This window comes from Enterobacter sp. RHBSTW-00901 (assembly GCF_014103115.1).
GTDB lineage: Bacteria > Pseudomonadota > Gammaproteobacteria > Enterobacterales > Enterobacteriaceae > Enterobacter > Enterobacter cloacae_P.
Genome location: NZ_JABXPB010000001.1, coordinates 1,145,463 through 1,260,805, shown reverse-complemented (window position 1 = coordinate 1,260,805; position 115,343 = coordinate 1,145,463). Strand labels below are relative to the sequence as shown.

The following is a 115,343-nucleotide window of genomic DNA, read 5'->3' as shown; positions in this document are numbered from 1 at the left end:
TTCTACGCTTCACCAAAAGCGCTACAGCGCGTCATCTCCACACAATTGTAAACTGACAGACCCATATCACAGCGCCACGCTGAGAGGCTCTCACAGGCCCAGAAATGGACGATTTTTCGTTGATTTTGCACGAGAAATTATTATTTTTCGGTTTGAAATGAGGAGGGATCGGTGATTGTGTTTAGCCACACCACGAGTGACAGATCTGCCGAGGCAGCGCCATTACTGGCTTCGTTGTATACCTTACACTATAACGGTTACCACATCCCACAGGTGAGACAGTGACAACACGACGCATTTACGGCGATATACCAGCGATTAAATTTGAATTTTCAGCGGTTTATTTGCAGCTTGGTGAGGCGCACATCCCAAAGGATGAGGTGATTGAGAAGTAACCAACCCCGGTCACTGGTGTCCGGACACCCCGGTCATGGATGACCTACGATATAATAAAGAACTAGATAATAAAGATAAAAAACCTAAAACATGATCTTTATAAAAAAAGCTAACGGCAAGGCCGCATAGCGGTGAGCGTTATCGTTCATCACTTCGTGACCGGATCACCAGGTGTCTTCTGTCAGAGGGGAGGGTGTCTTCTATTGGAAGATACGTGTCTTCCACCAGAGGGGAGGTGTCTTCTGAGAGACGTAGCATAAGAGCATTTATAAAAACACTTATAAAACACTTATAAGATCTTAAAGACCTGAAGGTCAAAGACAGATTGAACATGCGTTCAATTGTTGGAGTTGTTAGGTGTTATGTAGACAGGCTTCGCCTGTTTACACTATGTGTGGAAGACAAGCGCAAGCGCGTCAGTCCAATGTGAACGACTGCGATGCAGTCAGGAGCTTTAAACGCGACGTAACTCCCCCCTTGGAGGGGCGGCGCTCCCCCCTCAGACTTCACAAAGACGCTATGCGGTGAATCCCCGATTCATCTTGATTGTTGTGACCGTTGATTGACAAAGGACAATCAAGGCTAGATAACAGGAGGCTCACAGAGCGCATCAGACACGCTACACGGCATTTAAACGGTAGAGGTAACCCATAGGCACTGCCTACGGCTTGGAATCGCTTAGAGCGCGTCAGAGGCGATTTGTGTAACCCTGAATTATTTCCCACCTAAAATAAGAATGCAATACATATAATTAAATTCAGCACGAATTGCTAATGACATTGTATGTTGCTTTATGGAATTATGCGGCCCAGCCCAAAAGGTTGCTAGCACACTTTTATCTATGATACAACAAGAAACTTGACAAAAAGTGTGATTTATGACATAATATATTCATACCTTGAGAAAAGGAAACATTAAAACAACATAGGAGATTAGATGACAAAACCAGTCCTGTTCGACTTTTCGAACGCTACCGCCTCAGAGATTGTTTCTGCAATCGACAACAAAATCACTTCTTTAGTAAATCTTCGCAGTTTCAGAACCCGCGTTGGCGGCTCCAAGAAAGCAGACAAACTATACCCGGCAACTCGTGAAGCCATGAATATCATCAAAGGTCTGCGCCAGCAGGCTAAGAATGCAAAAATCATCCGGGATATTCTGAAGCCTTACAGCCATGAGTTGGCAAAAGGCCGTGATGTTATGGAAATCATTGAACCTGTGCTTTCTGGCTGGCGTGTCTATTACGCCTCTCATGGCATCGGCCTGATGAATGAGCAGATCCTTCTGCTTAAGATGATTGAGTCTGGCGGTGAACTTGAAGGCATTATCGGAAAAACTATTCCAGACTTAACAACACCAGCTTAATCCCGCCTTAGCATCACCCGCTGGCGCAAGCCATCAAACTAAACCGCCGTAAAAACGGCTCCTCACCCTTGGTCAATTCCATGATCGCAGGGGTGTGTTCCCACATCTCACAGACAGGAGACAGGATGTATGAATATTTCATTTCCGGATGAAACGTACCGCACATTGCTAAGGGAGGCCAACCGCCGAGACATGCCAATGGCAAAATTATGTAGTGAATTGCTGCAAATGGCAGCCAAAATCATCGAAAACAATAAAACAGATAACCAGCGAGGATATTATGACGACCGAGAAAGCAGAAAGTAAACTTTACGAATCCCTACCGCAGCCGAACGAAGACAAACCGATCACGGTTGATACTTTTTCCCCTTGGGTGATCCAGATTGCCCGTATCAAATATTTCAACGGAGTGAAAAACAGCCCAGAAATCATGGCGGTCTACAGTCATCTGCTTGGATGGAAGAAGACGACAGGTGAGATCCGTCCGTCTCAACAATATATTGCGGATTGCTGTTGTATGGGACTCTCAACTGTTCAGAAAAAAGTGAAACTGCTAATGATAATGGGGTGGATTACAGCGATACCAGCTCGTAAACCAGGAAGTAAAGAGATCTCCCATACTGACTACACAGTCAAAGATCCTGAGGAAATTTTAGCAGAACTTAACGCTGGGTTATCACAGCAAGGTGACGCAGTAGTAACCATCGCAAATAATCAGAAAGTTAAAACCGGGGAGAGCGGCAAAGATGAGCAGAAACAACAGGATGACGAACAACCCGTTACTACAACCTCTGCGGCTGCTGCTGGAGTCGGAAAATCTGTATCTCCTGTGGATGTTGGCGGCAATGCTCCTTTATCCTCTGATGCTGATGCGTTGAACGAACGGCACTATGCCGATCTTAATACCCTCAACTACTGGCAGAATCAGGGTGAGGAAGGTTTAGAGGAATATCTCACAATGTGGGGCAAGACTTCGAAAGAGGCGCAGACTCTGATCAAGAGCCATATCACCATTCTCCATAGCCAGGGAAGTAAAGGATCGAGGTCTGCCGCTAACGACGAATCGTCAGGCGCTGATGCAATTTACAAACAGCAGCAGGCGCGAAGAGCAGCCGAATCGAAACAGGCTATTAATGCCCCGCAGCAGCAAGAGGATGAGCAGCTTGAATTTAATGATAACGAACCGTTTTAGCAATTGGAGGAATAATTGTGTGAGAACGTAACTGGCAACAGCCACTCTCTGGCTGACCAGAAAAAAACAGATTTAGAGCGTCTTTTTAAAAAGCGCCGCCGTGATGAGGATATTGTTAAAACCGCTAAGGCACTCCTTGTGCATGGCATGACTCCCGGCAAAGTTGCCTTGTTATTACGTCTTGATCCTGAGTTTGTAGCTGAACTGGCTAAGACATGGAATCCCAAGTTTCGAAAGGTGAAGTACACCAGTCAGTACGCAACTAAGCGAACTGTACGCCAATATTTCGACTCGGGTGCAATGCTCGAAAAAATCTGTGCTGACCTCCAGTTACCTCTATTTTCTGTGATCACGTTTCTTCAACGTGACGGAGTGAGCGATCAGGAAATGGCATCCCGAATGCCTGTTAGTGACGATCCGTTGTTCATTGAGTTCCGGAAGACTATTTCACGCAAGCAGGCAGCGCCCCAACGCCGATCACCACGCCTGCATTATTAATACCCCAGCCGGGGAAACTTGACCCTATTTGAATATTTATCATTTCTGCCGATCTGCGTAGCCGTACTTCTATGGCTTCGTGACGGCCTGGACCTCTACAGGAAACATAATAATGAAAAACGTAAACGACATCCGCGCCGATATTCTCGCCGCAATGCAGGCAGCTGCCGAACCGGAGAGCGGAGATCTGAATAAAAGCGCCGATCAGGTGTTGGCTGATGCTATCGAGGGATATCTGACCGCTTCGACTGCAACAGCCAGCGAGCCAGCCCTAAAAAGTGGCAAAACCATCAAGGAAAAAGGGATCGCTCTGTGCCACCAGGCCCAAGGTTATAGCGCTAACCTCCGTCCAGTCAGCCTCATGATGAAGGCAAGCCTTGATGAGCTAACGCCTGAACAACGCGCCGCGCTTAAGCGTCTGGGCTACGTTATCAATCAGGGGGTGTGATGTCTGGCACAAATAAGATCGTCTCCAGCTTGGTTAATACAGTCTCCTGGCAGGTCGATCAAAACTCCTTCAACCGCGCCCGCAACAAAATCAAGAGCCTGAAAAAATATGCGGAGTCAGCGGGAAAGTCTTTCGATCAGGCGACACGAAAGCTACAACAAGCCAACGGCAAGACCCAGCTACAGCAGGCGCGAGCAGAAACGCAGAGATTGAAGCTCAATCAGCGATTAACCGCTGAAGCTCAGAAACAAAGTGCTATAAATGCACGTATGGCGACCAACGAACAGCGTCACGCCCAACGTATGGCTGCGATTGCAGCACGTAACCCAGCGGCGGGCGGTCTGGTTCCTAAAAGTGTCCGTGGTCTCAGTGAGGCAATCAGAGCACAGCGTGAACAGGCCGACCTAGAGAAACGCACTCAGCAGATCCGCACCAAAGGTATTCGCTTTAGCACTGCCGCCAACGGTTACAACCTGACACCACGCCAGCGAGCGCAAGCAATTCAGGATTTTAGCCAACTAACGAAACAATATCATGCTGGTTCAATGGCGCTTGGAGAGTACAACGCCAGAGTAAGTAAGCTACAACAGCGGTTGAGACAGCAGGGTGGGTTAATCAAAAAGCCGGTAACCATCCCAGTTAAAGCTAAAGTGACGGGCCTTGATACATCCCTTCTTGATCATGCTGGCACAGCGATCACCATTGGGGCCACTATTGGGATCGGCAAAACCATCATGCAGACCGGGCAAGACTTCGAATCAATGGCCTCTGGTCTCCAGGCGGTGACAGGCGACAGTAAGAAAGCCACTCAGGAAATGGCGTATCTCCAGAAACAGGCGCTTTCCCTTGGTCTTGACCTTCAACAGACCAGCAAAGACTACGTGAAGTTTTACGCTTCAGCCGCTGGCAAGGCCACAGACAGCCAAATCAAAAACCTCTTTGAAGGTGTCAGCCAGTACGGAACCGTATTAGGGGCCACTGGTGAGGAGCAGAGCCGCGCCTTGCTTGCGCTTAATCAGATATACGCTAAAGGCACGGTGCAGGCTGAAGAGTTGAAGGGGCAGCTCGGGGACGCTTTACCAAACGCAGTCGGGATCTTCGTCAAGGCATTGAATAAGCTAAAAGGCCGGACAGACCTTACCGAAAAAGACCTCATGGCAATGATGAAAAACGGTGAACTGCTTGCGAAGGATATCCTTCCCCTTGTTGGTGACGAGTTTAAAGCAGCAGCACAGAAAGGTGGTGCTTTCGAGAAGTCACTGAAATCTAACCGTGTTGCTATGATGCGCTTGCGCACAACGATGCAACTTGCACAGAAGAATTTCTTTGAATCGGGCTTCGGCAGTCAGCTTACCGATACGTTTAACGGTCTGACAGATGCAATTGACAGCAACCAAGATGCATTTAAGACGCTGGGAGCCATTGCAGGCAATGTGATTAAAGGTTTCACTGATGCGGGGTACACGGTCTATAACAGCTTCATTCTCATTGAAGCGCTGATCAAGAAGTATGCTCCTCAATTGTCCAAGACATTCGAGGGATTCGGTAATACAGCAGCATATGCGGCAGGAATTGCGATCTTCACTGGGGCGATCTTCAAGTTAGCTGGCGCGTTGCGGTGGCTTGTCAGCTTCGCGAATCCGTTGAAAGGTCTGCTTGGTACTCTTGCCGGAATCGGCGCTCTTGGTGGCATTGCCACCCCAGGAACCGACAACACCAAACCAGGGAAAGACGGCAAACCAGCTAAAGGCGGTAAAGGTGGGGGCTTTTATATGGGTCTTCCTGCGATCATGGCTGGTGTAAGTCTCAATAATCGTCTTAGCGAGATTCAGGCTGATCCTGATGCCTTCATGAAGAAGGTGCAGGCAAACAACGACAGGCCTACCCTTTGGACTGACATCAAAAACTTCTTTGCCGATCATGCTCAAGGTTTCACTAATGCATTTGCGGGGATGAATACCTTACCTGGAATTCAACCAGCTACCGCAGGCATGGCACAACTACCGGGCATTGATAATCTTGCTTATGGTATGAACCTTGGCAAGCCATTCAGTATTGAAGGTAAGGCCGATCTGACGGTGACCAACGAGGTTAAACTCAGCATTGACGATAGCAAATTCAGCGATGCAATTAAGGCCGAAGTACAAGAGCAGGATAGGAAAAATACCAATCTCATTTTGGGTATTTCTGGCTAATTAATATACTGGCGGCGAATTCGTCGCCCCTATCTCAATACCGCAATGCGCATGTATCAAATTTAGCGACAAATCAAAGATCTCTTGTGAAATTTGTTGTAAATGATAATTATTCGTGTTAAAATAATATACAAGGTGAATTACAGCAGCCATTGTCATTCCGAAATATAAAGCAGGCTCTGTGACACCGTGGAGCCTCTTTTGTGATGTGTCGCTTCCAGCCTCTCACTGGACGTTTGCCAACGGGCGGTACATCACAAAAGATTCGCCTTAGGGCGTACAAAGTCTGGGCCTCTGGTCTGGATTTGCCATTAAATCCGGCTCTCCTCCGGTCATCAGCCATGATGCAAACTGGCATTGAGTGCGGCAACGAAGATATGAGGTCTCCCGCTGTCGTGCTCCTTCATTTTTTAAGCGTGAACCACACTCATGCTTTCCAAATCTCTCCATCAGAAAACTACTGACCTACACCAGGCGGGATATTCTCGCCTTGGTCTTTTTCTGTTGGAACACGAATAGAAGAATGCCGTCCGATGGACGGTATTTTTTCAACTCAACCCGGCATATTCGCCGGATTATAAAAACTGCCTGCTGCACAGGTTAACGGAAATCCGTTAATCGCTCTGGCGACTTACTGTATGGAGATACAAAATATGGCATTCGAATACGAAAGCAAAACCCCACAAGATGTATTGGTTTATACCGATTCACCGATCTTTCATAAGCGCACCGTGATCCTTGATCTGGCTGCTGATGTGACTTGTGGTGATGTGATTAACCCGACCACTGGCGCGGCATACGTTGCAGCCGATGCTGATAACTGTGCTGTAGCTCTGCAAAACCAAATTGCAGGTGATGCCCGTAGCCTGGTCATTTCAGACCGTGGCTGTGTGTTCAATCCATCTGGTCTGGTTGTGGCGGGGGCTGCAAAAGATGCTGCTTACGCCGCCCTTGTTAAGCAAGGCAACCGCATTGCTGATGCAAACACCGCAATCTAATCAAGGAGAGATAACAATATGAAATTAAGTGATTTTACTAACCTTTCCGGTCAGTTCGTGAAGCCAAGCGGCGAGGGGTTCCTTCTGTCCAGCCTGGGGATCTTTACCAGCCGTCCAAGTGACACACAAATCATCGCGCTCGACACACTGGAAGATGTGCAGCGTGAAGTGACTAAATCAGTTGCCCGTTATGGTTCTGAAATGTCGGGTCTAAACTTCCCTAAAGCGGCTAACGTGACCGTTCAGGCTCCACTGCATGTCTACAGCTCAACCATCACTAGCCAGGATTGGCAGGGGAAACGTCAGCCGGGAACAAATCGCCAGATGACCGCTGAAGATGTAGTTGCTAGTCATACCCTGAAGCACTACCTGCAAACCCGCCGTGACGTAGAATTCCAGATGGCGCAGAGTCTTTTGCATAACGTGACTGAAGCAACGCATTTACGCGAAGGCCCAACCATTCACTGGGACCAGTTCTGGGGTATTAACCAGCCGTCTGCTGTGGTGAAAACTGGCATCAGTGCCAACGTCATTACTGAGATGCAGAATGCTGTCACGCTACTGAAGAAAAATCTGGGTGGCTGGTCTTCCAGCATCAAGCAGGTTTATCTGCTGGCGAGTCCGAGTCTTTTCACCGCCATTCAAGGCAACCCAACCGCATATCAGGCGGCTCTGTTTGGTGCTACGTCCCGTGACATCATTTTCCCTGACACTTTGGGCGCATATGATCGATACAACATTGGGCGCGTAACTGTAGTGCAGGTTGACGATCCGCTATACAGCATTGCAGATGGTGAAGGCTACATGCTGGCGACGTTCTCCAATGTTGTTGAAGGCGACCTTTCACCTTATATGACTTATCAGACTCCGGCGAGCCGTCATGCTGAAGTTGCTAATGGTCCGGTTTATCCGTCTTACCATTACGTTCTGCGTGATAAGTTCATGAACTATGAGGTGGTCAGTGAGTTATCACAGATTCAGATCCCAATGCGTCCGGACTTCGTTCTGAAGGTCACTATGGACGACGCAGCGTAAGACAGCGGATTTTGGGGGCGCATTGCCCCCGCTGCTGGCGAGGCAAAGAAGAGGAGATACATATGAAATTAGCTTTGATCGGTACTGGCAACATGCCGCTGATGCAGTGGATTCTGGACGGTAAAGGCGATGATGCGATCATCAACATGTCAGCGTTAGCACGCAGGCTTGAGTGTAGTCGTTCCAGCCTTCTTGACCGCATCCATACGCATGGATTCGACAGCGCTATAAGGTACTACTTGAGCGAACAGCGACAACGAAAACTGAAAACATGAGAGCCGGGTTAATCCCGGCTTTTTTTTTAGCGCTTTTTATTCGATTGGGAAACAACCGAACCAGCTAAGGTTTTAGTAACCTCGCTTGAGCGTGGGTTTTTCAGTGCTGCGGATGCTTTGGCTTCCATGTTTGCGCCAGTCTGATTTTTTGTTCCTGCTTGTGATAGCACCGAACCCGCTAAACTTTTCTGAATCGCAGAGGCGTTTGGGTTGTTTAGAGTCTCTGCTGCCAGATGTGCTACATCTTTCGAGGATTGCTTATCATTGTTCGCCATTTCAACACCTATTCACAGGATGGATTTTTGGATATATTGTATTTGTTATATCAATAAACACAATATGTAGTGGTTATGATAGAAACGAAGCGGCAAGATTAGCAAGCTCGGAAAAAAGTTTTTACTGGTTTTATGACCAGTGTCAATTGTTTGATAACTGACCGTTTACGAAGCGGTAGAGAAGTCATATAGGTAGTATGCAGGCATAAGCTTGTAATACTCAGGACAAACCAAATGGCAGATAACTTACAGCGTCGGCAGCCAGAAGATAAACGTTTCATCAGCTTGAGTGAATCTTGGGAAGTAGCATATTGGACCCAAGCGTTGGGTGTTACTGAATCTCAGCTTAGGGCTGCTGTTAGAGCTGTTGGTAATGGCACCGCTAAGGTAAGAGCACATCTAGGTAAATAGGTTTGTGAAGGCATATTCAACTGTGCTGTTGAGGCTGGGGAAACCCGGCCTTTTTTGTGTTCGGTGTTTGGTACTGTGAGCCACAACTTGAGACACAAGCTGGGACACAGAGCATTTTTTAAGGTTGTGTCTTTGGCTTCCCGCTGGCATGATCCAGAACAGGGATTAACGGGACGTTAATCGCAAGCTTTTGATTTTGTTTTATTTGACTCGGGGTGCCCTTCTTAATGAAGGCTGAGAAATACCCGTATTACCTGATCTGGATAATGCCAGCGTAGGGAAGTCAGATGCCTTCCCGGTCATCGCTTCTTCACGCAAGGCAGGAGCGAACCCATGCAGCCTGACCTGCTCGATTTACACATTTTACATCAGTTCCGAACCCGTTCCCCGCTCACACATTGTATGACCAACGACGTCGTGCAGACGTTTACGGCTAACGTTTTGCTGGCGCTTGGCGCATCCCCGGCGATGGTGATTGAAGCCGAAGAGGCTGAACAGTTTGCTGCTCTTGCCGATGCGCTGCTGATTAATGTCGGCACGCTGACTGCCCCGCGCGCTCAGGCGATGCGCCGGGCGATTGAGAGTGCCGTGGCAGCAGGCAAACCCTGGACGCTCGATCCGGTGGCTGTCGGGGCGTTGACGTTCCGCACCCGTTTTTGCCATCAAATCCTCTCCCTTAAACCTGCGGCCATTCGTGGTAACGCGTCGGAAATTCTTGCGCTTGCCGGGATGAGTGCGGGGGGGCGCGGCGTGGATACTACCGATACTGCATCCAGTGCATTGCCTGCGGCACAGGCGCTGGCACGCCAGACCAATGCCATTATTGTGGTCACAGGCGAGGTTGATTACATCACCGACGGGCAGCGAACCCGGACGGTGACCGGGGGCGATCCGCTGATGACTCGCGTGGTCGGTACCGGGTGCGCGCTTTCGGCGGTGGTGGCGGCCAGTTGTTCGCTACCGGGTGACAGGCTCGATAACGTGGCCGCTGCCTGCGGATGGATGAAGCGCGCCGGAACGGCTGCCGTTGCTCAGTCTCGTGGCCCGGGCAGCTTTGCCAGTGCGTTCCTGGATGCGCTCTACACCCTGGAGGAACAGGCATGAAACGGATTAACGCCCTTACCATTGCCGGCACTGACCCAAGCGGCGGTGCAGGCATTCAGGCCGATCTGAAAACGTTCTCCGCACTGGGTGCCTACGGCTGTTCGGTGATCACCGCGCTGGTGGCACAAAATACGCGTGGTGTGCAGTCGGTCTACCGTATCGAGCCGGATTTTGTCGCCGCACAGCTCGATTCGGTGCTCAGCGATGTGCGCATTGATACCACTAAAATCGGGATGCTGGCGGAGACAGATATTGTCGAAGCGGTGGCAGAACGTCTGAAACGCTATCAGGTGCAAAACGTGGTGCTTGATACGGTAATGCTGGCAAAAAGTGGCGACCCGCTGCTTTCTGTTTCCGCTATCGACACGCTGCGTAAAAAGCTGTTGCCGCAAGTGGCGCTGATCACGCCAAACCTGCCTGAAGCTGCCGCGTTGTTAGACGCGCCGCATGCGCAAACCGAACGCGAAATGAAAGAGCAGGGGCGGGCATTGCTGGCAATGGGCTGCGGTGCGGTGCTGGTGAAAGGTGGCCATCTGGATGACGCCGAAAGCCCGGACTGGCTCTTCACCCGTGACGGAGAACTGCGTTTTACCGCACCCCGCGTGCAGACTAAAAACACCCACGGTACAGGCTGTACGCTCTCCGCCGCGCTGGCGGCGTTGCGTCCACGCCATAACAACTGGGCTGATACGGTACAGGAAGCCAAAATCTGGCTCTCGGACGCGCTGGCAAAAGCCGATACTCTGGAAGTGGGTCACGGTATTGGGCCGGTTCATCATTTTCATGCATGGTGGTAAGCCAGTATACTGGCAGGAAACACCACGCCTGAGAAAACAGAGATGGAACAAGCGCATACCCGGTTAATTGCTCAACTGAATGAACGGATCGCCGCTCCGGACAACACACCGCTGTACCTGAAGTTTGCCGAAACGGTAAAAAACGCGGTACGTAGCGGGGTGCTTGAACACGGGAATATTCTGCCCGGCGAGCGCGATCTGAGTCAGTTAACGGGTGTGTCACGCATTACCGTGCGCAAAGCAATGCAGGCGCTGGAAGAAGAGGGCGTGGTGACGCGCTCCCGGGGTTACGGTACGCAAATTAATAACATCTTTGAATATTCGCTCAAGGAAGCACGCGGGTTTTCTCAGCAGGTGGTACTGCGCGGCAAAAAGCCCAACACGTTGTGGGTTAATAAACGGGTGGTGAAATGCCCGGAAGAGGTGGCAAACCAGCTGTCAGTGGCGGCGGAAAGCGACGTCTTTTTGCTCAAGCGCATTCGCTATGTTGATGATGATGCCGTCTCGATTGAAGAGTCCTGGGTTCCGGCCGGGCTAATTCCCGATCCGGACGCCATCGGCATCTCGCTGTACGATTACTTCCGCAGTCAGAACATCTTCCCGCAGCGTACCCGTTCACGCGTCAGTGCCCGCATGCCGGACAGCGAATTTCAGGCCCATATTAAGATGGATGAAAAGATACCGGTGCTGGTGATCAAGCAGGTTGCGCTTGACCAGCAGCACCGGCCTATTGAGTACAGCATTAGCTACTGTCGCAGCGATCTATACGTCTTTGTGTGCGAGGAGTAATTCCCCGCGCGCAGGGGCGCAATCACCGCCACGGTGGCTGACCACCCAGGCGGCAACCGCATTGCCCAGCAGCACTGCATCCGCCAGTGACCATCCTGCTGCCAGCCCGGCCAGCGTACCGCCAGCGTGGCTGTCACCCGCGCCAATGGTGTCGACCACCGAAGCAGGAAACGCCGGAACATAACCCGAATCGTCAGCGTCATACCAGGCTGCACCGTCTTTGTCGTGACGTACAATCAGCGCAGAACCGAAACGTTGTCGCCATGTTGCACCTAACGCATCAACCTCCACACCAAGCCGCCCGGCAGCAATTTGCGCCTCCTGGCGATTAAGCGACACAATGGGTTTACAGGCCATAATCCGCGCCATTAGCGTGTCGGGAATATCTGCGATGCGTGGGCCGAAATCGATAAACGCGGTCACCTCCTGCAACCCTTCCAGCCAGCCCGTCAGTAACTCCCCGCACGGCGATGCCAGTTGATAGCCGGACAAATAAACCAGGCTTTTTTGCGGCACGTTAAGCGCATCAAGCCAGGATTGCTGCCACTGGTTCTCCACGCCGCTAAACGACATAAACGTGCGCTCACCGTCTGGCTCCACCAGCGCCAGACACCAGCCGTTATCGCCTGTTTCGGCTTCCACGGCGCTGTGCAGATCCTGCTTTGCCATTGCGTTGCGAATAATATCTGCCCACACGCCGTGGCCGACGGGCAGCGCATTTTGCGCGGTGACGCCAAGCCGTTTTAGGGCTATGGCAATATTGAGCGCGCAGCCGCCAATATTGACGCCCTGCTGTTTTAGCTCGATATCACATCCGCGCCAGGGCAGGGCGTAAGCATCGGCGATAACGTCAATCACCGCTGCCCCCAGCACCGTCACTGGCCGCGTGGCGCGTAATGTTTCAAGGCGTTGGGCAAAAGAATTCATACGCCCTCCCTTTGCTCCCGGTAGTGCAGCAATTTTTCGCAGTAATGACCAAAGTCGAGCTGGTTAACGGCGTCGAGTTCATCCTTCAGTGCCGGATTAATCGCCTGTACGCCGTGCAGCGCGCCACAGATTGCGGTTGCCATTGCGCCGATGGTGTCCGTATCGCCGCCCAGATTGGCGCATAAAATTGCGCAGCGGTTCGGGTCAGTGCCTGCCAGTTCAACCATTGCGATCGCCGCCGGAACGGACTCAATGGTGCTGGTTCCTGCCCCCACAAGCTGATAAACCTGCTCGCTGGCGGATTCAGTACCGTTGGCTTCACGCACGGTTTTGAGTGCCAGCTCAATACGTGCCGCAAGTGATGCGCTGAAGGTGGTGGTCTTCACTTCCTGTGCATAGCGGGCAATACCGGGCAGGGCAGTAACGATGTTCTGCCAGCTTTCGCCGTCAATGGCGCGTGAAACCGCCCAGGCAATCACCACCGCACCGGCAATGGCGAGATCCGATTTATGCGTCGGGCTGGAAGCCTGCGCCACCTGCTCAACAAAGTGCTCCAGGCGAGTGGCCGGGAGCAGACAGCCGAGCGGGGAGGCGCGCATCGCCGCCCCGTTGGTGACGCCGTTGTTCTCCAGCTCGCTGACCGGTTTGCCATCGCGAATGGCGTTGAGGGCAATTTTGGAGGTCGGGCCTAACACGTTTTTGTTAAAGGCATCGAACGACTCGGCCCAGCGCAAAATATGTTTGCCGATGACATCCGCGTTAATCTGCCCGTCGCATTCGATAATCGCATCCGCCAGACACAGCGCCATCGACGTATCATCGGTGAACTCCGCGCGGTTGAAATAGCAGGCCGCGTTATTCTCTGCCGGGCCGGGTAAGAAGCGGTCAATCCAGCCGAAATGCGCTTTGACGCGCTTTCTTGGCCACAGCTCCGACGGCATGCCCATTGCGTCCCCTAACGCCTGCCCGTAAAGAGCACCGAGAACACGTTCTTGTTTCATTTAACTTCCCCTTGTGTCAGCGCGGTATCGCCATCAACCACCTCAATTGCGGTGATCTCTTTATCCGATTCGCGGAAAAACAGCATAAACAGCACGGCGATCACAGCAATCATGATCCCTCCGAATGCCCACATTCCGGCCCAGTTGAAGGTCAGCCCATTCACCGGCTCTTTGTATGCGAACATTTTTTCCATCATCACGCCGCCCAGGCGGTAACCCAGCAGGCTACCAAAGCCCTGACAGCACAGCGTGATCAAGCCCTGCGCAGCGGTACGCATATGCACCGGTGCTTTTTTGTCCACGTAGATATACGCGGTGACGTAGTAGAAGTCGTAGCTCACGCCGTGCAGCAGAATGCCGAGGAACAGCAGGGCGTAAGTGAAGTATTGTTCCGCACCACCGTAAACAAAGAAACCATAGCGGATGGCGGCGGTGATAAGCCCCAGCAGTAAGACCTTCTTAATACCAAAGCGTTTGGTGAAGAACGGCAGCGCCAGCATAAAGAAGATTTCGGAGAACTGGCCGAGTGTCATCCAGCCGGTTGCGTTTTGCATGCCCACTTCGGTGAGATACCCGTTGGCAAAGATGTAGTAGAAAGCCAGCGGCATGGCGAACAGGAACGAGCAGAAGAAGAACACCAGGAAGTTTTTGTCGCGCAACAGGATCAGCGCATCCAGCCCCAGCATCACTTTGAAATCGAGTTTACCGGTACTTTTCGGCGGTGTATCCGGCAGGAACAGGGCAAACACGCCGAGCAGCGCAGAGCTGGCCGCCGTCATCAGCAGTGGGATATTGGTATCCGAAATGTCGCTATAGCCCATCATCTGCGGCAGGAAACCGCACGCCAGACCGGAGGCTATCCAGCCAATCGTGCCCATCACGCGAATACGCGGGAAATCGGCCTCGACGTCATCCACGTTGGCAAAGGCAATGCTGTTAGTCAGCGCGATGGTAGGCATATAGGTCAGGGAATACAGCAGTAGCAGCGGGAAGAAGGTGCTGAACTGAGTTTGCTGTGCGGCAAAGTACATCAGAATAGCCCCGGCAAACATCAGCACTGCCAGCACTTTCTGGGCGGCGAAGAAGCGGTCTGTCAGCGAACCGACCAGGATTGGCGAGAGGATCGCTGCAATCGCGGTACAGGCGTAAGACCAGCCAATTTCCCCGGCGCTAAAACCGCTTTTGCTTAACCACAGCCACAGCGGTACAAACCATGCGCCCCAGATAAACCATTCAACAAACATCATGAATGACAGTTGGACTTTCGTTTTCATTGTTTAATCCTGCATGTCAGAGAGGGTACGCCTTTAACATACCACTCAATGATACCTTTTAAATACCTTTGTGGTGATTGTTTGATCAATGTAACAGTTTTGTTGTGCCAGAATCGAGCCAGCAGATTGTGCTGAAAAAAATGGCAGAAGGTGGAAAATCGGTTAAGTCGGTACCAGGCTTAGTCTGCCCGCGAAAATGTGGGTTTGGATAACACGCTACGGGAGCATAGCTATGACTGATATTGCACAGTTGCTTGGCAAAGATGCCGACAGCCTTTTACAGCATCGTTGTATGACCATTCCAGCCGACAAACTCTACCTGCCTGGCCACGACTACGTTGACCGTGTGATGGTGGATAACAATCGTCCGCCTGCGGTACTGCGAAATATGCAGACGCTCTACAATACCGGGCGGCTGGGAGGCACCGGGTATCTCTCTATTTTGCCGGTTGACCAGGGCGTTGAGCATTCTGCTGGCGCATCGTTTGCGGCCAACCCGCTGTATTTCGATCCGAAGAACATCGTTGAGCTGGCAATTGAAGCAGGCTGTAACTGCGTGGCGTCGACCTATGGCGTGCTGGCTTCGGTATCGCGCCGTTACGCTCACCGTATTCCGTTCCTCGTTAAGCTGAACCACAATGAAACCCTGAGCTACCCAACCGAATACGACCAGACCCTGTATGCCAGCGTAGAGCAGGCGTTCAATATGGGCGCGGTGGCCGTCGGGGCGACCATCTATTTCGGTTCTGAGCAGTCGCGCCGCCAGATTGAAGAGATCTCCGCCGCGTTTGAGCGCGCGCATGAGCTCGGGATGGTTACCGTGCTTTGGGCGTATTTGCGTAATAATGCGTTCAAAAAAGATGGCGTGGATTACCATGTATCTGCCGACCTGACTGGCCAGGCGAACCACCTGGCGGCAACCATTGGCGCAGATATTGTGAAACAGAAAATGGCCGAGAATAACGGCGGCTATAAGGCGGTGAACTTCGGTTACACCGATGATCGTGTTTACAGCAAACTGACCACCGATAACCCCATCGATCTGGTGCGTTACCAACTGGCGAACTGCTATATGGGACGCGCGGGGCTTATTAACTCCGGCGGTGCGGCGGGGGGGGAAACCGATCTCTCAGACGCGGTACGTACGGCGGTTATCAACAAACGCGCGGGTGGTATGGGGCTGATCCTTGGCCGTAAGGCGTTTAAAAAATCGATGGCTGACGGCGTGAAGCTGATCAATGCGGTTCAGGACGTGTATCTGGACAGCAAAGTGACGATTGCTTAAAAAACTGACGCTTCTCCGACACGGGAGAGGGCGCAAAATACAGGCCGGGTCAGGCTAACCGCTACCCGGCAATTCAATCAGCGCAGCAGCATACAATCTGGTGGCAATCGACACTGCAACGCTCCTGGTACAACCGCAATTCGGAACCGCTTCCCGCTCAACGGTTCGCCATCAAGGTTAAAAGTCATTCCGTGCGGTGCATTCACCTCAAACCAGGCGGATTGCCCATCAATGATGTTCGGGCTTTTCTCCGGTTGGGTGAGGGTGGTAAACAGTGCTGGCAGCAGCCCGTCACCGGTGAAAATGCGCAGTGCCAGTAAGCCATCATTGATCAGCGCCTCCGGGCAAAGCTGTTGCCCACCGCCCGCCTGACGACCGTTACCGATCCCGATCACCAGCGCATCACCCTGCCAGTAAAAATCATCCCCGTGAATTTCGCAGCGATTGGGTTTCAGGGTATCCATTCGCATCAGACCGTGGATGAGATAGGAAACGCCGCCCAGTGCCGCCTTCAGCTTTTCCGGTGTTTCACTGGTAATGCGCGTACCAAATCCGCCCGTCGCCATATTGATAAAGCAGGTTTTATCGTTTACCTGTGCAATATCGACTGCGGTTGCTTTCCCGAGAATGGCAAGCTGTAGCGCTTTACTCAGATCCTCCGGTATCCCCGCGCTGGTGGCAAAATCATTTGCTGTACCGAGCGGTAAAATGCCCATCACCGGGCGTGTGTCCACGTTCAGGCCGATCAGGGCCGTCGCTATCTCGTTGATGGTGCCGTCACCACCGCCAGAAATAATCGTGTTGACGCCCAACTGTACGCCTTCGGCAACATACCGCGCGGCATCGCCTTTTTCCCACGTGAGCCGTACGTGAATATGGGCACCATCTTCCCGCAAATCGACCACCGCCTGGCGCAGTATGTCATTACTGGCACTCTTGCCGTTCAGAATCAATAAACTGTCTGGATACGTTGCCATCCGCGCTGCTCCCTTTTGTAGCGTTATCAAAAAGTGTATCGCAGGGAGGAAAAAAGCGGGTAGGAACAGGATGAAAGCTGGAACCCATCCAATGGGATGAGGCATCCTGTGTTCCTTTACCCACTGTTGATACGCTATCGAATACCTTTTAAATCACATACGGTTTTATTTAAATTAAGGAAATTATTGAAACCTACCATTATCAACCCACCTGTAGCAAACAGTATGGTGATGAGTCCAGCAAGCACCTTTTTCCCGGTTGTTTCAGAGTTGATTGCATCTTGTAATTCTGCACGAAGATCGCCATCATCAGTTGTGATATAAATGCATGCATCTTTAAGGTATTGAGCAGACGCTGAATTTTTGATGATGTCCATGCATTCAATTTTATTCCAGGAGTGGTTGTTCCTTTTATCATATACACGGTATTTAGAAATATATAATTTTTCGCTATCGCTGATATTGTATGTGACATAACCTGCTTTCATGTACGGTGCATCATAGAGGATGCCACATGCGGTGATAATGAACAGAACACCAAAAAACATTGTGCTGACAGCCTCTAGCCGCATCGTTCTTTTGACGCCCACCGCGCCAAACAGCCCTGTGAAACGCAATGTTGATCGTTCAATTTTTCCTTCATTCAGGGCCGTGGATATTAATTTTGCATCGTCAGTTGACGCTACTCTCACGCCATTTTTTAGTCTAAATAACTGCTGGTTGTAAATTTTTTCATCATATTCGCAGTACTCTTTATCTGAGTACTTAATTCGAAATAATTTTAGAATCAGTCCCGTAAAGAAACTGATGCTTGGTAATTTCATAAAAAATAACAGCGCGAAAAATACTAGCAAATATGCTTTGTAATCACCAAGCGCTTCAGAAATATAGTTGCTCATTTCTCAGGATCCTTTTGATATTCTCAACTAAGCGTTACCAGACATTTTACATGAATTTTACATTCGAAGCGTCAGACACCCTCCGATATTGCTAAAGCTCTTGTGTCGGCGGGGGACTATAGATAAAAAATAAGCCCGCGTAAGGGAGATTACGCAGGCTAAGGAGGTGGTTCCTGGTACAGCTAGCATTTATGGGTTATGTTTTTCAGCGGAGAGGATAATACCCTTATTGAGCGAAGCGGTATGTGATCCGATTCTAAGAATTATCCCGGCGCGAAAAAATCCCCCTGATTAACTACTTGCTGTGTGGGTTACGGGTGCTTTCGCCGTCGAAATTACGCATCAGCAGCGCAAATTTCAGCTCCACTTCTTCCGGAACCGGCAGCCAGACGGTATGTCCATCGCCAGGTGCAACGGTAATCGCTTCACCTTTGCCGTTTTCCAGATGCTCCAGCGTGAAGTTCATGTTGCCCTGCGGGGTCATCAACTCCAGGCTGTCGCCTTTGGTGAACTTGTTCTTCACGGCGACGGCGGCCAGTGCGCCTTTGCGCTCGCCGGTGAAATCACCAACAAACTGCTGGCGCTCTGAAACTGAATAGCCGTGCTCGTAGTTCTGGTAGTCGTCGTGCGTGTGACGACGCAGGAAGCCTTCGGTGTAACCGCGATGCGCCAGACCTTCCAGCGTTTCCAGCAGGCTGGTATCGAATGGTTTACCGGCAGCAGCATCGTCGATGGCTTTACGGTACACCTGCGCAGTACGCGCGCAGTAGTAATAGGACTTGGTGCGGCCTTCGATTTTCAGCGAATGCACGCCCATCTGGGTCAGACGTTCAACGTGTGCGATGGCGCGCAGGTCTTTGGAGTTCATGATGTAGGTGCCGTGCTCGTCTTCAAAGGCGGTCATGTACTCGCCAGGACGTTTGGCTTCTTCAATCATAAACACGCTGTCGGTCGGTGCGCCGACGCCCAGTGTAGGCTCAACGTTAGTGACCGGGATCGGTTCGTGTTTATGCACGATATTACCGATGTCATCTTCTTTGCCTTCCTGGACGTTATATTCCCAGCGGCAGGCGTTGGTGCAGGTTCCCTGGTTCGGGTCGCGCTTGTTGATATAGCCAGAAAGCAGGCAGCGGCCAGAGTAGGCCATGCACAGCGCACCGTGGACGAAGATCTCGATTTCCATATCCGGCACCTGGGTGCGGATCTCTTCAATCTCTTCGAGGGAAAGTTCGCGAGACAGAATGACGCGGGTGAGCCCCATCTGCTTCCAGAATTTCACCGTCGCCCAGTTTACGGCGTTGGCCTGCACGGAGAGGTGAATATCCATTTCCGGGAAGTTCTCCCGCACCAGCATGATTAAACCCGGGTCTGACATGATCAGCGCGTCCGGCCCCATATCCACTACCGGCTTCAGGTCACGGATGAACGTTTTCAGCTTGGCGTTGTGCGGCGCAATGTTAACAACGACGTAGAATTTTTTGCCCAGCTCATGCGCTTCATTGATGCCGAGCTGCAGGTTCTCGTGGTTGAATTCGTTGTTGCGCACGCGCAGCGAGTAGCGCGGCTGGCCCGCGTAAACGGCGTCGGCACCATAAGCGAAAGCGTAACGCATATTTTGCAGCGTTCCCGCCGGGGAAAGGAGTTCCGGTTTAAACATGTTTGTTCTCGTTCTGATGACAGGTCAGATCCGCATACACACGGTGTCGCGGTAAGGGGATGATCCCCTACTTTAAGGGCGGGCATTGTAGCGCTGCGGAGCGGGGAGGTAAACCTTTTGGTCGCTTAGCGGTGCCTGTTATCAGGCGGTTTTGCGATATTGCCAGTAATGGTAAAGCCCATATGTCGGATCCAGGGGGACAGCGAAGGGTTACACCATGAAAAGACAGAGCGCGCCCCTCGCCAGTTTTCCAACAAAATCAAGACGCTTTATAAAGCAAACCGCGGTTTTTTTTCAGCAATGTGCTCTGCGCAGTGTCTGTTCTTTTAGCTAACAACTGCCGCTTTTACTCAGGGTTTATCCTTAAACGCGTCTGGCTACGTTAAACAATCCTGCACGCATCCGCTTCCCACCGATATCCCACGCCATACACCGCGCGAATAAATGACTGATCGGGGTCAAGAGCTTCCAGCTTGCGACGCAGGTTTTTGATGTGGCTGTCGATGGTGCGGTCGGTGACGACGCGATAATCGTCATACAGGTGGTTCAGCAGCTGTTCGCGGGAGAATACTTTCCCCGGCTCGTGGGAGAGGGTTTTCAGCAGGCGGAACTCGGCAGGAGTGAGATCCAGTAGTTTACTGCGCCAGCTCGCCTGGAAGCGACCTTCGTCGACGATCAGCGGGCTTTCCGCGTCCAGCGTTTGCAGTTCTCGCTGCGGTTTGCAGCGGCGCAGGATGGTCTTCACGCGGGCGACGACCTCACGCGGGCTATACGGCTTGCAGATGTAGTCATCTGCGCCAATTTCCAGCCCCAGCAGACGGTCAATCTCTTCGATTTTAGCGGTCACCATCACGATGGGGACGTCGGAGAAGCGACGAATTTCCCGGCACAGGGTCAGGCCGTCTGTGCCCGGTAGCATCAGATCCAGCAGAATCAGATCCGGCGGTGTCTGGCGTACATATGGCAGCACCTGATCGCCATGACTGATCAGCGACGGGGCATAGCTTGCGGCGCGTAAATAGTCGATCAGCAGCTGCCCAAGCTTAGGCTCATCTTCCACGATCAAAATGCGCGGTGTGTTTTTGTCAATCGGTAACTCGGTCATGCTTCTCTCGATAAATCCCGTTCCAGAGGTAACTCTACTGTAATGCTAACCCCGCCAAAAGGCGAATGGGCGGCACGCAGCGTGCCGTTGTGCGCTTCGACGATGTTGACGCAAATCGCCAGCCCCAGGCCGGAGCCGCCGCTGGCGCGGTTGCGGGAGCCTTCGGTGCGATAAAAACGCTCAAACAATCTTTCCAGTTGTGCGTCCTGCACGCCAGGGGCGGAGTCCGCAAAGGTGAGGGCAAAACGCCCGTTTTCCTGCTTACCGGAGATATGTAGCCCGCCGCCGCTGTCAGTGTAGCGCAAGCTGTTTTCCAGCAGATTATTGAACAACTGCATCAGGCGATCCCTGTCACCAAACACCACGGCGCTGTCCGGCAGGGAGAGATGGATTTTCAGGTTGCGGCTGGCAAAGCGCTCGCGGAAGGCTCCGCTGGCAACTTCCAGAATGTTGATCACGTCCACCGGGGCTTTCTGATAAGCCAGCGCCCCTTCGTCCGACATCGAGAGCTGATGCAGGTCGTCCACCAGTTTGGTCAGCGTGCCTACTTCCGCCTGTAAGGAGGCCACGGATTCAGGGGTGAACTGACGCACACCGTCCTGAATGGCTTCCAGTTCGCCACGCAGTACTGCCAGCGGGGTGCGCAGCTCGTGCGAAATATCGGCCATAAAATCGCGTCGCATCTGCTGGTTTTTCTCCAGCGTGCTGGCGAGCTGGTTGAAGTCCTGCGCCAGTTTACCCAGTTCGTCCTGGCTTTGGGTGTCCACGCGGGTGGTGAAATCCCCGGCGGCCAGCTTGTGCGTACCTTCCACCAGCCGTTTAACCGGCGCGAGCAGGCCGCGTGCCAGCGGGAAGGTGGCGAGCGCGGCAAGCAGTATGGCGAGTGCGACAATCAGCCAGCTGGTACGGCGCTGCTGGCGATCAAAGTTGATATCGGTGTTGCGCGTCAGGCGCTCGACCGGGGAGGCAATAACCCAGCCAACGGCCTCATTATTCACCTTGATGGCACGCCGGGTTCCGTCCGGCGGAACCGGCGCGCGCGGGCCAACCAGAACGTGCATATCCTGGTCGATCACCCAGAACTGCGTGCGCCATCCGTGCGGCGGCATGCCGGGGCCGGGACGATCGTCGTTGGTATCATGCTCAAGCGAGCGCAGGATCTGGAACACAAAGCGGTCGTTATTGCGTAAAAAACGCCAGTTTCCGTGCAGGGTATACTGCTCGGCCAGCGCATCGCTCAACCCCTGCAGGCGTTGCTCGTTACCGTGTTTGATGTAATCAATAAACCCGCGCTCAAAGCTGAGACGTACCGCCCAGTGCATGGTGATCAGCAGGACGATGCAGGTGGCAAATATTGCGACAAAGAGTTTACCGGTAATGCCAGGACGCCAGAATTTCATGGTTCACTCCTTTTGCCACGCCGGATCACGGCGTTTTTACTGGTATCATCCGGCACCCTGGCGAAGATGAATGCGGGCAGGGCAATAATCACCGCCATGCTGAGATAGGTATATAAAAACACCTGGTGAGCGACCGGGGTGTCAACGCTGAGATGGTGCTGCCCATACATGCCGAGCAACAGGCCCGCGATGGTGACCCCTACGCTCATGGAAAGCTGCATCACCATCGACAGCAGGCTGTTGCCGCTGCTCGCCTGCTCATCCGGCAGGTCTTTCAGCGTCAGGGTATTCATTGATGAGAAGCGCATGGCGTTGATAACCCCCTGGCAGAACAACACCAGCGGCAGGGCGTAGTACCAGCCCATCAGCGCCACGGCCATAAACAGCAGGATGACCAGCGCCAGTGCCAGCGTGGCGACTACCAGCACATGACGATAACCAAAGCGGTTCACCACCTGCACCACAATGCGCTTCGTCCCCATACTGCCAAGCACCATTGGGATCATCATTAAGCCTGCATGGAACGGTGAGAACCCCATCCCAATCTGCAGAAATACCGGCGTCATAAACGGCAGCATGCCGCTACCGGCTCGTCCGGCAAAGCTGCCGAGCAGGCCCAGACGGTAGGTGGTGTTTTTAAACAGCGACAGGCTGAACAGCGCTTTAGCGTTGCCTCTGGCATGCCACAGATACCCCAGTATTGCCGTGATACCGAGGGTGACCAGAATGCCCAGCGTCAGGGATGAAATCCCCAGCCCTTTTTGCCCGTCGAGCGCCAGCGTGAGCATGGCCATCCCGGATGCCAGCAGCATGAAACCAAAGAAGTCAAAGCGCCGCGTCTGCATGGTGTAGTTAGGCATCAGCATCAGGGTTGCGATAGCACCGACGATACCCACGGGCAGGTTAATTAAGAAGATCCAGTGCCAGGAGACGTATTCCACCAGAAGCCCGCCCAGCGCGGGGCCGAGCAGCGGGCCAATCTGTCCAGGTAAGGTCACAAAGGTCATCGCCGACATATACTGCTCGCGCGGCACAATTTTCATTACCGTCAGCCGCCCGACGGGGACCATCATCGCGCCGCCAAACCCTTGCAGCACACGTGCCATCACCAGTTGGTCGAGGGTGTTGGCCTGCGCGCAAAACAGCGAACCGACGGTAAACAGCACAATGGCGGTGAAAAAGATATTCCTTACCCCCACTTTATCCGCCAGCCAGCCGCTGGCAGGCAGCATCACGGCGACTGTCAGCACGTAGGAGACAATCACCATATGCATGTGCAGCGGGCTCTCCCCGAGACTTTTGGCCATCGAGGGGAGGGCGGTGTTGACGATGGTCGTATCCAGCGACTGCATAAAGAAGCCGAAGGCGACAATCCATAATTGCCAGCGAACATTCGCGGGGAGGTCGGTCATTTACTCGGTCACCGTGGTTCTGTTTTTACGCGAAAAACGCATTCGCAGGCGGTCGAAAAAGAGATAGACCACCGGCGTGGTGTAGAGCGTCAGCAGTTGGCTCATCACCAGCCCGCCGACAATTGTAATACCCAGCGGCTGGCGCAGCTCTGAGCCGTCGCCACCGGATATCACCAGCGGTAGCGCACCAAACAGTGCCGCCAGCGTGGTCATCATGATCGGACGAAAACGCAGCAGGCAGGCCTGGAATATCGCCTCTTCCGGAGGAAGATTGCCGTGACGTTGGGCATCCAGCGCAAAGTCGACCATCATGATGGCATTTTTCTTCACAATGCCTATTAATAGCATGATCCCGATTAATGCTATCAGGCTGAATGGAGCACCAAACAATTCCAGCGCCAGCAACGCCCCGACGCCCGCTGATGGCAGGGTTGAGAGGATGGTCAGCGGATGGACGTAGCTTTCATACAGCACGCCAAGCACAATATAGACCGTCGCAATGGCCGCCAGAATCAAAATGACCTGCGAGTTCATCGTCTGCTGGAACACCTGCGCGGTGCCGGCAAAACTGCCGCGTACGGTGGACGGTACGCCAAGCTGGGTCATGGCGCGGTTGATAGCATCGCTGGCCTCGGAAAGCGACGAGCCGGTTGGCAGGTTAAAGGAGATGGTCGACGCAGCCGAAAGCCCCTGATGGTTAACCGACAGCGGCGCGTTCGCAGGCCGCCAGCTGGCAAACCAGGAGAGCGGGATGGGTTTGCCGTCGCTGTTGATGATGTACATTTTATCCAGCGCGCTGATATCCTGGGTGTAGCGTGGGTCAACCTCCATCACCACTTTGTACTGGTTCATCGGCCGGTAGATGGTCGAGATTTCGCGCTGACCGAAGGCGTTGTTCAGCAGGCTGTTGACCGCTTCAACATTAATCCCCAGACGCGACATAGTGTCGCGATCGTAGGTCAGATCCATCTCAGAACCGTTGTCCTGTTGATCGGAATTCACGTCCGCCAGCTGTGGCAGTGCGGCCAGCGCTTTGCGGATCTTCGGCTCCCACTCGCGCAGGGCGGCCAGGTCGTCAGAAAGCAGGGTGTACTGGTAGCTGGCATTGGCCTGACGCCCGCCCACGCGGATATCCTGAACGGCCATCAAAAACAGGTTTGCCCCGGGCTCTTTGGCAAGCTTCACTCGCAGGCGGTCAATCACCTGTTGTGCGGTTTCATTGCGGACATCACGCGGTTTAAGGGTGATAAACATCATCCCGCTGTTGACGCGGGAGCCGCCGGTAAAACCGGTGACGTTATCCACCGCCTTGTCCTCGCGGATGATTTTCATAAAGTCCTGCAGTTTACCGCGCATTGCCTGGAACGAAATGCTCTGGTCAGCCTGAATACCGCCCATCAACACGCCGGTATCTTGCTCCGGGAAGAGGGTTTTCGGGATGGTAATATACATCCAGACATTAAGCCCGATCGTGGCGATAAGCGCTAACCCGACAAGCCGCGTATGGTTCAGTACCCACTTCAGTGATTTACCGTAGCCTCCCTGCATGGCCATCAGGACACGACCAAACCCCTTGCGACGCGGCTGCGAACGCGGTTTGCTGCGCCTGAGCATCCAGCCGCACATCATCGGCGTGAGCGTGAGCGAGACAGCCAGCGAAATACCGATGGCGACGGAGAGCGTCACCGCAAACTCGCGCAGCAGGCGGCCGGGAAGCCCGCCCATCAGCAGCAGCGGCAGGAACACCGCCACCAGCGACAAACTCATTGAAAGCACCGTAAAGCCCACTTCGCGCGTGCCCTGAAGCGCAGCCTGAAGCGGTTTCACGCCGGCTTCCAGATGACGGGAGATGTTCTCCAGTACCACAATGGCATCATCCACCACAAACCCGGTGGCGATGGTCAGGGCCATCAGCGACAGGTTGTTGAGGCTAAAGCCGCACAGATACATGGCGGCAAATGTCCCAATCAGCGAGACCGGCACTGCCACGGCGGGAATGAGCGTTGCGCGCCCGGAGCGCAGAAACAAAAAGACCACCAGGATAACCAGCCCGACGGAGATCACCAGCGTCTGTTCTACCTCTTCGAGCGAGGCGCGAATGGTCGGAGAGCGATCCTGGGCAATCTGCAGGTCAATTGCAGCCGGGATAGTCTCCTGTAGCTCCGGCAATCGCGCGCGGATGCTGTTCACCGTCTGGATAATATTGGCTTCCGGCAGCTTGCGGATCATCAGCAGGATCGCCGGTTTGGCGTTGGTCATCCCCGCGTTGCGGACATCCTGTACCGAGTCGGTGACGCTGGCGACATCGCTTAAGCGTACCGCCGCGCCGTTGTTGTAGTGAATAATCAGCGGCTGGTATTCAGCGGCGGTTTTCAGCGCGTCGTTGGTCTGGATCTGCCAGCGATGGCCGCTGTCCTCAATTGCCCCTTGTGGCTTACGCACGTTGGCATTGCTGATGGCGGTGCGCACCTCGTCCAGCGACACCCCCTGGTTAAACAGCGCCTGTGGGTTTAAACCCACGCGCACGGCGGGCAGGGAGCTACCGCCAACGCTCACATCGCCCACACCGTCAATCTGCGAAAGGGTCTGCGCCAGCTGTGTGGAGGCGAAATCGTACAGTTGTCCCTGAGAGTAAGTCTCCGAAGTGAGCGTCAGGATCATAATCGGCGCATCGGACGGGTTGGCTTTGCGGTAGGTCGGGCGGCTCGGCATCCCGCTCGGCAGCAGGCTTTGCGCGGCGTTGATAGCCGCCTGCACGTCACGCGCGGCTCCGTTTATATCGCGGTCAAAGCTAAACTCCAGAATAATACGCGTGCTGCCAAGCGAACTGCTGGAGGTCATTTCGTTGACCCCCGCAATCCGCCCGAGCGAGCGCTCCAGCGGCGTGGCGACGGACGATGCCATGGTTTCCGGGGATGCGCCAGGCAGCGAGGCGCTGACCATGATCACCGGGAAATCCACCTGCGGCAACGGAGCCACCGGCAGCAGCCGGAAGCCCAGCACGCCGCACAGGGTGATGGCGAGCGAAATTAAAATCGTCGCCACCGGTCGGTAAATGAAGAGGGCGAAAAACTTCACTTATGCCTCCTCTTCACGTTTCGGGAAGCGGCTTTTCGCCCACAGCGCCAGACGGTCAAACAGCAGGTAAATGACCGGTGTGGTAAAGAGCGTCAACACCTGGCTGACCAGTAAACCGCCGACCATACCCACCCCCAACGGGCGGCGCAGTTCGGCCCCTACACCGGTACTCAGCATCAACGGCAGGGCACCCAGCAGGGCGGCGAGTGTCGTCATCAGGATCGGACGAAAACGCAACAGACAGGCCTGGAAGATGGCATCGCGTGGCGACATCCCCTGCTCGCGCTCGGCGGCGAGGGCAAAGTCGATCATCATGATGGCGTTTTTCTTCACGATCCCGATAAGCAGAATGATCCCGATGATGGCAATGACGTCCAGTTCGCTGCCTGCCAGCATCAGCGCCAGCAGTGCCCCTACGCCCGCGGTCGGCAGGGTGGAGAGGATGGTAATCGGGTGAATAAAGCTTTCGTACAGCACGCCGAGCACGATGTACATCGCCACGACCGCCGCCACAATCAGCCAGATGGTGTTACCCAGCGCGGCCTGGAACGCCAGCGTACTGCCCTGGAACTGGGTCTGAATATCTGACGGGAAGCTCAGCGCTTTTTCAGCGGCCACAATGGCTTCAACCGCTTCGCCCAGCGAGTAATTGTCCGGCACGTTGAACGAAATGGTGGTGGACGGGAACTGATCCAGATGGTTTATCGACAGTGGGGTATAGCGCTCTTCCACATTCGCAATTGCACTTAACGGCACAATGCCGCCGTCTTTGCTGGTCAGGCGTACCGAGTCCAGCCCGGCAAGCCCCGGGGTGTTTTCGGTGTTGTGTTCCAGCACCACGCGATACTGGTTCGCCTGGGTATAAATCGTGGAGATCAGACGCTGACCAAAGGCGTTATACAGTGCGTTATCCACATCGGCCATCGTGATGCCCAGCCGACTGGCGGTGTCACGGTTGACGTTCACATACGCTGCCAGACCTTTGTCCTGCCAGTCGCTGCTGACGTCGGAGAGCTGCGGCTGCGCTTTCAGTTTATTCACCAGTTGCGGAACCCAGGTGCTGAGTGCGTCGAGCGTGGTCGCCTGCAGCGTGAACTGGTACTGCGTGCGGCTCACCTGCGTATCAATGGTTAAATCCTGAATCGGCTGCAGGTAGAGTTCAACGCCCGGCACGCGTGCCACGGCGGTTTGCAGACGTTCAATCACCGTTTGCACGCGGTCATCACGGCCACTCAGCGGTTTAAGGTTGATTTGCAGGCGAGCGCTGTTCAGCGACGGGTTAGTACCATCCACGCCAACAAACGACGTCAGGCTCTCGACCGCCGGATCGTTCATGATTGTCTCAGATACCTGCTGCTGGCGCTGTGCCATGTTGGCAAACGAAACCGACTGCGGTGCCTGCAGCGTACCCTGAATAATGCCGTTATCCTGAATCGGGAAGAAACCTTTAGGGATGAAGATCCACAGCATCACGCTCAGTGCCAGCGTACCCAGGGTTACACTCAGCGTCGCCCACGGATGATTGAGCACTTTCGCCAGCACGTGTCCGTAAGCGGCAATAATGCGTTCGAACATACGTTCAGAGGCGCGGGAGAAGCGGTTTTGCTTACGCAGGGACTCAACGCTCAGCATGCGGGCGCACATCATCGGCGTCAGCGTCAGCGACACCACGGCAGAGATTAAGATTGCGATTGCCAGCGTGACGGCAAATTCACGGAACAGACGTCCGACGATATCACCCATAAACAGGAGTGGGATCAGCACTGCAATCAGTGAGAAGGTCAGCGAGATAATAGTAAAACCGATCTCACCCGCCCCCTTCAGCGCGGCGGCCAGCGGTTTTTCGCCTTTTTCGATATAGCGTGAGATGTTCTCGATCACCACGATGGCGTCATCCACCACGAAACCGGTGGCGATGGTGAGCGCCATTAACGTCAGGTTGTTAATCGAAAAACCGAGGAACACCATCACCGCGAACGTGCCGACCAGCGAGAGCGGTACGGCAACGGCGGGGATAATGGTTGCGGGCACGTTGCGCAGGAACAGGTAAATAATCATCACCACCAGCGCAATCGCCAGCATTAGCTCGAACTGAGTATCGGTAACCGACGCGCGAATATTGGTGGTGCGGTCAGAGAGGACCTTCACGCTGACCGACTTCGGCAGACTGTCAATCAGCTGCGGCAGCATGGTACGAATGCTGTCGGCGGTTGCAATGATGTTTGCACCTGGCTGGCGCTGAACGTTCATCACGATCGCCGGCTGTTTGTTGGCCCATGCGCCAAGCCAGCTGTTTTCCGCCCCTTGTTCAACGGTCGCCACATCACCCAGGCGTACGGGAGCGCCGTTCTGGTACGCCACAATCAGCTGGCGGTACTCATCGGCGGACTGCATCTGATCGTTTGCAGAGAGCGTGACGGCACGGGCCGGGCCATCCAGCGAGCCTTTTGCCGAGTTGACGTTGGCATTGCTGATGGCCGCACGAATGGTTTCACTGGTTAACCCCAGCCCGGCGATCGCCTGGGCGTTAAGTTTCACGCGAACCGCCGGGCGCTGCCCGCCCGCCAGCGTGACCAGACCCACGCCAGACACTTGCGAAATTTTCTGTGCCACGCGGGTTTCGACCATATCTTCAACCTGAGTCATCGGCATGGCGGATGACGTGACCGCGAGGGTCATGATCGGCGGATCGGCCGGGTTGACTTTGCTGTAGACCGGTGGGTTAGGCAGGTCAGACGGCAGCAGGTTGGTTGCCGCGTTGATCGCAGCCTGCACCTCCTGCTCGGCGACATCCAGCGACAGCGTGAGCTGGAACTGCAGCGTCACTACGGATGCCCCGCCGGAACTTTGCGAGGACATCTGTTTTAACCCCGACATCTGGCCAAACTGGCGCTCGAGTGGGGCGGTAATGGCCGACGTCACCACATCCGGGCTGGCTCCGGGGTAGAGAGTGATAACCTGAATCGTCGGGTAGTCCACTTCCGGCAGCGCCGAAACGGGCAGGAAGCGGTAGCCGATAATCCCGGCCAGCAGGATAGCCACCATCAACAACGTGGTGGCGACAGGGCGCATGATGAACAGGCGTGATGGCCCACCTGTCGTGCTGGGTGGCATGACCTGCATCAGGAGGCCGCTCCCTGTTTCTTATGCTCCCGCTTCGTGGGTGCAGCGTCTGATGCGGTGCTGCCGTGTGCTTCAACAACGTCGACTTTTGCCCCTTCGGTCAGGCGATCTATGCCGTCGGTCACCACGCGGTCGCCCACGGCAATCCCGGCGCTGATCACCACCGTCTGGCTGTCCTGAAGCCCGGCTTTCACCAGATGCTTGCTGACGTTGTTGTCACTGTTTAGCACCCAGACAAAGTTACCTTCGTTACCCATCTGTAGTGCAGCCGTTGGGATCACCACCGCGTTTTCCTCGGTGGCAACCAGCATCCGCGCATTCACAAACTGGTTCGGGAAGAGGGCATCATCCTGGTTGTTAAAGCGCGCTTTCAGCTTGATGGTGCCGGTGGTGGTGTCGATCTGGTTATCGAGGCTCAGCAGGGAACCTTCGCTGAGTTTCTGCTTGTTGGTGCGATCCCAGGCTTCCACCACCAGCGCTTGCCCGGTTTTTTGCGCCTGCACGACGGTGGCGATATCACTCTCCGGCAGGGTAAAAACAAGATCGATAGGGTGAGTTTGCGTAATGACCACGATCCCGGTGGTATCGCCACTGGAGATCTGGTTGCCGATATCCACCTGTTTCAGGCCGACGCGTCCGCTAATCGGCGCGGTAATACGGCTCCAGTCGAGCTGTAGCTGCGCGCTGGCAACGGTGGCTTCATCGGCTTTTATCGTGCCCTGGGATTCGCTGACCAGAGACTGCTGGGTATCCAGCTCCTGGCGCGACACGAGATTGGTTTTTACCAGTTGCTGATAGCGGGCTAAATCACGCTGGGCGTTGGCGAGCGTGGCTTTATCTTTGGCGAGCTGTCCCTGCGCCTGAGCGAGGGTAACCTTAAACTGGCTCGGGTCGATTTCCGCCAGTAAATCACCGGCGTTGACCTGCTGCCCCTCCTGGAAATGAAGCGCCATCAGTTGACCGTCGACGCGGCTGCGTACCGTCACGGTCTTTGCCGCCGTGATGGTTCCCAGGCCTGTGAGATAACGGGGTACCGCTTTGCTCACCGCCGTCGCGGCCTGAACCGGAGCCAGAGCGCCACTGCGCATACCGTGACGACCACCGCTCGCAGAGCGCTGTGGTGGGTTACTGGCACTTGCGGTTGACGTTGGTTCAGCGGATTGACTGTGCCAGTACCAGGCGGCGGCAAGAACCACCACAATGATGCCAGCGGCGATTGCCCAGCGGGATTTGTTACGGCCTTTCATCGTTATACGTTCTCATCCTGAAACACTTCGGGGGATGATACTAGTTTAGTCAGGCAAGACGGTGGAAAAATGGAGGAAATATGGAAGACTGTCTGGAATTGTCTGAATGGAGGTCAACGCAAAACGGCAATGCCGTTTGGGGTGTGTTCGCCCTCTCCCTGTGGGAGAGGACCGGGGTGCGGGCACCAGACCGCACCGTAACAACACTAGCTAAACACTACCTGCGCCCAGCGGGCAAGCCCTGCGGTTACCGAGCCGAAGTCATCGCCCCCGGCAATCGGGATCCCCGGCAGTTGTTCCGCCAGCGCTTTCTTGATCAGCGGCGAACGGGCGCTACCGCCGGTCAGGTAAATGATATCCGGCTTCTCTTTACCGTTCTCCAGGGCCAGTTGAACCTGCTCCAGAATACGCTGCAGAGGCTGGGTGAGTGCTGTTTCCAGCCCTTCCTGTGAAATCGCGGTTGCCAGCTCGTCGCTGATAAACGGTAACGATACCGCATGTTCAGGACGGTTGGAGAGGGCAATTTTGCTCTCTTCAGCGGTGCGCACCACGCGGTAGCTCAGACGCTGACGCCACACTTTGTACAGCAGCGCGACTTTGTCGGCGTCCTGGGCATCGCGCACCAGGTCATTCAGGAAGCGACCGTTGGCGGTGCTGTAAAAATCACTTTGCGCGGGAACATCGTTGATGGCGATAGCGTTCCACCACGGCAGGATCGGCAGGGCGATCCCTTTTTCCGTTTGTCCGCCCATGCCAAGCAGCGGCATCAGGCTCCTGAACGCCAGGGCGATATCCAGATCGTTACCACCCACGCGGCAACCACTGTGTCCCAGCAGGCTGTTTTCACGGTCGCGACGCGAGTGCCATTGTGGCCCCATCAACAGCAGCGAGCAGTCCGTTGTACCACCGCCGATATCCACGACCAGCACGCGTTTTTCTTCCGTCAGCGTGGCTTCAAAATCCAGCCCCGCAGCAACCGGTTCATACTGGAACACCACATCACGGAAACCTGCACGGTGCGCGGCACGCTCAAGGATCCCCTGTGCCTGTTGGTTAGCGTCGTCACCACCCAGCCCCTGGAAGTTGATCGGGCGGCCAATAACTGCCTGAGTGATTGCATCGGAAACCTGCGTCTGTGCCTGATTACGGATGTGCAGCATCATGGCGCACACCAGATCTTCAAACACTGCCACCTGCTGTGGCTTCAGGCCGCTGGCACCCAGGAAGGACTTCGGTGATTTAACGAAGTAAACCTCTTCCGGGTCGTCAATGTAATGTCCGAGCGAAGAAAGACCAAACTGCACGCTGGAAGGCGTAACGTCGATGTCTTCCTCGCGGTTAAAACTGACGGCCCGGCGTAGCAACGCCTGGGTTTCTGCGGCATTGGCCGGAACCTGATGATGGCGAAACAGCCATTCGCTGACCGCTTCGCGCGTGGGTGCGCAGAGCATTGACGGCAGCAGCGTGCTCTCTTTTTCCATTTTCAGGAGCTGTGGTTGCCCGTTTTGCATAACCGCAACCGAACAGTTTGCCGTACCGTAGTCAAATCCAATAAACACGTAGAAATCCCCATGCCAGTGAGAAGGGGCGAGACTTTAACGAAATGTCTTCCCGGCGACAACTGGAATATGAAAGCAAGGCGCAACAAGATCTTTCGGTTTATGCTGAGGGGAACATAAAAGGAGCAACAATGTATACCCTGACGTGGCAACCCCCTTATGACTGGCAATGGATGTTTGGCTTTCTTGGCGTGCGTGCGGTAGCGGGTGTCGAAACTGTCACGGACGAATACTACGAACGCAGTTTTGCCTGTGAGGGACATCAGGGGATATTTCGCGTCACGCCGGATATCCGCACCCATACGTTGGAGGTAACGTTCAGTGTGGGGCTGACGCCAGTGGCACAGACCTGCCTGGAGCGCATCGGACGTCTGTTCGATCTTGCCTGCGATCCGCAGCAAATTCAGGAGGCGCTGGGCGAACTCGGTGCTGCGCGGCCAGGCTTACGTTTACCGGGGGCAATGGATGCCTGGGAGCAGGGCGTGCGGGCGATTCTGGGGCAGCTGGTCAGCGTGGCGATGGCGGCGAAACTGGCCTCGCGTGTTGTGGCGCTGTGTGGCAAACCGGTTAAGGATTCTCCGGGCTATGTCTGCTTCCCGACACCGGCAGCGCTGGCGGCGGCCGACCCACTGGCGTTGAAAGCTCTCGGGATGCCGGTCAGGCGGGCGGAGTCGTTGATTCATCTGGCGCAGTCCGTGGTCGACGGAACGTTTCCGCTTTTCCCGCCTGCGGATATTGAAGAAGGCATGAAGGCGTTACAACAGCGGCCGGGGATTGGGCGCTGGACGGCAAACTACCTTGCCCTGCGCGGCTGGCAGGCGAAAGATGTTTTCCTGCCGGATGATTATCTGATTAAACAGCGCTTCGCCGGAATGACCCCGGCGCAGATCCGTCGATACGCCCAGCGCTGGCAGCCGTGGCGCTCTTACGCACTGCTGCACATCTGGTATACCGACGGTTGGGTGCCGTCAGTTGATAGCGAAATAGCTGGTATTCAGAAGTAATTCCAGCGGCTGTGGTTCGGCGATGGTGTCGCCGTAGATGAAGTCAATGCCGATACCGGAAAGGGTATCCATCATGATCGGCTGGTTGCTTGGCCCGGCGAGGGTTTTCATCCTCAGCCGCTGTGCATGGCCCTGAATAATGGCAACCATCATTTCATCCATCAGATTGCCGTGTATGTTCGTCACCATTTCTGCGTCCAGCATCAGATAATCGGCCATATTGGCGCTCAGGTGGTTAAAGACGTTCATGTCACGTCCTACCTGGCTGAGCACCACGCGACAGCCAGCATGACGGAGCTTTTGCAGCCCCTGCTGGACTCTCTCATCCGGGTTACGCACCACGTCGACAGCAATAACCAGATGCAGAAGACGACCCGGCAGCGTGCCTTTATCCAGAAGATCGAGCAACTCGTCGACCAGCGTGACGCTGGCTAAACCGGCTTCAGAAAGCGGCAGTGCCACTCCCATACCTTTACTGGCCACCTGCGCGGCATAGGTGCGGAAGAACTCGCTAAAAATACGTCGGTCGAGGGCGTGTAACAGTTCAGGCTCCGCCAGGCTCGAACGGAAGGCGTGCTCTTCCTGGACTTCGCCCTGGTTAGTCCACAGGCGTAATGAGATCAGCCAGAAATTACAGCTCTCCGGAATACGCGGGGAGGCGACGCTACGGGCAATCAACATCAGGTGATTGTCCTTGATCATATGCCACTGTTCATCAAGCGACATCATGCTGCGCGTGCTGTGGATCCGCTCCTGCTGCGGTTCGTAAACGGTGACGACACCACGCCCGTTGTTTTTCGAGGCATAGCAGGCGATGTCGGCTTGCGACATCACTTCCGACGCCTGATTGTTATTTTCATCAATCAGGGTGATACCGGCGCTGGCACCAATGCGGTGCAGACGTCCTTCCCACATAAAGTGGTAATTGTTGATGGCGTGGATCAGACGGCCTGCAATATAGCGTGCGCTTTCGATATTGCAGTCCGGCAGCAATAGCCCGAATTCGTCGCCGCCCAGACGTGCCAGGACGTCGCTTGAGCGCAGCATGGTCAGCATTAACGAAGAGAGTTCCCGGAGCAGGGCGTCGCCCGCCGCATGGCCTGCGGTATCGTTAACGGCTTTGAAGCGGTCGAGATCGATAAACACCAGCGCATGACGCTGGCGCGTCTCCTGCACGGTCTGCAACAGGCGTTTAAGGTGGTTTTCGAAGCTGACCCGGTTTGCCAGATGGGTGAGCGCATCGTGGGAGGCGCTGTAGCTCAGCTGACGCAGCATTTTGCGTGACTCGGTGACATCCTGAATCACCAGAACCGAGCCAATATTTTGCCCGTCCAGCGTACTGAGCGGAGTGATACTGTAATGGATATCAAAGCTCCCGCCAGTGCGACAGTGAAGCACCACATCCTGTTCAATCGCAGAACGGGACATATCGCCGCTGTGGATATTCTCCATCAGTGGGCCATTCTCACCAAACGTAATATGCAGCACCGTCAGGATCGGCTGCCCGATAGCCTCGGTTTGCAGCCAGCCGCTCATCTTCTCGGCGACGGGATTCATAAAGGTGACATTCATGTCGATATCGGTACACAACACCGCTTCACCGATGGAGTCGAGCGTGATGTGCAAACGCTCTTTTTCCTGGAACAGCGCTTCATTCAGCTGCTTAACTTCGGTCATGTCCATATTGATGCCAAGCAAGCGTTCAACTTCGCCCTGTTTATCCAGCACCCGGTTTGCCAGCGAACGAATATGACGTATGCCGTCCTTGACGCGAATACGAAACTCAAGCTTAAACGGCAGCCTGTCCATCAGCGAGTCGCGGATCACCTGTTCCACGTGGGCGCGGTCTTCTGGCACCATCGCCTCGTGCCAGAGTTGCCACGTCGGCTTGATATGTGGCGGAATTTCATACAGCTCGAACATCCGCTTATCCCAGCTGATGATGTCAGGCTCCAGATCCCACTCCCAAATCCCGATACCACCGGCTTCGTTAGCAAGGGTGATACGTTCCATCAGGCGTTTGTTGACCCACTCGGTCTGCTTGAGATCGTTAATGTCTTCAATCTGGGCGATAAAGTAGAGTGGGGAGCCGTCCGCATGGCGTACGACTGAAACAACAAGCAGCGCCCAGACGACCTCGCCATTGCGGGTGTAATAGCGTTTCTCAAGGCTGTAGTTATTGATATCCCCCCTCACAAGCTGTTCAAGCAGCTTCAGGTCGGAATTCAAATCTTCCGGCCACGTGAGCTGCTGGAAGGTGAGCGACTGAAGTTCTTTCTGGCTGTAGCCAAGAAAACTGCACAGCGCTTTGTTCGCCTGTAGCCACTGCCCTTCAACCCCCACCAGAGCCATACCGATGGCGGAATACTCCATTGCATTACGGAAACGCTCTTCGCTTTCGGTTATATGCTTACGTTCGGCACGAAATGCATACATCACCATCGTCATGACGTTGGCTGGCAGTAGCATCATCAGGAATGGCAGCCAGGGGGCATTCAGCATGGCGCTGGCATTCTGGGTTGCCAGCGGTAGGGGATTTCGGGCAATCATCAGCGAAATGACCATCACGGTGACTAAAAACACCAGGAAGGCTTCCATCCTCGGCAGACGCACGGCGCTCCACATGAGCAGGACGATGACGCAGGTAAACGGCCACGGTACCCAGGTTACGGCCACCCAGCTTAGCGTCAGGGTGGCGGCCATCGTCAGCAAGGTTTCCAGCAGCAGCTTCGGATTGCGGTGGCGAAGCAAATAGTGTGACTTAAAGAGCAGACCCAGTGGAACCAGTGCCAGCGAGCCAATGGATTCAGAAAGCACCCAGACCAGGAAGGTACGAAGTGGTTCCGGGCTGGGGATCAGAAAATGCACCAGTACCCCACCCACCAGCGGTGGTATCAGCGCACTGCCGATCGCCAGACGGATCCAGTCACCCAGGTTTTGTAATGGGTTATACCAGGGCAGCCATTTGCGGAGTATGACCGCGCCAATAAAGGCTTCAATCAGGTTTATCGAGAGGTAGGTGAAGCTCGTTGCCTCCCAGGAAAAGAGCATCCAGGTGGCCAGAATATTGCCAAATGAACAGGCCAGCGCAATGCCAGGCCACATTTTTCCTGCGTGGCGGTAAAACGCCACCATCATAATGGCGGTGGGAAACCAGAGGGGAGCCAGCAGCGTGCCGGAGCGGGTGAGCTCCAGCGAGAACAACGTAAAGATGAAGGTGACCAGGCCCAGACAGACAAGTCGTAATAAAGGATGTGGGGTAGTAACCAAAACCCGCTGGTATTGTTTATTCATTACCGCTTTATCCAAAGACGCCATGCCGTCAGGAGCCAGGCCCGGACGAGAGAATTTAATAATTTGGCTTATGCTAGTACAAACAATTTACAATTCATATGGCGACTGCTCATAATTTGACATCATAGAGTTATTAAATAGTTACTCTGCAAAAAATTCATATTAAACGCTGAAAAAATGTTCGTTTAAATTTCACTAAGGGATCGAAAAGGCACTTTTCAGCCTCTCTCGCATATCCTGCGCTTTCGACTGGTATCACGCCCACGAAATCCCTATAATTGCCGCGTTTGACGCTCCGGCGTCGTCCTTCCTTAACATCCAGGTCAATCAGGTCGCTAAATTTATGACTGATAAGTCTCATCAGTGCGTCATCATAGGCATCGCCGGCGCATCGGCTTCAGGTAAAAGTCTTATTGCCAGTACGCTTTACCGCGAACTGCGTGAACAAGTTGGTGATGAGCACATCGGCGTCATTCCCGAAGATAGCTATTACAAAGACCAATCCCATCTGTCGATGGAAGAGCGCGTAAAAACGAATTATGATCATCCAAATGCAATGGATCACAGCCTGCTGTTCCAGCATTTAGAAGCGCTTAAGAATGGCCAGGCGATTGAACTGCCTGTCTATAGCTACGTGGAACATACCCGCACGCAGGAAACGATTCGTATCGAGCCGAAGAAGGTGATTATCCTCGAAGGCATCCTGCTTCTGACCGACGCGCGTCTGCGTGAATCCATGAACTTCTCTATTTTTGTCGATACCCCACTGGATATTTGCCTGATGCGCCGCATTAAGCGCGACGTTAACGAACGTGGCCGTTCGATGGACTCTGTCATGGCGCAATACCAGAAAACCGTCCGTCCGATGTTCCTGCAATTTATCGAACCATCCAAGCAATACGCCGATATCATCGTGCCTCGCGGCGGTAAAAACCGCATTGCTATTGATATCTTAAAAGCGAAAATCAGCCAGTTCTTTGAATAAGCCACGCGAATTGTGTACCGTTCAGATATAACCTGGTTTTGCCCTGAGTCAGTAAACCCTCAGGGCACGATGCACGAAAGGAGAAAGTGCCATGCGTCTTTGTGATCGCGATATAGAAGCCTGGCTGGATGAAGGCCGCCTGTCTATTACCCCGCGCCCGCCGGTGGAGCGTATCAATGGTGTGACCGTTGACGTGCGTCTGGGAAATAAATTCCGCACCTTTAGCGGCCACACTGCACCGTTTATCGACCTCAGCGGGCCGAAGGACGAAGTCAGCGCGGCGCTTGATCGTGTGATGAGTGACGAAATTGTCCTCGACGAGGGTGATGCGTTTTACCTGCATCCGGGTGAGCTGGCGCTGGCGGTGACGTTTGAATCCGTCACGTTGCCTGCGGATCTGGTTGGCTGGCTTGATGGCCGTTCTTCTCTGGCGCGTCTGGGGCTGATGGTACACGTGACCGCGCACCGTATCGATCCAGGCTGGTCGGGCCGTATCGTGCTGGAGTTCTTCAACGCCGGTAAACTACCGCTGGCACTGCGCCCGGGTATGATGATTGGCGCGCTGAGCTTTGAACCCCTGACAGGTCCGGCAGAGCGTCCTTATAACCGCCGTCAGGATGCAAAATATCGCGACCAGCAGGGTGCGGTTGCCAGTCGTATTGATAAAGACTGATCGTTAGTCCACTGAGGATGCCATGAGAAGAGTTCTGACAACGCTGATGATATTGCTGGTGGTGCTGGTTGCTGGCCTTTCAGCGTTGGTTCTGCTGGTTAACCCTAATGATTTCCGTGCCTATATGGTGCGGCAGGTTGAAGCGCGCAGCGGTTATGAACTGAAGCTGGATGGGCCGCTGCGGTGGCACGTCTGGCCGCAACTCAGCATTCTCTCAGGCCGTATGTCGTTAACCGCACCGGGGGCCACTCAGCCGCTGGTATCGGCCGATAACATGCGTCTTGATGTGGCGCTGTTCCCGCTCTTTTCACACCAGTTGCAGGTAGACCAGGTGATGCTGAAAAGCGCGGTCATTCAGCTTACCCCACAAACTGAAGCCGTGCGAAACGCGGATGCGCCGGTTGCACCACGTGAAAACACCCTGCCAGATGGGGCGTCTGATACAGGCTGGTCATTTGATATCGGTAAACTGAAAGTGGCCGACAGTGTGCTGGTTTTCCAGCATGAAGATAATGATCAGGTCACTGTACGCAACATTAACCTGAAGATGGAGCAGGACGCGCACCATCGTGCCACGGTGGATTTCAGTGGACGAGTAAACCGCGATCAGCGCGATCTGACCCTGTCGCTGAATGCCAGCGTGAATGCGTCGGATTATCCGCACCAGCTCACGGCAGATATTCAGCAACTGAACTGGCAACTGACGGGGGCCGATGTTCCTGCTCAGGGAATTACCGGCCAGGGAACGTTGCAAGCCGTATGGCGTGAAGAACAAAAACAGCTGGAGCTGGATAACCTTAACCTGCAGGCGAACGACAGCAGCCTGAAAGGGCAGGCGAGTGTTTCTCTTGAACAGAAGCCGAAATGGGTGCTGAACCTGCAGTTTGATAATCTGAACCTGGAGAACCTGCTCGTGACCCAGGCCGCCGCGCCGGACAGTGATGTGCAGCAATCGGGGCAGAGTCAGATGAAACAGACGCGCCCGGTTATCTCCTCCAATATTGATCAGCCAGACTATAACGGTCTGCGCGGGTTCACGGCAGACATTCTGCTGAAAGCCAACAGCGTGCGCTGGCGCGGCATTGACTTTACCAATGTGAGCAGCCAGATGTTTAACCATAACGGGTTGCTGGTTGTCTCCGAGCTGAGCGGCAAAATGGGGACCGGGCATGTTTCTCTGCCTGGCTCGCTGGATGTGCGTACAGAACCCGCCAGCGCGGAGTTCCAGCCGCGTCTCGACAACGTTGAGATTGGTACGATCCTGAAAGCCTTTAACTACCCGATATCCATGACGGGGCAGCTGACGCTGGCCGGGGACTTTTCCGGGGCGAAGATCGATGCTGACGTCTTCCGCCGCGACTGGCAGGGGCAGGCTCACGTTGAGCTAAAAGACAGCCGTATGGAAGGACTCAACTTCCAGCAACTGGTTCAGCAGGCGGTTGAACGCAGCAGTAACGTCCAGGCCCAGGAAAATTACGACAGCGCAACGCGTCTCGATAGCTTTACCAGTGACCTGACGCTGGACAACGGGCAGCTCTCTCTGGACGGCATGCAGGGCTCTTCATCCCTGTTGTCGTTAACGGGCGAAGGCTCGCTGGATCTGGTGAAAGAGACGGCAGATACCCGTTTTAACGTGCGTGTGCTTTCCGGCTGGCAGGGTGAAAGCAAACTGGTCGACTTCCTGAAAGAGACGCCGATCCCGCTTAGCGTGTACGGCAAATGGCAGGCGCTGAATTACAGCCTTCAGGTGGATCAGATCCTGCGTAAGCATCTGCAGGATGAAGCCAAACGTCGGCTGAACGACTGGGCGGATCGGAATAAGGATTCACAGACAGGGAAAGATGCGAAGAAGCTGCTCAATAAGCTTTGATGTCTGTTGTGCCGGGTAAGGCGTAGCCTCCACCCGGCTTTTTTACACCTCAAAATCCATCTCTTCCTCATCGCGTAGCGGTATTAACCGTACCTTCTGCACGCGATGGTTCTCCACCTGTAATGTCTTAATCAGATAATCCCCGACCTGTACCTCTTCACCGGGTACCGGAATGCGCTGCAGATATTCCATCAACAAACCGGCAATGGTGTGGTACTCACGTTTCTCATCCAGAGGCAGGGGAACATACTGGATCAGGTCTTCAAGCGGCATATGGCCGTTGGCCGTCCATGAACCGTCTGCATTTTTCTGAATGTCATGGCGCGCATCAATTTCATCTACCTCGTTGGGGAGATTACCGGCGATGGTTTCCATTACGTCGCTGAGCGTGACCAGCCCTTCAACCGAACCAAACTCATCCACCACAAAAGCAAAATGGGTGCGCGCGTTACGGAACTGCTCCAGAGCCGAGAGCAACAGCAACGTTTCCGGGAACACCAGCGGCTGGCGCACCAGTGCGCGCAGATTGAGTGGTTCGCCGTGCAGCTGTTGTTGCAGCAGGTCGATAACATGCACGACGCCCAGCAGCTCTTCTTCCTCTTCTTCCCCAGTGACGACCACGCGGGTGTGCTGGTTTTTATCCAGCAACGCGCGGATTTGCTCTTCCGGGGCGGCCAGATCGATATGTTCAATGTCATGGCGTGAGGTCATGATACTGCTGACTGAACGCTGGTTCAGATTGAGCACCCGCTCAATCATCCGCCGCTCCTGCGGGTCAAAAATCTGCCCGTCGCTGTGATCGGCGAGCATCGCGGAGGATGCGGCATCCAGCTCCGCATCTTCTTTTTGTCCGCTGAGCAGGCGCATTACCGTGTCGGCAGTGCGCTGGCGCAGACTCTGGTTAGCAGACAGAAAACGACGGCGGTTGAAAATCGCCAGCTGGTTAAGCGATTCAATCATGACCGAGAAACCAATGGCGGCGTACAGATAGCCTTTTGGAATGTGGAATCCGAAACCGTCGGCCACCAGGCTAAAGCCAATCATCAGCAGGAAGCTCAGACAGAGGATGACGATGGTCGGGTGGCTGTTCACAAACCGTGTCAGCGCTTTGCTCGCCATGACCATCAGTACAATGGCGATAATCACGGCGGCCATCATCACGGCCAGATGGTCTACCATCCCGACGGCAGTGATGACCGAGTCCAGCGAGAAGACCGCATCCAGCACCACAATTTGCGCGACCACTGGCCAGAATTTAGCGCCCCGGCGCTGGGTGGGGTTTTCACTGTCTTTCCCTTCAAGCCGCTCATTCAACTCTACCGTGGCTTTGAACAGCAGGAACAACCCACCAAAAAGCATGATCAGATCGCGGGCGCTAAAGCTCAGGTTGTAAACGGTAAACAGCGGCGTGGTCAGCGTGACCAGCCAGGAGATTGACGCCAGCAGCAACAGTCGCATCACCATCGCCAGCAACAAACCCGTCACGCGCGCCCGGTCACGCTGCGAAGGTGGCAATTTTTCGGCGAGGATGGCGATAAAGACCAGATTATCAATACCGAGTACTAATTCGATGACGACCAGCGTAACCAACCCGGCCCAGAGTGATGGATCGGCAATCCATTCCATAGTAATAGCAATACCTTCTGTTATATGACCAATGTCACACTTTGATCATGGATAAAACCAGAGGAAATTGCAATGCCAGGGTGAGATTTCTCTTAATAAGCGGGAGAAAAAGAAAATATGCTGAGAATACTGTAAATAAGGTAAAGGCGTATATTTGATTATTAAGTGAGATATTTAGGATATATCGCAATTAATGATTTTAATGTGTTTTTTGTCAATATAAAGAAAATCCTAAAATGTGAAAAATTTGCTCTTAATATTATTCTTAAAAATAGTTATCAGGGCGGATGTCTTCTTGCCTGCTATTAGGTTAGCTGCAACAATTCCCTCAGCATCAAATGTTAAATCTCCTTGTTGCTATTATTGTTCCGGTCTTTAGTCTCGGTTATTCATTATCAGCAACTTCTCTGAAGTGGTTGGTATATTTGCTATAAGACCTGATTCAAGAGGGTGTCTTTCCATAACATATTGTTTAGTCAGTAGATTGGTAACTGAAAGCCAAGGGCGGTAGCGTGCCCGGACGCGAGTGAATCAGCCTCGATTATTCTGTCAATAGCCAGTGGGTGAATAAGCTTTTTTTAGGACTGATGCCAGTTATATTTCTATTTGATTAACTGCATGCTGAAAGCCAAAAGACCCGGGCTTATTTAAATTTCACAGGGTAATTACTCTGCCAAAGTGATAAATAATCAATGATGAAATCCAAAATGAAATTGATGCCATTATTGGTGTCGGTGACCTTGATGAGTGGTTGTACGGTCTTTCCCGGCAGCAATATGTCAACAATGGGCAAGGATGTGATCAAACAGCAGGATGCTGATTTTGACCTCGACAAAATGGTGAATGTTTATCCGCTGACGCCGCGTCTGGTCGAACAATTACGCCCACGTCCAAATGTTGCCCAGCCGAATATGTCTCTGGACCAGGAAATAGCCTCTTATCAGTACCGCGTAGGGCCAGGAGACGTGATCAACGTGACCGTCTGGGACCACCCGGAACTGACGACTCCGGCGGGCCAGTATCGCAGCTCAAGCGATACCGGGAACTGGGTGCAGTCTGACGGGACCATGTTCTATCCCTATATCGGCAAAGTGCATGTTGCAGGGAAAACGCTCGCCGAGATCCGTAGTGATATTACCGGCCGCCTGGCGCAGTACATTGCTGACCCGCAGGTGGACGTTAATATCGCCGCATTCCGCTCGCAGAAAGCCTATATCTCCGGGCAGGTGAACAAATCTGGCCAGCAGGCCATTACCAACGTCCCCCTCACCGTGCTGGACGCCGTTAACGCCGCAGGCGGTTTAACCGACGGCGCTGACTGGCGCAACGTGGTACTCACGCATAACGGCAAAGAGCAGCGCATTTCCCTGCAGGCGCTGATGCAAAACGGTGACCTGACCCAGAACCGTCTGCTCTATCCGGGCGATATTCTCTACGTACCACGCAACGACGATCTGAAAGTGTTCGTGATGGGCGAAGTGAAGAAGCAGAGCACCCTCAAGATGGACTTCAGCGGTATGACCCTGACCGAAGCGCTGGGCAATGCGGAAGGCATCGATCTGACGTCCTCCAACGCCAGCGGTATCTTCGTGATCCGTCCTCTGAAGAACGACGCCAGCGCCAAAGGCAAGATTGCCAATATCTACCAGCTGGATATGTCTGATGCGACGTCTTTGGTAATGGCAACGTCGTTCCGCCTGCAGCCATACGATGTGGTGTACGTCACCACCGCGCCAGTTGCCCGCTGGAACCGCCTGATCAACCAGTTGCTGCCAACCATCAGTGGCGTTCGCTACATGACGGATACGGCGCGCGACATTCATACCTGGTAACCCGCGATGTTTAACAAAATTCTGGTGGTATGCGTGGGGAACATTTGCCGTTCCCCGACGGCGGAACGGTTGCTGAAAAATTATCAGCCCGGACTCACCGTTGACTCCGCAGGGCTTGGTGCGTTGGTCGGTAAAAGTGCCGATGAACGTGCCACCAGCGTTGCCAACGGTCACAACCTTTCCCTTGACGGGCACTGCGCCCGCCAGGTCTCCGGCCGGATGTGCCGGGAGTATGACCTGATCCTGACGATGGAAAAACGCCACATTCACGCGCTGTGCGACATCGCGCCGGAGATGCGCGGCAAGGTGATGCTGTTTGGTCACTGGGACAATGAACGTGAAATCCCCGATCCGTATCGCAAAAGTCGTGAGGCGTTTGAAGCGGTATACACCTTACTTGACCAGTCTGCCCGTCAGTGGGCGCAGGCACTGAAAGCTCAGCAGGGATAACAATGACAGAAAAAACAAAACTTTCTGCCGCCCCGACTTCGGGCAGTGATGAAATTGATATTGGTCGCCTGGTCGGCACCGTTGTAGAAGCGAAGTGGTGGGTGATTGGGATCACCGCCGTATTTGCCGCTGCGGCGGTGGTCTATACGCTGTTCGCGACGCCAATCTACAGCGCCGATGCGCTGATGCAGATTGAGCAGAACACCGGTAGCTCGCTGGTGCAGGACATTGGTTCCGCGCTGGCCAACAAGCCTCCGGCATCAGACGCCGAAATTCAGCTTATCCAGTCGCGTCTGGTACTCGGTAAAACGGTTCACGACCTGGGGCTGGATATTTCCGTCACCAAAAATACCTTCCCGGTATTTGGTGCGGGCTGGGATCGCCTGATGGGCCGCAGCAATGACACCGTGAAAGTGACGGATTTTGTGCTGCCGAAAGGGGGCGCGGATCAGACGTTTACCCTGACCGTGCTGAGCCCGAAACAGTATCAGTTGACCAGCGATGCGGGCTTTAGTGCGCGGGGTGAAGTGGGGCAGATGCTCACCAAAGACGGCGTCAGCATGATGGTGAGCAGCATTCAGGCGCAGGAAGGGGGTAAGTTTACGGTCACCAAATTTTCCACGCTGGGGATGATCAATAATCTGCAAAATAACCTGACCGTCACCGAAAATGGTAAGGACACCGGCGTTCTGAGCATGACTTTTACCGGTGAGGATAAAGATCAAATCCGCGACGTACTCAACAGCATTACCCGCAACTACCTTGAGCAGAACGTGGAGCGTAAATCGGCGGAAGCGGCAAAAAGCCTCGCCTTCCTGGCGAAACAGCTGCCAGAGGTGCGCGCTCATCTGGATGATGCAGAGAATAAACTGAATGCCTATCGTCAGGATAAAGATTCCGTTGATTTACCGCTGGAAGCAAAATCGGTTCTCGATTCAATGGTTAACATTGACGCACAGCTCAACGAACTGACCTTCAAAGAAGCCGAAATCTCTAAGCTCTACACCAAACGTCACCCGGCCTACCGCACGTTGCTGGAAAAACGCCAGACGCTGGAAGAAGAGAAGGCGAAGCTGAATAACCGCGTGACCGCGATGCCAAAGACGCAGCAGGAAATTGTGCGTCTGACCCGCGACGTGGAATCTGGTCAGCAGGTGTATATGCAATTGCTGAATAAACAGCAGGAGCTGAAAATCACCGAAGCCAGCACCGTCGGCGATGTGCGTATCGTTGACCCGGCAATTACCCAGCCTGGTGTGCTGAAGCCGAAGAAAGCGCTGATTATTCTCGGCAGCATTATTCTTGGCCTGATGCTTTCCATCGTCGGCGTATTGCTGCGCTCGCTGTTCAACCGTGGTATCGAAAGCCCACAGGCGCTGGAAGAGAATGGCATCAGCGTGTATGCCAGCATTCCTCTGTCCGAGTGGCAGAAATCGCATGACAGCGTCAAAACCGTGAAGGGCGTTAAGCGTTACAAACAGAGCCAGCTTCTGGCGGTGGGTAACCCAACTGACCTGGCGATTGAAGCGGTGCGCAGCCTGCGAACCAGCCTGCACTTTGCCATGATGCAGGCTAAAAATAACGTCCTGATGATGACCGGTGTAAGCCCGTCGATTGGTAAGACATTCGTCTGTGCCAACCTGGCGGCGGTGGTGAGCCAGACCAATAAACGCGTGCTGCTGATCGACTGCGATATGCGTAAGGGTTACACCCACGAGCTGCTGGGCACCAACAACGTCAACGGCTTGTCGGAAATCCTGCTCGGTAAAGGGGAGATTAGTGAAAGTGCTAAACCGACCTCGATCCCGAAATTTGACCTGATCCCGCGTGGACAGGTACCGCCTAACCCCTCTGAACTGCTGATGAGTGAGCGCTTTAGCCAACTGGTGGCGTGGGCGAGCAAACACTACGACCTGGTGCTGATTGATACACCGCCAATTCTGGCCGTCACCGATGCTGCCGTTGTGGGCCGCCATGCAGGCACCACGCTGATGGTGGCGCGCTATGCGGTGAACACCATCAAAGAGGTGGAAACCAGCCTGAGCCGTTTTGAACAGAACGGTATTGAGGTGAAAGGGGTGATCCTGAACTCCATCTTCCGTCGCGCGAGTGGTTATCAGGATTACGGGTACTACGAGTACGAATATAAATCGGACAGTAAATAAAAGTTCATCCCCCCCTCACCCTAACCCTCTCCCAAAGGGAGAGGGCAGGGGTGAGGGCATCGAACTCATTCGGGAAAGACCATGACCACACAACGCCCTTTGATTTCTATCTATATGCCGACATGGAACCGTCAGCAGCTGGCGATCCGCGCAATCAAATCCGTACTACGACAGGATTATGATAACTGGGAGCTGATCGTCGTTGATGACTGTTCTTCCTCGTATGAACAGTTGCAGAAATTTGTGTCTGATCTCAATGATCCGCGCGTGATGTATACGCATAACGCCATCAACTCCGGGGCGTGTGCGGTGCGTAACCAGGCGATTATGCAGGCGCAAGGGCAGTATCTGACCGGTATTGACGATGATGATGAATGGACGCCAAATCGTTTGTCGATCTTCCTGTCGCATCAACAGCAGCTGGTTACGCACGCTTTCCTGTATGCCAACGACTATGTCTGCCAGGGTGAAGTCTACTCTCAGCCCGCGAGTCTGCCGCTGTACCCGAAATCTCCGTACTCACGCCGTCTGTTTTATAAGCGCAATATCATTGGCAATCAGGTGTTTACCTGGGCATGGCGCTTTAAAGCGTGTCTGTTTGATACCGAGCTGAAGGCCGCGCAGGATTACGACATCTTCCTGCGGATGGTGGTGGAATATGGTGAACCGTGGAAAGTGGAAGAGGCCACGCAGATCCTGCACATCAATCACGGGGAGATGCAAATCACCTCCTCGCCGAAAAAATTCTCGGGCTACTTTCACTTTTACCGCAAGCACAAGGACAAGTTTGACCGTGCCAGCCGGAAGTATCAGCTCTTTACCCTCTATCAAATCCGCAATAAGCGCATGAACTGGCGCACGCTGCTCACGCTGTTTTCCGTGCGCAATGGTAAACGCCTGGCTGATGGGCTTCGGGGGAAATAATGTTTCTGGAAGATTGCCGCGCAAACAGCTGGAGCCTGCGCCCATGCTGCATGGTTCTGGCGTACCGCATCGCGCACTTTTGCTCGGTGTGGCGCAAAAAAAATGTGCTGAACAATATCTGGGCGGCACCGGCTCTGGTGCTGTACCGCATCATCACCGAATGCATTTTTGGTTATGAAATTCAGGCTGCCGCGACCATTGGCCGCCGCTTCACCATTCACCACGGCTATGCAGTGGTGATTAATAAATTTGTGGTCGCGGGTGATGATTTCACCATTCGCCACGCGGTGACCATCGGCAACCGTGGGCCGGACAGTCTGGCGTGCCCGGTTATCGGCAATAACGTCGAGCTGGGAGCCAACGTGGTGATCATTGGCGACATTACTATCGGCAATAACGTCATCGTGGGTGCAGGTAGCGTGGTGCTGGACAACATTCCGGATAACGCACTGGTGGTGGGAGAAAAAGCCCGGGTGAAGGTGATCAAATGAACATTCTGCAATTTAACGTACGCCTCGCGGAAGGCGGGGCGGCCGGTGTAGCGCTGGATCTGCATCAGCGTGCGCTGCAAAAAGGATTACAGTCGCGCTTTGTCTACGGCTACGGCAAGAGCGGCAAGAAAAGCGTCAGCCACGATAACTATCCGCAGGTGCTGAAGCAGACGCCGCGCCTGACGTCTATTGCTAACATTGCACTGTTTCGTCTGTTTAACCGCGATCTGTTCGGTAACCTGAATAACCTTTATCGCACTGTAACGCGAACCACCGGCCCGGTAGTGCTGCATTTTCACGTGCTGCACAGCTACTGGCTGAAGCTGGAAGAGGTGGTGGCATTTTGCGAGAACGTGCAGGCGCATAAACCGGACACCCGGTTTGTCTGGACGCTGCACGATCACTGGAGTGTGACCGGACGCTGCGCGTTTACCGACGGCTGTGAAGGGTGGAAAACGAACTGTCAGAAATGCCCGACGCTGACCAACTATCCACCCGTCAACATTGATCGCGCATATCAGCTGGTAGAGGGAAAACGTCAGCTGTTTCGCGACATGATTTCGCTTGGCTGCACGTTTATCTCCCCAAGCCAGCACGTGGCGGACGCATTCAACAGTCTGTACGGCGCAGGGCGCTGCAAAATCATTAACAACGGTATCGATGTGGCGACGGAAGAGATTCTGGCGGAGCTGACGCCGGCGGCGGAAACCACGGGCAAACCGAAAATTGCTATTGTCGCGCATGATTTGCGCTACGACGGTAAAACCAATCAGCAACTGGTGCAAGACATCATGGCGCTGGGCGACAACATTGAACTGCATACCTTCGGTAAGTTTTCCCCGTTCATCGGGGCAAACGTGGTGAACCACGGGTTTGAAACTGACAAGCGCAAACTGATGAGCGCCCTGAACGGCATGGACGCGCTGGTGTTTAGCTCACGCGTGGATAACTACCCGCTGATCCTGTGCGAAGCGCTCTCGATTGGTGTGCCGGTGATTGCCACCCACAGCGATGCGGCGCGTGAAGTGCTGGAAAAATCGGGCGGGAAAACCTTCGCGGAGCAGGAGGTATTGCCGCTGGTGCAGATGACGAAGGCCGATATTGCGCAAGCCGTGTTTGGCACGAGCCTGGAATCGTTCCGCAACCGCAGTCGCAAGGCCTACAGTGGACAACAGATGCTGGAGGAGTATGTCTCGTTCTATCAGAATCTGTAGTTATCTGCTGCTGCCGCTGATTTACCTGCTGGTCAACGTCAAGATTGCTCAGTTGGGTGAAAGCTTCCCGATTACCATCGTGACCTTCTTGCCCGTTCTGCTTTTGCTGTACGTCGAGAAAATCAACCTGAAGAAGTTGATGATTGCGCTGGGTATCGGGTCAGGGCTGACGGCCTTTAACTACATCTTTGGCCAGTCGCTGGATGCCAGTAAATACGTCACCTCCACCATGCTGTTTGTTTATATCGTCATTATTATTGGCATGGTCTGGAGTATTCGCTTTAAAACGATATCACCGCACAATTATCGGAAAATCCTCAGGTTCTTTTATATTGCCGTTGCGTTAATTGTTATGCTTGCTGCACTGGAGATGGCGCAAATTATTTTGACCGGTGGCAGTAGCCTGATGGAGATTATTTCGAAATATCTCATTTACAGTAACAGTTACGTTCTGAACTTCATTAAGTTTGGCGGAAAGCGTACCACCGCACTCTATTTTGAACCGGCGTTTTTTGCTCTGGCATTAATCTCAATTTGGCTCAGCATCAAACAGTTTGGTATCAAAACCCCTAAGACCGATGCTATGATTCTTGCAGGGATTGTTCTGTCAGGATCGTTTTCCGGGGTAATGACATTTATCTTGTTTTACCTGCTGGAGTGGGCGTTCCAGTATCTGAACAAAGAGGCGATTAAGAAAAAATTGCCGCTGGCGATTATTTCCCTGACGGTGTTTATGGTGGGTGTGATATTTGCCTTCCCATACATCTCTGAACGTCTGGGAGATTTGGGAACAGAAGGTTCATCATCCTATTATCGCATCATCGGACCGCTGGTGATGGTGGGTTATTCCTTAACCCACATTGATGGTGTAGTAAGATTCGGCTCACTTTATGAATATGTTGCATCATTCGGAATCTTTAACGGTGCGGACGTCGGTAAAACCATAGACAATGGCCTGTATCTGTTAATTATTTATTTTTCGTGGTTCGCCCTGTTGTTGACATTGTGGTATCTGTTTAACGTTTTCAAAATGATGATTAACGCGTTTGGTGATAACCAAAACTTTCGCGTGCAGCTTTATCTTTTTACGCCCGTGTCGCTGTTTTTTACAGGGTCAATATTTAGCCCGGAATATGCATTCTTAATTGTCTGTCCGTTTATTTTGCGCAAGGCGCTAAATATTACGAATTCATGACGAGGTGATTTTATGTTTCTTAGCGTTGTTACTGTCGCCTTTCGCAACTACGAAGGGGTGGTAAAAACCTGGCGCTCGCTGCGCAATCTGGCGCGCGATCCGAGCCTCACCTTTGAGTGGATCGTGGTCGATGGCGGTTCGAACGATGGCACGGCGGAGTTTCTGGAAAAACTCAACGGTGAGTTCAACTTACGTTACATCAGCGAGAAAGATAAAGGTATCTACGACGCCATGAATAAAGGCATCGCGATGGCGCAAGGGCGGTATGCTATCTTCCTCAATTCCGGTGATGTGTTCCATGATGATGTGGCGCTGTTTGCCCGCCAGCTGGCTCGCCAGAAAGAAGAGGCGATGTACATTGGTGATGCGCTGCTCGATTTTGGCGACGGTAATAAAGTACTGCGTAGCGCCAAACCGGGCTGGTATATCTATCACAGCTTGCCCGCCAGCCATCAGGCCATTTTCTTCCCGGTAAAGGGGCTGAAAAAACAACCTTACGATCTGCAGTATAAAGTGTCATCAGATTATGCACTGGCCGCCAGTTTGTATAAGTCAGGTTATCCATTCTGTCGAATTAACGGTCTGGTGTCTGAATTTTCAATGGGTGGGGTGTCAACCTCGAATAATCTTGAATTATGCCAGGATGCCAAAAACGTCCAGCGTAAGATATTACGCGTGCCGGGCTTTTGGGCGGAATTGTCTTATTTTCTGCGTCTGAAAACGACGGGTAAAGCGAAAGCCTTATATAACAAAGTCTGAAATATAAGGAAACGTAATGCAGGATTTAAAAGGATTCTCCGTGCCGAAAGATTTTCGCGGCAGGAGCGGTATTAAAGTGCAGTTATGGTGGGCGGTACAGGCAACTTTATTTGCCTGGTCGCCGCAAATACTGTATCGCTGGCGAGCATTTTTATTACGCCTGTTTGGTGCAAAAATCGGAAAAAACGTAGTTATTCGTCCATCGGTCAAAATTACGTATCCCTGGAAATTAACGCTTGGGGATTATGCCTGGGTCGGGGACGACGCCGTGCTCTATACCCTGGGCGATATTACGATTGGCGCAAATTCGGTGGTGTCACAGAAATGTTATTTGTGCACCGGAAGTCACGATTTCATGAGCCCGCATTTCGATATTACCGCCACACCTATTGTGATTGGTGAAAAATGCTGGCTGGCAACAGATGTCTTTGTTGCACCGGGTGTCTCTGTTGGCGACGGCACGGTTATTGGTGCCCGCAGCAGCGTTTTTAAATCGCTACCGGCAAATAAAGTTTGCCGTGGCAATCCCGCAGTGGTGATACGCGAACGCGTTGAAGCTGAATAATTTCTTATAAGTTGGAGAAAATAAACATGTCTAAAGTCGCTCTCATCACCGGCGTTACCGGACAGGATGGTTCTTACCTGGCAGAATTATTGCTGGAAAAAGGGTATGAAGTACACGGTATTAAGCGTCGTGCTTCTTCGTTCAACACCGAGCGTGTTGACCATATCTACCAGGATCCTCACTCCGCGAACCCGAAATTCCATCTGCATTACGGCGATCTGACCGATTCTTCCAACCTGACTCGCATCCTGCAGGAAGTGCAGCCGGATGAAGTGTACAACCTGGGGGCGATGAGCCACGTTGCGGTCTCTTTCGAATCTCCTGAATACACCGCTGACGTTGACGCAATGGGTACCCTGCGCCTGCTGGAAGCCATTCGCTTCCTCGGCCTTGAGAAGAAAACCCGTTTCTACCAGGCGTCCACCTCTGAGCTGTACGGTCTGGTGCAGGAAATCCCACAGAAAGAGACCACGCCGTTCTACCCGCGCTCTCCGTATGCGGTAGCCAAACTGTACGCCTACTGGATCACCGTGAACTACCGTGAATCTTATGGCATGTACGCCTGTAACGGCATTCTGTTCAACCACGAATCCCCACGTCGTGGCGAAACCTTCGTGACCCGCAAAATCACTCGCGCGATCGCTAACATCGCTCAGGGTCTGGAATCGTGCCTGCACCTCGGCAACATGGACTCCCTGCGTGACTGGGGCCATGCCAAAGACTACGTGAAAATGCAGTGGATGATGCTGCAGCAGGACAAGCCAGAAGATTTCGTTATCGCTACCGGTGTGCAGTACTCCGTGCGTCAGTTCGTTGAGATGGCCGCAGCACAGCTGGGCATCAAACTGCGCTTCGAAGGCACCGGCGTGGAAGAGAAGGGCATTGTGGTTTCGGTAACCGGCCACGACGCACCGGGCGTGAAGCCGGGCGACGTGATTGTGCAGGTTGACCCGCGTTACTTCCGCCCTGCGGAAGTGGAAACCCTGCTGGGCGATCCAACCAAAGCGCACGAAACCCTGGGCTGGAAACCCGAAACCACTCTGCAGGAGATGGTTTCCGAGATGGTGGCCAAAGATCTTGAAGCAGCGAAAAAACACTCCCTGCTTAAGTCTCATGGCTACGAGGTTGCCATCGCGCTGGAGTCTTAAGAATGACGAAACAACGTATTTTTGTCGCCGGCCATCGCGGAATGGTGGGTTCCGCGATTGAACGCCAGCTGAAGCAGCGCGGTGACGTAGAGGTGATTGTCCGCACCCGCGACGAGCTGAACCTGCTCGACAGCAAGGCTGTGCAGGCGTTCTTTGCGAATGAACGCATTGACCAGGTGTATCTGGCGGCGGCAAAAGTGGGTGGCATTGTTGCCAACAACACGTACCCGGCGGATTTCATCTACGAGAACATGATGATCGAGAGCAACATCATTCACGCAGCGCATCTGCATAACGTGAACAAGTTGTTGTTCCTCGGGTCATCCTGTATCTACCCGAAAATGGCAACACAGCCGATTGCGGAAAGTGAGCTGTTGCAGGGCACGCTTGAAGCGACCAACGAGCCATACGCGATTGCCAAAATTGCCGGGATCAAGCTGTGTGAATCCTACAACCGTCAGTATGGTCGCGACTATCGCTCGGTGATGCCGACCAACCTGTACGGGCCGCATGACAACTTCCATCCGAGCAATTCGCACGTGATCCCGGCGCTGTTGCGTCGCTTCCACGAGGCAACCGCCGAGAACACACCGGACGTGGTGGTGTGGGGAAGCGGTACGCCGATGCGTGAGTTTCTGCACGTAGATGATATGGCGGCTGCCAGCATTCACGTGATGGAGCTGGATCGCGAGGTGTGGCAGGAGAACACCGAGCCGATGCTGTCGCACATCAACGTGGGCACGGGCGTGGACTGCACCATTCGCGAGCTGGCGCAGACCATCGCCAAAGTGGTGGGCTACAAGGGCCGAGTGGTGTTTGATGCCACCAAACCGGACGGCACGCCGCGTAAACTGCTGGACGTGACCCGTCTGCATCAGCTGGGCTGGTATCACGAGGTGTCACTGGAGCAGGGGCTGGCCAGCACTTACCAGTGGTTCCTGGAAAACCAGCACCGCTTCCGGGGGTAACGATGTTTTTAAGTCAGGAAGATTTTGCCACGGTAGTGCGTTCTACGCCGCTCATCTCAATCGATTTGATCGTCGGGAACGAACGCGGCGAGTTCTTGCTGGGGAAACGAACCAATCGTCCTGCACAGGGCTTCTGGTTCGTGCCCGGCGGGCGCGTGCAGAAGGATGAGACGCTGGCAACTGCCTTTGAGCGTCTTACTCTGGCGGAGCTGGGCCTGCAACTGCCGATGGCAGCGGGCCAGTTTTACGGGGTCTGGCAGCACTTCTATGACGATAACTTTTCAGGCACCGGATTCTCCACGCACTACATCGTGCTGGGGTTCCGCCTGAGGGTGAGTGAGGCAGACCTGTGTCTGCCTGATTCCCAGCATGACGACTACCGCTGGCTGACGCCAGAGGCGCTGCTTGCCAGTGGTAACGTGCATGACAACAGTCGGGCGTATTTCCTCACGGAACGTCAGGCTGAGGTGCCGGGATGTTACACGAAATCATTCTGCCTGGATCAAGGCGGCAAGACTGGGGATCCTGAAGCAAGTGACTGGGGTGAGCAGACGCAGCCAACGCAGAGTCAGGTTGAAGGATGAAGTGTATGAAGATCCTCGTATATGGAATTAACTACTCGCCGGAGCTAACCGGTATCGGGAAATACACCGGCGAGATGGTCGAGTGGATGGCGAGCCAGGGACATGACGTGCGGGTCATTACCGCGCCGCCGTACTACCCGGAGTGGAAGGTGGGCGAGCGCTACTCCAGCTGGCGTTATCGCCGCGAAGAGGGGGCCGCGACGGTGTGGCGCTGCCCGCTGTACGTGCCGAAGCAGCCCTCGACGCTAAAACGTTTACTTCATCTGGGCAGCTTTGCCCTGAGCAGTTTCTTCCCGCTGATGGCGCAACGTCGCTGGAAGCCGGATCGCATTATCGGCGTGGTGCCGACGCTGTTTTGCACGCCAGGCATGCGCCTGCTGGGCAAACTCTCCGGCGCGCGCACCCTGCTGCATATTCAGGACTATGAAGTGGACGCCATGCTTGGCCTGGGGATGGCAGGTAAAGGCAAGAGCGGCGTCGTTGCGAAGCTTGCCAGCGCTTTTGAGCGTAGCAGTCTGCATAACGTCGATTACGTTTCGACCATCTCGCGCTCAATGATGAATAAAGCCCAGGAGAAGGGCGTGGCGGCGGAGAAAGTGATCTTTTTCCCGAACTGGTCTGAAGTGGCGCGTTTTCGTGACGTGACAGAAAGTGACGCGCAGGCGTTACGTGCCCAGCTTGGTTTGCCTGAAGAACAAAAAATCATTCTTTACTCCGGCAACATCGGCGAAAAGCAGGGGCTGGAGAGCGTTATCGAGGCCGCGCAACAGCTTAGTAAACGTTCGTGGATGTTTGTGATTGTCGGGCAGGGCGGTGGGAAAGCGCGGCTGGAGAAGATGGCAAGCGAGCGTGGCCTGACAAATGTGAAATTCTTCCCCCTTCAGTCGTACGAGGCACTGCCTGCGTTGCTGAAGATGGGCGACTGCCATCTGGTGGTGCAAAAGCGCGGCGCGGCAGATGCGGTGCTGCCGTCCAAGCTGACCAACATTCTGGCGGTGGGCGGTAATGCGGTGATTACGGCAGAAGCCGCAACCGAATTAGGCCAGTTATGCAGCAGCTATCCGGGGATCGCCGTTTGCGTGGAGCCGGAATCAGTCTCTGCGCTGGTGAGTGGAATTGAGCAGGCACTTGCCATGCCAAAAGTGAACACGGTGGCACGTGAATATGCCGAGCGTACGCTCGAGAAAGAGAACGTGCTGAGCCAATTTATTGCAGATATACGGGGATAAATCATGAGTCAAACCACGTTGTATCCGGTTGTGATGGCAGGTGGCTCTGGTAGCCGGTTGTGGCCGCTGTCCCGCGTGCTCTATCCAAAACAGTTCCTCTGCCTGAAAGGGGATCTCACCATGCTGCAAACGACGGTTAACCGTTTGCACGGCGTGGAGTGTGAAAGCCCGGTGGTGATCTGTAACGAACAACACCGCTTTATCGTTGCCGAGCAGCTGCGCCAGCTGAATAAACTCACTGAAAATATCATTCTGGAGCCTGCCGGACGCAATACGGCACCGGCTATCGCCCTGGCGGCACTGGCAGCAAAACGCAGCAGCCCGGATTGCGATCCGTTGATGCTGGTGTTGGCGGCAGACCACGTCATTCAGCAGGAAGACGCGTTCCGTGATGCGGTACGAGCTGCCATTCCTTACGCCGACAGCGGCAAGCTGGTGACCTTCGGCATCGTGCCGGATCTGCCGGAAACGGGTTACGGCTACATCCGCCGTGGCACGGTAACGCCAGGTGAAGGCGATAGCGTGGCGTTTGACGTGGCGCAGTTTGTCGAAAAACCCAATCTTGAAACCGCACAGGCTTATGTGGCCAGCGGTGAATACTACTGGAACAGCGGCATGTTCCTGTTCCGCGCCGGGCGCTATCTGGAAGAGCTGCAGAAGTATCGTCCGGATATCTTAAGCGCCTGCGAAAAAGCGATGGACGTGGTTGACCCGGATCTCGACTTTATTCGTGTGGATGAAGACGCCTTCCTCGCCTGCCCGGAAGAGTCCATCGACTACGCGGTGATGGAACGCACGGCAGACGCCGTCGTGGTGCCGATGGATGCGGGCTGGAGTGATGTCGGCTCCTGGTCCTCACTGTGGGAGATCAGCGCCCATACCCCGGAGGGTAACGTTCATCACGGTGATGTGATTAGTCACAAGACGGTAAACAGCTACGTTTATGCCGAATCAGGCCTGGTGACGACGGTGGGGGTGAAGGATCTGGTGGTCGTTCAGACCAAAGATGCCGTGCTGATTGCCGACCGTAATGTCGTGCAGGACGTGAAAAAAGTGGTGGAGAAGATCAAGGCCGATGGCCGTCATGAACACCATATTCATCGCGAAGTCTACCGTCCGTGGGGGAAATATGACTCCATCGATGCGGGAGACCGCTACCAGGTGAAACGCATCACCGTGAAGCCGGGTGAAGGGCTGTCGGTACAGATGCACCATCACCGCGCTGAGCACTGGGTTGTGGTGGCGGGCACTGCCAAAGTCACCATCGACGGTGAGATCAAACTGCTGGGTGAAAACGAATCGGTGTACATCCCGCTCGGGGCAACGCACTGCCTGGAAAACCCGGGGAAAATTCCTCTCGATTTAATTGAAGTGCGCTCCGGTTCGTATCTGGAAGAGGACGACATTGTTCGCTTCCAGGATCGTTACGGCCGGGTATAGCACCTTAGCATCTTGCCCGGTGGCGCAGCGCTTACCGGGCCTACGAATGACAAAAATGAATTTGGCCATTTAGTGGTCAGGGCCAACTGTTGCCTGAAAAAGGGGTCATCATGGAAAAATTAACCTGTTTTAAAGCCTACGATATTCGGGGCAAGCTGGGTGAAGAGCTGAATGAAGATATTGCGTGGCGCATTGGCCGCGCGTACGGCGAATATTTAAAACCGCAGACCATCGTGCTGGGCGGCGATGTGCGTCTGACCAGTGAGTCGCTGAAGCTGGCGCTGGCAAAAGGGTTGCAGGATGCGGGTGTGGATGTGCTGGACATCGGCCTTTCCGGTACCGAAGAGATCTATTTTGCCACCTTCCACCTTGGCGTGGACGGCGGTATCGAAGTGACCGCCAGCCATAACCCGATGGATTACAACGGCATGAAGCTGGTGCGCAAGGGCGCGCGACCTATCAGTGGTGACACCGGCCTGCGCGATGTGCAGCGTCTGGCGGAAGCTAACGACTTCCCGCCGGTGAACGAAGCACAACGCGGCAGCTACAAGCAGATCAACCTGCAAAAAGCCTACATTGACCACCTGCTGGGCTACATCAATGTGGCGAATCTCAAACCGCTCACGCTGGTGATCAACTCTGGCAACGGTGCCGCAGGTCCGGTTGTCGATGCGCTGGAAGCCCGCTTTAAGGCGCTGAACGTGCCGGTGACCTTCGTTAAAGTCCACAACACGCCTGACGGTAATTTCCCTAACGGGATCCCGAATCCGCTGCTGCCGGAGTGTCGCGATGACACCCGTAACGCGGTGATTGAGCACGGTGCGGATATGGGCATCGCCTTTGACGGTGATTTCGACCGCTGCTTCCTGTTCGACGAGAAAGGCCAGTTTATCGAAGGCTACTACATTGTCGGTCTGCTGGCGGAAGCGTTCCTCGAGAAGAACCCGGGGGCGAAAATCATTCACGATCCGCGTCTTTCCTGGAACACCGTTGACGTGGTTGCTGCGGCGGGTGGCCAGCCGGTGATGTCCAAAACCGGTCACGCTTTCATTAAAGAGCGTATGCGCGAAGAAGATGCCATTTATGGCGGCGAGATGAGCGCCCACCACTACTTCCGTGATTTTGCCTACTGCGACAGCGGAATGATCCCGTGGCTGCTGGTGGCTGAGCTGCTGTGTCTGAAAGGACAGACGCTGGGCGAACTGGTGCGCGACCGTATGGCGGCGTTCCCGGCAAGCGGGGAGATCAACAGCAAACTGGCGCAACCTGCCGACGCTATTGCCCGCGTGGAGCAGCACTTTGCCATTCACGCGCTGGAAATTGACCGTACCGACGGCATCAGCATGTCGTTCCCGCAGTGGCGCTTCAATCTGCGTTCTTCAAACACCGAGCCGGTGGTGCGCCTGAATGTGGAATCACGGGCGGATGTCCCACTGATGGAAGCGCGAACGCAGGACATTCTGGCGCTGTTGAATCAGTAAAACGAAAACCTTACCCCTCACCCTAACCCTCTCCCCTTTGGGGAGAGGGTTAGGGTGAGGGGCAGGTTTTGAACGAAAGGAACAACGATGACGAATCTAAAAAAACGCGAGCGAGCGAGAACGAATGCATCGTTAATCTCTATGGTGCAGCGTTTTTCCGATATCACCATCATGGTCGGTGGATTGTGGGCGGTGTGTTGGGTGAGCGGCCAACCCTTCCTGTACATGCATTTGCTGATGGCTCTGATTGCGCTGGTGGTGTTTCAGATGATCGGTGGGATAACCGATTTCTACCGTTCGTGGCGCGGCGTAAAAATTACCACTGAGCTGATGCTGTTACTGCAAAACTGGACGTTAAGCCTGATTTTCAGCGCCGGGCTGGTGGCGTTTAGCCGTGATTTTGACAACCGGCTGGTGACCTATCTGTGCTGGTACCTGCTAACCAGCGTCGGCATGGTGGTCTGCCGTTCGCTCATTCGCTATGGCGCGGGCTGGCTGCGCAATCGCGGCTACAACACGCGTTATGTTGCCGTGGCGGGTGACTTGCCGGTCGGACAAGCCCTGCTGGACAGTTTCCGCAAAGAGCCGTGGCTGGGTCTTGAGGTTGTAGGGATTTATCACGATGCAAGACCGGGAGGCGTTTCGTCCGACTGGGCCGGGAATGTTGAACAACTGCTCGACGATGCAAAAGCGGGCAAAATCCATAACGTCTATATTGCCATGCCAATGAGCGAGGAAGCGTGCATTAAGCGTCTGGTTCGCAAACTTGCAGATACCACCTGCTCGGTGATCCTCATCCCTGACGTCTTTACCTTCAATATTCTGCACTCGCGTATTGATGAGGTGAACGGTGTGCCGGTGGTACCGCTGTATGACACGCCGCTGTCGGGCATTAACCGCGTGCTTAAGCGCATCGAAGATATCATTCTTTCCTCACTGATTTTACTGCTGATCTCCCCGGTGCTGTGCTGCATTGCGCTGGCGGTCAAGCTGAGTTCTCCAGGCCCGATTATCTTCCGCCAGACCCGCTACGGCATAGACGGTAAACCGATTATGGTGTGGAAGTTCCGCTCCATGAAGGTGATGGAGAACGACAAAGTGGTGACTCAGGCGACGCAAAATGACCCACGCGTCACGCGGGTGGGTAACTTCCTGCGTCGCACGTCGCTGGATGAGCTGCCGCAGTTTATCAACGTCTTTACCGGTGGAATGTCGATTGTTGGGCCACGTCCGCACGCGGTGGCTCATAACGAGCAGTATCGCTCGCTGATTGAAGGTTACATGCTGCGCCATAAGGTGAAGCCTGGTATCACCGGCTGGGCGCAGATCAACGGCTGGCGCGGTGAAACCGACACGCTGGAAAAAATGGAAAAACGCATCGAGTTCGACCTGGAGTACATCCGTGAATGGAGCCTCTGGTTTGATATCAAGATCGTCTTTCTGACCATCTTCAAAGGTTTTGTGAACAAAGCGGCGTACTAAGATGAGCTTACGTGAAAAAACCATCAGCGGCGCGAAGTGGTCAGCAATGGCGACCATTGTCATTATCGGCCTGGGGCTGGTGCAGATGACGGTGCTGGCGCGCATTATTGATAATCACCAGTTTGGTCTGCTGACCGTATCGCTGGTGATTATCGCGCTGGCCGATACGCTGTCTGACTTCGGGATCGCCAACTCGATTATTCAGCGCAAGGAGATTAGCCAGCTGGAGCTGACCACGCTCTACTGGCTGAACGTTGGGCTTGGGATCGTCGTTTTTGTGCTGGTGTTCCTGCTGAGTGACACCATCGCCAGTGTGCTGAACAACCCGGATCTTGCCCCGCTGATGCGCACGCTCTCGTTTGCCTTTGTGGTGATCCCTCACGGGCAACAGTTCCGCGCGTTGATGCAAAAAGAGCTGGAGTTCAACAAGATCGGCATGATTGAAACCAGTGCCGTGCTGGCGGGCTTTACCTTCACCGTGGTGAGCGCCCATTTCTGGCCGCTGGCAATGACGGCTATCCTCGGGTATCTGGTGAACTCAACCGTACGCACGCTGCTGTTCGGCTTCTTTGGCCGTAAGATTTACCGCCCGGGGCTGCATTTCTCACTGGCCTCGGTGTCATCTAACCTGCGCTTTGGCGCGTGGCTGACGGCTGACAGCATCATCAACTACGTCAACACCAACCTCTCCACCCTGGTGCTGGCGCGCATTCTGGGGGCGAGCGTCGCGGGGGGCTATAACCTGGCCTACAACGTCGCGGTGGTGCCGCCGATGAAACTGAACCCGATCATCACCCGCGTGCTGTTCCCGGCGTTCGCCAAAATTCAGGATGATACCGGGAAGCTGCGGGTCAATTTCTACAAGTTGCTTTCCGTGGTGGGCATTATCAACTTCCCGGTGCTGCTGGGGCTGATGGTGGTTTCCAGCAACGTTGTGCCGCTGGTGTTTGGCGAGAAGTGGGACAGCATCATTCCCATCCTGCAACTGCTGTGCGTGGTGGGGCTGCTGCGCTCCGTTGGTAACCCGATTGGTTCCCTGCTGATGGCAAAAGCGCGCGTTGATATCAGCTTCAAATTCAATGTGTTCAAAACCTTCCTGTTTATTCCGGCGATTATCGTTGGTGGGCACATGGCAGGGGCTATCGGCGTCACGCTCGGCTTCCTGATGGTGCAGATCATCAATACCGTTCTGAGCTACTTCGTGATGATCAAACCGGTGCTGGGCTCCAGCTATCGTCAGTACATCCTCAGCCTGTGGCTACCGTTTTATCTCTCATTGCCAACGCTTGTTGTCAGCTATGGCCTGGGCGTGGTGCTCAGCGGCCATCTGCCGCTGGTCGCTTTACTGGCGGTGCAGATTGTCGCTGGTGCGGTTGCGTTCGGGGTGATGATGGTGCTGTCACGTAATGCGCTGGTGGTGGAGATGAAGCGCCAGTTTTGCCGTAACGAAAAAATGAAAACGCTGCTTCGCGCAGGCTAATTCTTTAAGAGGCCATTATGAAATTACTTATCCTTGGCAACCATACCTGCGGCAACCGTGGCGACAGCGCCATTCTGCGCGGTTTATTGGATGCAATTAACACTCTTGAGCCTGAGACAGAAGTAGATGTGATGAGCCGTTATCCGGTCAGCTCATCCTGGTTGCTGAACCGTCCGGTGATGGGCGACCCGCTCTACAGCCAGATGAAACAGCACAACAACGTTGCCGGTGTGATGGGGCGGGTGAAGAAAGTGCTGCGCCGTCGCTACCAGCACCAGGTGTTGCTTTCACGCGTCACTGATACCGGCAAGCTGCGCAACATTGCCATTGCACAAGGTTTTACCGATTTTGTTCGCCTGCTGTCGGGCTATGACGCCATTATTCAGGTCGGTGGCTCTTTCTTTGTCGATCTCTATGGTGTGCCGCAATTTGAGCATGCGCTCTGTACGTTTATGGCAAAAAAACCGCTGTTTATGATTGGTCACAGCGTGGGGCCATTCCAGGATCCGCAGTTTAACCAACTGGCGAACTATGTGTTTGCCCACTGTGATGCGCTGATCCTGCGTGAATCGGTGAGCCTTAATCTGATGAAGCGCAGCGATATCGACACCTCAAAAGTTGAGCACGGTGTGGATACCGCCTGGCTGGTGGATCATCAGGACGACCGTTTCCAGGCAAGCTATGCGGTGCAGCACTGGCTGGATGTGGTGGCAAAACAGAAAACCGTTGCTATTACCCTGCGCGAGCTTGCGCCATTCGACAAGCGTCTTGGCACGACCCAGGCGGCGTATGAAGAAGCCTTCGCCGGAGTGGTTAACCGCATACTGGACAGCGGTTATCAGGTGCTGGCGCTCTCTACCTGTACCGGTATCGACAGTTATAACAAAGATGACCGTATGGTAGCGCTGAACCTGCGCCATCTGGTGAATGATCCATCGCGCTATCACGTGGTGATGGACGAACTGAACGACCTGGAGATGGGCAAGCTGCTCTCGGCCTGCGACCTGACCGTGGGTACCCGTCTGCACTCGGCGATTATCTCCATGAACTTTGGCACGCCTGCAATTGCCATTAACTACGAGCACAAATCAGCGGGCATTATGCAGCAGCTCGGCATGCCTGAGATGGCGGTTGATATCCGTCACTTGCTGGACGGTTCCCTCGGGGCGATGGTTGGCGATACCCTGGGACAGCTACCAGCCATTAACGAACGTCTGGCCGTGGCGGTGAAAGCGGAGCGCGAAAAAGGGATCGGGATGGTGAAATCTGTCCTTGAGCGCGTCGGGGAGGGGAAATGAAGGTTGGTTTCTTCTTACTGAAATTTCCGTTGTCGTCAGAAACCTTTGTGCTGAACCAAATCACCGCGTTTATCGATATGGGATATGACGTGGAGATTATCGCCCTGCAAAAGGGCGATACGCAAAACACCCATGCGGCCTATACGCAATATGGGCTGGAGGCGAAAACCCGCTGGCTCCAGGATGAACCGTCCGGAAGAATGAGTAAGCTGCGCCACCGGGCCAGACAAACCCTGCGTGGCATCCATCGTCCCTCGACCTGGCGTGCGCTGAATGTTTCGCGCTACGGTGCGGAATCACGCAATCTGATCCTCTCGGCCATCTGCGGACAAACGGCACAGCCGTACCGTGCCGATGTGTTTATCGCCCACTTTGGTCCGGCGGGCGTCACCGCAGCCAAACTGCGCGAACTGGGGGTGATTGACGGCAAAATAGCGACCATTTTTCACGGGATTGATATCTCCAGCCGCGAAGTGTTGAACCACTACACGCCGGAGTATCAGCAGCTTTTTCGCCGCGGCGACATGATGCTGCCCATCAGCGAGTTGTGGGCCGGACGGCTGAAAAGCATGGGCTGCCCGGGGGAGAAAATCACCGTTTCGCGAATGGGCGTTGATTTGGCGCGTTTTACCCTGCGCCCGGTGAAGGTGCCGGGTACATCGTTGCAGATTATCTCTGTTGCCCGTCTGACCGAGAAAAAAGGGCTGCATGTGGCTATTGAAGCCTGCCGCCAGTTGAAGGCGCGCGGCGTTGATTTTCGTTATCGTATTCTGGGTATTGGCCCGTGGGAGCGCCGCCTGCGCACGCTTATCGAACAGTATCAGCTGGAAGACTATGTCGACATGCCGGGCTTCAAGCCGAGCCACGAGGTAAAAGTGATGCTTGATGAAGCCGATGTGTTCCTGCTGCCGTCCGTGACCGGAGCCGATGGTGATATGGAGGGGATCCCGGTGGCACTGATGGAGGCGATGGCTGTCGGTATTCCGGTGGTATCGACCGTACACAGCGGGATCCCGGAGTTGATCCAGTCTGACTATTCTGGCTGGCTGGTGCCTGAGAACAATGCGCCAGCCCTTGCCGATCGTCTGGCCGCATTTAGCGAAATCGACCCGCAGACGTTGGTACCTGTGCTGCACAATGCCCGACAAAAAGTTGAGGCAGAATTTAACCAGCAGGTGATTAATCGCCAGTTAGCGAGCCTGCTGCAAACGTTGTAACACCGAGGTTGTATGCTGAAAAAGATGACTCGACGCCGCTTTGTCTCTTCCTTATCCGTCCTGGCAGCCATGCCGTTGTTGTCCTCCCGTGCGGCGAACGCGGCAGCCGGGAAGACGGTCTCTGTGAATCAGTACAACAATAACGACTGGATCGCCGCGTTTAAGCAAGCGTTTAGCGAAGGCGATACCGTCGTTGTCCCTGCCGGATTCACCTGTGAAAACATCAATACCGGGATTTTCATTCCCGACGGCAAAACGCTGCTGATCCGGGGGGCATTGAAAGGGAATGGCCGGGGACGTTTTGTCCTGCAGGAAGGGAGCAAAGTCATTGGCGAAGGCGCGGGACGCACGGAGAACATCACGCTGGATGTTCGCGGCTCTGACTGCGAGATAAAAGGGCTGGCGATGAGCGGTTTTGGCCCTGTCGCGCAGATTTTCATCGGCGGTAAGCAGCCTGCTGTTATGCGTAATCTGGTGATTGATAATATCAGCGTGAGCCAGGCCAACTACGCCATTCTGCGCCAGGGGTTCTATAATCAGGTTGATGGTGCCCGTATTACTAACAGTCGATTCAGCCATTTGCAGGGGGATGCCATTGAGTGGAACGTGGCCATCAACGACCGCAATATCCTGATCTCCGACCATGTGATTGACAATATCAACTGCACCAACGGTAAGACCAACTGGGGGATAGGTATTGGCCTTGCCGGCAGCACCTACGACAACGACTACCCGGAAAAGCAGACCGTGAAGAACTTTGTGGTGGCGAATATCACGGGCAGCAATTGCCGTCAGCTAGTGCACGTCGAGAACGGGAAGCACTTTATCATTCGGAATATAAAGGCAAAAAATATCACGCCGGATTTCAGCAAAAAGGCGGGAATAGACAACGCCACCGTCGCCATTTATGGCTGTGACAATTTCGTCATCGATAATGTTGATATGGTCAATAGCGCCGGAATGTTAATCGGCTATGGTGTAATAAAGGGGGATTATCTGTCGATTCCACAAAACTTCAGGCTTAGCGATATTCGCCTTGATAATCGTCAGCTTGACTATAAGTTGCGCGGAATACAGATTTCATCCGGTAATGCCACCTCGTTCGTCGCCATTACCAACGTTGACATACAGCGCGCCACGCTGGAACTGCACAACAAACCACAGCATCTTTTCTTACGCAATATCAATGTGATGCAGGAGGCTGCTATTGGACCTGCGCTGAAGATGAACTTTGATCTGCGCAAAGATGTACGCGGGAAGTTTATGGCAAAAGACGAGACGTTGCTGTCGATGGCAAACATCAAGGCGGTAAACGAGAAAGGGCAGAGTTCGGTAGATATCGACCGTGTCGATCAGTTGGTGGTGAATACGGAACGGCTGAATTTTGTGCTTCCCAGCCAGGGCAAATAAATTAAGACGGGGCGTTCGGTTGAATTCGATGATCCCCCTAAATTTTGTTACTGAACTCGGCCCATTTAGGGTCTATAATCCGTGCCATTATTTGCAACATACATCTTATCTAGAGCGGTGCCTTACGGAAGATAGTACCAACCGTGGGTTTGCCCAGAACACATAACGCATTGAGTGGTTTATGAACGATAAAGTTTTGTTTATTGGCGCGTCTGGCTTTGTTGGGACACGTTTGATTGAGATTGCCCGGAATGAATTTGACGTAACAAACTTCGATAAGCAGCAAAGTCACTTCTATCCTGATATCACTGTCACTGGTGATGTTCGAAACCAGGAACAACTCGATCAGGCTCTCGCAGGGTTTAACACGGTGGTGCTCCTGGCGGCTGAACATCGCGATGATGTGAGCCCAACGTCGCTCTACTATGATGTCAATGTTCAAGGCACGCGTAACGTTTTGGCTGCAATGGAAAAAAATAATGTCAAAAACATTATTTTTACCAGCTCAGTTGCCGTTTATGGCCTTAATAAAGTCAATCCTGATGAAACGCATCCTCAAGATCCTTTCAACCACTACGGCAAAAGCAAATGGCAAGCCGAAGAGGTTTTACGCGAATGGTTCGATAAATCGCCTCAGGAACGTTCTTTGACCATTGTGCGACCAACGGTAATCTTTGGAGAACGTAATCGCGGCAACGTATACAACCTCCTGAAGCAAATTGCGGGTGGCAAATTTGCTATGGTTGGTGCAGGCACCAACTATAAATCAATGGCTTACGTTGGGAATATTGTCGGGTTTATCAAATTCAAGCTGGCGAACGTCAAAGCTGGCTATGATGTATACAACTATGTCGACAAGCCCGATCTGAACATGAATCAGTTAGTATCTGAAGTTGAAAAGAGTCTTAGCAAGAAGATCCCATCAGTTCATTTGCCGTACCCACTGGGTATGGTTGGTGGGTATTGCTTTGATATTCTTAGCAAAATCACCGGAAAAAAATATGCAATCAGTTCTGTGCGGGTAAAAAAATTCTGTGCGACCACCCAGTTCGATGCCAGCAAAGTGCACAGCTCAGGTTTTAACGCGCCGTATACCTTGTCTCAGGGATTAGACCGTACATTGAAGTATGAGTTTGTCCATGAAAAGAAAGATGACATCACCTTCATGTCTGAGTAACGCCTGATTAGTGCGATTTGTCGGAAACAGGCGATTAATTACCTTTTGCGGTAGGGTTTCCGACAATTCTGGGTCACACTTGAGGCGTAATGAGCTTAAGTAGTGTGAGTTTCAGCTCGAAACATGATTTGCATGAGGCGCAGTAGACTTCATTAATCAGGCATTCTTCCTGGTCAGGTCTATACTTCGTCAACCATTTTAAGGTGGAAGAAATAATGATTAATTTGAAAGCAGTCATTCCGGTAGCGGGCCTGGGTATGCATTTGCTGCCAGCCACAAAAGCGATTCCTAAAGAGATGCTACCGATCGTCGACAAACCGATGATTCAATACATCGTCGATGAGATTGTTGCTGCAGGCATCAAAGAAATCGTCCTGGTTACTCACTCTTCCAAGAATGCGGTAGAGAACCACTTCGACACCTCCTACGAACTTGAAGCGTTACTCGAGCAGCGCGTCAAACGTCAGCTGCTGGCGGAAGTTCAGTCAATCTGTCCTCCTGGCGTGACCATCATGAACGTGCGTCAGGCGCAGCCGCTGGGTCTGGGGCACTCCATTTTGTGCGCTCGCCCGATTGTCGGTGACAATCCGTTTATCGTGGTACTGCCGGATATCATTATCGATAGTGCTTCTGCGGATCCGCTGCGTTACAACCTGGCGGCAATGGTCGCACGGTTTAATGAAACCGGTCGTAGCCAGGTGCTGGCTAAACGCATGGATGGCGACCTTTCTGAGTACTCGGTTATTGAGACAAAAGAAGCGCTGGAGACGGAAGGGCAGGTGAGCCGCATCGTTGAGTTCATCGAAAAACCGGATCAGCCACAGACGCTGGATTCCGATTTGATGGCGGTAGGTCGTTATGTCCTCAATGCGGATATCTGGACCGAACTGGAAAAAACCGAGCCAGGTGCCTGGGACCGTATTCAACTGACTGATGCAATTGCCGAACTGGCGAAAAAACAGTCTGTTGATGCCATGCTGATGACTGGCGACAGCTACGATTGCGGTAAGAAAATGGGGTATATGCAGGCATTTGTAAACTACGGACTGCGTAACCTGAAGGAAGGGACGAAGTTCCGAAGCCGAATTGAGAAATTGCTGGCTAACGACTGATATACCTCTGCGCTAACATAAACGGCAACCACTACTCTGTTAAGTCATTATGTAATCAGAATGGTGGTTGTCGTTTTTTATTATAAAAATCAATAATAACAGCAAGTTATCTGGTGCGTTTTTGGGCTGATTTGTAACGATTTGTGCTTGTTTCTTCAGTCGAATAGGACGACAATTAGCGCCAGTTTTGCAGTTGTCTAGCGGCAATTTCGATCCGGTTTCAGACCACAGCAAATGACATATTCAAACTTCGCTCAGTGCACTGGTAGCTGTCAAGCCAGGGGCGGTAGCGTGCATAATTTCTGGAATCACGATTATTAGCAGGGTTTCAGAGTACCAATATCTACACATGTCTAATAGATGGAAAAGATAACGTGAAAATTCTTGTTACGGGTGGGGCCGGTTTTATCGGCTCGGCGGTTGTGCGACATATTATTAAAGATACCCAGGACGAAGTCGTCAATGTGGATAAGCTGACGTATGCCGGCAACCTTGAGTCGCTTATCGATGTCAGCGATAGCGATCGTTATGCCTTTGAGCATGCTGATATCTGTGACAAAGCTGCCATGGATCGAATCTTTGCTGAGCATAAACCTGATGCCGTAATGCACCTCGCAGCTGAAAGCCACGTTGATCGTTCTATTACCGGTCCGGCTGCATTTATTGAAACCAATATCGTGGGAACTTATGTACTGCTGGAAGCTGCGCGCGCGTACTGGTCCACGCTGGATGACATAGCGAAGAAAGCCTTCCGTTTTCATCACATCTCAACGGATGAAGTATATGGTGACTTGCCACACCCTGATGAGAACCTTGCATCAGCCGAGCTGCCACTCTTCACTGAAACCACCGCTTATGCGCCAAGCAGCCCTTATTCTGCGTCAAAAGCTTCCAGTGACCATCTGGTTCGCGCGTGGCTACGTACCTACGGTTTTCCTACTATTGTTACCAATTGTTCAAATAACTACGGACCGTATCACTTCCCTGAGAAATTGATCCCGCTGGTTATTTTGAATGCGTTGGAAGGTAAGGCCCTGCCAATTTATGGCAAAGGTGACCAAATTCGTGACTGGCTGTATGTGGAAGATCATGCCCGTGCATTGTACACCGTTGTGACTCAGGGGCAAATTGGCGAAACCTATAACATCGGTGGTCATAATGAAAAACAGAACCTTGATGTAGTTAATACCATTTGCGACTTGTTGGATGAAATTGTGCCAAAAGAAGGTTCGTACCGCGATCAGATCACCTATGTCAAAGATCGCCCAGGACACGATCGTCGCTATGCAATTGATGCAGCGAAAATTGGTAATGAGCTAGGCTGGAAGCCAAAGGAAACCTTTGAAAGTGGTATTCGTAAAACGGTAATGTGGTATTTAGCGAATGAGCAGTGGGTCAATAATGTAAAAAGTGGAGCGTATGCTTCCTGGCTTTCTAAACAATATGGAGATAATAATTAATGAAAGGCATTATTCTTGCTGGTGGCTCTGGAACAAGGCTTTATCCAATTACTATGGGGGTTTCTAAACAATTACTCCCTATATATGATAAACCTATGATTTATTACCCACTGTCGGTGCTAATGCTGGCGGGTATACAAGATATTTTAATTATTACGACACCAGAAGATCAGGCTGGATTTGTCAGGCTGTTAGGTGATGGAAGTCAGTTTGGAGTTAATCTGAGTTATGCCATCCAACCAAGCCCAGATGGCCTTGCACAGGCATTTATAATTGGTGAGGAATTCATTGGTAATGATTCAGTTTGCCTTGTTTTAGGCGACAACATTTTCTTCGGCCAGGGTTTTACACCAAAACTGCAAATGGCAAGTAGCAGAGTCAGTGGTGCAACGGTTTTTGGCTACCAGGTAATGGATCCTGAACGGTTTGGTGTCGTGGAATTTGATGCCAATTTTAAAGCACTGAGTATTGAAGAAAAACCGAAAAAACCTAAATCCAACTGGGCAGTGACAGGTCTTTATTTTTATGATAATGATGTAATTAATATTGCGAAAAATATTAAACCATCGCTCAGAGGTGAATTGGAAATAACAACTGTTAACGAAGTGTATCTTCATAATAATAATTTAAATGTTGAATTATTAGGTCGCGGATTTGCATGGCTTGATACAGGTACTCATGATAGTTTGATTGAAGCTGGCAGTTTTGTTGAAACGGTCCAAAAGCGCCAGGGCATGATGGTTGCTTGCCCTGAAGAAATCGCCTGGCGCAATGGATGGCTGAGTAATGAAGACTTAATTAAATTGGGTGGCAATTTAAGCAAAAACCATTATGGTCAATATTTGATAAAGCTGGCTAATCATATATGAAAATAGATTTCATTCCTCTTCAGGTTCACGGTGATGAACGAGGTGCATTAATTTCTCTTGAAAGAGAAATTAATATCCCATTCGATATAAGAAGGGTATATTATATTTTTGATACAAAGAGCGGTGTTACTCGTGGGTTTCATGCTCATCGGAGGCTAAAACAGGTTGCGATTGCTGTGAAGGGTAGTTGTCGTTTTATCCTGGATGACGGTAGCGAGCGAGTCAGTGTTATATTAGATAACCCGGCACAAGGGCTTCTCATCGATTCATTTATTTGGCGTGAAATGACGGATTTTACTGAAGATTGTGTTCTGATGGTTATTGCTGATATGGAATATGAAGAATCAGATTATATCAGAGATTATTCTGCATTTAAAAATTTAGCACAACAACAGCAGGGATGAATCTCTTGTGTGACAAGATAGCAATTGGTATCCGATTCTAATTTCCTGCTAGTTGATAAGCAACGTACAAATAATGGTGAAAAAAATGGTTGACTTCTTAAATCTTAAAAAAATAAACAATCGTCAGAAGGATGAGTTACTCAGCGCTGTAGAAAAAGTAATTGATTCAGGCTGGTATATTATGGGTGAAGAGCTTAAAGCTTTCGAGCAGGAATTTTCAGAATATTGCCAAGTTAACTATACCCTTGGTGTTGCTAATGGTCTGGATGCACTTACTTTAGTCCTCCGAGCATGGAAAGAAATGGGTAAGTTAAAAAGTGGTGATGAGGTTATTGTTCAAGGTAATACTTATATAGCCTCGGTTTTAGCTATTACTGAAAACGATCTCGTTCCAGTTTTAATTGAGCCAGATAGTAATACTTTTAATTTAAATGCCAATAATATCCGAACTGCAATTTCTGATAAAACTAGGGTTATTTTGCCAGTACATCTTTATGGTCAAATCACTCCTATGAAGGAAATTATGGAGATTGCACGCGAATACAATCTGTTGGTTCTTGAGGATAGTGCCCAGGCTCATGGTGCTCAAATTGATGGCAAACGGACTGGCAGTTGGGGCGATGCTGCTGGTTTTAGCTTTTATCCTGGGAAAAATCTGGGGGCATTGGGGGATGCAGGAGCTATCACAACGAATGATCCGGAATTATATAATGTATTGAAAGCATTAAGGAATTACGGTTCTGAGCAGAAGTATTTGAATATATATCAAGGTGTTAATAGCCGTCTTGATGAAATACAAGCTGCCATTTTGCGCGTAAAACTGAAAACGTTGGGAGAAGATATTGAAATTAGGCAGGGTATCGCGAGACGTTATCTTTCAGAAATAAAAAACCCACTGCTGGAATTACCATATATTGAAAATATGGAAAACCATGTGTGGCATTTATTCGTGCTGAAAACCAATCAGCGAGAAGAACTACAAAGCTGGCTTCATAAACATAACATCCAGTCCCTCATTCATTATCCAGTTCCACCACATAAGCAAAATGCATATAAAGAGATGAATGGACTTTCATTACCACTGACTGAAGCTCTGCACAAAAAAGTGTTATCCATCCCTATGGACCCAACAATGTCAGATGACGATATAAGCGCCGTAATTGAGGCTTTAAATGGTTTTGTGGGATGAAAAAACTTTTAAAAGTGACCGCCTCAACTGGAGTTTTAACCCTGGCTAAAATGGCTATGGGATTTGCTATCGCTAAGGTTGTTGCAATTTATACAGGGCCATCAGGTATGGCCCTCCTTGGGCAGATACAGGGATTTGTAACTGCATTGACAGGGGTCATTAATGCACCGGTAAGTAACGGTGTAGTAAGGTATACATCTGAATATAGCAAAAATGGTTTTAATGATTGCTCGCCATGGTGGCGAGCTTCATTAATTTGGGTTGCGGCTATTTTTTTTATATTATTACCTGTTTCATTATTAGCTTCCGATAAACTTTCCGTATATTTTTTTGGTGATATCCAATATTATTGGATTATTATATTAACAGTGTTGCTGTTACCAATTTCTGCACTTGGAACTCTTTTTCTTTCTATAATTAATGGTTTTCAAAATCATAGGCGATTCATTGCTCTAAACTTTTTTTCAGTGATGATATCAAGTGTTGTAATGATTTTATTAATTATTAGGTATAATATTCAAGGGGCAATAATTGCAGCAGCAATTCAAACGGCATTAATTGGCCTTGTTATATTACTAGTTAATTTAAATCAGCAATGGATGCAGATAAAAAATTTTATCGGTCATATAAATTTATCATCATTCAATGGTATAGGTAAATATGTTCTTATGGCGATGACGAGTGCACTTGTCATGCCAGTAGCATTGCTGATTATCCGAAATGTTTTGGTGCAACATACAGGTTGGCAGGGAACTGGTCTCTGGCAGGCCGTATGGAAAATTTCTGAAGTTTACTTAGGTGTGATCACTATAGCCTTGAGCACCTATTACCTGCCTAAGTTGTCTCAACTAAATGATATAGACAGCATTATGCGAGAAGTCACCTCAACGGCAAAAATCATTGTTCCTGTCATATCTATAATTGCTGCTATGGTTTATGCATGTCGAGATATTTTGATTGATATGTTATTCACAAGTGAATTCAGGGGAGCAAGGGAGCTCTTTTCTGTTCAGTTATGTGGAGACGTGATAAAAATTATTGCATGGCTATATGCATTTCCGATGCTATCACGATGTGCGGTAAAATGGTATTTATTCACTGAGATATTCTTTGGTGTCATGTTTGTCATTTTATCATATATATTGATCCCTATGTTTTTATTACATGGTGCTAACTATGCTTATCTGATTAGTTACATTTTTTATAGCATTATTGTAATATTAAATGTTAGACGATTTTCAGCATAGGAAAACCCACTTGAATTTTATTATCAAAGCTTATCGTGTTGTATTTAATATTGTATGTCTTTTTATTTTAAAAAAAATATCGAAAAATACAATTTCATTTAAGTCACCAAGGCTGGGAAAAGGTCTAAATATTACCGCCATCAATAACTCTATTTTGGATATTAATAATTTATCGGCCAGGAATAATTTAAGCATCTTTGTCAGTCATGGAACATTGATTTTCGAAAAGGACTGTTTTGTCAATAATGATTGTTCATTTAATTGTTTGAAAAGTATCCGGATTGGCGAGAATACAATATTCGGTGAGGGAGTTAAAATTTACGACCATGATCATTCTATAGATGAGAATTACGTTGTAAGCAAAACTGATTTTGTAACATCACCAGTAATGATAGGTGCTAACTGTTGGATAGGCTCTAATACGGTCATCTTAAAAGGCGTAAGTATTGCAGATAATGTCATCATTGGTGCTAATTCGCTAGTGAATAAATCTGTTTTAGTGTCAGGTATATACGTTAATAAGAATGGCTCATTGACTAAAATTAAATGAAGACAGGCCTTGTATGATCGATTTTGAAGTGAAGGAAATTATCACAGTAGCGGTTATCTCTTACAATTCAGGCAATACTATAGCTGATACATTGAATAGCATAGTTAGCCAAACTTATAATAAAAATGCCATTGAAGTTATCATCGCTGATGATGGATCGAGAGATCATACGTTGTCTGTAGCCCAGCAATGGAAAGAACAAAATAATCATCTCTTTAATAATATTGTGATTGTCACTCATGAGAAAAATAGAGGAGTAGCGGCTAATTGCAATCAAGCATGGCAGTTAGCCTCTGGTTCATGGATAAAAACCATTGCAGCAGATGATTTGCTATTACCTAATTGTATCGAATTAAATGTCAGATTTATTTCTCGCCACCCTAAGGCTAAAATAGTCTTTTCTGATATGATACCATTTACAGTTGATGGGAAAAATACTCCGATTAAACATGATAAGAAGAAAATTTGTGCAAATCAACAGTTGCAGCTAAAAAACATTCTTTCTGAGTGTTATCTACTTGCTCCAACAGGATTTATTAGTAAAGACGTATTGGAATATGTAGGTTATGCAGATGAGTCATATCCAATGATCGAGGATTATCCGCTTTGGCTTAAATGTTTGAGAAGCGGTTTTACGCTTTCTTATATGGAAGAAAATACAGTTCTTTATCGTAAGGGTGATTCTTTGTCACAGCAAGGAAGTAGAATTGGTAATTTACTATATCTACAATCTTTATATTCGTTTCAAAAAGAGAAAATTTGGCCCCTGTTGCCTGCGAGTATGCTACTAAAAAAATGGGATGATTTTTTGCTCTTCAAGCAAAAAACTGTATGGATGAAAATTTTCGGTAATAAAGTGACCGTGCCATATCTTGTTGTCCAAAAATTAATGTTTTTATTAAGACCTTATAAAGTGTTTAATGTGACAAAAAAAAATCTAATAAAGTAGAGAGAAAAAGATGGCTATAAATGTGTTGTTGATGCTATTTTTCGTGATGATTACTTTATTTGCAAATATTCGGTTGCGAATTTTTAGCTTTAAACCAACAGTGTTGGGAGCAATATTCCTTTTGGCTCTTTTTGTACAGATTGTTCCCGGTACAATACTGGTAGCATTTTTTAACTATCCAATGTCATTTGGTGTTGATACACTTATAACCGATGAAAGTAAAATAGAAACGTTCAGGTATACGTTCCTGTCAATATCAATTTTGCTGCTTATCGTTTCTCTTTCTTCTTATGTCTGCAGATTTGATATTGATATTGATAAGTTAAATACAAATCATCTGCGAGCCAAGCTAATTACATTTTTTTCCTTTGTGGTAATTTGTATAAAAATATTGTCAGTCGGGGATATTCCATTTTTAATGGCCCTGAGAGGGGATTTTGATGGGGCTGCTTTAGCGAAAGCTCAAATACTTAAGAATGAAGTCGGGTTTGGTGGTTTATTCATTGGTTATATATTTGTTTATTTCCCTTATATTTCACTTGTATATTCATATTGTCATAAGAGAAAATATACATTCGGTCGATTCCTTTTTAAACTCAATCTCTTACTGATAATAATATATAGTATGTACGATATGCAAAAATCAAAGCTTATTGTCGTACTATTTATCCTGTTTATTCTTTACTTAAAGTCTTCAAAACGAATTAATTATCTACTTATAACGATTATCCCTGCTATGAGTCTAATGCTTCTGTGCGCATTCTTTATACTCTTGCATAATATACCCATAGGCGAGGTATTTGACTCTGTTTTGGCCCGGTTGTTTATAGGTCAAACCGAAGGGTCATTTATGATTTATCAAGCATTAACTCCGGATATTTCTCGTATTGCCTATGGAATGCCTTTGGGGGGACTTTTTGGTATATATGCAATAGATCCGGCAGCTGAAATTATCACAATATTTTTCCCTACAGCAGGCGATGCATGGGTCAATTCAAATAGCTATTTCCAGGCTCATGCATGGTCGATTTTTGGTGATGCTTCGTTAATATTAGGCCCATTTTTTGTAGCCCTGAATATAATAGGGTTGTATTTCCTTAAAGAAATTTTCAGTAAGATTGATAGGACATATGCTAGCAGTGTTTATATCGTATCTATATTGACTTTGCCGATTGTTAATGATTTTTCATATTTTCTTTTCTTCAAGTCTTGGTTTTGTATAATTGTATTAATGATATTTTACATCATAACGATAAAAATTGTAGAGCTCACGTGTAAAGTAAAAAACTAAGAATTTGATTTTTATTTTAATATCTAAATTGTTTAAACATAAATTTGGTAGCTATATGAAAGTACTACATATTGTTGGGAATAAAATAGAATCATCAAATGGCATAGGTCGTTTGTTGCCTGAAATGATAGAAATGCAAAATAAATACAGCGAAAATATGGAATGTGCACTCTGCTGTGTAAATGATGTGTATAATACATCTGCATTCACAGTTATTAATAAGTATGAAATGAATGATAAAATTATTGATGACTATGATGTTTTTATTTTCCATGGATTATATTTTTATTCCTATATTAGCCTGGCTAAGAAAATTTTATCACGCAATAAATTATATTTTGTCAAACCGCATTCAAGTCTTATTATTAGTGCGCAGAAAAAATCGTTTGCAAAAAAAATCATAGCCAACTTTGCTTTCTTTCGGCGCTTTATAAAGAGTGCTAGCGCAGTAATATTTACTAATGAAGATGAAGCTAAAAATTCTGTTCAATGGAATTCTAATTCCTTCTATGAAGGAAATGGGCTTTCAAGTGTTCAGGTGCCAGATCTAATTGTAAGAAAGAAACATAAACCATATAAGTTTGTTTATCTTTCCAGGATTGATTTTACACATAAAGGTACTGATATTCTCCTTGATGCTTTGCAACTATTGAAGGATAAATATAAGCTTAAAAATCTAAATCTTTCGATATACGGCAAGGGAGATGAAAGTGAAGAGAGTGAACTTATTCAACGAATCCAAAAACTCAATTTTCCTGATGTGACTTTCAATGGTCCTATATATGGAAAAGAAAAAAACAGAATGCTCTATGAAAAAGATATTTTTATTTTGTCCTCACGATATGAAGGATTCCCGATGGCTATACTGGAAGCTTTGGACTCTGGTTTGCCATGCCTTGTCACCCGTGGTGTGAATATGACGACCATTATTGAAAAGCATCAGGTTGGGTGGGAGTGTGAGACAACAATTCAAGGTGTTGCTGAGTTAATCTTATCAGTACTCAATACGGATGAAACTTTGATTGATAATATGTCGGCTCACGCTCGAGAGTATATTATAAAAGAACACAATTGGCCTTCACTCGTTAATTACTCTGAATCGACTTATACAGATATATATAAGAGGAATATGTGAAAGAAAAGATTCTCATTTTAGGAGGGGCAGGGTTTATTGGGGTCAATCTCATTGAACATTTTTTACAACATAACCATGATGTGATCGTCTATGGAAGAACAAAACCTTTAGGCTTCGAAGGTAGAATCACATTTGTTGAAGCTAATTTAACTGACATCAATGAAAAAAAAGAATATCTCAAGAGCCTTGAGATTGACACGGCTATATACTTGATAAATAGTTTCTCTGTCAATTCCAAAGTTAATAACTATCAGGCTCTGTTGGACGAAAATAAATATCTGATAAATGAGATTTTTGATCTTGTTGAACGTTTTATCTTTTTCTCTTCCGGTGGGCGAGTTTATAAGAGCAGTGAACGGCCTCACCATGAAGATGAACACCTTGAGGCTGTGTGTGACTATGGAAAAAGTAAAATCGCTCTTGAAACTTTTGTCACAAAATGCGGAGCCTGCAAGAAAAAGAAATTTCTTATAGTGAGACCTTCAAATCCTTATGGGCCTCATCAAACATTAACTGGTAACCAAGGATTGATTGCTGTCCTTACTGGGCGCATAATTTCTGGTCAGGTTGTGGATGTGTGGGGAAGTGGGAATGAAGTAAGGGATTATATATATATAAGGGATTTTGCTAAAATATTCTATGCACTTTTTTGCGTCAAAAACCCTCGATATAATGTATACAATATAGGATCATGTACAGGTGAGTCGACGTTATCTATTTTGACAGCTGTTCGTAGGTGCCTGCCAAATTATAATGTCCAACTTAACTATATTCCTAACGATACTATAATTAAGTCCAACATACTTTGTAATAAACGTGTATTGGAAGAAATCGGTGTTTACAACTACACCGATATCAATTCTGGAATTGCACAGTTTGTTGAGTGGTTGCAGATTACATCACGGAATAAATGATAGCGGTTTTTATTCGGGATTATTCATGAAAATAAGTGTTTTATTATCTCTATATATAAAAGAATCTCCAGATTTTTTGGACTCATGCCTTGCCAGTTTGTATAATCAAAGCCATTTCCCCGATGAGGTCGTTATTGTTTTCGATGGGCCTGTTACTATTGAGCTGAATGAGTGTGTCGCCAGGTGGTCAGAAAAATTACCCATTGCAATTGTAAAAATTAAAAATAATGTAGGCTTGGGTGAAGCATTAAATATTGGTTTAAAATCCTGTAGACATGATATTGTTTTTAGAATGGACACTGACGATATATGTCACAAAGATCGTTTCATGAAACAGTTGTCTTATTTTGAGAACAACCCAGAAGTAGGATTGTTGAGCTCGACTGTTGGTGAATTCAGGGAATCTATTGATGACGTTTATGCCTGCCGGAAACTGCCGCTGACGCACTCAGAGATTTTACAGTTTGCAAAAAAAAGAAATCCTTTCAATCATATGGCTGTGGCTTTTAGACGGGATTTAGTAATGGCAGCGGGAGGGTATCAACGTGAATATTTATATGAAGACTATGCGCTATGGGTTCGAATGATTCAAAATGGTGTCATTACTGCTAATCTGCCCGAAACGCTGGTTTATGCTCGAACTGGAAATGGAATGGCAGCCCGGCGTTCTGGCCTTAAATATGCGAAATCAGAGTTTGCAGCACAAGTTAATTTTTATAAAACTGGTTACCTAAGTTTTTCTGAATTGATTAGAAATTTATCGATCAGAATACCTTTAAGACTTGTCCCTGTCTCAGTTCTATCATTGTTATATTCAACTGTTTTGCGTAAGTGAATTATATTTAGATGATTGTTTTTCTAAAAATGCTTTTAAGAAATTAAAAGTTATAATAAACATTTATCGTCGGCCATCTATCCGCTAAGATACAATGTACATTGAAATACTCAGCCGTACGTGCTGAGAAACACACCTGACAGGAGTATGTAATGTCCAAGCAACAGATCGGCGTTGTCGGTATGGCAGTGATGGGGCGCAACCTGGCGCTCAACATCGAAAGCCGTGGTTATACCGTCTCCGTTTTCAACCGCTCCCGTGATAAAACTGAAGAAGTGATTGCTGAGAACCCTGGCAAGAAACTGGTTCCTTTCTATACGGTTAAAGAGTTTGTTGAGTCTCTGGAAACGCCTCGTCGTATCCTGTTAATGGTGAAAGCGGGCGCAGGTACAGATGCTGCCATTGACTCCCTGAAACCTTATCTGGAAAAAGGCGATATCATCATCGACGGTGGCAACACCTTCTTCCAGGACACCATCCGTCGTAACCGTGAACTGTCTGCTGAAGGCTTCAACTTCATCGGTACCGGCGTATCTGGTGGTGAAGAGGGTGCACTGAAAGGCCCATCCATTATGCCTGGCGGTCAGAAAGATGCATACGAACTGGTTGCGCCTATCCTGACCAAAATCGCAGCTGTGGCTGAAGATGGTGAGCCGTGCGTAACCTATATCGGTGCGGATGGTGCAGGCCACTATGTGAAGATGGTTCACAACGGTATCGAATACGGCGATATGCAGCTGATTGCAGAAGCATACTCCCTGCTGAAAGGCGGCCTGAATCTGTCCAATGAAGAGCTAGCTGAAACCTTTACTGAGTGGAACAAAGGCGAACTGAACAGCTACCTGATTGACATCACCAAAGATATCTTCACTAAGAAAGATGAAGAAGGTAAATATCTGGTTGATGTGATTCTGGATGAAGCAGCGAACAAGGGTACCGGTAAGTGGACCAGCCAGAGTTCTCTGGACCTGGGTGAACCACTGTCTCTGATCACCGAATCCGTATTCGCACGCTATATCTCCTCTCTGAAAGAGCAGCGCGTTGCCGCATCTAAAGTGCTGTCTGGCCCGCAGGCTAAATCCGCTGGGGACAAAACGGAATTCGTTGAGAAAGTCCGTCGTGCGCTGTATCTGGGTAAAATCGTCTCCTATGCGCAAGGTTTCTCTCAACTGCGCGCAGCATCAGACGAGAACAACTGGGATCTGAACTACGGCGAAATCGCGAAGATCTTCCGCGCAGGTTGCATCATTCGTGCTCAGTTCCTGCAGAAAATCACCGATGCTTACGCTGAAAATGCAGGCATCGCTAATCTGCTGCTGGCACCGTATTTCAAGAAAATTGCTGACGAATACCAGCAGGCGCTGCGTGACGTTGTTGCCTATGCTGTACAGAACGGTATTCCGGTTCCAACCTTCTCCGCTGCAGTGGCGTACTACGACAGCTATCGTGCTGCCGTTCTGCCTGCCAACCTGATCCAGGCGCAGCGTGATTACTTCGGTGCGCACACTTACAAACGCACGGATAAAGAAGGTGTGTTCCACACCGAATGGCTGGACTAAATTAAGTTCCATCTATCTGATTTTAAATAAAGTAGATAGACTGTTTGATGTCACGGTATAAGAGAGTATGTATTAAGTAACCTCAGAGCCTGATTTCACATTGTTGTTGAATTCAGGCTCTGATATTTGTTAGTTAAGTTTTTATTAGTTTATGTCTGTTGATATGTATCTAAATATTTATAGTGTAAATATTGATGATTAGATACCCATTACTCTGTGATGATACTTTGTTGAAACTGGTTTTACAGAGAGAGTGTTCTATCAATTCACTCATTTTTTAATGAATTATTCATTCGTAACTGAACGGATTATTTTTGCCGGGTTCCCTGCGACAATGACATTATCAGGTACATTTTTTGTTACGACAGAACCAGCACCTATAATGCTATTATAGCCGATAGTGATTCCCGGTAGAATTGTTGCATTGGCACCAATAGAAGCCCCTTTTTTTATCAGCGTTTTTGAGTACTCGGCATGATGTTTTTTTGATCTTGGATAAAGATCGTTCGTGAATGCTACGCAGGGACCAATAAAAACATTATCGTCTAAAGTGATACCATCCCATAAATAAACGCCTGATTTAACTGTAACGTTATTGCCAATAACAACTTTATTTTCTATAAGGGTATGTGCACATATATTGCAGTTTTCACCAATTATTGCATGTTCAAAGATAACTGCATATTGCCAAATTGTTGTCCCTGAGCCAATGTTGCTTGATTTTACATCGCTTAATGGATGGATCTTCATATGCTTTCTCTCATTATCATTAAAGTATGATTTTTTAACAGAATAACAAAAAAATTTATTTGTGAAAAGTTATATTAAGTGCGTTGAAAATGCCTATAAGCAAGGGTATCACAAATGGTTCTGTATTGAATATTATAGGGATAATTTTGTTTTTACGCTTTTAATGTGCGACCCCGGGATTAATCTGATTTAACATTCATAATGTTGCTTAGTTAGAAAATGGTTAAAGGGTATATCTATAGCGGAATCGTCCACTGCGCCTAGTTTTGTAAGAAATGATGACTCTGAGTAAGTATAAAATACTGTTTTAGTGGGTTTGTATAGACAGGTATTCTTCTTGACAGTCGATTAACATAAGATGTAAAAACCTCAGCAGTTGTTTATTGCGGTGGGGTCCTCGCGCCTCCTGACACTCATACTTGAAGAAGTTGAACAAATGAAAATAACAATCTCCGGAACAGGCTATGTCGGTCTCTCAAACGGCATTCTGATTGCACAGAACCACGAGGTCGTTGCGCTTGATATTGTGCAGGCCAAAGTGGATATGCTTAACAAAAAGCAATCCCCGATTGTGGATAAAGAGATCCAGGAGTATCTGGCGAACAAGCCGCTGAATTTCCGTGCCACCACGGACAAAGAAGATGCCTACCGCAATGCGGATTATGTCATCATCGCGACGCCAACCGATTACGACCCAAAAACAAACTACTTCAACACCTCCAGCGTTGAAGCGGTCATCAAAGACGTTACGGCGATTAACCCGAACGCGGTGATGGTTATCAAGTCGACCATTCCGGTAGGCTTCACCAAATCTATCAAAGAAAAGCTGGGTATTGATAATGTCTTCTTCTCGCCAGAGTTTCTGCGTGAGGGCAGGGCGTTATACGATAACCTGCATCCTTCCCGTATCGTAATCGGCGAGCGCTCTGAGCGTGCGGAGCGTTTTGCTGCGCTGCTGCAGGAAGGGGCAATTAAGAAAGATATTTCGGTGCTGTTTACCGACTCTACCGAAGCCGAAGCGATTAAGCTCTTCGCGAACACCTATCTTGCAATGCGCGTGGCTTACTTCAACGAGCTGGACAGCTATGCAGAGAGTCTGGGGCTGAATACTCGTCAGATCATTGAGGGTGTGTGCCTCGACCCACGTATCGGTAACCACTACAACAACCCGTCGTTTGGTTACGGTGGCTACTGCCTGCCAAAAGATACCAAGCAACTGTTGGCCAACTATCAGGCTGTTCCAAACAACCTGATCTCGGCGATTGTTGACGCCAACCGTACACGTAAAGATTTTATCTCCGACTCTATCCTTGCTCGCCAGCCGAAAGTGGTGGGTGTGTATCGCCTGATCATGAAGAGTGGTTCTGATAACTTCCGCGCCTCTTCAATTCAAGGGATCATGAAACGTATTAAGGCGAAAGGCGTTCAGGTTGTTATTTATGAACCTGCAATGCAGGAAGACGAGTTCTTCCATTCTCGTGTTATGCGTGATCTGGACGCCTTTAAGAAAGAATCGGATGTGATCATCTCTAACCGTATGGCGGAAGAGCTGGCGGATGTGGCGGATAAAGTTTATACCCGCGATCTGTTCGGTAGTGATTGATCCTCTGTCTGATACGTACAAAAAACCCGGCTAGCTGCCTAATGCCGATCGTTTAAGGATCGATTGACCGATCCGGTGGTTGGTGCAAAAGGGTTCCATGTTCATCGTGGAACCCTTTTTAAATGGAACTTTCCCAGGCCCTCGGCATTATCAATATTACTGCTCCCGATGAAGTTCAGAGTCTTTCCGACCTCCTTCCTCACGCTCTCATTCAGCAGGCCTTTTCCCTCACGGATACGGTGACACTTCGTAAGCGTAAGCTCCCCCTCGAATCCATGGTCTGGCTGGTTATTGGGATGGCAATATTCAACAACAAACCTCTCTCCCATATCGTCAATCTGATGGACATCGTTGACCGGACCGGAAAACCCTTTACTGCACCCAGCTCCGTGATAGCCCGGCGCAAAACACTGGGTGAAGATGCCATACGGGAGCTCTTCAACCTCACGCAAAAACACTGGCATGAAGAAGCCAGGCATCCCCTCTGGAATGGCCTGATGCTCAATGCTGTTGATGGCGTGGTCTGGCGCACACCTGATACACCAGAAAATGCAGCAGCTTTCACGAAAGCAGAAAACCAGTACGGAGAAAAGGGCTTTCCGCAGGTGCGCATGGTGTGTCTGATGGAGCTGAGCAGCCATCTGCTGCGGGCGAGCGTAATGGACCGGTACGACGTGAGTGAAATGCGTCTGGCAGCAAGACTGGTGGAACAGGTACCGGATAACAGCGTGACGCTGTTCGACAGGGGGTTCTGGTCGATGGGGCTTTTGCACGACTGACACAGTGCCGGAGAAAACCGCCACTGGTTACTGCCGATGAAGAAGGGCACAAAATATGAGGTGGTGCGCAGACTGGGTAAACAGGATGTGCTGATAACGCTGAAGACGTCCCCGCAGCTGCCGGATACGCTCACAGCCCGGTTAATCAGCCGCAAAGTTAACGGTGTGGAGCGTCAGGTTGTCACGTCAATGACAGACGCGATGCGTTATCCGGCAGCAGGCATTGCAGAACTGTATAAAAACAGATGGGAAATAGAGCTGGGATACCGTGAGGCAAAGCAGTCCCTGTGTGGGAACCGCTGGACACTGAGAAGTAAGTTGCCGGAGATGGTGAGACAGGCGCTGTGGGGAATACTGCTGACGTACAACCTGGTGCGGTATCAGATGGTAAAAATGGCCTTCAGCCTGAAGGGAGATTACCTGCCATATCAGCTGAACTTCAGTGGTTCGCTGGCAGAAATACTGCGGTTGTTAATCGGGCTGCCATGGTCATCACCGGGAGCCGTTCCGGGACACCTGAAGCACTTCTACAGTAATGCGGCAATGCTGAAATTACCGCCGAGGTGTGAACGGGAATATGAAAGGGAAGTAAGGGAAAAGAGAGCTAAATATCCCTTAAAAAACAATGCCGGTCACCTTAAGTGACCGGCATTAGGCTAGCTGCCGGGTTTTTTTTGGTTTAAACCTTGTAGAAATTACGATACCAGTCCACAAAGTTCTTCACCCCATCTTTGACTGAGGTTTGCGGTTTGAAGCCGACCACGTCATAGAGTGGCTGGGTATCGGCGCTGGTGTCCAGTACGTCACCCGGCTGGATCGGCATCATATTTTTGTCTGCTTTTTTACCCAGGGCATCTTCCAGGGCAGTAATGTAATCCATCAGCTCAACAGGGCTGCTGTTACCGACGTTGTAAATTCGATATGGTGCAGAGCTGCTTGCTGGTGAACCGGTTTCCACCGTCCAGTTAGCATCGGCCTGAGGAATAACATCCTGCAGGCGGAGAATGGCTTCGGCGATGTCATCAATGTAGGTGAAGTCGCGTTTCATCTTGCCGTAGTTGTAGACGTCAATGCTTTTGCCTTCAATCATCGCTTTAGTGAATTTAAACAACGCCATGTCCGGGCGTCCCCACGGGCCATACACGGTAAAGAAGCGCAGGCCAGTAGTGGGCAGGTTGTACAGATGCGAATAGGTATGCGACATCAGTTCGTTGGCTTTTTTGGTCGCCGCATAGAGCGAAACCGGGTGATCGACGGAGTCATCGGTAGAGAATGGCATCTTGCGATTGAGCCCGTAAACGGAGCTGGAGGACGCGTACAGAAGGTGTTGAACCTTGTTATGACGGCAGCCTTCCAGCACGTTAAGATGACCAATCAGGTTGGCATCTGCATAGGCATACGGGTTTTCCAGGGAGTAGCGTACGCCCGCCTGCGCGGCCAAATGGATCACGCGGTCAAATTTCTCATCAGAGAACAACGCGGCCATTCCTTCACGGTCTGCCAAATCCAGCTTGTGGAAAATGAAATTGTCGGATTTGAGCAGGTCCAGGCGCGCCAGCTTGAGGCTGACATCATAGTAGTCATTGAGATTATCAATGCCAATGACCTGATGACCGGCATCAAGGAGTCGCTTGCTGACATTCGCGCCGATAAAACCTGCTGCACCAGTAACCAGAAACTTCATATCTTCCCTCATTAACACATGTTCTTACAGATGCCATAGCGCATCAGATTAGGTCTATGATAGCGCGATGGATGCCAGTTACATAACCCATCTTTCTGATATGACTCATCGGATTCTTATAGAAAAATTGCCAGGACGAGATACACTATGCACACATAACTATTTTTGCCCTTTTTATCTGTTAGGGATTGTATGACGCAGAACAACAATAGCCAGGTCAATCGAAGCAATGACCCGGAGCAAATTGATTTACTTGATCTAGTGCTGCAACTGTGGCGTGGGAAGGGAACGATAGCAACATTTGTTGTCGTTTTCATCGTTCTTGCTGTTGGGTATTTATCGGTCGCGAAAGAAAAATGGACCTCAACTGCGATTATTGCTCAGCCCGATGTGGCTCAGATTGCAACATATAATAATGCCTTAAATATTCTCTATGGTAGCGCCGCACCTGCAATGCTCGACGTTCAAACGCGAGTTATTGGTCGTTTCAACTCCTCTTTCTCTGCGCTAGCGCAGACGCTGGATAACCAGCAAGTTCCTGAAAAATTGATTATTGAACCTGCAGTCAAGGGGCAAGCGTTGCCGTTGAGTGTCTCCTATACGGGTGAATCGGCTGAAGCCGCGCAAAAACAACTTGCTCAATACATTCAGCAGGTTGACGAGCAAACGGCTAAAGAACTTGATATTGACCTTAAGGACAACATCAAGCAACAGATCCGCACCCTGGACGACTCTCTGGAAAACCAGACGAAAGTGGCTCAGGAGCAGAAGGATCTGCGTATCAAACAAATTACTGAATCACTTAAGAACGCTGAAGCGGCGAAAATCACTTCACCGAGAATTCAACAAACGCAGGATGTGACCCAGGAAACCATGTTCCTGCTGGGGAGTGAAGCGCTGAAATCGATGATTGATAACGAAGCATCTCGTCCGCTGGTCTTCTCTCCTGCGTATTACCAGACTAAGCAAAACCTGCTTGATATTCAGAATCTGAACGTTAAACCAGAGACGATTCATGTCTATCGTTACGTGATGAAGCCGGATCTGCCGGTCCATCGCGACAGCCCGAAAAAGGCCATTATATTTATTCTGGCGGTGCTGCTTGGTGGGATTATTGGTTCCGGTGTGGTACTGGGACGCAATGCACTGCGAAGCTACAAGTTAAAAGACTGAGTTGCAGACCTGCAGACAAAAAAAGACCGGGTTTCCCCGGTCTTTTTCATTTATGACGCTTACGCAAATTCTCAACCACTGCCGTTAAATCCAGATCCTGATCCTGCAACAGCACCAACAGGTGATATATCAAATCTGACGCTTCGTTAGTCAGCTCTTCCCGGTCGTGCACGGTTGCAGCCAGCGCCGTTTCAACACCTTCTTCCCCAACTTTCTGCGCAATACGCTTGGTACCACTCGCATACAGCTTAGCCGTATAGGAACTTGCCGGGTCAGCTGTTTTACGCTCAGCCAGTAACTGTTCCAGTTGATACAGGAACAGCCACTGATGGCTTGCTTCGCCGAAACAACTGCTGGTGCCCTTATGGCAGGTTGGGCCAATGGGGTTCGCCAGCACCAGCAGGGTATCGTTATCGCAGTCTGGCGTAATGCTGACCACGTTCAGGAAATGGCCAGAGGTTTCCCCTTTCGTCCACAAGCGCTGCTTAGTGCGCGAGTAAAAGGTGACTTTGCCGCTGTCGAGGGTTTTCGTCAGCGCCTCCTGGTTCATATACCCCAGCATCAACACTTCGCCTGAAACGGCATGTTGGACAACCACTGGCAGTAATCCGTCAGTTTTTTCCCAGTCCAGTTGTGCCTGTTGTTGCTCTGTTAACATACCCTGATCTCCACGCCCTGGCCGGCCAGGTACGTTTTTAACTCGCCAATATTAATAATCTGTTTGTGGAACACGGAGGCCGCCAGCGCACCGTCAACGTTCGCATCGCGGAAAGCGTCCAGGAAGTGCTCCATCGTTCCTGCTCCACCGGAGGCAATCAGCGGTACGTGGCAAACCGCGCGTACTTTCTTCAGTTGCTCCAGGTCATAACCGTTACGCACGCCGTCCTGGTTCATCATATTTAGCACGATTTCACCCGCGCCACGTTTTTGTACTTCCTGCACCCAGTCCAGCGTCTCCCATTGGGTCATACGCGTCCGGCTCTCATCGCCAGTGTACTGGTTGACGTGGTACTTGCCGGTTTCGGCGTCGTACCAGGTGTCGATCCCCACGACAATACACTGTACACCGAAGCGGTCAGCAAGACGGGTGATTAACGTCGGGTCTGCCAGCGCAGGGGAGTTAATGGAAATCTTGTCGGCACCGAAAGAGAGAATTTGGGCCGCGTCTTCCGCTGATTTAATCCCGCCCGCCACACAGAACGGAATATCAATAACCTCTGCCACGCGTGACACCCAGCTTTTATCCACTACGCGGCCGTCGCTGGAGGCGGTGATATCGTAAAACACCAGCTCGTCTGCACCTTCATCGGCATAGCGTTTTGCCAGAGGGACAATGTCACCAATGATCTCGTGGTTGCGGAACTGCACGCCTTTCACCACCTGGCCGTCACGTACGTCCAGACAAGGGATTATCCGTTTTGCCAGCATTGAATCGCCTCCGTCACAGTAAATTTTTCTTCCAGTAAGGCACGCCCTACGATCACACCTTGCACGCCAGTACCGCGCAGCGCGGTGATATCGGCTAAGTCGCCAATTCCGCCGGACGACTGGAATGCCACCTGCGGATAACGCGCGCAGACCTCTTCATACAGCGAGACATTAGAGCCGGCCAGCGTCCCGTCGCGGGAGATATCCGTACACAGTACGTGCTTCAGGCCAACGGGCAGATAAAGATCAACCAGCGCTTCCAGCGTGATGCCGGAATTCTCCTGCCAGCCGCTGACGGCAACCTGCTTATTACCCTGTTCGTCGATGCGGACATCCAGCGCCAGCACCAGCGCATCAGCACCAAAGCGGCGGAACCAGCCTTTCACCCTTTCAGGGTCTTTGACGGCGGTAGAGCCAACCACGACGCGCGCAACCCCTGCATCCAGAAGGGCAGCGACATCCTCTTCAGTACGCACACCACCGCCAATCTGCACGGGAACCTCCACGCCAGCCACCAGTTTTTTGAGCAGTGGGATCTGGCGTTTTGCCGGGTCTTTCGCTCCGGTCAAATCAACCAGGTGCAACACCTGTGCACCCTGTGCGGCATAATCCTGCAGGCGTGGCAGCGGATCGTTACCGTAGTCGCGCTGCTGGCCGTAATCACCCTGATGGAGACGAACAACCGTGCCGTCAATTAAATCTAAAGCGGGAATAATCATCACATCTCCAGGAAGTTTTTCAGCAGCTGAGCGCCTGCGGCACCTGAGCGTTCCGGGTGAAACTGCACGCCGAAGAAATTGTCTTTTTGTACCGCAGCGGTGAAAGGTTCACCGTAGTTGCACTGCGCAATAGTGTATGGGTTGACCGGCATGGCATAGCTGTGGACGAAGTAAAAATAAGCCCCGTCTTCGATACCGCGAAACAGCCTGTCGCCCGCTTTTGCGTAAACGCGGTTCCAGCCCATGTGGGGCAGAGGAAGACCGTGATCGGCCATTTTGGGCACGTCTTCGTCAATAATCCCGAGCAGGTCGACGCCGTTGGTCTCTTCACTGCGGCGGCCCAGTAACTGCATCCCTAAGCAAATGCCAAGCACCGGTTGGGTACAGGCTTTGATGAGATCAACCAACCCGCGCGCATGGATCTGATCCATCGCCGCCTGCGCGGTACCCACGCCGGGTAAGAAGAGCTTGTCTGCACGCAGCACCACATCCGGGTCACGGCTCACCGCTGGCGCATAGCCATGGCGTGTAATGGCCGACTTCACGGAGTTCAGGTTGGCGCATCCGGTATCCAGAATCACCACATTCATTACAGCACTCCTTTCGATGAGGGCAGGGCGTCACCTTCCACACGGATCGCCTGGCGCAGAGTACGGCCAAAGGCTTTGAACAGACTCTCCACGCGGTGGTGGTCGTTCTTGCCTTTGGTTTTCAGGTGCAGCGTCAGGCCCATGGTGTAAGACAGGGAACGGAAGAAGTGCTCAACCATTTCGGTACTCAGATCGCCGACGCGCTGGTAGGTGAAATCTGCCTTGTATTCCAGGTGCGGACGGCCAGAGATATCCATCGCGCAGCGTGCCAGACACTCATCCATCGGCAGGACAAAACCAAAACGGTTGATGCCGCGCTTGTCGCCCAGGGCCAGCTTCAGTGCTTCTCCCAGCGCCAGACCGGTATCTTCCACGGTATGGTGATCGTCAATATAGAGGTCACCTTTGACGGTAATGTCCATGCGGAAGCCGCCGTGGGTGGCAATCTGATCCAGCATGTGATCAAAGAAGCCAACGCCGGTGTGGATTTTGCTGCCACCTTCGCGATCCAGCCAGACCTTAACGTCGATTTGTGTCTCTTTGGTGTTGCGTTCAACGTGCGAGTAACGGTCACGTTTGGTTAACTGCTCGCCAATCTTCGCCCAGTTAAGGTCGGTGCGGTTGTAGCGCAGGCCGGGAATTCCCATGTTTTCGGCAAGCGTAATGTCGGTAGCGCGGTCGCCGATGACATAGCTATTCGCTTTATCAAGCAGCTCTTCCACCAGATAACGCTCAACCATCTTCACTTTCGGTTTACGACAGTCGCACTCATCGGCTGGCATGTGTGGACAGATCAGCACCTCATCAAACATCACTCCCTGAGAGGAGAGTACCTGCATCATCAGGTTATGCGGGCCGTCAAAATCCACCTGTGGGAAACTGTCCGTGCCCAGTCCGTCCTGGTTGGTGATCATCACCAGCTTAAACCCGGCCTTCTGCAACCTGAGCAGTACCGGGATCACGTCGGGTTCAAAAGCCAGTTTGTCGAAACGATCGACCTGAAAGTCGGTTGGTGGCTCGGCAATAATAGTGCCGTCACGATCGATAAAGAGATACTTCTGACTCATACTTTCTCCGCTTTCAGGGCGTCAATAACACGCTGGCTCTCTGCACGGGTGCCCACAGTAATACGCAAGCAGCCGCTTAAGGATGGTTGTTTATTTTGGTCTCGTAAGATAATGCCCTGATCCCACAAAGATTTAAACACGGCGCTGGACGCGGTAAAGCGCACCAGGATGTAGTTGGTTTCAGAGTCGAATACCTGCTCAACGCAGGGGATCGCTTTCAGGGCGCTCACCAGATACTGACGCTCTTCCAGGATCTGCGCCACGCGTTCGCGCATGGCGTCGATGCCCTGCGGAGCCAGCGCCTGTGCAGCGATATCGGCTACCGGTGTAGAGAGTGGATACGGGGCGATCACTTTCAGCAGCAGGTCGATGACCTCTTGATTTGCCAGCGTAAACCCGCAGCGCAGGCCTGCGAGGGCAAACGCTTTTGATAAGGTACGCAGTACCACCAGGTGTGGGTACTCTGCGAGCCAGCCTGCCAGCGTGGCCTGCGGGCAGAACTCAATATAGGCTTCGTCAGCCACAACCAGCGCTTTACCGCGAGTCATCTCCAGCAAGGTGCGGATATCCTGCGCCTTGATAATCTGTCCGGTTGGGTTATTTGGGCTGCAGACAAACACCACTTTCACGCCGTCGAGATTATCGGCGATGCTCTGGAGATCGAGCTGCCAGTCGTCCAGCGACAGTATGTTGCGGCACGTCACACCAAAGGTTTCAGCGCTGACGCCATACATCCCGTAGGTTGGCTGGCAGTACATGACTGCATCTTTACCCGGCTCGCAGAAGGCACGGATCAACAGCTCAATCCCTTCATCGGCCCCACGGCTGACCAGTACCTGCTCAGGCTTCACGCCCGCGTATTGCGCGTAGTTTTCAATCACGGCTTTTGGCTGACATTCCGGATAACGGTTCAGCGTTTGCTGTGACAGCTCAAATTGCACTGCCGTCGGGAATTCGTTGGCATTCAGCCAGACATCACCTTTCCCCCCCAGGCGACGAGCAGACTGATAAGGAGTCAGTCGACGGACATTTTCGCGGGCTAATTCTTCAATGTTCATGCTTGCTCCTTCAGGGCTGCAACACGCAGCGTCACGGCGTTTTTGTGGGCGGTCAGTCGTTCGGCTGCTGCCAGGGTTTCAATGGTGGAAGCCAGAGCGGCAAATCCTTCACGAGACAGCTCCTGCACGGTCATGCGTTTCTGGAAATCCGCCAGACCGAGGCTTGAGCATGTGGAGGTATAGCCGTAAGTCGGCAGAACGTGGTTGGTTCCGGAGGCGTAATCCCCCGCGGATTCCGGCGACCAGTCACCCAGGAACACCGAGCCAGCGCTGGTAATACCGTCCACCAGGTCACGCGCGTTGCGGGTCTGAATGATCAGGTGTTCCGGACCGTACTGGTTAGAAATGGTAATACACTGGGCAATATCGCGAGCCACAATCAGGCGGCTGGCGGATAGCGCCTGGCGTGCCGTTTCGGCGCGCGGCAGATCCGCGAGCTGACGTTCTACCGCTTCACCCACGCGTTTTGCCATATCGGCATCTGGCGTCAGTAAAATCACCTGCGAATCCGGGCCGTGTTCTGCCTGGGAGAGCAGGTCAGAGGCCACGAAGTCCGGTGTTGCACCGCTGTCGGCAATCACCAGCACTTCCGACGGGCCGGCAGGCATGTCAATGGCTGCGCCGTCCAGCCGTTGGCTGACCTGGCGCTTGGCTTCGGTCACAAAGGCATTGCCCGGGCCGAAAATTTTGTCGACCTTAGGGATCGATTCGGTGCCAAATGCCAGCGCGGAAATCGCCTGCGCGCCACCCACTTTAAAGACCTCCTGCACGCCGCAGAGCTTTGCGGCATACAGAATTTCATCGGCAATCGGTGGTGGGGAGCAGAGCACCACGTTCTGGCAACCGGCGATACGCGCCGGGGTTGCCAGCATTAATACTGTAGAAAACAGTGGCGCAGAACCGCCGGGAATATACAGGCCGACAGATGCCACCGGGCGCGTGACCTGCTGGCAGCGCACGCCCGGCAGGGTTTCCACATCCACCGTCTGCAATTTTTGCGCGGTATGGAAGGTGTCGATGTTTTTCACCGCGACGGCCATTGCCTGCTTAATCTCATCTCCGAGACGGTTACTGGCGTCTGCCATTTCCTGTTCTGTGATCTTTAACGCACCAACCTCGGTTTTATCAAACTTCGCGCTGTACTCACGCAGCGCATCGTCACCCCGGGCTTTGACGTTATTGAGGATCTCCGCTACGGTGCGGGTGATGCTCTCAGAGGCGGAGATCGCCGGGCGCATCAGCAACTCACTTTGCTGCTCTTCGGTACAATTATTCCAGTCGATGATTGTGTTAAAGCTCATGGCCGTTACTCCATCATCTTCTCAATTGGCAGCACCAGAATGGAGCTTGCGCCCAGTGCCTTCAGTTTTTCCATTGTTTCCCAGAACAGGGTTTCGCTACTCACCATGTGCATTGCCACGCGCTGCTGATCGCCCGCCAGTGGCAGAATAGTGGGGCGCTCAGCGCCTGGCAGCAGGGCAATCACTTCATCCAGACGCTCGGTAGGCGCGTGCATCATGATGTATTTAGATTCGCGAGCCTGAATGACGCCCTGAATACGGGTCAGCAGTTTGTCGATCAACTGCTGTTTGGCATCGGCCATTTCGCCATCGCGCTGGATAAGACAGGCTTTAGAGCGATAAATCACTTCTACTTCGCGCAGGCCGTTCGCTTCCAGCGTGGCACCGGTAGAGACGAGGTCACAGATAGCGTCAGCCAGACCCGCGCGCGGCGCTACTTCAACAGAACCGTTCAGCAGGCAGGATTTAAACTGCACGCCTTTCTGATCCAGATAACGCTTCAGCAGGTGCGGGTAAGAGGTGGCAATACGCTTACCGTTCAGCGCGGCCGGGCCATCCCAGGCTTCATCGACCGGTGTGGCCAGCGACAGGCGGCAGCCGCCGAAATCCAGACGACGCAGGGTAAAGTAACGCGGATCCTCGCCCTGGGCACGGCGAGTCAGTAACTCTTCTTCCAGCACGTTTTCGCCGATAATGCCGAGGTCAACAACGCCATCCATCACCAGCCCCGGGATATCGTCATCACGCACGCGCAGAATGTCGATGGGCATATTTTCAGCCAGTGCAATCAGGCGCTGAGTGTGCAGGTTAATTTTAATCCCGCAGCGGGCCAGCAGTTCGCGTGAATCGTCACTCAAACGGCCTGATTTTTGAATAGCTATGCGTAAACGTGAGTTATCTAACATTCTGTGTTCCTCGTTAACCTGTTTTAACCTGTCTGAATTCGGTCCAAAAAAAAGCCCCCGGAAGAAGATCTTCCGGGGGCTTTCTCATGCGTTCATGCACCACTGGAAGATCTAACTGTCTTCCAGCACACATCGCCTGAAAGACTAGTCAGGATGATGGTGATGATGGTGGTGTTTAAATTGAACGCGTGTCATATAAATTCTCGATGAATGCTTATTCATTTGATGTCTTTTAACCTAAACCACTTGTACGCCATATTGCAAGGGGTTTTTTTGATCATTAATTCATTTCATATTGATGCTATAAATTGTGTGTTCCTCAGTGCTGGCGTAGCCTTAATACAGGTGGTTGAGAGTCAGGAGAATTCGCATGAAAAAGGTCGCGATTGTCGGTTTAGGATGGTTGGGAATGCCGCTGGCGATGTCATTAGCCACGAAAGGCTGGCAAGTGACCGGGAGTAAAACCACAGCGGATGGGGTGGAAGCGGCACGCATGTGCGGTATTGATGGCATCGAGCTGCGGCTTGAGCCTGAACTGGTATGTGATGCTGACGATCTGGACGCGCTGATGAACGTCGATGCGCTGGTCATTACCTTACCGGCACGACGCAGTGGCCCGGGTGAGTCATTCTATCTGCAGGCAATGCAGGAGATTGTCGACAGTGCGCTGGCGCACCATATCCCGCGTATTATTTTTACCAGCTCGACATCGGTCTACGGTGATGTTGATGGTCTTGTAAAGGAGACCACCGTACGCCGTCCGGTGACGGCGAGTGGCCAGGTGCTTAAAGAGCTGGAAGACTGGCTGCACAATCTTCCCGGTACTCAGGTTGATATTGTGCGTCTGGCAGGGCTGGTTGGCCCGGGACGACATCCGGGACGTTTTTTTGCCGGGAAGTCAGCCCCTGACGGACAACATGGCGTCAATCTCGTGCATCTTGACGACGTTATCGGCGCAATTGAGCTACTCTTACAGGCTCCAAAAGGTGGGCACATCTATAATATATGTGCGCCTTCTCATCCAGCGCGTAGCACGTTTTATCCGCTGATGGCGCGTCAGTTAGGTTTGGCTCCGCCAGTGTTTGGCGATGCTAAAGGCGAAGGTAAAGGCAAAATTATTGATGGTAATCGCATTTGTCATGAACTGGGATTTGAGTACCAGTATCCCGACCCGCTGGTGATGCCAATGGAATAATGCCATCAGCGGAGACGATCGCATGCCGGAGGGGGGCGAACATGAAACCGCTGCTGGATGTTCTGATTATTCTGGATGCACTGGAAAAAGAGGGGAGCTTTGCGGCGGCCTCAGCGAAGCTCTACAAAACCCCTTCCGCGCTGAGTTACACCGTTCATAAACTGGAAAGCGATCTCAATATCCAGCTTCTCGATCGCTCCGGACACCGCGCACGTTTTACCCGCACCGGGCAGATGCTTCTGGAAAAAGGGCGTGAAGTTCTCCACACCGTTCGCGAACTGGAAAAACAGGCCGTTAAGCTCCATCAGGGCTGGGAGAACGAGCTGGTGATTGGCGTGGATGATACCTTTCCGTTTTCCCTCCTGACGCCGCTGATTGAGGCGTTCTATCAGCGCCATAGCGTGACCCGGTTGATTTTCATTAATGGTGTGCTGGGCGGCTCGTGGGATGCCTTAACGCAGGGGCGGGCGGACATCATCGTCGGGGCATTACGTGAACCTCCCCAACTGAGCGATTTTGGTTTTGCCCGTCTGGGCCTGCTGGAGCAGGTTTTTGTTGTCGCGCCTCATCACCCTCTGGCCCAGGAGCCTGAGCCCATTAATCGACGTATCCTTAAGGGGTATCGTGCCATTGTGGTGGGCGACAGCTCACGGCCAGAGTGTGCCATCTCTTCGCAACTGCTCGACGAGCAGGAGGCGATTACCGTTTTCGATTTTAAAACCAAGCTGGAGCTGCAAATAAGCGGGCTGGGCTGCGGCTATTTGCCGCGCTATCTGGCGCAGCGGTTTATTGACAGCGGTGCGCTTGTTGAAAAACAGGTACTTGCTCAAAGCAGTAATGAGTCGGTCTGGGTTGGCTGGAATGAACAAACGGCAGGGCTTGCCAGCGCCTGGTGGCGAGATGAAATTTTAGCAAATAGTGCTATCGCAGCCGTTTACACTCCCGGTGCTGCTGAGAAATCAACCAGTTAGATGCGGGAAATTATTGATAGGTTTCTCTATCTATTGCCTTTTGTGTCTGGAATAGGGCAAAATGCCGCGGCTGCAAACAAATGAATAATCGACGATATAAAAGGCGTCGGTTATTTTTTTTTGCATGTACGAAACGAAACTAAAAAACCAAGAGGCCGGGCTTCGTACCGGATAGATATTTACTAAAATCCGACAGTTGTTGTCGCTGAGGAATACAGAAAATGGGGCAATTTTTCGCTTACGTGGCGGTTATCACCGTAAAGGAGATTAACGATGTCGCATAACGCAACTCCAAAAACCTCTCGCGTGGAATTACGTAAAACACTTACGTTGATTCCGGTTGTTATGATGGGTCTTGCCTATATGCAACCAATGACGCTGTTCGATACATTCGGTATCGTATCTGGCCTTACTGACGGTCACGTTGCAACGGCGTACGCCTTTGCGCTGGTCGCCATTCTCTTTACAGCGCTGAGCTACGGTAAACTGGTTCGCCGTTTCCCGTCCGCAGGCTCTGCCTACACCTATGCTCAGAAATCCATTAGCCCGGCGGTTGGCTTTATGGTGGGCTGGTCATCTCTGCTGGACTACCTGTTCATGCCGATGATCAACATTCTGCTGGCGAAAATTTACTTTGAAGCGCTGGTACCTTCCGTACCGTCGTGGATCTTCGTTGTGGCGCTGGTGGCCTTTATGACCATCTCTAACCTGCGCAGCATCAAGACCGTGGCTAACTTCAACACCCTGATTGTTATCCTGCAGATGGGTATCGTTTCAGTTATCGTCGGCCTGATCATTTACGGTGTAATGCACGGTGAAGGCGCAGGTACGCTGACCAGCACGCGTCCGTTCTGGTCCGAAGGTGCGCACGTTGTGCCGATGATCACCGGTGCGACTATCCTGTGCTTCTCGTTCCTGGGCTTCGACGGCATCTCTTCTCTGTCTGAAGAGACGAAAGATGCAGAGCGCGTGATCCCGAAAGCGATTTTCCTGACTGCGCTGATTGGCGGCCTGATCTTTATTGGTGCTTCTTACTTCCTGCAGCTGTACTTCCCGGACATCTCACGCTTTAAAGATCCGGATGCGTCACAGCCTGAAATCATGCTGTATGTTGCAGGTAAAACCTTCCAGTGGGGCGTGCTGATTTTCTCCAGCGTGACCGTTCTGGCATCCGGCATGGCGGCACACGCGGGTGTTTCTCGCCTGATGTACGTAATGGGTCGTGACGGCGTGTTCCCGACGCGCTTCTTCGGTTATGTTCATCCGAAATGGCGTACCCCTGCGTGGAACGTGCTGCTGGTTGGCGCAATTGCACTGCTGGCGATTAAATTTGACCTGGTCACCGCAACGGCGCTGATTAACTTTGGTGCGCTGGTGGCATTTACCTTCGTTAACCTCTCCGTGATCTCTCAGTTCTGGATCCGTGAGAAGCGTAACAAGACGCTGAAGGACCACTTCAACTATCTGGTGCTGCCAGTGTGTGGTGCGCTGACGGTTGGCGCGTTGTGGATTAACCTGGAAGAAAGTTCGATGATTCTGGGTCTGATCTGGGGCGGCATTGGTCTGGTTTACCTGGCATGCGTAACCAGAAGCTTCCGTAACCCGGTACCTCAGTACGAAGACGTCGCGTAATATAACGTCACCAGACAAAAAAAACCGGAGACCATCGCCTCCGGTTTTTTTATATCGACAATTCAGACTATCTCCTGCGCGTACTGGAACAGGGCTTTCAACAGCGCCTGCTTTTCTGCATCCCCTTCGTACTGGCCGTACAGCATCTCCAGCTCCTGGGCATAGCGATTGAGAAATTCCGGGGTAAAGACGTTACGACGATGCTGCAGCCAGCGCTCTTGCTCCACTTCATCCAGCGTACCGGGGTAATTACGCGCCCGGTAATTAAACATCAGTCTGTCGATACGTTTATCGGCAAAGGTGATATCGAGCGCCGGTAAATTTCGTGGCTCGGTTTGCAGTACGATGTTCATGGCCGCACGGTCGGCATCACTGAAGAAACCGTTATAGAGTTGCGCATCGATATTGTCAGACGGCACAAACGGTTCTGCGTCCGCGAAGATAGCCACCACTTTTTCCCGTACCTGCGGGTTGTCGCGCAGCACTTTAAGGTTATCGAGACAGTGCTGACGGTTGATACCCAGCCGGTCGGCATCTTCCGGACGCAGCGTATTGGCCTGCGCCAGCACCGGACATTTGTTGATATGCACCAGTTTTACCGGTACGGCGGGCAGGTCACCCAGCTCATTTTTCGGGGTATAGAGCCGCTCGCGCAGCGTATCGCTGTCAAGTTCCAGCAGGGGTGAGATATCCCCGGCCAGATCCACCATGATGACGGCATTACGGTTGTCAGGATGCCAGGCAAGCGGAGCCACCCAACTGGTATTGCCGCGCCATGCGCCGAACATGCCGGAAATATGCACCAGCGGTTTCATTTGCGGCACGTCGATCAGGGTGGTGAGTTTCTGCTTGCTGCGGTGGCTCAACAGGTAGTCAAACAGCCGTGGCTGAGCGGTTTTCACCAGCTTCGCCATTGCAATGGTGGCATACACGTCTGCCATTGCATCGTGGGCATTGCTGTGCTCAATTCCGTTGGCGCGCGTCAGATGTTCCAGCCTGAAGCTCGGCAGCCCCTCGTCATTTTCTGGCCAGTTGATCCCTTCCGGGCGCAGCGCGTAACAGGCTCGCATAATGTCCAGCAAATCCCAGCGTGAATTGCGGTTCTGCCAGCTCCACGCATACGGATCGAAGAAGTTGCGATAGAAAATATTCCTCGTCACTTCGTCATCAAAACGAATGTTGTTATATCCCACGACGCAGGTATTCGGGACAGTAAACAGGTCGTGGATACGGCGGGCGAACTCCGCCTCGTTAACCCCTTTTTCCCGCGCTTCCTGAGGTGTGATCCCGGTGACCATGACCGCGCCGGGTTGCGGCAGGTAGTCATCGGCGGGTTTGCAGTAAAACACCTCTGGCTCGCCAATGATGTTGAACTCGTCGTCAGTACGGATGGCGGCAAATTGCGCCGGTCTGTCCAGCGCCGGATGGGTGCCAAAGGTTTCGTAGTCGTGGAATAAAAATGTTGGGCGCGCGGCAGAATCAGACACCAGTAATACCATCCTGTTAAAAATTGACGCCACCATGGTAAACGATTGTGGTAGCCAGGCCGAATAAAAAGCGCCGACGGCTCTCAAATTTGCGGCGCTGCTTCAGAGAAAAATCCGCGCTCTGTCACATTTTTTTGCAATTAAGGCAGGTAACGACATCAGAACTCCCGTAAAAAGGTCAACGATTTTTAATGACCTGAGGATATACCGTTGAAACGCCGTCTGTTTATTGCTGTTTCTTTACTCGCTTCGAGTATCTCATCTGCGCTGGCTGCTGAACCGCTGGATTTTGCTCCGCAGCCTCCGGCCATCCAGGCCGGATCCTGGGTGCTGATGGATTACACCACTGGTCAGATCTTAACGGCGGGCAACGAACACCAACAACGCAACCCGGCGAGTCTCACTAAGCTGATGACGGGCTATGTCGTTGACCGCGCCATTGATAGTCATCGTATTAGTCCTGATGACATCGTCACCGTAGGCCATGACGCGTGGGCAAAAGGTAATCCGGTCTTTGACGGTTCATCGCTGATGTTCCTGAAGCCTGGCGATCGCGTTTCCGTACGCGACCTGAGCCGCGGCCTGATTGTTGACTCCGGTAACGATGCCTGCGTGGCGCTGGCGGATCATGTGGCGGGTGGTCAACCGCAGTTTGTGAACATGATGAATGACTATGTGCAAAAGTTGAACCTGCGCGATACGCACTTTGAAACTGTGCACGGTCTGGATGCACCAGGACAACACAGTTCTGCTTATGACCTGGCCGTGCTGTCCCGGGCCATCATTCACGGTGAACCTGAGTTCTACCATATGTACAGCGAAAAGAGCCTCACCTGGAACGGGATCACCCAGCAAAACCGTAACGGTCTGCTGTGGGAAAAAACCATGAACGTGGACGGCCTGAAAACGGGTCACACGTCGGGAGCCGGTTTTAACCTGATTGCTTCAGCGGTTGACGGCCAGCGTCGTTTAATTGCGGTGGTGATGGGGGCGGACAGCCCGAAAGGGCGTGAAGATCAGGCGCGTAAATTACTGCACTGGGGTCAACAGAACTTTGATACCGTGCAGATCCTGCACAATGGTAAAAAGGTGGGGACGGAGCGTATCTGGTACGGTAACAAAGAGCAGATAAAGCTGGGAACCGACCAGGACTTCTGGCTGGCCTTACCTAAAGCGGAAGTGCCAAACATTAAGGCAAAATACGTTCTGGATAAAAAAGAGCTGGAAGCGCCGATTGCTGCCCATCAGCGGGTAGGGGAGATCCAGCTGTACGACCGTGACAAAGTGGTCGCGCACTGGCCGCTGGTAACGCTGGAAGCGGTTGATAAAGGTGGCTTTTTCTCCCGTCTTGGTGATTATCTGCATCACAAAATCTGACGGTTTTTGTTAATCCCGCGGAGCAGACTGGCAGGGTTGCGAGTCTGCTCACATAATAAACACTCCTCGTTTGCTGAACATTCAACATCTGCTTTATAGTGTATAAATATACAGTAATAAATGGAGGTAACATGGACTACAGCATCAAGCAGCAGCAGAAACGTAAGATCGCGGGCTTCCATCTGGTGGGGCCGTGGGACAAAACGGTAAAACAGGGCTTTGAACAGCTGGTGATGTGGGTGGATGGATGTCACGTTCAGCCGCTGGAGTGGGTTGCGGTGTACTACGATAACCCGGATGAAGTCCCGGCTGAAAAACTGCGCTGTGATACTGCAGTAACGGTTCCGGACAATTTCGTTATCCCTGATAACAGTGAAGGGGTCATGACGACCGAAATCGCCGCAGGGGAGTATGCCGTTGCGATGGCGCGCGTCGAAAACTACGATTTCGCGACTCCGTGGTACCAGTTCTTTGATTCTCTTTTGCAGGACAACACATACCAGATTGCCCCTAAACCTTGCTTCGAGCGTTACCTCAATGACGGTAATGCGGATGGATACTGGGACATCGAGATGTATGTGGCAGTAGAACGTAAAGCCGGTTAAGCCTGGAAAAAACAGGGTTTTTCAGCCGGGTGTGATCCGCCCGGCTGAAAACACAGTACAATCGTGATTTGCCGTATTGCTGGAGAGCGGGTGTGCGTCCCGACAAATCATTAACGTCTTTTGAAATTCGGTTGTACCAGCATTATCGCGTGGTGCATGGGTGTCGCATCGCGCTGGCGTTCGTTCTGACGTTTGTGCTGGTCCGTTTACTGAATGTACCTGAAGGGACGTGGCCGCTGATCACGCTGGTGGTCATCATGGGGCCTATCTCGTTTTGGGGTAATGTCGTCCCCCGTGCCTTTGAACGCATTGGTGGCACGGTTTTAGGCTCTGCACTGGGGTTGATCGCCCTGAAGCTGGAGCTGATCTCACTCCCGGTGATGCTGGTATGGTGTGCGGTGGCCATGTTCCTCTGCGGCTGGCTGGCGTTGGGCAAAAAGCCTTATCAGGCATTGCTGATTGGCATTACCCTCTCTGTGGTTGTCGGTGCACCTGCGGGTGATATGACCACTGCACTGTGGCGAAGCGGAGATGTTATTTTCGGCTCATTGCTGGCCATGCTCTTCACCGGTATCTGGCCACAGCGTGCTTTCCTGCACTGGCGTATTCAGATGGCAAACTACGTCACCGCGTTTAACCGTGTCTATCAGGCTGGTTTTTCCCCTAATCTGGTTGAACGTCCCCGGCTGGAAAAGCACTTACAAAAGATCCTCAATGATGTGGTCAAAATGCGTGGCCTGATTACCCCAGCCAGCAAAGAGACTCATATTCAGAAATCGATTTTCGAAGCTATCCAGACGGTGAGCCGCAACCTGGTGTGTATGCTTGAACTGCAGATCAACGCCCACTGGGCTTCTCGTCCCAGCCATCTGTTGATGCTGAACGCGCATACGCTGAAAGAGACGCAGCAGATGACGCAGCAAACGCTGTTAACCATCGCCCACGCACTCTATGAAGGGAATCCGCAACCCATACTTGCCAATAGCGAGCGGCTGAATGAAATCGTTGCTGAACTAAAACAGTTAATTAATGAGCGTCAGAGCGACAATGTGGCAGAAACACCGATTCATGGATATGTCTGGCTGAGCATGGAGCTGGCACGACAGCTGGAGCTGCTATCGCATCTCATTTGCCGCGCATTGCGCAAATAAAAAGCAGCTATCTCCAGATGTGACGCCTGCTGCTTCGATTCAGCATCAATTGGGGTTATGATAGCTTTAAACGATATACTCATTGTCATTCGCAGCCGCTGTCAGTAAGGTACTGTTACAACGGTTGCTTTAACGAATCCGAATCTCACATTATCAGGGGTGTAAAAATGGAAACTACTAAGCCTTCGTTCCAGGATGTTCTGGAATTCGTCCGCCTGTTCCGCCGCAAAAACAAACTGCAGCGTGAAATCCAGGACGTTGAGAAGAAGATCCGTGACAACCAGAAACGTGTACTGCTGCTGGACAACCTGAGCGACTACATCAAGCCAGGTATGAGCGTTGAAGCTATTCAGGGCATTATCGCCAGCATGAAGAGCGACTACGAAGACCGCGTTGATGACTACATCATCAAAAACGCTGAGCTGTCCAAAGAACGCCGCGACATCTCTAAGAAGCTGAAAGTGATGGGTGAAATCAAAAACGGCGAAGCTAAAAGCGAGTAATCGCAGCGAATGGTGAAAAAGGCTCTCTGGTGACAGAGAGCCTTTTTTTATCACTCAGAACGCGGCTGGAGCTGGTAAATCCAGGCTTGTATCTGTTTACCGCCTTGCGTGGTCACGTTCACCTCAACCCGATCATAACCGTCTTCGAATTCATCCAGCATTGGCCAGTGCGCGTCCAGGTGGGGGGAGAGAAACAGGAAACCTTCCACGCTGGTACCTTCTTCATCCAGCACAATCCCCGGAAAATCCGCGGCGTCTCCCCAGCCACGTTCGTAAAACGTCCCTTTAACAGACCCTGCCAGCCATTCTCCTCCGATGTCTTCGAGGATGTACGCATTAACGTGGCCTGGACGCAGGGTGCCATAGACAAACAAAGAGTCCATTTTTCTCACCATTAAAATGATTTTTTTCAACATAAGGGGAAACGGTGGGTCCTGCAACTGCTTCGTCGCGGCTACGCTTGCCGGTCTCGATCCCCGCAGGACGGGTAAGGTGCAGCCGACACCCGGTAATTTTACCAGAACGCAGAAAAGCAAAAAGCCTGCTTTAAAAGCAGGCTTTTCAAATGTGGCTCCTCTGACTGGACTCGAACCAGTGACATACGGATTAACAGTCCGCCGTTCTACCGACTGAACTACAGAGGAATCGTTGTGGAGGCACATATTAGCGGCGAAAAAAGTTTTGTCAAACCTGATCTGAGAGAATATCGATTGATTGCTGATTCTGTCGTCAGTTTGTTGTAAATCCAAACATATTTTTATGGAAAATACTTTGCAGGATACGCATTTCTCCCTCATCATTTGAAATGGAGTTTCAACTTTCTTGTTAAGGTTCATCTTGAACGTCACTGCCCCCATACGCCACGCGATCATGCGCACACCCTGGTATGCGAAACGCAAAAGCTACCGTGTTCTGTTCTGGCGTGAAATCACCCCTCTTGCCGTACCCATCTTCCTGGAGAATACCTGTGTCCTGCTGATGGGCGTGCTGAGCACTTTCCTGGTCAGCTGGCTGGGCAAAGAAGCAATGGCCGGGGTAGGGCTGGCGGACAGTTTTAACATGGTGGTGATGTCATTTTTTGCCGCCATTGATCTGGGGACAACGGTCGTTGTTGCCTTCAGTCTGGGCAAGCTTGATCCCAAACGTGCGCGTGAGGCCGCCCGGCAGTCGCTGATGATCATGACCCTTTTTTCGATCATTCTGGCCGCGGTGATCCACTATTTCGGTAAAGAGATTATCGACATTGTTGCCGGTGAGGCGACGAAAGAGGTCAAAGACCTGGCGCTGACCTATCTGGAAATGACGGTAATCAGTTACCCGGCGGCCGCCATTGCGTTAATTGGCAGTGGCGCGCTGCGCGGGGCGGGTAACACGAAAATTCCGCTGTTGATTAACGGCGGGATGAACATCCTGAACATTATCATCAGCAGTATCCTGATTTACGGCATTTTTTCCTGGAATGGGCTGGGGTTCGCTGGAGCCGGGTTGGGGCTAACCATTTCACGTTATATTGGCGCTGCAGCCATTGTTGGTGTGCTGATGACCGGAATGACACCGTCGCTGCGTCTCACGCTAAAAAGTTATTTCCGCCCGCTCAATTTCACCATTATCAGGGAAGTGATGGGGATTGGTATTCCTGCCAGCATTGAATCAGTGCTGTTTAACGGGGGCAAGCTGCTCACGCAGATGTTTGTGGCTGGTATGGGGACGGACGTCATCGCCGGTAACTTTATTGCTTTCTCCATCGCCTCACTGATTAACCTGCCGGGTAACGCACTGGGTTCCGCATCGACCATTATCACCGGTAAACGGCTCGGGAAAGGGCAGATTGGTCAGGCGGAACGCCAGTTGCGGCATGTTTTCTGGTTGTCGACCATTGGCCTGACGGTGATCGCCTGGGGGAGTGCACCTTTTGCCGGGTTGATGGCATCGTTCTACACCCGCGAAGAGGATGTCAAAGAGGTTGTTAAAATCCTGATCTGGATGAACGCGGCGTTTATGCCGATTTGGGCGGCCTCCTGGGTGCTTCCTGCCGGGCTCAAAGGGGCGCGGGATGCCCGCTTTGCGATGTGGGTATCGATGCTCGGTATGTGGGGATGCCGCGTTGTAGCGGGGTATACGCTGGGGGTGATACTCGGAATGGGGGTGATTGGCGTCTGGCTGGGGATGTTCCTCGACTGGGCTGTACGCGGCGTGTTGTTCTACTGGCGTATGGTAAGTGGGCGCTGGTTATGGAAATATCCCCGTACCAAACCGGAACCTGTGGTGACAGAAACCACAGAATGCCTGACAAATGCGCGAAATGGAGAATAAATCGGCAAACGATCGAAAATCTGCATTCTGCCTTTGACATCATCGGGTAGCATCGATAATATGCGCCCCGTTCACACGATTCCTCTGTAGTTCAGTCGGTAGAACGGCGGACTGTTAATCCGTATGTCACTGGTTCGAGTCCAGTCAGAGGAGCCAAACTTTAGTTTCGGGATATCCCTGTGGATCCGGAGACATTAAAAAGAAGAACTTATCTTTTACCCGGTTGTCCTGAAAAGGACAACCGGGTTTTTTGACGTCCATCGTTTTTTGGGCGCTTAGGGGATCTCACGGTTCGCTGAGAAATAAGGCGGGTCAGCCGGATATTAATCACCTGAATGAGTTACTGTACGTTCATAATTGTAGCTCTGTGCCAGGGAATGGAGTATTTGTGTTACGCGTCCCGCTGATAACTGGGCACTGTGGGTAAAAGTTGTTTGTTTGTATAACCAGTGGATATAAAGCCTGCTGGCGGCTAAAGAGAGTGTTTGAGCATTGCTATTATCCCCACCCGTCAGTGAGCAAACCATCTTACGGTTTTTTTCCTGTATCCAGAGTTGCCACTGATTTTTCCACCATCCATGATATGTTGTTCCCTGAAAAGACCAGGGCTTATTATCATCACTGTCACTTATATCCTCCTCTATAAACCAAAGTTCACTTTGTCGTTGGCGAAATAACTCTGCCCAGGCAGTAATAGTTGCTCCCCTAAGAAAGCATTCGTGTGAAATAACATGTGTCTTTACCTCAGGGAAAAGGATGTTCAGTACCCGAAAATGCCCATGAGCCGCAATAACCGGGCGTAGAATCGCACCTTTGGCGTTACGTTTGAGTACCGCACTTCCATACTGAATTTCATCGAACTGACTCCGGCGTAAAAACTGCGTCTCGCGCATATCAACGCGCTTTACAATATCACTATGATGCAAATCAGGTTCAATATTCCCTCTCCAGCGATAATGCAGGGTTTCACCGATCTGATGCTGAGTAAAATTAGTGGAGAGATGAAGAATATTACCGCGAGTGGCATCGAAACTGAGCAGAACATACAGTTTCTGTTCCGCACTGTTTCCCTGGAACGGCACAATCAGAGAAACCGTTTCAATCCGTTCTGGTGATACCATTTCTCTTCGTAATTGTTGTTTTGGTGTCCAGACTTTTTTGCAGGCGCGGCACTGAATGCGCTGTGTTCCCTGCGGGTTATGGCCATAGCAAATCGTTTCTTTGCAATAACATACAGGACAAAAAAGACCTCTTTCAGCGGCATATGAGGTTAAGTGAGCAGACAACCATTCACTATATTTTTGCTCATCAAACAGAGGTGGATAACTCCCACATGCCCGGCAGTGCAATGCAGGATATCCCAGCCTGTAGTCTGGCCAACTGTAATCTGAAGATGTTGGTCGCCCTAAATTGCGACAACCAAACGTTTTGCAGGTATTAATTGTAAACAGAGTCGACATGAGTCACCAACGATTTTAAGAGGTCGCTAATTTTGCCGTATAACTCTTGGTTGGTTGTGTGAACGGATGCACATAATAAAGCCTTTCAGAACGTAAAGTAACAAATCTTTATATGGCTGAAAGGAAAACGTTATGAAATTAAAAATGATTACAGCGGGTATTTTGCTGACGTTGCCATTTTGGGTCTGCGCCAGGGATGTCACCATTATTTATACCAATGATCTCCATGCTCATGTGGAACCTTATAAAGTCCCCTATATTGCAGACGGTAAACGAGATATCGGTGGTTGGGCGAATATCACTACCCTGGTAAAAGAGGAGAAAGCGAAAAACAAAGCAACATGGTTCTTTGATGCAGGTGATTATTTTACCGGCCCATATATCAGTAGCCTGACAAAAGGAAAGGCTATAATTGATATCATGAATACTATGCAGTTTGATGCTGCCACAATAGGAAATCATGAATTCGATCATGGCTGGGACAATACATTATTACAACTTAGCCAGGCAAAATTCCCCATTGTACAGGGTAATATATTCTATCAGAACAGTGACAAAACATTCTGGGACAAGCCTTATACCATCATTGAAAAAGATGGCGTGAAAATTGGTGTCATTGGTTTACATGGCAAGTTCGCCTTTAATGATACCGTTTCTGCGGCGACACGCGTAGGTATTGAAGCACGGGACGAAATTGAGTGGTTACAGCGCTATTTAGATGAACTGAAAGGTAAAGTCGATTTGACGGTACTGCTGGTTCATGAAGGAACGCCTGCCCGTCAGTCCAGTATAGGGGGCACCGATGTCCGTCGTGCGCTGGATAAAGATATCAAGACCGCAAGCCAGGTTAAAGGGCTGGATATCCTGATTACCGGACATGCACATGTCGGTACACCAGATCCGATTAAAGTCGGTGATACGCTGATCCTCTCAACCGACAGCGGCGGTATTGATGTGGGGAAACTGGTACTGGACTATAAAGAGAAACCGCATCACTTCACAGTGAAAAACTTTGAGCTGAAAACCATTTACGCCGATGAGTGGAAACCCGATCCACATACGAAGTCGGTGATCGACAGCTGGAATAAGAAACTTGATGAAGTGGTGCAACAGACAGTAGGACAATCGCCGGTTGAATTGACACGCGCCTATGGCGAATCGGCTCCGCTGGGAAATCTGGCTGCAGACGCTTTGTTGGCGGCAGCAGGTAAAAATACACAACTGGCCTTAACCAATTCAGGTGGTATCCGCACTGAGATACCGGCAGGCACTATTACCATGGGTGGCGTCATTAGCGTGTACCCGTTCCCTAACGAACTGGCTACGATGGATCTCACTGGTCAACAATTGCGTAGTTTGATGGAACACGGTGCAAGTTTAACGAATGGCGTCTTGCAGGTATCTAAAGGCCTGGAAATGAAGTACGACAGCAGTAAGCCCATCGGCCAGCGTGTCGTCGTATTTACGCTGAATGGTAAACCGATTGAGGATGCGACCGTCTACCATATTGCCACCCAGAGCTTCCTTGCCGATGGTGGTGATGGGTTCACCACGTTTACTGAGGGTAAAGCGCGTAATACAACAGGCGGTTACTACGTTTCTAACGCTGTGATCGATTACTTCAAAGCAGGTAACTCCGTTACGGATGAACAGATCAAAGGTATGCGTGTTGCTGATGTGAAAAAGTAATGGCCGGATTTTATTTAGTGATACAGAGTCATCTGGCTTCATCACAACAGCATCAATGACTGTCAATTAATAAAAAAATTGAAATTAAGCGGTAGAACATTAGCCATTTGAGCGTTATTGATTCAACCGTTAATGATAAAAGGGTTCATGTATTCACATGAACCCTTTGGGAAATATCATTAAAATTTATATAACAAATGGAAACTAGTTATGAAAATAATGACAAAACTGAGTCTGATTACATTGTGCTTGTCCGCAGCGTTAGTTGCGCCAACTAGTGCGAAGGATGTGACTATTTATTATACCAACGATTTACATGCTCATGTCTCTCCAGGGAAAATTCCAGCTGTCGATAAAGAACGCGCAGTCGGCGGTTTTGCTAACATCGCGACCATCGTTAATGATGCCAGGAAAGAAAGTAAAGATGTATTTTTCTTCGATGCGGGTGATTATTTTACTGGCCCATATCTAAGCACTCTGACCAAAGGTGAGGCAATCATTGATATAATGAATGCCATGCCTTTTGATGCTGTGTCGGTGGGGAACCACGAATTTGATCACGGTGTTGATAATATGGTTAAGCAGTTATCAAAAGCGAACTTCCCGGTTTTACTGGGCAACGTTTTTTATACTGGCAGTGATAAACCTGTCTGGAATAAACCCTGGACGATTGTCGAAAAAGACGGCATAAAAATTGGCGTAATTGGGGTGCATGGCAAATTTGCATTTTATGACACTATTGCCGCTAAGGCTTACGCTGGCTCAGAGGCTCGTGATGAAGTGCCTTACATTCAAAAAGGGCTTGATGCATTAAAAGGTAAAGTTGATATCACCGTGCTACTTATCCACGAAGGTACACCGGCGCGTCAATCAAGCTACGGAAATAAAGATGTCGCCAGAATGCTGCAAGCTGATATCGATACCGCAAAGAAATTTAAGGGTATTGATGTGTTAATCACAGGGCATGCTCATGTGGGTACGCCAGATCCAATTAAAGTCAATGACACACTCGTTGTTTCAACAGATGCGTATGGTACTGATATCGGTAAATTAGTATTGGATTTTAACCCTAAGACTAAAAAAATTGATGGCTATAACGGTAAGCTAATCACTGTATTTGCTGACGAATATAAACCTGATCCAAAAGTTCAGGCTAAAATTGATGAATGGAATGCTAAGCTGAAAAGTATTACTGACCATATTATTGGGTCAACAACGACGTCATTTACTCGTTCCTATGGTGAATCGTCACCTGTTGGTAATTTAGTTATCGACGCAATGATGGCTAAAGCGCCAGACGCGGTCGTGGGATTACAAAACAGCGGTGGATTGCGTGCTGATTTTCCGAAAGGAAATTTAAAATATGGTGATGTAATCACTGCCTTCCCATTTAATAACGAACTGGTTGAAATGGATCTCACCGGGAAGGAACTCACCAATTTAATGATTCACGCAACTAATCTCACCAATGGGGTTTTGCAAGTGTCAAAAAGCGTTCATGTTGAATATGACAGTAACAAACCTCTGGGTGAACGAATTATTAAATTCACTATTAATAACCAACCTGTAGATCCAGCAAAAACATATCGGGTTGCGACACACTCATTTTGTGCAACGGGGGGGGATGGATTTGACGCGTTCTTAAAAGGAACGAATGTCAAAACTATCAGCAGCACCAGTTCTGCTGAGTCAATCATCGATTATGTCAAGGCTCATAGCCCATTAAAACCTGATCTTGAAATGAGAGTCGTTGATGTAAGCGCGGCTAAATAGATTTAATAAATTAGTAAATGCTTTCAGATATGATTGAGTGGTTGGTACTTCCCTCAATCATATCGTAATAACATATTGAAAATGCAATAGTAATTTTATCTTGGCGAAGATGTATGGTTTTTTAGTACAGGAATAGTCTTTTTTTGACAAACCTCAGTGGAAGGTTTTTTTTTATGAAAAAACAAAATTATCTTTTATCAGGCGCGCTTATGTTGTTACCTATGGTAACGCTTGCAGACTCTGGAAGTAATGAATATCTGTCTGACTGGTGGCATCAAAGTATTAATATCGTAGGCAGTAACTCCACTCGCTTTGGGCCGCTAAAAAGATCTGATTTATATCCGGAATATCGAGCATGGACGCATGTAGATTGGTTTGATTTCTACGGTTATGCTGATTTGCCTAAGTTTTTCGGTTTAGGGAATGATAACGATATAGGTATTTGGGATAATGGCTCTCCATTTTTTATGGAAATCGAACCACGTTTTAGTATCGATAAATTAACGGGGCTCGACTTAAGCTTTGGTCCATTTAAAGAATGGTATTTTGCCAACAACTACATCTATGATGCGGGTACTAACGAAGGACAGCGTCAGAGTACCTGGTATATGGGGTTGGGGACTGATATTGAGACCGGGCTACCGATGTCGTTATCTGCAAACATCTATGCTAAATATCAGGGAAACAATTATAATGCTGCCAACGAAAACGAGTGGGATGGATATCGCTTTAAATTAAAATATGTGATTCCTCTTACTACAGTATTTGGCGGGAAGTTAAGTTACGTAGGTTTCACCAATTTTGACTTTGGTTCAGACTTAAAAGAACAATCGGGTGGTGAGCAACAATTTTACTCCCGCACAAACAACTCGATAGTTTCCACCAATGTGCTCAGCTTAGTTTATGCTCACTGGAACTACGGCGCGACGCTTCGTTATTTCTATCATGGCGGACAATTTGAGGAAGGCAGTAAAGCATTTGACAGCAGCGGGGATATCACCTCTATAGATTCAACGGGGTGGGCCTATTATCTAACTGTTGGTTACATTTTTTGAATAAATAATATTGCGTGGTTTGTCATCGGTTATTTGAGCATTAGTTGATTAGACTACAAACATTGAAAGGGGTCATGCCTCCAGATGAGCCCTTAAACGGATGTGATAGATTTCATCTAACTTAAAGGAATTGACTATGAAGATAAAAATAATTGCTGCGGGTATTTTGTTGACGCTACCGATTTGGGTTTGTGCCAAAGATGTCACGATTATTTATACCAATGATCTCCATGCTCATGTTGATACTTACAAACTACCCTATGTCGCCGATGGGAAACGTGCAATTGGTGGATTCGCTAATATAACTACATTAGTAAAACAGGAAAAAGTCAAAAATAAAGCTACGTTTTATTTTGATGCCGGAGATTATTTTACCGGGCCATATATCAGCAGTCTGACAAAAGGTCAGGCAATAATTGATATTATGAACACGATGCCCTTTGATGCTGTATCAATCGGTAACCATGAGTTCGACCATGGTTGGGATAATCTTTTACGTCAGTTAAGTAAGGCAAATTTCCATGTTCTGTTAGGGAATGTGTTCCATAAGGACAGTGAGATACCGTTCTGGAACAAACCGTATACCATTCTGGAAAAGGATGGCGTAAAAATTGGTGTTATTGGGTTACACGGTGTGTTTGCGTTTAATGACACGGTTTCAGAGCTCTCGCTCCAGGGACTCGATAATGATAAAAACAACCGCTTCGATAAATCAGCCGCAGCCTTCAAGGATCAGGGGATTGAGGCACGCGATGAGGTGAAATATCTGCAACACTATCTGGATGAGCTGCGGGGTAAAGTTGACATCACGGTCGCACTCATTCATGAAGGTGTTCCGGCACGCCAGTCCAGTATTGGTAATACAGATGTCAGACGTGCGCTGGATAAAGATATTCAGACCGCAAGTCAGGTCAAAGGGCTTGATATTCTCATCACCGGGCACGCTCACGTAGGAACACCAGAACCAATCAAGGTGGGGAATACGTTAATCCTTTCTACTGACAGTGGTGGTATCGACGTGGGTAAATTGGTACTCGACGTTAACCCTGCAACCCATACACATGAAGTGAAAAACTTCGAGCTGAAAACGCTTTACGCCGATGAGTGGAAACCTGATCCAGTAACACAGAAAGTTATCGATGGATGGAATAAAAAACTCGCGGATATCGTGCGTCAGCCAGTGGGTGTATCGCCTGCCACGTTAACCCGTGCCTACGGTGAATCCTCACAACTTGGCAACCTGTTTACGGATGCAATGCTTGTCGCTGCGCCGAATGCACAAATTGCGCTGATTAATTCCGGCAGTTTACGTGCTGATATCAATGCTGGCCCTATTACCTTTGGTGACATTGTCAGTACGTTTCCCTTCAAAAATGAGTTAACGGAGATGGATCTCAGTGGTAAGGATCTGCGTAATCTCATGGAACATGGAGCATCACTCACGAATGGCATACTGCAAATGTCAAAGGGGGCTGAAATGCACTATATGCCGCAGAAACCAGTAGGGCAGCGCATGGTTTCTTTCACAATTAATGGCAAAGAGATTGCAGATACGGAGACTTATCATGTTGCAACGACGACATTCCTTGCTTTAGGGGGAGATGGTTTCCTGGCATTTAAAAAAGGGAAGAATGTACAAGTTCGCGCCGGTAATAATATGTCCGATGTCGTGATTGATTATCTGAAATCAGGGCACAAAATCGTTCCTGCACAGATTAATGAAATGCAGGTTGAAGCAGTTAAATAATTAGTGTTAATTTTGATGATGCAATCTATTTTATAGGTTGCATCATTTTTCTGATCATTGTGAAAATAAAATAATGAACTCGGGAGCTAACTTGTAGTGCAATATTTCATGAGTATTTAATGTGAAACATACAGGTAAAGGTTTTGTCTATGAGGTTTACTTCTGTTAATTATAAAATTGCGTGTTTGCTTTATCATTCAATTTGTTTTATTCGCCCGCTAATATACAGCAACCTCTTTTTGCCATAGCGCCGCTGACTAAAGGAAAAACGATAATGAAAAGTTGCCATATGATGGCGAAGATCTCTACTTCATCCTGTAATGTACATGGTACAGATTGCTTTTATCTCAATAAAGAACAGTTTCTCCCTGAATGCAAAGCATATTGCATGGATGATACGATGCTTCAGCTATTTATTCGTCAGAAAATTGAGGCTCAGGAATCACACGATGTGATTTTTACCTGGCAGGGCGTTGAATTAACGCCAGACAGGCTTAATTTCTTTAAACGAGTTATTGCGCTACAACAGCAATTTGCACAAGGTAAAAATATTTTCAACACATTGCTTACCAATGGCATTCTGTTGGATGATGACTGGTGTGAATTCTTCAGGAAAAATCAGTTTCTGATTGGTATTTCAGTGGATGGCGATGTTTCGCTGTACAATAATTTCCGCAAAACGATTTCTGGGAAATCGATGAATCACCCGGTCGAGAAGGCTGTGAGATTATTGCAAAAACATGATGTGGAATTTCATACTCTAACGGTCATTAGCGCCAGAAGTAGCCAGCAGCCACTGCAGATCTACCATTATCTGAAAAGTCTTGGCAGCAACCATATGCAGTTTATCCCCTTACTTGAACCGCTTGCACAGGGTGGTGTGAATGCGCGAAGCCTTGCGCCCGCCGCATTGGGGACTTTTTTGAAAACGATTTTTTATACCTGGATTCGCCTGGATATTGGAACGATTAAAATTCCCATTTTTGAGCACGCTTTCGCTGCGTGGTGTGGGTTACCGGCATCGAACTGTGCCTTTGCATCATTCGCTGGTAGCGTGTTCTCGCCGAAAATAAATGATGATTTATACCAGTGCGATCGCTTTGTTAATCCGCAATCTTCGCTAAGTAATAAGTATCAATCTATCACAACCACGCTGCATGAAAGCGTGTCGAATCAAATGATTATGCAGAGTAAGCTGCCACTGGTAGCAGAATGCGCAAGTTGCAAAGTGAAATTTGCCTGCCACGGCGGTTGCCCAAAAGATCGCATAGTGCTTTCCCGACGCGGTGTCCCGGAGCTCAATTATTTTTGTGAAAGCTATCAAGCTTTTTTCACTTATGTTGAACCCTATATGTTGATGATGAGGGCACTGTGGGAACAAAACTATGCACCTTCCGATATTCGCCAATATTTGGCCTGACATGCTTAACTTTCAGTGGAACTGCGGGGGATTGATAAGAGGGCGCAGTGGCCCTCTTATCGCGTTCACAGATGGTGAATGGGGTATTGCGGTGGATACCCTGCTTAACTGACAGGCATCACCGCAGGGTGGCCATAACTCTTTCCCGTGGGAAAGGGCACCACCCGATAGCACAATCCCTACCGGTTTACATGAATCGGTGCCGTAGCCTCAAACAGCCACGGACGGGCATCGCTCTCCACCAGGGGTGACAATGTTTCACGTACCCGCAGGTGATACTCATCCAGCCACTGTTTTTCCTGCTCGTTCAAAAGAGATAGCTCGACCTGGCTCAAATCGATTGGGATCAGCGTCAGTGACGCAAACTTACAGAACCCCGGACGGCATTCGACAATTTCCACCTGGTTTTCAATACGGATCCCATGACTCTCCGCCTGGTAGTATCCCGGCTCGATGGTCATGATATTGCCTGCCACCAGAGGCCACGGATTGACCTTTTTGGCAAACCGATGTGGGTTCTCGTGGATCAACAACTGATGCCCCACACCGTGCCCCGTACCGTGATCGTAATCCAGCCCCATTTCCCACAGCGGACGACGCGCAAAGGCATCCAGCTGATGCCCCTGACTGCCGGACGGGAACTGCAGGGTCATCAGTGACAAAAAGCCTCTCAGCACGGCGGTATAGTGCAAACGCTGCTGTGGGTCGACCTTACCCCATGCCAGCGTACGCGTGGCGTCGGTGGTACCGTTATGGTACTGGCCACCGGAATCATTGAGATAAAAATGGTCATGACCAAGGGTTTTATTGCTTGCTTCGCTTGAGTGGTAGTGGCACATCGCAGCATTGCTTGATGATGCTGAAATGGTCGCAAAGCTCTGCTCAATAAAACCGGGTTGCTGCTCGCGGAATCTGAGTTGCTGCGCCTGAACCTCCAGCTCCGTCAACGGTTGTCCTGCAGCCACACGCTGCGGTACTTCACGGCTCAGCCAGGCAAGGAAATTGACCCATGCCGCACCGTCCTGGTGATGGCATTCACGGTATCCCGCCAGCTCTACCGGGTTTTTGCTGGCTTTCATCAGCGTGATGGGGTCGGTTTGCCAGATAATTTCCCCTTGCGGCTCAATGGCAAAGCGCAGGGCTACCGGGGCAGAATCGGCGTCGACCAGCACGCGTTTGCCTCGCGCAAGCTGCTGGCAGCGTTCGATAAACATATCCTGTGGCGCAAGTTTCAACGCGTTTCGCATGGTATCGGGTAACGTACCGAGCTTGTTGTCGTTAACAAACCACTCCACGTTACCGTCACGGCTGAGAAGAGCAAAGGAGAGCGGAACCGGGCTACAGGGGATGTCAGAACCGCGTACGTTCAACAGCCAGGCGATGTTGTCTGGCAGGGTGACGGCCAGGTAATCAGCGTCGTACTCAGCCAGCACGGCGGCGACGCGCTGACGCTTGTCGACACTGCTTTCGCCGCTGATATCGACCGGCATCTCGCGGATAAGCCCTGCGGGTGCAGCAGGGCGGTCAGTCCATAATGGATCAAACGGCGACAGGTTCAGAGGAACCAGCTCGCACGGCGTTGCGGTCAACAGCGTATAGTCTGCATTGGTCATCAGGAGTGCTTCGAAACCGATACGCGAACCGGCTGCAACGTTGTTTTGCAACCACCCGGCCAGCGGTTCGTTATGCAGATGGTGGATCTCCACCTCAT

At 50.9% G+C, this 115,343-nt stretch carries 97 protein-coding genes, 2 tRNA genes, 3 pseudogenes, 1 riboswitch and 1 other annotated feature (1 of these 104 only partly in view); of the genes and pseudogenes, 70 read left to right on the top strand and 32 right to left on the bottom strand.

Going from position 1 to position 115,343, the window contains the following annotated elements:
- Window positions 1–1,332: 1,332 nt before the first annotated feature.
- From HV318_RS06145 to HV318_RS06105, 9 genes are all read left to right on the top strand, one after another.
- Window positions 1,333–1,761, top strand: coding sequence for a hypothetical protein (locus HV318_RS06145; protein ID WP_182272022.1), 429 nt, complete (start codon window positions 1,333–1,335; stop codon window positions 1,759–1,761).
- A 129-nt stretch (window positions 1,762–1,890) separates the two neighbouring features.
- Window positions 1,891–2,067, top strand: coding sequence for a hypothetical protein (locus HV318_RS06140; protein WP_182272021.1), 177 nt, complete (start codon window positions 1,891–1,893; stop codon window positions 2,065–2,067).
- On the top strand, window positions 2,042–2,953 hold the full coding sequence (locus tag HV318_RS06135) for a hypothetical protein (protein WP_182272020.1): 912 nt from the start codon (window positions 2,042–2,044) through the stop codon (window positions 2,951–2,953). The genes HV318_RS06140 and HV318_RS06135 overlap by 26 nt, the downstream gene beginning before the upstream one ends.
- Before the next feature lie 15 nt (window positions 2,954–2,968).
- Window positions 2,969–3,451 carry a hypothetical protein gene (locus HV318_RS06130; protein ID WP_182272019.1) on the top strand — a complete coding sequence of 161 codons (483 nt, stop codon included), beginning with the start codon at window positions 2,969–2,971 and terminating at the stop codon, window positions 3,449–3,451.
- A 112-nt stretch (window positions 3,452–3,563) separates the two neighbouring features.
- The gene (locus HV318_RS06125) at window positions 3,564–3,899 is read left to right on the top strand and encodes a phiTE-211 family phage-derived protein (protein WP_182272018.1); all 336 of its coding nucleotides are present in this window, start codon (window positions 3,564–3,566) and stop codon (window positions 3,897–3,899) included.
- On the top strand, window positions 3,899–6,094 hold the full coding sequence (locus HV318_RS06120) for a tape measure protein (protein ID WP_182272017.1): 2,196 nt from the start codon (window positions 3,899–3,901) through the stop codon (window positions 6,092–6,094). Before HV318_RS06125 ends, HV318_RS06120 begins: the two co-directional genes overlap by 1 nt.
- Window positions 6,095–6,747: 653 nt before the next feature.
- The gene (locus HV318_RS06115) at window positions 6,748–7,092 is read left to right on the top strand and encodes a hypothetical protein (protein ID WP_182272016.1); all 345 of its coding nucleotides are present in this window, start codon (window positions 6,748–6,750) and stop codon (window positions 7,090–7,092) included.
- Window positions 7,093–7,110: 18 nt separating this feature from the next.
- Window positions 7,111–8,127 carry a major capsid protein gene (locus HV318_RS06110; RefSeq protein WP_182272015.1) on the top strand — a complete coding sequence of 339 codons (1,017 nt, stop codon included), beginning with the start codon at window positions 7,111–7,113 and terminating at the stop codon, window positions 8,125–8,127.
- Window positions 8,128–8,189: 62 nt separating this feature from the next.
- On the top strand, window positions 8,190–8,402 hold the full coding sequence (locus HV318_RS06105; protein WP_000761602.1) for a hypothetical protein: 213 nt from the start codon (window positions 8,190–8,192) through the stop codon (window positions 8,400–8,402).
- 26 nt (window positions 8,403–8,428) lie between these two features.
- Here HV318_RS06105 and HV318_RS06100 read toward each other — a convergent pair whose 3' ends face one another.
- Window positions 8,429–8,677 (bottom strand): hypothetical protein, encoded by a 249-nt coding sequence (locus HV318_RS06100; RefSeq protein ID WP_000002667.1) that lies wholly within the window; start codon window positions 8,675–8,677, stop codon window positions 8,429–8,431.
- 234 nt (window positions 8,678–8,911) lie between these two features.
- Here HV318_RS06100 and HV318_RS06095 point away from each other — a divergent pair, with 234 nt between their 5' ends.
- The 4 genes from HV318_RS06095 to HV318_RS06080 all read left to right on the top strand — a co-directional run bounded on the left by HV318_RS06095 (window position 8,912) and on the right by HV318_RS06080 (window position 11,778).
- Complete coding sequence (locus HV318_RS06095) at window positions 8,912–9,088, top strand: DUF3606 domain-containing protein (protein WP_071579603.1); 177 nt, start codon at window positions 8,912–8,914, stop codon at window positions 9,086–9,088.
- Between the two features lie 201 nt (window positions 9,089–9,289).
- A riboswitch (TPP riboswitch) is annotated at window positions 9,290–9,386 on the top strand.
- A 35-nt stretch (window positions 9,387–9,421) separates the two neighbouring features.
- On the top strand, window positions 9,422–10,192 hold the full coding sequence (thiM, locus tag HV318_RS06090) for a hydroxyethylthiazole kinase (protein WP_182272014.1): 771 nt from the start codon (window positions 9,422–9,424) through the stop codon (window positions 10,190–10,192).
- The gene (gene thiD, locus HV318_RS06085; RefSeq protein ID WP_182272013.1) at window positions 10,189–10,989 is read left to right on the top strand and encodes a bifunctional hydroxymethylpyrimidine kinase/phosphomethylpyrimidine kinase; all 801 of its coding nucleotides are present in this window, start codon (window positions 10,189–10,191) and stop codon (window positions 10,987–10,989) included. The genes thiM and thiD overlap by 4 nt, the downstream gene beginning before the upstream one ends.
- 42 nt (window positions 10,990–11,031) lie before the next feature.
- A complete protein-coding gene (locus tag HV318_RS06080) occupies window positions 11,032–11,778 on the top strand; it encodes a GntR family transcriptional regulator (protein ID WP_182272012.1) in 747 nt (248 codons plus the stop codon).
- Here HV318_RS06080 and HV318_RS06075 read toward each other — a convergent pair.
- The 3 genes from HV318_RS06075 to HV318_RS06065 are packed head-to-tail and all read right to left on the bottom strand — an operon-like array spanning window position 11,752 to window position 14,980.
- Window positions 11,752–12,705 carry a PfkB family carbohydrate kinase gene (locus tag HV318_RS06075; protein WP_182272011.1) on the bottom strand — a complete coding sequence of 318 codons (954 nt, stop codon included), beginning with the start codon at window positions 12,703–12,705 and terminating at the stop codon, window positions 11,752–11,754. The genes HV318_RS06080 and HV318_RS06075 overlap by 27 nt on opposite strands.
- The gene (locus HV318_RS06070; RefSeq protein WP_182272010.1) at window positions 12,702–13,706 is read right to left on the bottom strand and encodes an ADP-ribosylglycohydrolase family protein; all 1,005 of its coding nucleotides are present in this window, start codon (window positions 13,704–13,706) and stop codon (window positions 12,702–12,704) included. Before HV318_RS06070 ends, HV318_RS06075 begins: the two co-directional genes overlap by 4 nt.
- Window positions 13,703–14,980 carry a nucleoside permease gene (locus HV318_RS06065; RefSeq protein ID WP_182272009.1) on the bottom strand — a complete coding sequence of 426 codons (1,278 nt, stop codon included), beginning with the start codon at window positions 14,978–14,980 and terminating at the stop codon, window positions 13,703–13,705. The genes HV318_RS06070 and HV318_RS06065 overlap by 4 nt, the downstream gene beginning before the upstream one ends.
- A gap of 232 nt (window positions 14,981–15,212) precedes the next feature.
- Here HV318_RS06065 and fbaB point away from each other — a divergent pair, with 232 nt between their 5' ends.
- Window positions 15,213–16,265 carry a class I fructose-bisphosphate aldolase gene (gene fbaB / locus HV318_RS06060; RefSeq protein WP_182272008.1) on the top strand — a complete coding sequence of 351 codons (1,053 nt, stop codon included), beginning with the start codon at window positions 15,213–15,215 and terminating at the stop codon, window positions 16,263–16,265.
- 77 nt (window positions 16,266–16,342) lie between these two features.
- Here the strand turns inward: fbaB and yegS are convergent, their stop codons facing one another.
- From yegS to yegD, 10 genes are all read right to left on the bottom strand, one after another.
- The gene (yegS, locus tag HV318_RS06055) at window positions 16,343–17,242 is read right to left on the bottom strand and encodes a lipid kinase YegS (RefSeq protein ID WP_182272007.1); all 900 of its coding nucleotides are present in this window, start codon (window positions 17,240–17,242) and stop codon (window positions 16,343–16,345) included.
- 134 nt (window positions 17,243–17,376) lie between these two features.
- Window positions 17,377–18,141, bottom strand: a complete 765-nt coding sequence (locus HV318_RS06050; RefSeq protein WP_182272006.1) for a hypothetical protein — start codon at window positions 18,139–18,141, stop codon at window positions 17,377–17,379.
- Between the two features lie 295 nt (window positions 18,142–18,436).
- Window positions 18,437–19,798, bottom strand: coding sequence for a prephenate-dependent tRNA uridine(34) hydroxylase TrhP (gene trhP, locus HV318_RS06045; protein WP_182272005.1), 1,362 nt, complete (start codon window positions 19,796–19,798; stop codon window positions 18,437–18,439).
- Window positions 19,799–20,180: 382 nt separating this feature from the next.
- Window positions 20,181–20,903 carry an envelope stress response regulator BaeR gene (baeR, locus tag HV318_RS06040; RefSeq protein ID WP_182272004.1) on the bottom strand — a complete coding sequence of 241 codons (723 nt, stop codon included), beginning with the start codon at window positions 20,901–20,903 and terminating at the stop codon, window positions 20,181–20,183.
- Window positions 20,900–22,303 carry an envelope stress sensor histidine kinase BaeS gene (gene baeS / locus HV318_RS06035; RefSeq protein ID WP_182272003.1) on the bottom strand — a complete coding sequence of 468 codons (1,404 nt, stop codon included), beginning with the start codon at window positions 22,301–22,303 and terminating at the stop codon, window positions 20,900–20,902. The genes baeR and baeS overlap by 4 nt, the downstream gene beginning before the upstream one ends.
- Window positions 22,300–23,715 (bottom strand): MFS transporter, encoded by a 1,416-nt coding sequence (locus HV318_RS06030; RefSeq protein ID WP_182272002.1) that lies wholly within the window; start codon window positions 23,713–23,715, stop codon window positions 22,300–22,302. The genes baeS and HV318_RS06030 overlap by 4 nt, the downstream gene beginning before the upstream one ends.
- A complete protein-coding gene (gene mdtC, locus HV318_RS06025; RefSeq protein ID WP_182272001.1) occupies window positions 23,716–26,793 on the bottom strand; it encodes a multidrug efflux RND transporter permease subunit MdtC in 3,078 nt (1,025 codons plus the stop codon).
- A complete protein-coding gene (locus HV318_RS06020; protein ID WP_182272000.1) occupies window positions 26,794–29,916 on the bottom strand; it encodes an MdtB/MuxB family multidrug efflux RND transporter permease subunit in 3,123 nt (1,040 codons plus the stop codon).
- A complete protein-coding gene (locus tag HV318_RS06015; protein ID WP_182271999.1) occupies window positions 29,916–31,163 on the bottom strand; it encodes an MdtA/MuxA family multidrug efflux RND transporter periplasmic adaptor subunit in 1,248 nt (415 codons plus the stop codon). Before HV318_RS06015 ends, HV318_RS06020 begins: the two co-directional genes overlap by 1 nt.
- A 206-nt stretch (window positions 31,164–31,369) precedes the next feature.
- Complete coding sequence (yegD, locus tag HV318_RS06010) at window positions 31,370–32,722, bottom strand: molecular chaperone (protein WP_182271998.1); 1,353 nt, start codon at window positions 32,720–32,722, stop codon at window positions 31,370–31,372.
- 131 nt (window positions 32,723–32,853) lie between these two features.
- Between yegD and alkA the strand changes: the two genes are divergently transcribed.
- The gene (gene alkA, locus HV318_RS06005) at window positions 32,854–33,726 is read left to right on the top strand and encodes a DNA-3-methyladenine glycosylase 2 (protein WP_182271997.1); all 873 of its coding nucleotides are present in this window, start codon (window positions 32,854–32,856) and stop codon (window positions 33,724–33,726) included.
- Here the strand turns inward: alkA and HV318_RS06000 are convergent.
- Entirely contained in the window at window positions 33,691–37,020 is a 3,330-nt protein-coding gene (locus HV318_RS06000; RefSeq protein WP_182271996.1) for a diguanylate cyclase, read from the bottom strand. The genes alkA and HV318_RS06000 overlap by 36 nt on opposite strands.
- A gap of 343 nt (window positions 37,021–37,363) precedes the next feature.
- On the opposite strand from HV318_RS06000, the gene udk reads away from it, so the two are divergent.
- The 3 genes from udk (at window position 37,364) to asmA (ending at window position 40,548) form a co-directional block, all read left to right on the top strand.
- Entirely contained in the window at window positions 37,364–38,005 is a 642-nt protein-coding gene (gene udk, locus HV318_RS05995; protein ID WP_182271995.1) for a uridine kinase, read from the top strand.
- A gap of 91 nt (window positions 38,006–38,096) precedes the next feature.
- On the top strand, window positions 38,097–38,678 hold the full coding sequence (gene dcd, locus HV318_RS05990) for a dCTP deaminase (protein WP_182271994.1): 582 nt from the start codon (window positions 38,097–38,099) through the stop codon (window positions 38,676–38,678).
- 22 nt (window positions 38,679–38,700) lie between these two features.
- Window positions 38,701–40,548 carry an outer membrane assembly protein AsmA gene (asmA, locus tag HV318_RS05985; protein WP_182271993.1) on the top strand — a complete coding sequence of 616 codons (1,848 nt, stop codon included), beginning with the start codon at window positions 38,701–38,703 and terminating at the stop codon, window positions 40,546–40,548.
- Between the two features lie 42 nt (window positions 40,549–40,590).
- On the opposite strand, the gene HV318_RS05980 is transcribed toward asmA, so the two are convergent.
- A complete protein-coding gene (locus HV318_RS05980) occupies window positions 40,591–42,174 on the bottom strand; it encodes a TerC family protein (RefSeq protein WP_182271992.1) in 1,584 nt (527 codons plus the stop codon).
- Between the two features lie 692 nt (window positions 42,175–42,866).
- Between HV318_RS05980 and HV318_RS05975 the strand changes: the two genes are divergently transcribed.
- From HV318_RS05975 to gnd, 34 genes and pseudogenes are all read left to right on the top strand, one after another.
- Window positions 42,867–44,006, top strand: coding sequence for a polysaccharide export protein (locus HV318_RS05975; RefSeq protein WP_182271991.1), 1,140 nt, complete (start codon window positions 42,867–42,869; stop codon window positions 44,004–44,006).
- 6 nt (window positions 44,007–44,012) lie between these two features.
- The gene (wzb, locus tag HV318_RS05970; RefSeq protein ID WP_182271990.1) at window positions 44,013–44,456 is read left to right on the top strand and encodes a low molecular weight protein-tyrosine-phosphatase Wzb; all 444 of its coding nucleotides are present in this window, start codon (window positions 44,013–44,015) and stop codon (window positions 44,454–44,456) included.
- A gap of 2 nt (window positions 44,457–44,458) precedes the next feature.
- Complete coding sequence (gene wzc, locus HV318_RS05965; protein ID WP_182271989.1) at window positions 44,459–46,621, top strand: tyrosine-protein kinase Wzc; 2,163 nt, start codon at window positions 44,459–44,461, stop codon at window positions 46,619–46,621.
- A gap of 81 nt (window positions 46,622–46,702) precedes the next feature.
- On the top strand, window positions 46,703–47,545 hold the full coding sequence (gene wcaA, locus HV318_RS05960) for a colanic acid biosynthesis glycosyltransferase WcaA (RefSeq protein ID WP_182271988.1): 843 nt from the start codon (window positions 46,703–46,705) through the stop codon (window positions 47,543–47,545).
- Window positions 47,545–48,036 (top strand): colanic acid biosynthesis acetyltransferase WcaB, encoded by a 492-nt coding sequence (gene wcaB, locus HV318_RS05955; RefSeq protein WP_182271987.1) that lies wholly within the window; start codon window positions 47,545–47,547, stop codon window positions 48,034–48,036. Before wcaA ends, wcaB begins: the two co-directional genes overlap by 1 nt.
- Window positions 48,033–49,250 (top strand): colanic acid biosynthesis glycosyltransferase WcaC, encoded by a 1,218-nt coding sequence (gene wcaC, locus HV318_RS05950; protein WP_182271986.1) that lies wholly within the window; start codon window positions 48,033–48,035, stop codon window positions 49,248–49,250. Before wcaB ends, wcaC begins: the two co-directional genes overlap by 4 nt.
- Window positions 49,225–50,445 carry a colanic acid polymerase WcaD gene (wcaD, locus tag HV318_RS05945; RefSeq protein ID WP_182271985.1) on the top strand — a complete coding sequence of 407 codons (1,221 nt, stop codon included), beginning with the start codon at window positions 49,225–49,227 and terminating at the stop codon, window positions 50,443–50,445. Before wcaC ends, wcaD begins: the two co-directional genes overlap by 26 nt.
- Before the next feature lie 12 nt (window positions 50,446–50,457).
- A complete protein-coding gene (gene wcaE, locus HV318_RS05940; RefSeq protein WP_182271984.1) occupies window positions 50,458–51,204 on the top strand; it encodes a colanic acid biosynthesis glycosyltransferase WcaE in 747 nt (248 codons plus the stop codon).
- Between the two features lie 16 nt (window positions 51,205–51,220).
- Window positions 51,221–51,769, top strand: a complete 549-nt coding sequence (gene wcaF / locus HV318_RS05935) for a colanic acid biosynthesis acetyltransferase WcaF (protein WP_182271983.1) — start codon at window positions 51,221–51,223, stop codon at window positions 51,767–51,769.
- A gap of 26 nt (window positions 51,770–51,795) precedes the next feature.
- A complete protein-coding gene (gene gmd / locus HV318_RS05930) occupies window positions 51,796–52,917 on the top strand; it encodes a GDP-mannose 4,6-dehydratase (protein WP_010431938.1) in 1,122 nt (373 codons plus the stop codon).
- Between the two features lie 2 nt (window positions 52,918–52,919).
- A complete protein-coding gene (gene fcl / locus HV318_RS05925) occupies window positions 52,920–53,885 on the top strand; it encodes a GDP-L-fucose synthase (RefSeq protein ID WP_182271982.1) in 966 nt (321 codons plus the stop codon).
- A 2-nt stretch (window positions 53,886–53,887) separates the two neighbouring features.
- A pseudogene (locus HV318_RS05920) lies at window positions 53,888–54,361 on the top strand (GDP-mannose mannosyl hydrolase); the annotation flags it as partial.
- A gap of 113 nt (window positions 54,362–54,474) precedes the next feature.
- Window positions 54,475–55,698, top strand: coding sequence for a colanic acid biosynthesis fucosyltransferase WcaI (gene wcaI / locus HV318_RS05915; RefSeq protein ID WP_182271980.1), 1,224 nt, complete (start codon window positions 54,475–54,477; stop codon window positions 55,696–55,698).
- 3 nt (window positions 55,699–55,701) lie between these two features.
- Complete coding sequence (cpsB, locus tag HV318_RS05910) at window positions 55,702–57,138, top strand: mannose-1-phosphate guanyltransferase (protein WP_182271979.1); 1,437 nt, start codon at window positions 55,702–55,704, stop codon at window positions 57,136–57,138.
- 110 nt (window positions 57,139–57,248) lie between these two features.
- On the top strand, window positions 57,249–58,619 hold the full coding sequence (cpsG, locus tag HV318_RS05905; RefSeq protein ID WP_182271978.1) for a colanic acid biosynthesis phosphomannomutase CpsG: 1,371 nt from the start codon (window positions 57,249–57,251) through the stop codon (window positions 58,617–58,619).
- A gap of 87 nt (window positions 58,620–58,706) precedes the next feature.
- Window positions 58,707–60,101: an undecaprenyl-phosphate glucose phosphotransferase gene (gene wcaJ, locus HV318_RS05900; RefSeq protein WP_182271977.1), complete on the top strand. Its 1,395-nt coding sequence runs from the start codon at window positions 58,707–58,709 to the stop codon at window positions 60,099–60,101.
- A gap of 1 nt (window position 60,102) precedes the next feature.
- Window positions 60,103–61,581, top strand: coding sequence for a colanic acid undecaprenyl disphosphate flippase WzxC (gene wzxC / locus HV318_RS05895; RefSeq protein WP_182271976.1), 1,479 nt, complete (start codon window positions 60,103–60,105; stop codon window positions 61,579–61,581).
- Between the two features lie 17 nt (window positions 61,582–61,598).
- Window positions 61,599–62,879, top strand: a complete 1,281-nt coding sequence (gene wcaK, locus HV318_RS05890; protein WP_182271975.1) for a colanic acid biosynthesis pyruvyl transferase WcaK — start codon at window positions 61,599–61,601, stop codon at window positions 62,877–62,879.
- Entirely contained in the window at window positions 62,876–64,096 is a 1,221-nt protein-coding gene (gene wcaL, locus HV318_RS05885) for a colanic acid biosynthesis glycosyltransferase WcaL (RefSeq protein ID WP_182271974.1), read from the top strand. Before wcaK ends, wcaL begins: the two co-directional genes overlap by 4 nt.
- A 12-nt stretch (window positions 64,097–64,108) precedes the next feature.
- Window positions 64,109–65,506 (top strand): colanic acid biosynthesis protein WcaM, encoded by a 1,398-nt coding sequence (gene wcaM / locus HV318_RS05880; protein WP_182271973.1) that lies wholly within the window; start codon window positions 64,109–64,111, stop codon window positions 65,504–65,506.
- Between the two features lie 181 nt (window positions 65,507–65,687).
- Window positions 65,688–66,683, top strand: coding sequence for an NAD-dependent epimerase/dehydratase family protein (locus HV318_RS05875; protein ID WP_182271972.1), 996 nt, complete (start codon window positions 65,688–65,690; stop codon window positions 66,681–66,683).
- 215 nt (window positions 66,684–66,898) lie between these two features.
- Window positions 66,899–67,795 carry a UTP--glucose-1-phosphate uridylyltransferase GalF gene (gene galF, locus HV318_RS05870; RefSeq protein WP_182271971.1) on the top strand — a complete coding sequence of 299 codons (897 nt, stop codon included), beginning with the start codon at window positions 66,899–66,901 and terminating at the stop codon, window positions 67,793–67,795.
- A gap of 374 nt (window positions 67,796–68,169) precedes the next feature.
- On the top strand, window positions 68,170–69,255 hold the full coding sequence (gene rfbB / locus HV318_RS05865; protein ID WP_182271970.1) for a dTDP-glucose 4,6-dehydratase: 1,086 nt from the start codon (window positions 68,170–68,172) through the stop codon (window positions 69,253–69,255).
- Window positions 69,255–70,124, top strand: a complete 870-nt coding sequence (gene rfbA / locus HV318_RS05860; RefSeq protein ID WP_182271969.1) for a glucose-1-phosphate thymidylyltransferase RfbA — start codon at window positions 69,255–69,257, stop codon at window positions 70,122–70,124. Before rfbB ends, rfbA begins: the two co-directional genes overlap by 1 nt.
- On the top strand, window positions 70,121–70,528 hold the full coding sequence (locus HV318_RS05855) for a sugar 3,4-ketoisomerase (protein WP_182271968.1): 408 nt from the start codon (window positions 70,121–70,123) through the stop codon (window positions 70,526–70,528). Before rfbA ends, HV318_RS05855 begins: the two co-directional genes overlap by 4 nt.
- Before the next feature lie 85 nt (window positions 70,529–70,613).
- Window positions 70,614–71,717 carry a DegT/DnrJ/EryC1/StrS family aminotransferase gene (locus HV318_RS05850; RefSeq protein ID WP_182271967.1) on the top strand — a complete coding sequence of 368 codons (1,104 nt, stop codon included), beginning with the start codon at window positions 70,614–70,616 and terminating at the stop codon, window positions 71,715–71,717.
- Window positions 71,714–72,964, top strand: coding sequence for an O-antigen translocase (locus HV318_RS05845; protein WP_182271966.1), 1,251 nt, complete (start codon window positions 71,714–71,716; stop codon window positions 72,962–72,964). The genes HV318_RS05850 and HV318_RS05845 overlap by 4 nt, the downstream gene beginning before the upstream one ends.
- A 10-nt stretch (window positions 72,965–72,974) precedes the next feature.
- A complete protein-coding gene (locus tag HV318_RS05840) occupies window positions 72,975–73,514 on the top strand; it encodes an acyltransferase (protein ID WP_182271965.1) in 540 nt (179 codons plus the stop codon).
- 13 nt (window positions 73,515–73,527) lie between these two features.
- Window positions 73,528–74,463, top strand: coding sequence for a glycosyltransferase family 2 protein (locus HV318_RS05835; protein ID WP_182271964.1), 936 nt, complete (start codon window positions 73,528–73,530; stop codon window positions 74,461–74,463).
- Between the two features lie 10 nt (window positions 74,464–74,473).
- On the top strand, window positions 74,474–75,754 hold the full coding sequence (locus HV318_RS05830) for an O-antigen polymerase (RefSeq protein ID WP_182271963.1): 1,281 nt from the start codon (window positions 74,474–74,476) through the stop codon (window positions 75,752–75,754).
- A gap of 55 nt (window positions 75,755–75,809) precedes the next feature.
- Window positions 75,810–76,889 carry a glycosyltransferase gene (locus tag HV318_RS05825; protein ID WP_182271962.1) on the top strand — a complete coding sequence of 360 codons (1,080 nt, stop codon included), beginning with the start codon at window positions 75,810–75,812 and terminating at the stop codon, window positions 76,887–76,889.
- A complete protein-coding gene (locus HV318_RS05820; RefSeq protein ID WP_182271961.1) occupies window positions 76,886–77,803 on the top strand; it encodes an NAD-dependent epimerase/dehydratase family protein in 918 nt (305 codons plus the stop codon). Before HV318_RS05825 ends, HV318_RS05820 begins: the two co-directional genes overlap by 4 nt.
- Before the next feature lie 25 nt (window positions 77,804–77,828).
- The gene (locus HV318_RS05815; protein WP_182271960.1) at window positions 77,829–78,638 is read left to right on the top strand and encodes a glycosyltransferase; all 810 of its coding nucleotides are present in this window, start codon (window positions 77,829–77,831) and stop codon (window positions 78,636–78,638) included.
- A gap of 152 nt (window positions 78,639–78,790) precedes the next feature.
- Window positions 78,791–80,197 (top strand): NADP-dependent phosphogluconate dehydrogenase, encoded by a 1,407-nt coding sequence (gene gnd, locus HV318_RS05810; protein WP_182271959.1) that lies wholly within the window; start codon window positions 78,791–78,793, stop codon window positions 80,195–80,197.
- 285 nt (window positions 80,198–80,482) lie between these two features.
- Here gnd and HV318_RS05805 read toward each other — a convergent pair whose 3' ends face one another.
- Window positions 80,483–80,947 (bottom strand): acyltransferase, encoded by a 465-nt coding sequence (locus HV318_RS05805; protein WP_182271958.1) that lies wholly within the window; start codon window positions 80,945–80,947, stop codon window positions 80,483–80,485.
- 436 nt (window positions 80,948–81,383) lie between these two features.
- Between HV318_RS05805 and ugd the strand changes: the two genes are divergently transcribed.
- Together ugd and HV318_RS05795 are read left to right on the top strand one after the other, a co-directional pair.
- Complete coding sequence (ugd, locus tag HV318_RS05800; protein WP_182271957.1) at window positions 81,384–82,550, top strand: UDP-glucose 6-dehydrogenase; 1,167 nt, start codon at window positions 81,384–81,386, stop codon at window positions 82,548–82,550.
- Between the two features lie 122 nt (window positions 82,551–82,672).
- Window positions 82,673–83,974 (top strand): annotated as a pseudogene (locus tag HV318_RS05795) (IS4 family transposase).
- 34 nt (window positions 83,975–84,008) lie between these two features.
- Here the strand turns inward: HV318_RS05795 and HV318_RS05790 are convergent.
- A complete protein-coding gene (locus tag HV318_RS05790; RefSeq protein WP_182271956.1) occupies window positions 84,009–85,013 on the bottom strand; it encodes an NAD-dependent epimerase in 1,005 nt (334 codons plus the stop codon).
- A 192-nt stretch (window positions 85,014–85,205) separates the two neighbouring features.
- Here HV318_RS05790 and wzzB point away from each other — a divergent pair, with 192 nt between their 5' ends.
- Window positions 85,206–86,186: an LPS O-antigen chain length determinant protein WzzB gene (wzzB, locus tag HV318_RS05785; RefSeq protein ID WP_182271955.1), complete on the top strand. Its 981-nt coding sequence runs from the start codon at window positions 85,206–85,208 to the stop codon at window positions 86,184–86,186.
- Window positions 86,187–86,232: 46 nt separating this feature from the next.
- On the opposite strand, the gene hisIE is transcribed toward wzzB, so the two are convergent.
- The 9 genes from hisIE to hisL all read right to left on the bottom strand — a co-directional run bounded on the left by hisIE (window position 86,233) and on the right by hisL (window position 93,449).
- Entirely contained in the window at window positions 86,233–86,844 is a 612-nt protein-coding gene (gene hisIE, locus HV318_RS05780; protein ID WP_182271954.1) for a bifunctional phosphoribosyl-AMP cyclohydrolase/phosphoribosyl-ATP diphosphatase HisIE, read from the bottom strand.
- Window positions 86,838–87,614 (bottom strand): imidazole glycerol phosphate synthase subunit HisF, encoded by a 777-nt coding sequence (gene hisF, locus HV318_RS05775; RefSeq protein WP_182271953.1) that lies wholly within the window; start codon window positions 87,612–87,614, stop codon window positions 86,838–86,840. Before hisF ends, hisIE begins: the two co-directional genes overlap by 7 nt.
- On the bottom strand, window positions 87,596–88,333 hold the full coding sequence (gene hisA / locus HV318_RS05770) for a 1-(5-phosphoribosyl)-5-[(5-phosphoribosylamino)methylideneamino]imidazole-4-carboxamide isomerase (RefSeq protein WP_182271952.1): 738 nt from the start codon (window positions 88,331–88,333) through the stop codon (window positions 87,596–87,598). Before hisA ends, hisF begins: the two co-directional genes overlap by 19 nt.
- Window positions 88,333–88,923: an imidazole glycerol phosphate synthase subunit HisH gene (hisH, locus tag HV318_RS05765; protein ID WP_182271951.1), complete on the bottom strand. Its 591-nt coding sequence runs from the start codon at window positions 88,921–88,923 to the stop codon at window positions 88,333–88,335. Before hisH ends, hisA begins: the two co-directional genes overlap by 1 nt.
- Window positions 88,923–89,990, bottom strand: coding sequence for a bifunctional histidinol-phosphatase/imidazoleglycerol-phosphate dehydratase HisB (gene hisB, locus HV318_RS05760; RefSeq protein WP_182271950.1), 1,068 nt, complete (start codon window positions 89,988–89,990; stop codon window positions 88,923–88,925). The genes hisH and hisB overlap by 1 nt, the downstream gene beginning before the upstream one ends.
- Window positions 89,987–91,048, bottom strand: coding sequence for a histidinol-phosphate transaminase (hisC, locus tag HV318_RS05755; RefSeq protein WP_182271949.1), 1,062 nt, complete (start codon window positions 91,046–91,048; stop codon window positions 89,987–89,989). Before hisC ends, hisB begins: the two co-directional genes overlap by 4 nt.
- Window positions 91,045–92,349: a histidinol dehydrogenase gene (gene hisD, locus HV318_RS05750; RefSeq protein WP_182271948.1), complete on the bottom strand. Its 1,305-nt coding sequence runs from the start codon at window positions 92,347–92,349 to the stop codon at window positions 91,045–91,047. Before hisD ends, hisC begins: the two co-directional genes overlap by 4 nt.
- 5 nt (window positions 92,350–92,354) lie before the next feature.
- Entirely contained in the window at window positions 92,355–93,254 is a 900-nt protein-coding gene (gene hisG / locus HV318_RS05745; RefSeq protein ID WP_000886595.1) for an ATP phosphoribosyltransferase, read from the bottom strand.
- 45 nt (window positions 93,255–93,299) lie between these two features.
- Window positions 93,300–93,423, bottom strand: a sequence feature (His leader region).
- Window positions 93,399–93,449: a his operon leader peptide gene (gene hisL / locus HV318_RS05740; RefSeq protein ID WP_001364200.1), complete on the bottom strand. Its 51-nt coding sequence runs from the start codon at window positions 93,447–93,449 to the stop codon at window positions 93,399–93,401. Its footprint overlaps the feature before it by 25 nt.
- Window positions 93,450–93,624: 175 nt before the next feature.
- On the opposite strand from hisL, the gene HV318_RS05735 reads away from it, so the two are divergent.
- The 4 genes from HV318_RS05735 to HV318_RS05720 all read left to right on the top strand — a co-directional run bounded on the left by HV318_RS05735 (window position 93,625) and on the right by HV318_RS05720 (window position 97,052).
- Window positions 93,625–94,449, top strand: coding sequence for an SDR family oxidoreductase (locus tag HV318_RS05735; protein WP_182271947.1), 825 nt, complete (start codon window positions 93,625–93,627; stop codon window positions 94,447–94,449).
- Between the two features lie 41 nt (window positions 94,450–94,490).
- A complete protein-coding gene (locus HV318_RS05730) occupies window positions 94,491–95,420 on the top strand; it encodes a LysR family transcriptional regulator (protein WP_182271946.1) in 930 nt (309 codons plus the stop codon).
- A gap of 221 nt (window positions 95,421–95,641) precedes the next feature.
- Complete coding sequence (yoeI, locus tag HV318_RS24495) at window positions 95,642–95,704, top strand: membrane protein YoeI (RefSeq protein ID WP_155267937.1); 63 nt, start codon at window positions 95,642–95,644, stop codon at window positions 95,702–95,704.
- Window positions 95,694–97,052, top strand: a complete 1,359-nt coding sequence (locus tag HV318_RS05720; protein ID WP_182271945.1) for an APC family permease — start codon at window positions 95,694–95,696, stop codon at window positions 97,050–97,052. The genes yoeI and HV318_RS05720 overlap by 11 nt, the downstream gene beginning before the upstream one ends.
- A gap of 62 nt (window positions 97,053–97,114) precedes the next feature.
- Here HV318_RS05720 and sbcB read toward each other — a convergent pair whose 3' ends face one another.
- On the bottom strand, window positions 97,115–98,551 hold the full coding sequence (gene sbcB / locus HV318_RS05715) for an exodeoxyribonuclease I (protein ID WP_395123052.1): 1,437 nt from the start codon (window positions 98,549–98,551) through the stop codon (window positions 97,115–97,117).
- Window positions 98,552–98,743: 192 nt separating this feature from the next.
- Here sbcB and dacD point away from each other — a divergent pair, with 192 nt between their 5' ends.
- From dacD to HV318_RS05695, 4 genes are all read left to right on the top strand, one after another.
- Entirely contained in the window at window positions 98,744–99,916 is a 1,173-nt protein-coding gene (gene dacD / locus HV318_RS05710) for a serine-type D-Ala-D-Ala carboxypeptidase DacD (protein WP_182274541.1), read from the top strand.
- A 131-nt stretch (window positions 99,917–100,047) separates the two neighbouring features.
- Window positions 100,048–100,521, top strand: a complete 474-nt coding sequence (sbmC, locus tag HV318_RS05705; protein ID WP_182271944.1) for a DNA gyrase inhibitor SbmC — start codon at window positions 100,048–100,050, stop codon at window positions 100,519–100,521.
- A gap of 92 nt (window positions 100,522–100,613) precedes the next feature.
- The gene (locus HV318_RS05700) at window positions 100,614–101,672 is read left to right on the top strand and encodes an FUSC family protein (protein WP_182271943.1); all 1,059 of its coding nucleotides are present in this window, start codon (window positions 100,614–100,616) and stop codon (window positions 101,670–101,672) included.
- Window positions 101,673–101,839: 167 nt separating this feature from the next.
- Entirely contained in the window at window positions 101,840–102,175 is a 336-nt protein-coding gene (locus tag HV318_RS05695; RefSeq protein ID WP_008499467.1) for a DUF496 family protein, read from the top strand.
- A 50-nt stretch (window positions 102,176–102,225) separates the two neighbouring features.
- Here HV318_RS05695 and HV318_RS05690 read toward each other — a convergent pair whose 3' ends face one another.
- On the bottom strand, window positions 102,226–102,558 hold the full coding sequence (locus HV318_RS05690; RefSeq protein ID WP_182271942.1) for a gamma-glutamylcyclotransferase family protein: 333 nt from the start codon (window positions 102,556–102,558) through the stop codon (window positions 102,226–102,228).
- A gap of 185 nt (window positions 102,559–102,743) precedes the next feature.
- A tRNA-Asn gene (locus HV318_RS05685) sits at window positions 102,744–102,819 on the bottom strand.
- A 161-nt stretch (window positions 102,820–102,980) separates the two neighbouring features.
- On the opposite strand from HV318_RS05685, the pseudogene HV318_RS05680 reads away from it, so the two are divergent.
- Both HV318_RS05680 and HV318_RS05675 read left to right on the top strand, forming a co-directional pair.
- Window positions 102,981–104,488: pseudogene (locus HV318_RS05680) on the top strand (EmmdR/YeeO family multidrug/toxin efflux MATE transporter).
- A gap of 80 nt (window positions 104,489–104,568) precedes the next feature.
- Window positions 104,569–104,644, top strand: a tRNA-Asn gene (locus HV318_RS05675).
- Window positions 104,645–104,811: 167 nt separating this feature from the next.
- Here the strand turns inward: HV318_RS05675 and HV318_RS05670 are convergent.
- Window positions 104,812–105,948, bottom strand: coding sequence for a cytoplasmic protein (locus HV318_RS05670; protein ID WP_182271940.1), 1,137 nt, complete (start codon window positions 105,946–105,948; stop codon window positions 104,812–104,814).
- Window positions 105,949–106,080: 132 nt separating this feature from the next.
- On the opposite strand from HV318_RS05670, the gene HV318_RS05665 reads away from it, so the two are divergent.
- From HV318_RS05665 to HV318_RS05645, 5 genes are all read left to right on the top strand, one after another.
- The gene (locus tag HV318_RS05665; protein WP_182271939.1) at window positions 106,081–107,637 is read left to right on the top strand and encodes a bifunctional metallophosphatase/5'-nucleotidase; all 1,557 of its coding nucleotides are present in this window, start codon (window positions 106,081–106,083) and stop codon (window positions 107,635–107,637) included.
- 210 nt (window positions 107,638–107,847) lie between these two features.
- Window positions 107,848–109,410, top strand: a complete 1,563-nt coding sequence (locus tag HV318_RS05660) for a bifunctional metallophosphatase/5'-nucleotidase (protein ID WP_182271938.1) — start codon at window positions 107,848–107,850, stop codon at window positions 109,408–109,410.
- A gap of 173 nt (window positions 109,411–109,583) precedes the next feature.
- A complete protein-coding gene (gene tsx, locus HV318_RS05655) occupies window positions 109,584–110,465 on the top strand; it encodes a nucleoside-specific channel-forming protein Tsx (protein WP_182271937.1) in 882 nt (293 codons plus the stop codon).
- Window positions 110,466–110,601: 136 nt separating this feature from the next.
- On the top strand, window positions 110,602–112,212 hold the full coding sequence (locus tag HV318_RS05650; protein ID WP_182271936.1) for a bifunctional metallophosphatase/5'-nucleotidase: 1,611 nt from the start codon (window positions 110,602–110,604) through the stop codon (window positions 112,210–112,212).
- A 274-nt stretch (window positions 112,213–112,486) separates the two neighbouring features.
- Window positions 112,487–113,632 carry an anaerobic sulfatase maturase gene (locus tag HV318_RS05645; protein WP_249421792.1) on the top strand — a complete coding sequence of 382 codons (1,146 nt, stop codon included), beginning with the start codon at window positions 112,487–112,489 and terminating at the stop codon, window positions 113,630–113,632.
- Between the two features lie 179 nt (window positions 113,633–113,811).
- On the opposite strand, the gene HV318_RS05640 is transcribed toward HV318_RS05645, so the two are convergent.
- A protein-coding gene (locus HV318_RS05640; protein ID WP_182271935.1) for an aminopeptidase P family protein crosses the window boundary here: on the bottom strand, window positions 113,812–115,343 show its 3' portion. The gene runs 241 nt beyond the window's last position; only the last 1,532 of its 1,773 coding nucleotides appear in the window; the start codon falls outside the window, past its right edge; the stop codon is at window positions 113,812–113,814.

Coding starts and splice junctions, on each gene's coding strand:
- fbaB (WP_182272008.1), top strand. CDS start 15,213: ATGACTGATATTGCACAGTTGCTTGGCAAAGATGCCGACAGCCTTTTA.
- hisB (WP_182271950.1), bottom strand. CDS start 89,990: ATGAGTCAGAAGTATCTCTTTATCGATCGTGACGGCACTATTATTGCC.
- wcaJ (WP_182271977.1), top strand. CDS start 58,707: ATGACGAATCTAAAAAAACGCGAGCGAGCGAGAACGAATGCATCGTTA.
- wcaL (WP_182271974.1), top strand. CDS start 62,876: ATGAAGGTTGGTTTCTTCTTACTGAAATTTCCGTTGTCGTCAGAAACC.
- HV318_RS05980 (WP_182271992.1), bottom strand. CDS start 42,174: ATGGAATGGATTGCCGATCCATCACTCTGGGCCGGGTTGGTTACGCTG.
- HV318_RS06125 (WP_182272018.1), top strand. CDS start 3,564: ATGAAAAACGTAAACGACATCCGCGCCGATATTCTCGCCGCAATGCAG.
- wcaB (WP_182271987.1), top strand. CDS start 47,545: ATGTTTCTGGAAGATTGCCGCGCAAACAGCTGGAGCCTGCGCCCATGC.
- HV318_RS06000 (WP_182271996.1), bottom strand. CDS start 37,020: ATGAATAAACAATACCAGCGGGTTTTGGTTACTACCCCACATCCTTTA.
- HV318_RS05790 (WP_182271956.1), bottom strand. CDS start 85,013: ATGAAGTTTCTGGTTACTGGTGCAGCAGGTTTTATCGGCGCGAATGTC.
- thiM (WP_182272014.1), top strand. CDS start 9,422: ATGCAGCCTGACCTGCTCGATTTACACATTTTACATCAGTTCCGAACC.
- HV318_RS05645 (WP_249421792.1), top strand. CDS start 112,487: ATGAAAAGTTGCCATATGATGGCGAAGATCTCTACTTCATCCTGTAAT.
- dcd (WP_182271994.1), top strand. CDS start 38,097: ATGCGTCTTTGTGATCGCGATATAGAAGCCTGGCTGGATGAAGGCCGC.
- wzxC (WP_182271976.1), top strand. CDS start 60,103: ATGAGCTTACGTGAAAAAACCATCAGCGGCGCGAAGTGGTCAGCAATG.
- HV318_RS05730 (WP_182271946.1), top strand. CDS start 94,491: ATGAAACCGCTGCTGGATGTTCTGATTATTCTGGATGCACTGGAAAAA.
- HV318_RS05670 (WP_182271940.1), bottom strand. CDS start 105,948: ATGTCGACTCTGTTTACAATTAATACCTGCAAAACGTTTGGTTGTCGC.
- sbmC (WP_182271944.1), top strand. CDS start 100,048: ATGGACTACAGCATCAAGCAGCAGCAGAAACGTAAGATCGCGGGCTTC.
- HV318_RS05665 (WP_182271939.1), top strand. CDS start 106,081: ATGAAATTAAAAATGATTACAGCGGGTATTTTGCTGACGTTGCCATTT.
- tsx (WP_182271937.1), top strand. CDS start 109,584: ATGAAAAAACAAAATTATCTTTTATCAGGCGCGCTTATGTTGTTACCT.
- hisA (WP_182271952.1), bottom strand. CDS start 88,333: ATGATTATTCCCGCTTTAGATTTAATTGACGGCACGGTTGTTCGTCTC.
- HV318_RS05720 (WP_182271945.1), top strand. CDS start 95,694: ATGTCGCATAACGCAACTCCAAAAACCTCTCGCGTGGAATTACGTAAA.
- alkA (WP_182271997.1), top strand. CDS start 32,854: ATGTATACCCTGACGTGGCAACCCCCTTATGACTGGCAATGGATGTTT.
- HV318_RS06075 (WP_182272011.1), bottom strand. CDS start 12,705: ATGAATTCTTTTGCCCAACGCCTTGAAACATTACGCGCCACGCGGCCA.
- fcl (WP_182271982.1), top strand. CDS start 52,920: ATGACGAAACAACGTATTTTTGTCGCCGGCCATCGCGGAATGGTGGGT.
- HV318_RS05825 (WP_182271962.1), top strand. CDS start 75,810: ATGAAAGTACTACATATTGTTGGGAATAAAATAGAATCATCAAATGGC.
- HV318_RS06070 (WP_182272010.1), bottom strand. CDS start 13,706: ATGAAACAAGAACGTGTTCTCGGTGCTCTTTACGGGCAGGCGTTAGGG.
- HV318_RS05690 (WP_182271942.1), bottom strand. CDS start 102,558: ATGGACTCTTTGTTTGTCTATGGCACCCTGCGTCCAGGCCACGTTAAT.
- HV318_RS06065 (WP_182272009.1), bottom strand. CDS start 14,980: ATGAAAACGAAAGTCCAACTGTCATTCATGATGTTTGTTGAATGGTTT.
- cpsB (WP_182271979.1), top strand. CDS start 55,702: ATGAGTCAAACCACGTTGTATCCGGTTGTGATGGCAGGTGGCTCTGGT.
- HV318_RS06120 (WP_182272017.1), top strand. CDS start 3,899: ATGTCTGGCACAAATAAGATCGTCTCCAGCTTGGTTAATACAGTCTCC.
- wcaI (WP_182271980.1), top strand. CDS start 54,475: ATGAAGATCCTCGTATATGGAATTAACTACTCGCCGGAGCTAACCGGT.
- wcaF (WP_182271983.1), top strand. CDS start 51,221: ATGCAGGATTTAAAAGGATTCTCCGTGCCGAAAGATTTTCGCGGCAGG.
- hisF (WP_182271953.1), bottom strand. CDS start 87,614: ATGCTGGCAAAACGGATAATCCCTTGTCTGGACGTACGTGACGGCCAG.
- wcaC (WP_182271986.1), top strand. CDS start 48,033: ATGAACATTCTGCAATTTAACGTACGCCTCGCGGAAGGCGGGGCGGCC.
- HV318_RS06100 (WP_000002667.1), bottom strand. CDS start 8,677: ATGGCGAACAATGATAAGCAATCCTCGAAAGATGTAGCACATCTGGCA.
- wcaM (WP_182271973.1), top strand. CDS start 64,109: ATGCTGAAAAAGATGACTCGACGCCGCTTTGTCTCTTCCTTATCCGTC.
- trhP (WP_182272005.1), bottom strand. CDS start 19,798: ATGTTTAAACCGGAACTCCTTTCCCCGGCGGGAACGCTGCAAAATATG.
- HV318_RS06015 (WP_182271999.1), bottom strand. CDS start 31,163: ATGAAAGGCCGTAACAAATCCCGCTGGGCAATCGCCGCTGGCATCATT.
- HV318_RS06020 (WP_182272000.1), bottom strand. CDS start 29,916: ATGCAGGTCATGCCACCCAGCACGACAGGTGGGCCATCACGCCTGTTC.
- HV318_RS06080 (WP_182272012.1), top strand. CDS start 11,032: ATGGAACAAGCGCATACCCGGTTAATTGCTCAACTGAATGAACGGATC.
- HV318_RS05975 (WP_182271991.1), top strand. CDS start 42,867: ATGATGAAATCCAAAATGAAATTGATGCCATTATTGGTGTCGGTGACC.
- wcaE (WP_182271984.1), top strand. CDS start 50,458: ATGTTTCTTAGCGTTGTTACTGTCGCCTTTCGCAACTACGAAGGGGTG.
- gmd (WP_010431938.1), top strand. CDS start 51,796: ATGTCTAAAGTCGCTCTCATCACCGGCGTTACCGGACAGGATGGTTCT.
- HV318_RS05805 (WP_182271958.1), bottom strand. CDS start 80,947: ATGAAGATCCATCCATTAAGCGATGTAAAATCAAGCAACATTGGCTCA.
- cpsG (WP_182271978.1), top strand. CDS start 57,249: ATGGAAAAATTAACCTGTTTTAAAGCCTACGATATTCGGGGCAAGCTG.
- HV318_RS06135 (WP_182272020.1), top strand. CDS start 2,042: ATGACGACCGAGAAAGCAGAAAGTAAACTTTACGAATCCCTACCGCAG.
- gnd (WP_182271959.1), top strand. CDS start 78,791: ATGTCCAAGCAACAGATCGGCGTTGTCGGTATGGCAGTGATGGGGCGC.
- thiD (WP_182272013.1), top strand. CDS start 10,189: ATGAAACGGATTAACGCCCTTACCATTGCCGGCACTGACCCAAGCGGC.
- HV318_RS05875 (WP_182271972.1), top strand. CDS start 65,688: ATGAACGATAAAGTTTTGTTTATTGGCGCGTCTGGCTTTGTTGGGACA.
- HV318_RS06110 (WP_182272015.1), top strand. CDS start 7,111: ATGAAATTAAGTGATTTTACTAACCTTTCCGGTCAGTTCGTGAAGCCA.
- HV318_RS06105 (WP_000761602.1), top strand. CDS start 8,190: ATGAAATTAGCTTTGATCGGTACTGGCAACATGCCGCTGATGCAGTGG.
- wcaK (WP_182271975.1), top strand. CDS start 61,599: ATGAAATTACTTATCCTTGGCAACCATACCTGCGGCAACCGTGGCGAC.
- sbcB (WP_395123052.1), bottom strand. CDS start 98,551: ATGGTATTACTGGTGTCTGATTCTGCCGCGCGCCCAACATTTTTATTC.
- rfbA (WP_182271969.1), top strand. CDS start 69,255: ATGAAAGGCATTATTCTTGCTGGTGGCTCTGGAACAAGGCTTTATCCA.
- baeR (WP_182272004.1), bottom strand. CDS start 20,903: ATGACCGAGTTACCGATTGACAAAAACACACCGCGCATTTTGATCGTG.
- HV318_RS05855 (WP_182271968.1), top strand. CDS start 70,121: ATGAAAATAGATTTCATTCCTCTTCAGGTTCACGGTGATGAACGAGGT.
- hisD (WP_182271948.1), bottom strand. CDS start 92,349: ATGAGCTTTAACACAATCATCGACTGGAATAATTGTACCGAAGAGCAG.
- HV318_RS05835 (WP_182271964.1), top strand. CDS start 73,528: ATGATCGATTTTGAAGTGAAGGAAATTATCACAGTAGCGGTTATCTCT.
- wzc (WP_182271989.1), top strand. CDS start 44,459: ATGACAGAAAAAACAAAACTTTCTGCCGCCCCGACTTCGGGCAGTGAT.
- HV318_RS05650 (WP_182271936.1), top strand. CDS start 110,602: ATGAAGATAAAAATAATTGCTGCGGGTATTTTGTTGACGCTACCGATT.
- hisC (WP_182271949.1), bottom strand. CDS start 91,048: ATGAACATTGAAGAATTAGCCCGCGAAAATGTCCGTCGACTGACTCCT.
- HV318_RS05660 (WP_182271938.1), top strand. CDS start 107,848: ATGAAAATAATGACAAAACTGAGTCTGATTACATTGTGCTTGTCCGCA.
- HV318_RS06095 (WP_071579603.1), top strand. CDS start 8,912: ATGGCAGATAACTTACAGCGTCGGCAGCCAGAAGATAAACGTTTCATC.
- hisG (WP_000886595.1), bottom strand. CDS start 93,254: ATGTTAGATAACTCACGTTTACGCATAGCTATTCAAAAATCAGGCCGT.
- HV318_RS06050 (WP_182272006.1), bottom strand. CDS start 18,141: ATGAGCAACTATATTTCTGAAGCGCTTGGTGATTACAAAGCATATTTG.
- HV318_RS05695 (WP_008499467.1), top strand. CDS start 101,840: ATGGAAACTACTAAGCCTTCGTTCCAGGATGTTCTGGAATTCGTCCGC.
- wzb (WP_182271990.1), top strand. CDS start 44,013: ATGTTTAACAAAATTCTGGTGGTATGCGTGGGGAACATTTGCCGTTCC.
- HV318_RS06140 (WP_182272021.1), top strand. CDS start 1,891: ATGAATATTTCATTTCCGGATGAAACGTACCGCACATTGCTAAGGGAG.
- HV318_RS05830 (WP_182271963.1), top strand. CDS start 74,474: ATGGCTATAAATGTGTTGTTGATGCTATTTTTCGTGATGATTACTTTA.
- HV318_RS05850 (WP_182271967.1), top strand. CDS start 70,614: ATGGTTGACTTCTTAAATCTTAAAAAAATAAACAATCGTCAGAAGGAT.
- wzzB (WP_182271955.1), top strand. CDS start 85,206: ATGACGCAGAACAACAATAGCCAGGTCAATCGAAGCAATGACCCGGAG.
- hisIE (WP_182271954.1), bottom strand. CDS start 86,844: ATGTTAACAGAGCAACAACAGGCACAACTGGACTGGGAAAAAACTGAC.
- wcaA (WP_182271988.1), top strand. CDS start 46,703: ATGACCACACAACGCCCTTTGATTTCTATCTATATGCCGACATGGAAC.
- hisH (WP_182271951.1), bottom strand. CDS start 88,923: ATGAATGTGGTGATTCTGGATACCGGATGCGCCAACCTGAACTCCGTG.
- HV318_RS05735 (WP_182271947.1), top strand. CDS start 93,625: ATGAAAAAGGTCGCGATTGTCGGTTTAGGATGGTTGGGAATGCCGCTG.
- HV318_RS05815 (WP_182271960.1), top strand. CDS start 77,829: ATGAAAATAAGTGTTTTATTATCTCTATATATAAAAGAATCTCCAGAT.
- baeS (WP_182272003.1), bottom strand. CDS start 22,303: ATGAAATTCTGGCGTCCTGGCATTACCGGTAAACTCTTTGTCGCAATA.
- HV318_RS05845 (WP_182271966.1), top strand. CDS start 71,714: ATGAAAAAACTTTTAAAAGTGACCGCCTCAACTGGAGTTTTAACCCTG.
- HV318_RS06030 (WP_182272002.1), bottom strand. CDS start 23,715: ATGACCGACCTCCCCGCGAATGTTCGCTGGCAATTATGGATTGTCGCC.
- yegS (WP_182272007.1), bottom strand. CDS start 17,242: ATGGCAACGTATCCAGACAGTTTATTGATTCTGAACGGCAAGAGTGCC.
- HV318_RS06145 (WP_182272022.1), top strand. CDS start 1,333: ATGACAAAACCAGTCCTGTTCGACTTTTCGAACGCTACCGCCTCAGAG.
- ugd (WP_182271957.1), top strand. CDS start 81,384: ATGAAAATAACAATCTCCGGAACAGGCTATGTCGGTCTCTCAAACGGC.
- wcaD (WP_182271985.1), top strand. CDS start 49,225: ATGTCTCGTTCTATCAGAATCTGTAGTTATCTGCTGCTGCCGCTGATT.
- HV318_RS06115 (WP_182272016.1), top strand. CDS start 6,748: ATGGCATTCGAATACGAAAGCAAAACCCCACAAGATGTATTGGTTTAT.
- udk (WP_182271995.1), top strand. CDS start 37,364: ATGACTGATAAGTCTCATCAGTGCGTCATCATAGGCATCGCCGGCGCA.
- galF (WP_182271971.1), top strand. CDS start 66,899: ATGATTAATTTGAAAGCAGTCATTCCGGTAGCGGGCCTGGGTATGCAT.
- asmA (WP_182271993.1), top strand. CDS start 38,701: ATGAGAAGAGTTCTGACAACGCTGATGATATTGCTGGTGGTGCTGGTT.